The 115,343-nt window shown below is 66.2% G+C and carries 93 protein-coding genes and 1 tRNA gene (1 of these 94 running past the window's edge); 45 read left to right on the top strand and 49 right to left on the bottom strand.

Going from position 1 to position 115,343, the window contains the following annotated elements:
* The 6 genes from AC56KL_RS14785 to AC56KL_RS14760 all read right to left on the bottom strand — a co-directional run.
* On the bottom strand, positions 1-1,412 hold the 5' portion of the coding sequence (locus AC56KL_RS14785; RefSeq protein WP_497180916.1) for a glycoside hydrolase family 28 protein. Its footprint begins 430 nt before the window's first position; only the first 1,412 of its 1,842 coding nucleotides appear in the window; its start codon is at positions 1,410-1,412; its stop codon lies beyond the left edge, outside the window.
* 45 nt (positions 1,413-1,457) lie between these two features.
* Positions 1,458-2,603, bottom strand: a complete 1,146-nt coding sequence (locus tag AC56KL_RS14780) for a pectate lyase family protein (protein WP_497180915.1) — start codon at positions 2,601-2,603, stop codon at positions 1,458-1,460.
* Between the two features lie 293 nt (positions 2,604-2,896).
* Complete coding sequence (locus AC56KL_RS14775; protein WP_497180914.1) at positions 2,897-5,704, bottom strand: TonB-dependent receptor plug domain-containing protein; 2,808 nt, start codon at positions 5,702-5,704, stop codon at positions 2,897-2,899.
* 328 nt (positions 5,705-6,032) lie between these two features.
* On the bottom strand, positions 6,033-6,731 hold the full coding sequence (locus tag AC56KL_RS14770; protein ID WP_497180913.1) for a FadR/GntR family transcriptional regulator: 699 nt from the start codon (positions 6,729-6,731) through the stop codon (positions 6,033-6,035).
* A 357-nt stretch (positions 6,732-7,088) separates the two neighbouring features.
* Entirely contained in the window at positions 7,089-10,301 is a 3,213-nt protein-coding gene (locus AC56KL_RS14765; RefSeq protein WP_497180912.1) for a pectinesterase family protein, read from the bottom strand.
* Complete coding sequence (locus AC56KL_RS14760; protein ID WP_497180911.1) at positions 10,298-11,014, bottom strand: rhamnogalacturonan acetylesterase; 717 nt, start codon at positions 11,012-11,014, stop codon at positions 10,298-10,300. Before AC56KL_RS14760 ends, AC56KL_RS14765 begins: the two co-directional genes overlap by 4 nt.
* Positions 11,015-11,204: 190 nt before the next feature.
* On the opposite strand from AC56KL_RS14760, the gene AC56KL_RS14755 reads away from it, so the two are divergent.
* From AC56KL_RS14755 to AC56KL_RS14730, 6 genes are all read left to right on the top strand, one after another.
* Positions 11,205-11,933 carry a FadR/GntR family transcriptional regulator gene (locus AC56KL_RS14755; protein WP_497180910.1) on the top strand — a complete coding sequence of 243 codons (729 nt, stop codon included), beginning with the start codon at positions 11,205-11,207 and terminating at the stop codon, positions 11,931-11,933.
* A gap of 118 nt (positions 11,934-12,051) precedes the next feature.
* On the top strand, positions 12,052-12,969 hold the full coding sequence (gene kdgD, locus AC56KL_RS14750) for a 5-dehydro-4-deoxyglucarate dehydratase (protein WP_497180909.1): 918 nt from the start codon (positions 12,052-12,054) through the stop codon (positions 12,967-12,969).
* Positions 12,970-12,972: 3 nt separating this feature from the next.
* Positions 12,973-14,553, top strand: coding sequence for an aldehyde dehydrogenase (NADP(+)) (locus AC56KL_RS14745; RefSeq protein WP_497180908.1), 1,581 nt, complete (start codon positions 12,973-12,975; stop codon positions 14,551-14,553).
* An 88-nt stretch (positions 14,554-14,641) separates the two neighbouring features.
* Positions 14,642-16,066 carry an MFS transporter gene (locus tag AC56KL_RS14740; protein WP_497180907.1) on the top strand — a complete coding sequence of 475 codons (1,425 nt, stop codon included), beginning with the start codon at positions 14,642-14,644 and terminating at the stop codon, positions 16,064-16,066.
* A gap of 5 nt (positions 16,067-16,071) precedes the next feature.
* Positions 16,072-16,971: an SMP-30/gluconolactonase/LRE family protein gene (locus AC56KL_RS14735; RefSeq protein ID WP_497180906.1), complete on the top strand. Its 900-nt coding sequence runs from the start codon at positions 16,072-16,074 to the stop codon at positions 16,969-16,971.
* A gap of 87 nt (positions 16,972-17,058) precedes the next feature.
* Entirely contained in the window at positions 17,059-17,994 is a 936-nt protein-coding gene (locus AC56KL_RS14730) for a cupin-like domain-containing protein (RefSeq protein ID WP_497180905.1), read from the top strand.
* Positions 17,995-18,018: 24 nt separating this feature from the next.
* On the opposite strand, the gene AC56KL_RS14725 is transcribed toward AC56KL_RS14730, so the two are convergent.
* The 5 genes from AC56KL_RS14725 to AC56KL_RS14705 form a co-directional block, all read right to left on the bottom strand.
* Positions 18,019-20,178: a putative bifunctional diguanylate cyclase/phosphodiesterase gene (locus tag AC56KL_RS14725; protein WP_497180904.1), complete on the bottom strand. Its 2,160-nt coding sequence runs from the start codon at positions 20,176-20,178 to the stop codon at positions 18,019-18,021.
* A 174-nt stretch (positions 20,179-20,352) separates the two neighbouring features.
* Positions 20,353-21,546, bottom strand: coding sequence for an acyl-CoA dehydrogenase (locus AC56KL_RS14720; RefSeq protein ID WP_497180903.1), 1,194 nt, complete (start codon positions 21,544-21,546; stop codon positions 20,353-20,355).
* A 160-nt stretch (positions 21,547-21,706) separates the two neighbouring features.
* Positions 21,707-22,696 carry an AraC family transcriptional regulator gene (locus tag AC56KL_RS14715; protein ID WP_497180902.1) on the bottom strand — a complete coding sequence of 330 codons (990 nt, stop codon included), beginning with the start codon at positions 22,694-22,696 and terminating at the stop codon, positions 21,707-21,709.
* A gap of 43 nt (positions 22,697-22,739) precedes the next feature.
* Positions 22,740-23,576, bottom strand: a complete 837-nt coding sequence (locus tag AC56KL_RS14710) for an SDR family NAD(P)-dependent oxidoreductase (protein WP_497180901.1) — start codon at positions 23,574-23,576, stop codon at positions 22,740-22,742.
* A gap of 173 nt (positions 23,577-23,749) precedes the next feature.
* Positions 23,750-24,253, bottom strand: a complete 504-nt coding sequence (locus AC56KL_RS14705; RefSeq protein ID WP_497180900.1) for a flavin reductase family protein — start codon at positions 24,251-24,253, stop codon at positions 23,750-23,752.
* A 118-nt stretch (positions 24,254-24,371) separates the two neighbouring features.
* Here AC56KL_RS14705 and msrA point away from each other — a divergent pair, with 118 nt between their 5' ends.
* Positions 24,372-24,911: a peptide-methionine (S)-S-oxide reductase MsrA gene (gene msrA, locus AC56KL_RS14700; RefSeq protein ID WP_497180899.1), complete on the top strand. Its 540-nt coding sequence runs from the start codon at positions 24,372-24,374 to the stop codon at positions 24,909-24,911.
* A gap of 96 nt (positions 24,912-25,007) precedes the next feature.
* Here msrA and AC56KL_RS14695 read toward each other — a convergent pair whose 3' ends face one another.
* Positions 25,008-26,261, bottom strand: coding sequence for a class I SAM-dependent methyltransferase (locus AC56KL_RS14695; protein ID WP_497180898.1), 1,254 nt, complete (start codon positions 26,259-26,261; stop codon positions 25,008-25,010).
* A 62-nt stretch (positions 26,262-26,323) separates the two neighbouring features.
* The gene (pdxH, locus tag AC56KL_RS14690; protein WP_497180897.1) at positions 26,324-27,541 is read right to left on the bottom strand and encodes a pyridoxamine 5'-phosphate oxidase; all 1,218 of its coding nucleotides are present in this window, start codon (positions 27,539-27,541) and stop codon (positions 26,324-26,326) included.
* A gap of 88 nt (positions 27,542-27,629) precedes the next feature.
* On the opposite strand from pdxH, the gene tcdA reads away from it, so the two are divergent.
* The 3 genes from tcdA (at position 27,630) to cysK (ending at position 30,251) form a co-directional block, all read left to right on the top strand.
* Positions 27,630-28,577 (top strand): tRNA cyclic N6-threonylcarbamoyladenosine(37) synthase TcdA, encoded by a 948-nt coding sequence (gene tcdA, locus AC56KL_RS14685; RefSeq protein WP_497180896.1) that lies wholly within the window; start codon positions 27,630-27,632, stop codon positions 28,575-28,577.
* A gap of 53 nt (positions 28,578-28,630) precedes the next feature.
* Positions 28,631-29,176 carry an FKBP-type peptidyl-prolyl cis-trans isomerase gene (locus AC56KL_RS14680; protein ID WP_497180895.1) on the top strand — a complete coding sequence of 182 codons (546 nt, stop codon included), beginning with the start codon at positions 28,631-28,633 and terminating at the stop codon, positions 29,174-29,176.
* Positions 29,177-29,318: 142 nt separating this feature from the next.
* Positions 29,319-30,251: a cysteine synthase A gene (gene cysK, locus AC56KL_RS14675; protein ID WP_497180894.1), complete on the top strand. Its 933-nt coding sequence runs from the start codon at positions 29,319-29,321 to the stop codon at positions 30,249-30,251.
* Positions 30,252-30,322: 71 nt separating this feature from the next.
* On the opposite strand, the gene AC56KL_RS14670 is transcribed toward cysK, so the two are convergent.
* The 4 genes from AC56KL_RS14670 to AC56KL_RS14655 all read right to left on the bottom strand — a co-directional run bounded on the left by AC56KL_RS14670 (position 30,323) and on the right by AC56KL_RS14655 (position 33,538).
* Complete coding sequence (locus AC56KL_RS14670) at positions 30,323-31,348, bottom strand: cation diffusion facilitator family transporter (RefSeq protein ID WP_497180893.1); 1,026 nt, start codon at positions 31,346-31,348, stop codon at positions 30,323-30,325.
* Positions 31,345-31,671, bottom strand: a complete 327-nt coding sequence (locus tag AC56KL_RS14665) for an ArsR/SmtB family transcription factor (RefSeq protein WP_497180892.1) — start codon at positions 31,669-31,671, stop codon at positions 31,345-31,347. Before AC56KL_RS14665 ends, AC56KL_RS14670 begins: the two co-directional genes overlap by 4 nt.
* Positions 31,672-31,767: 96 nt before the next feature.
* A complete protein-coding gene (locus tag AC56KL_RS14660; RefSeq protein ID WP_497180891.1) occupies positions 31,768-32,802 on the bottom strand; it encodes a porin in 1,035 nt (344 codons plus the stop codon).
* On the bottom strand, positions 32,795-33,538 hold the full coding sequence (locus tag AC56KL_RS14655) for a MarC family protein (protein ID WP_497180890.1): 744 nt from the start codon (positions 33,536-33,538) through the stop codon (positions 32,795-32,797). The genes AC56KL_RS14660 and AC56KL_RS14655 overlap by 8 nt, the downstream gene beginning before the upstream one ends.
* Positions 33,539-34,018: 480 nt before the next feature.
* Here AC56KL_RS14655 and AC56KL_RS14650 point away from each other — a divergent pair, with 480 nt between their 5' ends.
* Entirely contained in the window at positions 34,019-36,004 is a 1,986-nt protein-coding gene (locus AC56KL_RS14650) for a BCCT family transporter (protein WP_497180889.1), read from the top strand.
* A gap of 49 nt (positions 36,005-36,053) precedes the next feature.
* On the opposite strand, the gene AC56KL_RS14645 is transcribed toward AC56KL_RS14650, so the two are convergent.
* The 3 genes from AC56KL_RS14645 to AC56KL_RS14635 form a co-directional block, all read right to left on the bottom strand.
* Positions 36,054-38,855 carry a M16 family metallopeptidase gene (locus AC56KL_RS14645; protein ID WP_497180888.1) on the bottom strand — a complete coding sequence of 934 codons (2,802 nt, stop codon included), beginning with the start codon at positions 38,853-38,855 and terminating at the stop codon, positions 36,054-36,056.
* Positions 38,856-39,000: 145 nt separating this feature from the next.
* Positions 39,001-39,927 (bottom strand): metallophosphoesterase family protein, encoded by a 927-nt coding sequence (locus AC56KL_RS14640; protein WP_497181008.1) that lies wholly within the window; start codon positions 39,925-39,927, stop codon positions 39,001-39,003.
* 23 nt (positions 39,928-39,950) lie between these two features.
* Positions 39,951-40,433, bottom strand: coding sequence for a CinA family protein (locus tag AC56KL_RS14635; protein ID WP_497180887.1), 483 nt, complete (start codon positions 40,431-40,433; stop codon positions 39,951-39,953).
* 461 nt (positions 40,434-40,894) lie between these two features.
* Here AC56KL_RS14635 and AC56KL_RS14630 point away from each other — a divergent pair, with 461 nt between their 5' ends.
* Entirely contained in the window at positions 40,895-42,952 is a 2,058-nt protein-coding gene (locus tag AC56KL_RS14630) for a sensor histidine kinase, YfiR-like protein-associated (protein ID WP_497180886.1), read from the top strand.
* Positions 42,949-45,579 (top strand): EAL domain-containing protein, encoded by a 2,631-nt coding sequence (locus tag AC56KL_RS14625; RefSeq protein ID WP_497180885.1) that lies wholly within the window; start codon positions 42,949-42,951, stop codon positions 45,577-45,579. The genes AC56KL_RS14630 and AC56KL_RS14625 overlap by 4 nt, the downstream gene beginning before the upstream one ends.
* A gap of 75 nt (positions 45,580-45,654) precedes the next feature.
* On the opposite strand, the gene thiL is transcribed toward AC56KL_RS14625, so the two are convergent.
* The gene (gene thiL, locus AC56KL_RS14620; protein ID WP_497180884.1) at positions 45,655-46,617 is read right to left on the bottom strand and encodes a thiamine-phosphate kinase; all 963 of its coding nucleotides are present in this window, start codon (positions 46,615-46,617) and stop codon (positions 45,655-45,657) included.
* A 210-nt stretch (positions 46,618-46,827) separates the two neighbouring features.
* Between thiL and AC56KL_RS14615 the strand changes: the two genes are divergently transcribed.
* The 5 genes from AC56KL_RS14615 to AC56KL_RS14595 all read left to right on the top strand — a co-directional run bounded on the left by AC56KL_RS14615 (position 46,828) and on the right by AC56KL_RS14595 (position 53,730).
* The gene (locus tag AC56KL_RS14615; protein ID WP_497180883.1) at positions 46,828-49,140 is read left to right on the top strand and encodes an NADP-dependent malic enzyme; all 2,313 of its coding nucleotides are present in this window, start codon (positions 46,828-46,830) and stop codon (positions 49,138-49,140) included.
* Between the two features lie 280 nt (positions 49,141-49,420).
* On the top strand, positions 49,421-50,464 hold the full coding sequence (gene gmd, locus AC56KL_RS14610) for a GDP-mannose 4,6-dehydratase (RefSeq protein ID WP_497180882.1): 1,044 nt from the start codon (positions 49,421-49,423) through the stop codon (positions 50,462-50,464).
* A 12-nt stretch (positions 50,465-50,476) separates the two neighbouring features.
* Positions 50,477-51,409, top strand: a complete 933-nt coding sequence (locus AC56KL_RS14605) for a GDP-mannose 4,6-dehydratase (protein WP_497180881.1) — start codon at positions 50,477-50,479, stop codon at positions 51,407-51,409.
* 35 nt (positions 51,410-51,444) lie between these two features.
* Positions 51,445-52,554 (top strand): glycosyltransferase family 4 protein, encoded by a 1,110-nt coding sequence (locus AC56KL_RS14600; protein WP_497180880.1) that lies wholly within the window; start codon positions 51,445-51,447, stop codon positions 52,552-52,554.
* A gap of 9 nt (positions 52,555-52,563) precedes the next feature.
* Positions 52,564-53,730, top strand: coding sequence for a glycosyltransferase family 4 protein (locus AC56KL_RS14595; protein ID WP_497180879.1), 1,167 nt, complete (start codon positions 52,564-52,566; stop codon positions 53,728-53,730).
* Positions 53,731-53,825: 95 nt separating this feature from the next.
* On the opposite strand, the gene AC56KL_RS14590 is transcribed toward AC56KL_RS14595, so the two are convergent.
* Both AC56KL_RS14590 and AC56KL_RS14585 read right to left on the bottom strand, forming a co-directional pair.
* Positions 53,826-54,818 carry a response regulator gene (locus tag AC56KL_RS14590; protein ID WP_497180878.1) on the bottom strand — a complete coding sequence of 331 codons (993 nt, stop codon included), beginning with the start codon at positions 54,816-54,818 and terminating at the stop codon, positions 53,826-53,828.
* Between the two features lie 24 nt (positions 54,819-54,842).
* Positions 54,843-58,169 (bottom strand): MHYT domain-containing protein, encoded by a 3,327-nt coding sequence (locus tag AC56KL_RS14585; protein ID WP_497180877.1) that lies wholly within the window; start codon positions 58,167-58,169, stop codon positions 54,843-54,845.
* 256 nt (positions 58,170-58,425) lie between these two features.
* On the opposite strand from AC56KL_RS14585, the gene AC56KL_RS14580 reads away from it, so the two are divergent.
* Complete coding sequence (locus AC56KL_RS14580) at positions 58,426-59,169, top strand: substrate-binding periplasmic protein (protein WP_497180876.1); 744 nt, start codon at positions 58,426-58,428, stop codon at positions 59,167-59,169.
* 1,171 nt (positions 59,170-60,340) lie between these two features.
* Positions 60,341-60,583 carry a helix-turn-helix domain-containing protein gene (locus AC56KL_RS14575; protein WP_497180875.1) on the top strand — a complete coding sequence of 81 codons (243 nt, stop codon included), beginning with the start codon at positions 60,341-60,343 and terminating at the stop codon, positions 60,581-60,583.
* A gap of 170 nt (positions 60,584-60,753) precedes the next feature.
* On the opposite strand, the gene AC56KL_RS14570 is transcribed toward AC56KL_RS14575, so the two are convergent.
* The 12 genes from AC56KL_RS14570 to hutC all read right to left on the bottom strand — a co-directional run bounded on the left by AC56KL_RS14570 (position 60,754) and on the right by hutC (position 70,765).
* Positions 60,754-61,647, bottom strand: a complete 894-nt coding sequence (locus AC56KL_RS14570) for a hypothetical protein (RefSeq protein WP_497180874.1) — start codon at positions 61,645-61,647, stop codon at positions 60,754-60,756.
* Positions 61,648-61,801: 154 nt separating this feature from the next.
* Entirely contained in the window at positions 61,802-61,990 is a 189-nt protein-coding gene (locus tag AC56KL_RS14565; RefSeq protein ID WP_497180873.1) for a helix-turn-helix transcriptional regulator, read from the bottom strand.
* Between the two features lie 141 nt (positions 61,991-62,131).
* Entirely contained in the window at positions 62,132-62,932 is an 801-nt protein-coding gene (locus AC56KL_RS14560; RefSeq protein WP_497181007.1) for a DUF6387 family protein, read from the bottom strand.
* Between the two features lie 17 nt (positions 62,933-62,949).
* Positions 62,950-64,191 carry a tyrosine-type recombinase/integrase gene (locus tag AC56KL_RS14555; RefSeq protein WP_497180872.1) on the bottom strand — a complete coding sequence of 414 codons (1,242 nt, stop codon included), beginning with the start codon at positions 64,189-64,191 and terminating at the stop codon, positions 62,950-62,952.
* Between the two features lie 165 nt (positions 64,192-64,356).
* Positions 64,357-64,441, bottom strand: a tRNA-Leu gene (locus AC56KL_RS14550).
* A 113-nt stretch (positions 64,442-64,554) separates the two neighbouring features.
* Positions 64,555-64,920 (bottom strand): hypothetical protein, encoded by a 366-nt coding sequence (locus AC56KL_RS14545; protein ID WP_497180871.1) that lies wholly within the window; start codon positions 64,918-64,920, stop codon positions 64,555-64,557.
* 327 nt (positions 64,921-65,247) lie between these two features.
* Positions 65,248-66,969, bottom strand: coding sequence for an ArnT family glycosyltransferase (locus AC56KL_RS14540; protein ID WP_497180870.1), 1,722 nt, complete (start codon positions 66,967-66,969; stop codon positions 65,248-65,250).
* Between the two features lie 130 nt (positions 66,970-67,099).
* Entirely contained in the window at positions 67,100-67,369 is a 270-nt protein-coding gene (locus AC56KL_RS14535; protein WP_497180869.1) for a type B 50S ribosomal protein L31, read from the bottom strand.
* Positions 67,370-67,586: 217 nt separating this feature from the next.
* Complete coding sequence (rho, locus tag AC56KL_RS14530) at positions 67,587-68,849, bottom strand: transcription termination factor Rho (protein WP_005665081.1); 1,263 nt, start codon at positions 68,847-68,849, stop codon at positions 67,587-67,589.
* A gap of 142 nt (positions 68,850-68,991) precedes the next feature.
* Positions 68,992-69,318: a thioredoxin TrxA gene (gene trxA, locus AC56KL_RS14525; RefSeq protein WP_436104159.1), complete on the bottom strand. Its 327-nt coding sequence runs from the start codon at positions 69,316-69,318 to the stop codon at positions 68,992-68,994.
* Between the two features lie 228 nt (positions 69,319-69,546).
* Entirely contained in the window at positions 69,547-69,966 is a 420-nt protein-coding gene (locus AC56KL_RS14520) for a response regulator (RefSeq protein WP_497180868.1), read from the bottom strand.
* A 79-nt stretch (positions 69,967-70,045) separates the two neighbouring features.
* Positions 70,046-70,765, bottom strand: coding sequence for a histidine utilization transcriptional repressor HutC (gene hutC / locus AC56KL_RS14515; protein WP_497180867.1), 720 nt, complete (start codon positions 70,763-70,765; stop codon positions 70,046-70,048).
* Between the two features lie 141 nt (positions 70,766-70,906).
* Here hutC and ada point away from each other — a divergent pair, with 141 nt between their 5' ends.
* Both ada and AC56KL_RS14505 read left to right on the top strand, forming a co-directional pair.
* Complete coding sequence (gene ada, locus AC56KL_RS14510; protein WP_497180866.1) at positions 70,907-71,971, top strand: bifunctional DNA-binding transcriptional regulator/O6-methylguanine-DNA methyltransferase Ada; 1,065 nt, start codon at positions 70,907-70,909, stop codon at positions 71,969-71,971.
* Positions 71,972-71,979: 8 nt separating this feature from the next.
* The gene (locus tag AC56KL_RS14505) at positions 71,980-72,669 is read left to right on the top strand and encodes a 2OG-Fe(II) oxygenase (protein WP_497181006.1); all 690 of its coding nucleotides are present in this window, start codon (positions 71,980-71,982) and stop codon (positions 72,667-72,669) included.
* A gap of 26 nt (positions 72,670-72,695) precedes the next feature.
* On the opposite strand, the gene AC56KL_RS14500 is transcribed toward AC56KL_RS14505, so the two are convergent.
* Positions 72,696-73,454: a LytR/AlgR family response regulator transcription factor gene (locus tag AC56KL_RS14500; RefSeq protein ID WP_497180865.1), complete on the bottom strand. Its 759-nt coding sequence runs from the start codon at positions 73,452-73,454 to the stop codon at positions 72,696-72,698.
* A 131-nt stretch (positions 73,455-73,585) separates the two neighbouring features.
* Between AC56KL_RS14500 and AC56KL_RS14495 the strand changes: the two genes are divergently transcribed.
* From AC56KL_RS14495 to hutI, 8 genes are all read left to right on the top strand, one after another.
* Entirely contained in the window at positions 73,586-74,779 is a 1,194-nt protein-coding gene (locus tag AC56KL_RS14495) for a sensor histidine kinase (RefSeq protein ID WP_497180864.1), read from the top strand.
* Positions 74,780-74,902: 123 nt separating this feature from the next.
* On the top strand, positions 74,903-76,573 hold the full coding sequence (locus AC56KL_RS14490; protein WP_497180863.1) for an amidohydrolase: 1,671 nt from the start codon (positions 74,903-74,905) through the stop codon (positions 76,571-76,573).
* Between the two features lie 227 nt (positions 76,574-76,800).
* Positions 76,801-78,504, top strand: a complete 1,704-nt coding sequence (gene hutU, locus AC56KL_RS14485) for a urocanate hydratase (protein WP_497180862.1) — start codon at positions 76,801-76,803, stop codon at positions 78,502-78,504.
* Between the two features lie 13 nt (positions 78,505-78,517).
* Complete coding sequence (hutH, locus tag AC56KL_RS14480; protein WP_497180861.1) at positions 78,518-80,074, top strand: histidine ammonia-lyase; 1,557 nt, start codon at positions 78,518-78,520, stop codon at positions 80,072-80,074.
* Between the two features lie 27 nt (positions 80,075-80,101).
* Positions 80,102-80,908: an N-formylglutamate deformylase gene (gene hutG, locus AC56KL_RS14475; protein WP_497180860.1), complete on the top strand. Its 807-nt coding sequence runs from the start codon at positions 80,102-80,104 to the stop codon at positions 80,906-80,908.
* Entirely contained in the window at positions 80,905-82,287 is a 1,383-nt protein-coding gene (locus AC56KL_RS14470; protein ID WP_497180859.1) for a formimidoylglutamate deiminase, read from the top strand. Before hutG ends, AC56KL_RS14470 begins: the two co-directional genes overlap by 4 nt.
* Before the next feature lie 4 nt (positions 82,288-82,291).
* A complete protein-coding gene (locus AC56KL_RS14465; RefSeq protein WP_497180858.1) occupies positions 82,292-82,897 on the top strand; it encodes a HutD/Ves family protein in 606 nt (201 codons plus the stop codon).
* Complete coding sequence (hutI, locus tag AC56KL_RS14460; protein ID WP_497180857.1) at positions 82,890-84,125, top strand: imidazolonepropionase; 1,236 nt, start codon at positions 82,890-82,892, stop codon at positions 84,123-84,125. Before AC56KL_RS14465 ends, hutI begins: the two co-directional genes overlap by 8 nt.
* A gap of 346 nt (positions 84,126-84,471) precedes the next feature.
* Here hutI and AC56KL_RS14455 read toward each other — a convergent pair whose 3' ends face one another.
* From AC56KL_RS14455 to AC56KL_RS14440, 4 genes are all read right to left on the bottom strand, one after another.
* Positions 84,472-84,960 (bottom strand): GNAT family N-acetyltransferase, encoded by a 489-nt coding sequence (locus AC56KL_RS14455; RefSeq protein WP_497180856.1) that lies wholly within the window; start codon positions 84,958-84,960, stop codon positions 84,472-84,474.
* Entirely contained in the window at positions 84,957-85,895 is a 939-nt protein-coding gene (locus AC56KL_RS14450; protein WP_497180855.1) for a DMT family transporter, read from the bottom strand. The genes AC56KL_RS14455 and AC56KL_RS14450 overlap by 4 nt, the downstream gene beginning before the upstream one ends.
* A 147-nt stretch (positions 85,896-86,042) precedes the next feature.
* On the bottom strand, positions 86,043-86,489 hold the full coding sequence (locus AC56KL_RS14445) for an Mpo1 family 2-hydroxy fatty acid dioxygenase (RefSeq protein ID WP_497180854.1): 447 nt from the start codon (positions 86,487-86,489) through the stop codon (positions 86,043-86,045).
* Between the two features lie 35 nt (positions 86,490-86,524).
* Complete coding sequence (locus tag AC56KL_RS14440) at positions 86,525-87,475, bottom strand: LysR family transcriptional regulator (RefSeq protein WP_497180853.1); 951 nt, start codon at positions 87,473-87,475, stop codon at positions 86,525-86,527.
* A gap of 140 nt (positions 87,476-87,615) precedes the next feature.
* On the opposite strand from AC56KL_RS14440, the gene AC56KL_RS14435 reads away from it, so the two are divergent.
* The 7 genes from AC56KL_RS14435 (at position 87,616) to AC56KL_RS14405 (ending at position 97,098) form a co-directional block, all read left to right on the top strand.
* A complete protein-coding gene (locus AC56KL_RS14435; protein WP_497180852.1) occupies positions 87,616-87,831 on the top strand; it encodes a hypothetical protein in 216 nt (71 codons plus the stop codon).
* Complete coding sequence (locus AC56KL_RS14430; protein WP_497180851.1) at positions 87,828-88,682, top strand: alpha/beta hydrolase; 855 nt, start codon at positions 87,828-87,830, stop codon at positions 88,680-88,682. The genes AC56KL_RS14435 and AC56KL_RS14430 overlap by 4 nt, the downstream gene beginning before the upstream one ends.
* A 371-nt stretch (positions 88,683-89,053) precedes the next feature.
* The gene (locus AC56KL_RS14425; protein WP_497180850.1) at positions 89,054-90,235 is read left to right on the top strand and encodes an efflux RND transporter periplasmic adaptor subunit; all 1,182 of its coding nucleotides are present in this window, start codon (positions 89,054-89,056) and stop codon (positions 90,233-90,235) included.
* Between the two features lie 4 nt (positions 90,236-90,239).
* Positions 90,240-93,428: an efflux RND transporter permease subunit gene (locus AC56KL_RS14420; protein ID WP_497180849.1), complete on the top strand. Its 3,189-nt coding sequence runs from the start codon at positions 90,240-90,242 to the stop codon at positions 93,426-93,428.
* Position 93,429: 1 nt separating this feature from the next.
* On the top strand, positions 93,430-94,929 hold the full coding sequence (locus AC56KL_RS14415) for an efflux transporter outer membrane subunit (RefSeq protein WP_497180848.1): 1,500 nt from the start codon (positions 93,430-93,432) through the stop codon (positions 94,927-94,929).
* 282 nt (positions 94,930-95,211) lie between these two features.
* A complete protein-coding gene (locus AC56KL_RS14410) occupies positions 95,212-96,486 on the top strand; it encodes a glucan 1,4-alpha-maltotetraohydrolase domain-containing protein (protein WP_497180847.1) in 1,275 nt (424 codons plus the stop codon).
* 75 nt (positions 96,487-96,561) lie between these two features.
* Positions 96,562-97,098 carry a DNA-deoxyinosine glycosylase gene (locus tag AC56KL_RS14405; RefSeq protein ID WP_497180846.1) on the top strand — a complete coding sequence of 179 codons (537 nt, stop codon included), beginning with the start codon at positions 96,562-96,564 and terminating at the stop codon, positions 97,096-97,098.
* 24 nt (positions 97,099-97,122) lie between these two features.
* On the opposite strand, the gene AC56KL_RS14400 is transcribed toward AC56KL_RS14405, so the two are convergent.
* Together AC56KL_RS14400 and AC56KL_RS14395 are read right to left on the bottom strand one after the other, a co-directional pair.
* Positions 97,123-98,292: a tetratricopeptide repeat protein gene (locus tag AC56KL_RS14400; RefSeq protein WP_497180845.1), complete on the bottom strand. Its 1,170-nt coding sequence runs from the start codon at positions 98,290-98,292 to the stop codon at positions 97,123-97,125.
* A 65-nt stretch (positions 98,293-98,357) separates the two neighbouring features.
* Complete coding sequence (locus AC56KL_RS14395) at positions 98,358-99,215, bottom strand: HDOD domain-containing protein (RefSeq protein ID WP_497180844.1); 858 nt, start codon at positions 99,213-99,215, stop codon at positions 98,358-98,360.
* Between the two features lie 150 nt (positions 99,216-99,365).
* On the opposite strand from AC56KL_RS14395, the gene AC56KL_RS14390 reads away from it, so the two are divergent.
* Positions 99,366-99,947, top strand: a complete 582-nt coding sequence (locus AC56KL_RS14390) for a DNA-3-methyladenine glycosylase (protein ID WP_497180843.1) — start codon at positions 99,366-99,368, stop codon at positions 99,945-99,947.
* A 270-nt stretch (positions 99,948-100,217) separates the two neighbouring features.
* Here AC56KL_RS14390 and AC56KL_RS14385 read toward each other — a convergent pair whose 3' ends face one another.
* Together AC56KL_RS14385 and AC56KL_RS14380 are read right to left on the bottom strand one after the other, a co-directional pair.
* Entirely contained in the window at positions 100,218-101,927 is a 1,710-nt protein-coding gene (locus AC56KL_RS14385) for a methyl-accepting chemotaxis protein (protein WP_497180842.1), read from the bottom strand.
* 29 nt (positions 101,928-101,956) lie between these two features.
* Positions 101,957-102,424: a cache domain-containing protein gene (locus AC56KL_RS14380; protein WP_497180841.1), complete on the bottom strand. Its 468-nt coding sequence runs from the start codon at positions 102,422-102,424 to the stop codon at positions 101,957-101,959.
* A 359-nt stretch (positions 102,425-102,783) separates the two neighbouring features.
* Here AC56KL_RS14380 and AC56KL_RS14375 point away from each other — a divergent pair, with 359 nt between their 5' ends.
* From AC56KL_RS14375 to AC56KL_RS14365, 3 genes are all read left to right on the top strand, one after another.
* Entirely contained in the window at positions 102,784-104,181 is a 1,398-nt protein-coding gene (locus tag AC56KL_RS14375; protein ID WP_497181005.1) for a KamA family radical SAM protein, read from the top strand.
* A gap of 28 nt (positions 104,182-104,209) precedes the next feature.
* A complete protein-coding gene (locus tag AC56KL_RS14370) occupies positions 104,210-105,496 on the top strand; it encodes an MFS transporter (protein WP_497180840.1) in 1,287 nt (428 codons plus the stop codon).
* A gap of 95 nt (positions 105,497-105,591) precedes the next feature.
* Positions 105,592-106,917 carry a PQQ-dependent sugar dehydrogenase gene (locus tag AC56KL_RS14365; RefSeq protein WP_497180839.1) on the top strand — a complete coding sequence of 442 codons (1,326 nt, stop codon included), beginning with the start codon at positions 105,592-105,594 and terminating at the stop codon, positions 106,915-106,917.
* A gap of 148 nt (positions 106,918-107,065) precedes the next feature.
* Here the strand turns inward: AC56KL_RS14365 and AC56KL_RS14360 are convergent, their stop codons facing one another.
* The 4 genes from AC56KL_RS14360 to AC56KL_RS14345 are packed head-to-tail and all read right to left on the bottom strand — an operon-like array spanning position 107,066 to position 111,233.
* Positions 107,066-107,395, bottom strand: coding sequence for a hypothetical protein (locus AC56KL_RS14360; RefSeq protein WP_497180838.1), 330 nt, complete (start codon positions 107,393-107,395; stop codon positions 107,066-107,068).
* 2 nt (positions 107,396-107,397) lie between these two features.
* Entirely contained in the window at positions 107,398-109,935 is a 2,538-nt protein-coding gene (gene ctaD / locus AC56KL_RS14355) for a cytochrome c oxidase subunit I (RefSeq protein WP_497180837.1), read from the bottom strand.
* Complete coding sequence (locus tag AC56KL_RS14350; protein WP_497180836.1) at positions 109,932-110,873, bottom strand: cytochrome c oxidase subunit II; 942 nt, start codon at positions 110,871-110,873, stop codon at positions 109,932-109,934. Before AC56KL_RS14350 ends, ctaD begins: the two co-directional genes overlap by 4 nt.
* Before the next feature lie 6 nt (positions 110,874-110,879).
* The gene (locus tag AC56KL_RS14345; protein WP_497180835.1) at positions 110,880-111,233 is read right to left on the bottom strand and encodes a c-type cytochrome; all 354 of its coding nucleotides are present in this window, start codon (positions 111,231-111,233) and stop codon (positions 110,880-110,882) included.
* Positions 111,234-111,373: 140 nt separating this feature from the next.
* Between AC56KL_RS14345 and AC56KL_RS14340 the strand changes: the two genes are divergently transcribed.
* The 3 genes from AC56KL_RS14340 to AC56KL_RS14330 all read left to right on the top strand — a co-directional run bounded on the left by AC56KL_RS14340 (position 111,374) and on the right by AC56KL_RS14330 (position 113,235).
* Positions 111,374-111,946, top strand: a complete 573-nt coding sequence (locus AC56KL_RS14340; RefSeq protein WP_497180834.1) for a c-type cytochrome — start codon at positions 111,374-111,376, stop codon at positions 111,944-111,946.
* The gene (locus AC56KL_RS14335) at positions 111,943-112,299 is read left to right on the top strand and encodes a c-type cytochrome (protein WP_497180833.1); all 357 of its coding nucleotides are present in this window, start codon (positions 111,943-111,945) and stop codon (positions 112,297-112,299) included. Before AC56KL_RS14340 ends, AC56KL_RS14335 begins: the two co-directional genes overlap by 4 nt.
* Before the next feature lie 87 nt (positions 112,300-112,386).
* Positions 112,387-113,235, top strand: a complete 849-nt coding sequence (locus tag AC56KL_RS14330; RefSeq protein ID WP_497180832.1) for a fumarylacetoacetate hydrolase family protein — start codon at positions 112,387-112,389, stop codon at positions 113,233-113,235.
* Between the two features lie 3 nt (positions 113,236-113,238).
* Here the strand turns inward: AC56KL_RS14330 and AC56KL_RS14325 are convergent, their stop codons facing one another.
* On the bottom strand, positions 113,239-113,790 hold the full coding sequence (locus AC56KL_RS14325) for a carboxymuconolactone decarboxylase family protein (protein ID WP_497180831.1): 552 nt from the start codon (positions 113,788-113,790) through the stop codon (positions 113,239-113,241).
* Positions 113,791-113,904: 114 nt separating this feature from the next.
* Between AC56KL_RS14325 and AC56KL_RS14320 the strand changes: the two genes are divergently transcribed.
* Positions 113,905-115,230, top strand: a complete 1,326-nt coding sequence (locus AC56KL_RS14320; RefSeq protein WP_497180830.1) for an aspartate aminotransferase family protein — start codon at positions 113,905-113,907, stop codon at positions 115,228-115,230.
* Positions 115,231-115,343 lie beyond the last annotated feature (113 nt).

Below are 115,343 nucleotides of genomic sequence, written 5' to 3'. Positions count from 1 at the left end.
CCGTTCGGCATGGTCACGTTGCGCACGTAGAAGTGGCGCAGGAAGCCGCCGCGGTTCATGTTGGTCTTGAGGCGGATCGCGGTGTTCAGCGGGTCGGTGGCCCAATGCGCGTTGCGGAATTCGATGTCCTGCGCGTACACGTGCTGGATCCCGCCCGACATCTCGCTGCCCAGGGTCACGCCGCCGTGGCCGCTGTTCATGATGCAGTTCTGGATCACCACGTTCTGGGTCGGGCCGAACTGGGTATCGCGGTTCTTGCCGGCCTTGATGGCGATGCAGTCGTCGCCGCTATTGAAGGTGCAGCCGTCCACCAGCACGGTGTTGCAGGCTTCCGGATCGAAGCCGTCGCTGTTCGGACCCATGCTGTCCATGTGCACGCCGCGGATCTCGACCTTGCTGCAGTTGACCGGGTGGTGCTGCCAGAACGGCGTCTGGTTCAGCTGGTAACCCTGCATCAGTACATTCGTGCAACCGATGAATTCGACCATGCACGGACGCAGGTAGTGGCCGCGGCCGAACACGCGGCGGGCGACCGGCACGCCGGCTTCCGACAGGGTCGGCAGGTAGGCTTCGTCGGTGCGCCACTTGTCGTTCTTGCCTTCCATGAGCGCCACCTGGGCGTCGCTCAGCTGCGGGGCGACGGCCCGGATCGACGCGGGGTTAAGCGGGTTCACGGCGATCTGCGTGCGCTGCGGGGTCGGGCTCCTTCCCGCCACGCCTTTGCGCTTGCCCTTCCAGTCCCACCAGGTCTCGCCGTCGGCGCGCGGCACGCCGCCCTGGCCGTCGAGGATGCTGGTCCAGTCTTCGCCGGTCAGGGCGATGTTGGTCTGGCCGTAGGCGTAGACCATCGGCGAATAGTTCAGGCAGTCGTTGCTCTGCCAGCGCGAGATCACCAGCTTGCCATTCGGGCCGCAGTCGAAGTCGCCGTATTTCGCGAAGTCTTCCGGATCGTTGCTGAAGTAGACGTGGGCGCCTTTGGCCAGGTGCACGTTGACGTTCGACTTCAGGACGATCGGACCCTTCACCAGCCAGCTGCCGGCCGGGATCAGGACACGCCCGCCGCCGGCCGCGCTGCAGGCGGCGATGGCGGCCGCGATCGCCGGGTAGCAGTCCTTCGCGTCCGGCGCCGGGGTGCTGAGCTTGCCCTCTTCGTGGTCGGCCACATAGCCCGTCACCATCACCGTCTCGCAGGGCGCGGCGCCGTAGGCGGTGATGGGGAAGTCGCGCCTGGGGAAGGCGAGCGGCTTCCTGAACCCGTCGATGATGCTCCGGGCACGCGCCCACGGATCGTCGTTCTCCACGTTCTTGCCTCCGGATGCGGCCAGCGCCGGTCCCACAGCCAGGCCGGCCACCGACGCCGATGCAGCGGACAGCAGCGAGCGGCGTTGCGAATTGATGGTTCTCGTTTTCATGATGGTTTCCTCGGCGTGAAGGGGGGGGCAGGGGTGCTGCCTTGCTCACTTGCCGGCGCCCGCATGTGCGCGCACATGGGCGGGCACGGCGTCGGCCGGCAAGGGCGTGAACGGGTAGGGGACGGCAAAGGCGGGCGCGGCTCCCGCGCCGCAGGGCGCCAGCGGGGCACCGTTCAGCAGCGAGCCGGTATCGGTAAAACTGCCTGCGTCGGCGCCGCTGGCGAAGGAACGCACGGCATCCTCGCACGAGCGGGCACCGATGATCTCGAACACATTCGCATGCGAGACGATGCGCGCCAGCTTCGCCACGCCGACGCTGTAGCCGTGGCGGTAGGCCGGGTGCTTGCGGTCGCCGACATGGTAGTTGTTAAACAGGTGGACCTGGCCGAAGCGCACACGCGGCGAGCGCCCGGCGATGTACTCGAACAGGTTGTTGCTGATGGTGACGCGCAGGCGTCCGGCATCGTCCACCGCCTTGTCGCTGGCGCCGATCAGCATGTTCTTGGCGTGCAGCGCGAAGTGATTGTACGAGACGGTGACGTAGTCGCTGGCCTCGCGGATGTCGAGGGCGCCGTCGTGGCACTGCTTGAGCTTGCCGTTTTCGACCGGCAGGGTGTCGTCCGTCAGCGGCGCATCGGTGAAGCTGTTGTGGTCGATCCACACGTGCTGCGCGCCGGCGATCGAGATGCTGTCGAACTCCGCGTTCCAGTTGCCGTCCTTGCCATCGCTTGGATCCCAGCGCGGTTCGACGTCGCAAGGGTTGCGCAGATTCAGGTTACGGATGATGACCTGCGACACGTTCGCCACCTTCAGGTGGGCGTTGACGAAGCCCGACCCGGCCCCCAGCCCGACCAGCGTGGTATGCGACGGCAGCCTGACCTGCCCGCGCCTGGCCTGGTCGGCGCTGCTGGCGTAGGGACTGCCTTCGCTCATGTCGATGATGCCGCTTACCTGGACGATCCGGCTGCCCAGGATGGTCTTGCCCAGCGCGCTGCGCAGCTGGGCCGCGCTGGTGACGGTGAGGACGTTGGCGGCCGGCGCGTCGGCGCCGCCGCGGGTGCCCCCGGCCTGCGCGGCCCAGCCATCGGGCGGCGCTTCCTGGCGCAGGGACAACGGTGCGGGCGACGGGGCCGTGCTGACGCAAGCGGCCAGCGCAAACGGCAGGATCAGGGCAATGGATAGCTGCTTCATGGCTTCGGCTGCGTGGCGGTACGCAGGCGCACCGCGTAGGGTGGGAAATCAGGAAACGCGGGGCGGCCGTGCGGCCGTCCTGCGTTCGTCACGAACTGAATGGTGTTTAGAACCTATCCCAGTAGGGAATGAGTCGTTGCTGACGCGCCTGACGAGCGGGTGCTGCGTTGCTCGTCGCGCAGTTGGCAAACCCGTGGCTAGCCATGCGGCCTCCTCGCGCCTTGCCCGCACTCGTCATGCATCGCATACGCGCATGTCGTCATCAACTTCATCCTCCCTACTGAAGTAGGTTCTTAGAACGTGTAGTCCGCGCGCACCGTGAAGGCGCGTCCGATCGGCTTGGCGATGTTCTGCGCAAACACGACGCGCGAGGACAGGCGCTGGTTCGACAGCGGCGGGTCGGTGTCGAACAGGTTGTTCACGCCGGCGCCGATCTTGAGGTTCTTCGAGAACTTGTAGCTGGCCGACAGGTTATACACGCGGTAGGGCGCGATCACGTTGTAGAACGGCTGGCCCGGCTGCTGGGTCGGCAGCGCGTTGGTGTCCTGGTAGCTCGACGAATACTGCTGCGTCAGCTGGGCGAAGAACGGACCGTAGCTCCAGTTCACGCGCGCCTGGTGCTTCCACTTGAAGATGTAGGTGTTGGCAGAGGTCGAGCCGGTGGACAGGGCGCCGATGCGGCCGACGCTGTCGACCCAGGGGCTGCCCGCGTCGTTCTGGCCTTCGTACTTGTCGGTATAGGTGCCATCCATCGAGAAGCCGAACCGGCCCCAGCCCGTGGTGGGCAGCGAGTAATTCAGGCTCAGGTCGATGCCCTGGGTCTTCAGGCCGCCCATGTTCAGACGGGTCTTCGTGATGTATTGAAGCGTGCCGTCCGGGTTACGCACGAACAGGTCCTGGTAGCGCGCCAGGTTGTCGAAGATGGAATCTTCGTTGATCTGGGCGATCGTGCCTTTCATGTCGATCTTCCAGAAGTCGACGGTGGCGACGAAGTTCTTGACCGGTTCGACCACGAAGCCGACGGTATAGGTCTTCGACTTTTCGGGCTGCAGGTCCGGATTGGCGCCGGTGAGCGTGGTCAGGCGCGTGTTGCAGACGCGCTCGGCGTCGAGGCCGAGGCCGGCGTAGCGCGGGTCGGTGGTCAGGGTGCCGGAGCCGGCCACGTTCGGAGTGGCGCTCGGGCACAGCAGCGGATCGTCCCAGCTCGAGGTCGACGGGGTCAGGGTGCGCGGGGTGCCGTACAGCTCGGGCAGGGTCGGCGCGCGGAAGCCGGTGCTGACGGTACCGCGCACCATCAGCTGTTTCATCGGCTGGTAGCGGAAGCTGGCCTTCGGATTCCAGGTGGAGCCGAAGTCGCTGAAATGGTCGCCGCGCACGGCGAAGTTCAGGTTCAGTTCCTTCGTGATGGGCGCGTCGAGTTCGGCGTACAGGCCGGCGACGCGGCGCGAGCCGCTCGGATTGTTGCCCGGCGAGCCCGACACGCGCCATACCACCTCGTCGGCGATCATGCGCGCATCTTCCTCGTAGGTCTCGCGGTGCCAGTCGCCGCCGACGGCCAGGCCCAGGTCGCCGCCCGGCAGGTTGAACAGGGTGCGGCTCAGGTTGAAATCGAGGCCGTAGTGGCGCACGTCCGCAATGCGGAAGTCCTCGCCATCGGCCGAGATGCTCTCGAGGTAGGCACGGCCGGCCGCATCCTGCGCGCCGAACGGATTCAGGGTGCCGTTGGCCACGCCGGCATAGACACCCGGAGTGCGCACGAAGTTTTCCTTGAAACCGGTATCGCGGTGGCTGTAGCCGTAGGATCCGCCGACGCGATAGTCCCAACCTTTGATCTGGCCTTCATCGGCCACGACCAGGCGGGCGTTCTTCTGCACGTCGTGCAGCTTGGCCGCGCCCAGCTCGTCCAGGCTCCAGGTCAGCGCCAGGTCTTCGCCGTTCAGGCCGGCCACGGCCGGCACGCCGCCGCTGCCGCCCGGGTACCACTTGCTGGCCTTGGTGATCATCAAGGGCTTGCGCGAGGCGGTCAGCACATCGTAGTTGGTATTCGCGCCGAAGGGCTGCGGCGGGCTGATGGCGTCGATGTAGGAGCGCGACAGGTTCAGCTCCACAGTCAGCACGCCGCCGTCGCCATGGGCCAGGCTGCCCTTGGTGAACAGCGTGACCTGCTGGTTTTCCGGCAGCAGCTGCGGATAGATGGTCGGATCAAGGATGCAGGTTTTGCCGCCGTTGGCATTGGTACGGGTCGAAGGCACCGTGGTCTGCGGCAGGCCAGGCGCCGCGCAGCCGGACGCGAAGTACGGGTTCCCGGTGATGTTGGCGGAGCGGCCGTTGCGGTAGATCGTGAAGTTCGCCGGCGACGCCGAGCCGCCGGAGGTGTTCGTGGTGAACGGATTGCCGCCGAGCGCAGCCAGCTTGACCGGATCCCAGATTTGCGGGCGGTCCTTCTGCATCAGCGACTCGCGGCGCTGGGCGCTGAATGCAGTGTAGACGTTCCAGCCATCGGTCGCCATATCGCCCTTGCCGGCGATGAGGGTCACGCGTTTCTGGTCGCCGCCGCCCGACTGCTGCGGTTGCACGGTGCTGGCGTGGACGGTCACCTCATTGACCGTCTTCTTGGTGATGAAGTTGACCACGCCGGCGATCGCATCGGTGCCATACAGGGCCGAGGCGCCGTCGCGCAGCACTTCGACGCGCTCGATGGCGGCCATCGGAATGACGTCGACGTTGACCGAGCTGGCGCCCAGGGCTTCGTTGGCCAGGCGGCGGCCGTTCAGCAGCACCAGGGTGCGGTTGGTGTTCAGGCCGCGCATGTTGATCATGGTGCCGCCGCCGCCGCCGCCGACCGGTTCATTGGTCGCGGCGACCGTCAGGGCGACGGCGACTTCCGTCATCGTGGTCAGGCCCTGGTTGGTCAGTTCCTCGGCCTTGTAGGTGGTCAGCGGCAATGCATTTTCGGTGGCAAGGCGCTTGATGGAGGAACCGGTGACTTCGACACGCTGCATCGGCGCTTCCTGCGCGATTGCGGCGTTGGTCATGGTGAGCACTGCGGCAGCGACTGCCGACAGAAGGAAGCGTGGTTCGGTGATGGTCTTGTGTTTCACTGCATGTCTCCTGCTTGAATCGTCGAGTGCGTCCGGTGGTTCCTGGATCGCGCGGTCCAATGGTCACTGCTATCGTCCGCGGCAGCCGGCTCATTCAGCGGCGCCATGAAGGATATTCATCGGGTGATTGGGCTGAAGGCGATTCTACTTTGGTCTGGCCGCTTTCGCAATCTGGACATGCCACTTAATTTCTGGCCTGTAAATACAATTGAAGTGGTTGGACCAATTGGCATCGAGCCAATGTTCAGGAAATGACAATGCACACTGCTGTTGCGGGGGAGGGGAAGGCAGCGAGGCCGGGACCGGAACGGTCCCGGACAGACGGGGGTCAGCCGCGCGAGAAGGTGCGCGTGACGCGGTCGAGGTGGGCGCGCATGGCGGTGCGGGCGCCGGCCACGTCGTGCGAGGCGATGGCGGCGAAGATGTTGCGGTGGTCGATCAGGGTCTGCTGGCGCAGCTCCTCGGTCTGGAAATGCTCTTTCAGCTTGTGCCACAGCGAGCCGCGCTGGCTCCACAGGTACTCGATCACGCCCACCATGGCGCTGTTGCCGGTGGCGCGCGCGATCGCCAGGTGGAAGTTGCGGTCGGCCGACTCATTGCCGCTGCGCTCTTCGTGGTGCTGCTCCATCTCTTCGACCGCGCGCAGGATGGCGTCGATGGCGGAATCGCTGGCATGCTTGGCGGCCAGCGCCGCCACTTCGACTTCGATCAGCCGGCGCGCCGCCAGTACTTCGAACGGACCCGGGCCGGCGGTCGGCACTTCGGCCTGCGGCTTGGCCTGTTCACTCACGTAGACCCCCGAGCCGCCGCGCACTTCGACCGTGCCGCCCAGTTCGAGGGCGATCAGGGCCTCGCGCAGCGAGGTGCGGCTGACGCCCAGCTTGGTGGCCAGTTCGCGTTCGGCCGGCAAGCGCTCGCCCGGGCGGATGTTCTCGGCGCGGATCAGCTCCTCGATCCTGGCCGACACCACCCGGTACAGCCGTGGCTCGTTGACGCTGTTGTCGTTCAGCGCAGCGGTTTTCTTCATCAAAGGGTCCGTCGTGGTAATGGGTTGGCCGGTGCCAAACAGCGAATCTTAGTTTGGTGTGCGTCATGTTGCAAGTGGACCAACCAATTATATGTCAACACTGTGGTAGTGCTGTCGCCGTTCTCAGCCCTGGACCGGTCAGGAGCAGGGTGATACCGTCATCGACAGGCTGAATGCCCGGTCGCTGTCACCGACCTTGACCGTAGCCGCTCCGCCGATACGGGCCAGCAGGCTAGGGGCGCTGACCGGCTCCTTGTTCTTGAAGAGCTTGCCGGTCAGCCAGACCTGCTCAGGCGAGTCTGCCTGGCGCACCGCTATCTCGAGGCGCTTTATGCGCACCGGGTCAAGGGCGCACCATTACTGCGGATTCCAGCCGCGGCCGGCGAACACCATGGCGCGGGTCGACAGGCGCTCGGCCTGCGCCCGGTCCATCTGCATGCCGCCAAAGCTGCGCGGCTGCCCGTCCTCGAGGCGGTTGCCGTATTCGCGCCAGCCGCCGACCAGCGGGTTCGGCGCCGGCTTGCGGTACCAGGCGTCAAGCGCGATGTGCGGGCCGACGCTGCTCTCGATGAAGGCCACGTTGTCCCAGGTATTGGCGGTACCCGGCGAGCGTGCGAAGTAGGTCGCGCCGTCGGGCGGCAGGTTGCCGGCCGGTCCGGGGCCGCGCGTCAGGCGCGAACGCAGGAAGACGAAGCCCGGGTCATCCTTGCCCACGGTGCGTGCCTGCACGATGTAGCCGCCGCTGTGCGGATTGGCGCTGTCGCCGACGGTGCGCAGTTCGCTCTCCTCGAACAGGGCGGCGCGGTTGTTCCCCCAGACGAAATCGACATTGCCTTCGATGAGCGACTTGTAGAACCAGGCGTAGCCATGCAGCTGCAGCGTGTCCTGCTCGCTGGAGAAGTGCGCGTTGCGCGCGACCAGGCGGCCGTTCTCGCTTCGGAAGAAGATCGTTTCGGCCTGGGCCGAGTGTCCGTCGCTGCGGCGGGTGCTGTTGTGCAGGGCGATGTCGCGGATCTCCAGCAGGTCGACGTCCTGCGCCAGGAACTGGGCGCGGCCGCCGTCGATGCCCGCGCTGCCCTCGGGCTGCCCGCTGCCCGAACCCGGATTGCGGGTCTCGCTGTTGGCGGCGCGGATGATGGTCGCCTGGCGGCTCTGGCCGCGCAGGGTGACATTGTCCTTGTCGACCAGGTAGAGCAGCTCCGGATAGACGCCGTCGCGCACGTTGACCGTGACCGCCTTGTCGCGCGGCAGCGACATGGCATGGTCGAGCGCGCCCTGCACGGTGCGGAAGTCGCTGCGCCCGGTCGTGTCCACGCTCACGCTGTCGCCTACCGGCCCATAGGGCGTGGTGCGGAAGGACCAGCGCGCTCCCTGGAAGCCCGGCACGCGCACCAGGCGTGCGTCGACAAGCGCTTCGTACTCGATACCGCGCTCCAGTGCCACCGGCATCCGCACGCGCAGTTCCTTGTCCTGCACGGTGACCGCATGGTGGCGCAGCAGGCGCTGGCGTCCCTGCGGGGCCAGCGCAATGATGGTTTCGCCTGGGCGGATGACCGCGACCAGGACCCGGTCGCGCTTGCGGTAGACGCGCACGCTGCCTTCCCCGGTAAGCACCGGCGCTTCGGCGAAGACCAGGCGCAGCGGCGTATCGGGCGGCACCCCGCGCTCGCCATTGGCCGGATGGGCGGTGGCGGAAGCGGGCAGGGTAGTGCGTCCCGGCGCGGAGAAGGGCGCGCCCACGTCCACCGTGAACACGGCTTGCGCCCACGGATCGTCCAGGCTGCGCACCGTCACCGTGGTGCTGCCTGCCGCGAGCGCGGCCAGGCGCAGGGCGCCGCCGGCCGCATCGGCCGCTTCGGCCGCTTCGGCCTTGACAATGCGCGGATCGGCGGAGACGGCGGCAATGCGCGCATTTCCGGCGCCGTCGACCCCGACCCGGACGGTTTCAGGCGCGTCGCCGGCCTGCAGCGCAATCCGGTCGGCGCCCACGTGCACGGTCACGCGCCCCGGCGGCGTGCCGGCCGGGCCGCCGCGCAGGTCGAGCAGCGTGTTTGCGCCGGCATCCCAGCTGACCGGCTGTACGGCAGGGAAGGGAGGCGCCACCAGCCAGGTGGCGCGGTCACCGTCCACCGAGACGTTCAGCAGGTTGCCCTGCGCCCCCGGTTCGGCCGCATGGCGCAGCACCACCGGCATGCCCGCCAGCCCCGCATTGCGGCGCACCTGCTTGATGCGCTTGACCTCGCCGCCGCGCGATTCCAGCAGTTCCACCACCCATACCTTGCGGTCTTCGCTGAGCTGCAGGCTGGCGCCTTGCCAGTCGCCATTCGCGTCCTGGCGCGCGCGCAGCAGGAAGGGACTGCCCGGGACCGGGACGAAGCGCGCCTCGGCATAGCCGTCCGCACCTGCCTGCAGGGGGCGCGGGCCGGCGTTCTCGCGCACGTGGCGCGCCACCTCGGCAGCCGGCAGGGCGGTGAAGCCGTAGGGCGCGCGCCAGCCGGCGTCGCCCCCGTGGGGGCAATCCGCCAGCGCCGCGCCGTTCAGGAGCGAGCCCGTGTCGCTGAAGATGCCCGGGCTCGAACCCGGATCGCGCACCACCTGCCTGCAGGCCGTGGCCCCGGCGATATCGAAGGCATTGGCATCCGAAATGATGCGCGAGGCGTGGGCGACGCCGACGCTGTAGCCGTGACCGTAAGTGGGATGCTTGCGGTCGCCGACGTAGTAGTTGTTCAGCAGGTGGACGTGGCCATAGCGCACCCGCGGGGCGCGCTCGGCGACGTGCTCGAACAGGTTGCCCTTGAGCGTGACGCGCAGGTGGCCCTGGTCCCCCAGGGCGCGATCGCTCGAGCCGATCAGGAGGTTCTTTTCGTGGAGCGCGAAATGGTTGTAGGTGACGCTGACGAAGTCCGATGCCTGGTTGATGTCGAGCGCACCGTCGTGGCACTGCTTCAGCTTGCCGTTCTCGACCAGCTGCTTGTCATCCGTGCCCGGGGCGTCGGTGAAGCTGTTGTGGTCGATCCAGACGTGGCGCGCGTTCGAGACCGTGATCGCGTCGAACAGCGAATTCCAGTTGCCCTTGCCATCCTGCGGATCCCAGCGCGGACTGACGTCGCAGGGATTGCGCAGCGCGAGGTTGCGGATGACCACCTGCGAAACATTGGCCACCGCCAGCGAGCCATTGATGAAACCGGCGCCGGGCGCTACCCCGATCAGCGTGGTGTTCGACGGAATGCGCAGCGTGCCGCGCCTGGCCTGGTCCTGGCTGTTGCTGTAGGCACGGCCTTCGCTCATGTCGATCGCCGCCGCCACGCGCACGATGCGCGCCGGCGCCGGCGCATCCAGGGCCGCCGCCAGCTGGGCGCGGTCGCGCACTGTGTAGACATGGGCCGGGCTGGCCAGGGCGCCGCCGCGGGTGCCGCCTTCCTGCGCGGCCCAGCCGTCGAAGGGCGCATGCTGGCGCTCGGCCGTGGGGATTGGGGTGGACGTCGTCGCCGGCCGGAACGGGGGCGGCGTCACCGGTGCGGCCACGGCGCCGGCCGCCGCCAGGGCCAGCAGGGCGAATGGCGCCTTCACCGGGCGCCCCGCATGGATACGGACAGCGCCGGCACCCTGCGCGCAAGTTCATTTGCCATGATGCCGGAAAAGCGCTCCGCGCCGAGCGGGCCGACATGGGTGTAGTCGAAGTTGTCGCCCGTGCGCGCCAGCTTGTCGGCTTCCCGCGGCCCCATGGCCTGGACCGCGGCCAGCGACAGCGCGTTCAGGTCGACCAGCGGCGTCTTCGACTTGCGGGCGAGGTCGCGCACCGCGCCGGCCCAGGGCGCCAGGTCGTTGTGCACGTAGCCGCCCTTGAAGCTGCGGCGCGTGAGCGGCGTCACCAGCACCGGCACGCCGCCCAGGGCGCGAGTTTCGTCCACGTAGCGCTGCATGTTGGCCGGGAATTCGGTCACGTAGTCGGTGGAGCGTCCCGGCTTGCCCGGCTGGTCGTTGTGGCCGAACTGGATCAGTACATAGGTCTTGCGAAAGCCTTCGCCCTTGCGCAGCAGGTCCATCACCTCGTCCCAGCGCTTTTCGGCGCGGAAGCTCCCCGAGCTGCGGCCGCCGCGCGCCAGGTTGTGGCAGGCTGTCTCCGGCGTAAAGCGCGCGCACAGGGCGTCGCCATAGCCGGTGGTGCTGGCCATGGTGGAGTCGCCCACCAGGATCACGCGGTCGGGCAGCGGGGCGGCATGGGCCTGGATGGCGAACAGCAGGGGAAGCGCGCTGGCGAGGGAAGGGACGAGACGTGGCATGGACAGGCTCCTAAGGGGGTTCGCCAGATTCTATTTTGGCCTGACCAATTTATCAAGCGGTCAGGCCGGAAATGCGCAACATACTGAATGGTGCGAAAAAAAGACAAGTAAGGAAGAGGTCTTGTCATAAGACATCATACAACTAGTCTTGATATATAATTCGCTTATCGCGTATCGGCCCCTTTATTCCATGATCCCCACGCAGCGCAAGCCCCGCAACCTCGCCCAGGGCGTCGTCGAACAGATCAGCAGCAGCATCCGCCAGGGATTGCTCAAGCCCGGCGAGAAGCTGCCGACCGAATCGTCGATGATGGCCCGGCACGGCGTGAGCCGCACCGTGGTGCGCGAAGCGATCTCGCACCTGCAGGCCTCGGGCCTGGTGCAGACGCGCCACGGCATCGGCACCTTCGTGCTGGAACGCCCGCAGTCCGGCCTGGGAATCGATGCCGAAAGCATCCTCACCCTGCGCGACGTGCTGTCGATCCTGGAGCTGCGCATCGGCGTCGAGACCGAAACGGCAGGCCTGGCGGCAGTGCGCCGCAGCGAAGAGCAGGTGCTGGAGCTGGGCGCGGCACTGGCCGAGATGCACGGGGCGATGGCGGTCGGCAGGTCGGCGGTGGAGGCCGACAAACGCTTCCACCTGCTCATCGCGCAGGCCACCGGTAACCGCTATTTCGAAGACATCCTGACCCAGCTCGGCAATGCCATCATCCCCCGTGCGCGCCTGAACACGGTGGAGCTGGAGCAGGACAAGCCGGCCAATTTCAACGAACGCGTCAGCCGCGAGCACGACGATATCTTCCGCGCCATCGAGCGCCGCGACCCGGAGGCCGCGCGCGCGGCCATGCGCACCCACCTGTCCAACAGCCGCGAACGGCTGGTGCAGGCGCAGCGCCGGATCGAGTCGATGGTGAATTAAAAAAATTCATAGTTTCCACTTGCGGGGTCATCAGTTCAGTTGTACGATGACATACAACTTAGCGCCGAATATGGCGCGTACGCGCACTCATACCATCACTTGTCCTGGAGACCCTGTAATGCAAGCACTCGAACTACAAAAAGTCCTGTCGCACGGCCTGCTGTCCTTCCCGATCACCGACTTCACCGCCGAACTCGAGTTCGACAAGGCCGGCTACCAGAAGCGTCTCGAATGGCTGGCGCCGTACGGCGCGACCGCGCTGTTCGCCGCCGGCGGCACCGGTGAGTACTTCTCGCTGCACGGCGAGGAATACGGCCAGATCGTCAAGACCGCGGTCGACACCTGCGCCGGCACCGGGGTCGCGATCCTGGCAGGCTGCGGCGGTCCGACCCGCGCCGCCATCGCCCACGCACAGGAAGCCGAGCGCCAGGGCGCCCAGGGCCTGCTGCTGCTGCCGCACTACCTGACCGAATCGAACCAGGACGGCCTGATCGCCCACGTCGAAGCGGTATGCCGCTCCGTGAAGATCGGCGTCGTGGTGTACAACCGTGCCGCCTGCCGCCTGACCCCGGACTCGCTGGCCAAGCTGGCCGACCGCAACCCGAACCTGATCGGCTTCAAGGACGGTATCGGCGACATCGAACTGATGGTCGCGATCTGGCGCAAGATGGGCGACCGTTTCAGCTACCTGGGCGGCCTGCCGACCGCGGAAGTCTATGCCGGCGCCTACAAGGCCCTCGGCACCCCGGTGTACTCCTCGGCCGTGTTCAACTTCGTGCCGCAGCTGGCGATGGACTTCTACCACGCCACGGCCGCCGGCGACACCGCCACCACCAACCGCCTGATCGACGAGTTCTTCCTGCCTTACCTGGAGATCCGCAACCGCAAGGGCGGCTACGCCGTCAGCATCGTCAAGGCCGGCGCCCGCCTGGTCGGCCATGGCGCCGGTCCGGTGCGTCCGCCGCTGACCGACCTGACCGCGGAAGAAGACCAGATGCTGCTGGCCCTGATCCAGAAGCAGAAGAACCCGGTGTAAGCCATGACGATCACTGGTGAAATGATCATCGGCAGCCAGCTGGTCCGCGGCAACGCGGGCGAGCAGCGCGCCTACAACCCGTCTACCCGCGCCGAGATCGAGCCGGCCTTCGGCCAGGCGTCGAGCACCGACGTCGAGCGTGCCTGCGAATTGGCGGACGCGGCCTTCGATCCCTACCGTGCCCTCCCGCTGGAGCAGCGCGCGCGCTTCCTGGAGGCGGTGGCCGAACAGATTCTGGCCATCGATTCGGCACTGATCGAACGCGCCCAGCAGGAAACCGGCCTGCCGCAAGCCCGCCTGGAAGGCGAGCGCATGCGCACCGTGAACCAGCTGCGCCTGTTCGCGAAAGTGGTGCGCGACGGCCGCTTTATCGGCGCGACGATCGACAGCGCGCTGCCGGAACGCACGCCGCCGCGTCCCGACCTGCGTCTGGCCAGGATCGGTCTCGGCCCGGTCGTGGTGTTCGGCGCCAGTAACTTCCCGCTGGCCTTCTCGGTCGCGGGCGGCGACACCGCCTCGGCGCTGGCCGCAGGCTGCCCGGTTATCGTGAAAGCCCATGGCGCCCACCTCGGCACCTCGGAACTGGTCGGCCGCGCCGTCCAGCGCGCCGCGATCGAATGCGGCATGCCGGAAGGCGTGTTCTCCATGGTCTTCGGCGACGGCCGTACCATCGGCCAGCAGCTGGTCGGCCACCCGGCCATCAAGGCGGTCGGCTTCACCGGTTCGCGTGGCGGCGGCACCGCGCTGATGCGCACCGCGGCCGCACGTCCCGAGCCGATCCCGGTCTACGCCGAGATGAGCAGCGTGAACCCGGTGTTCCTGCTGCCGGCCGCGCTGGAAGAGGGCGGCTCGCTACTTGCGAACGGCTTCGTCGATTCGCTGACGCTGGGCGTCGGCCAGTTCTGCACCAATCCCGGCCTGGTGTTTGCCGTGAATGGCCCGGCACTGGACACCTTCGTTGCAGCGGCTACCGCCGCGCTGGGAGCCAAGGGCGCGGGCACCATGCTCACCGCCGGCATCCACGAGGCCTACAACAGCGGCATCGCACGCTTCGGCGCCGCCAAGGGCCTGCGCCTGGTCGCCCAGGGCAGTACCGAGGGCACCGGCTGCGCCGCGCAAGCCGCACTGTACGAGGTCGACGCTGCGGACTTCATCGGCAACCCGGAACTGCAGGACGAGATCTTCGGGCCGGCGGCACTGGTGGTGCGTTTCGACAGCGCCGAGAAGATGCTGCAGGCCGCCGAGCAGTTGCACGGCCAGCTGACCGCGACCGTGCACGTCAAGCCGGCCGACCATCCACTGGCGGCAAAGCTGCTGCCGGTACTGGAACGCAAGGCGGGCCGTGTGCTGTTCAACGGGTTCCCGACCGGCGTCGAAGTGTCGCACGCGATGGTCCACGGCGGTCCGTTCCCGGCCACCAGCGACAGCCGCAGCACCTCGGTGGGCGCGAGCGCGATCGACCGGTTCCTGCGTCCGGTCTGCTACCAGAACGTGCCGGAGGGCTTGCTGCCGGAGGCGCTTCGCGACGACAATCCACTGCGCCTGGCGCGCGTGCTGGACGGCGACCTGAAACTCGCACAGTAAAGCCGGGGGCACGCAAGTGCCCCCATTTGCCGATCGATGTACCAGCCGGAGGAGACACCGGCTGTTTCGTTTGAAAAGAACTGATCCCATGAATCAGCAAGTCATGAGCGCCAATGCGAAGCAGGGCGCCGGGCAGGCCCCGCAACTCGCTTCGACGGTAGGCAAGTATCGCTGGACGATCTGCGCCCTGCTGTTCTTCGCCACCACCATCAACTACCTCGACCGCCAGGTCCTGAGCCTGCTCGCGCCGCTCCTTACCAAGGAATTCGGCTGGTCTAACACTGACTACGCCAACATCACGGCGGTCTTCCAGTTCGTGTACGCCATCTCGATGCTGTTCGCCGGCCGCGTGATCGACCGCCTGGGCACCAAGCGCGCCTTCGTCCTCGCCATTGTGGTCTGGTCGATCGGCGCCATCGCGCACGCCTATGCGATCGGCATCGGCACCGCCGTCAACAGCGTCTTCACCACCCTCGGCCTGGCCGCTGTGCCGGTCTCGATCGTGGGCTTCATGGTCGGGCGCGCGGTGCTGGCGATCGGCGAAGCAGGGAACTTCCCGGCGGCGATCAAGGCCACCGCCGAATACTTCCCCAAGCGCGAGCGCTCCTTCGCCACCGGCATCTTCAATTCCGGCGCCAACGTCGGCGCGATCCTGGCGCCCTTGACGGTGCCGCTGATGGCTGAATACTGGGGCTGGCAGGCCGCCTTCATCGTGGTCGGCGCCATCGGTTTCCTGTGGATGGGTATCTGGATCTGGCTGTACGACACGCCCGATCGCCAGAAGCGCCTCAGCGCAGGCGAGCTGGCCTACATCAACAGCGACAGCGCCCCCGCGGACGCCAACCCGGCCGCTGCCGCGGACAAGCCGAAAGCTTCCTGGTTCAAGCTGCTCGGCTACCGCCAGACCTGGGCCTTCGCCTTCGGCAAGTTCATGACCGACGGCGTCTGGTGGTTCTTCCTGTTCTGGCTGCCGAAGTACATGTCGGCGCAGTACGGCCTGACCGGTCCGGAGATGGTCGTGCCGCTGGCGGTCCTGTACAGCATGACGATGGTGGGCAGTATCGGCGGCGGCTGGCTGCCGACCTGGTTCATCGACCGCGGCCACAGCATCTACCAGGGCCGCATGCGCGCCATGTTCACCATCGCCCTGTTCCCGCTGGTCGTGCTCCTGGCCCAGCCGCTCGGCTACCTCGGCTTCTGGATTCCGGTGATCCTGATCGGCATCGGCGCCTCGGCGCACCAGGCCTGGTCGGCCAACCTGTTCACCACCGTGTCGGACATGTTCCCGAAACACAGCGTCGGTTCGGTGGTCGGCATCGGCGGCATGGCCGGCGGCATGGGCGGCGTGCTGCTCACCAAGCTCGGCGGCTGGCTGTTCGACCATTACGGCGCCCAGGGCCACCTCGAGACCGGCTACCTGATCATGTTCTCGATCTGCGCGCTGGCCTACATCGTCGCCTGGCTGGTGATGAAGGCCCTGGTGCCGTCCCACCGCGAGATCACCGACCTGTGACGGCCATGGAGATCACACCTATCGAGGGCGTGCACTGCGCCACCGGCGAAAGCCCGACCTGGAACGCCGCCGAGGAAGCCTGGTACTGGGTCGATATTCCGGCGCGCCGCGTCTGGCGCCTCGACCACGCGAGCGGCGCGGTGCGCCACTGGGAGGCACCGGAAATGGTGGCCTGCGTGGCCGGCGCCGCCGACGGCAGCCTGGTGGCCGGCATGGAAACCGGCATCTTCCGGCTGGTGCTGGGCGAGGACGGCAACGAGCCTGGCAAACTCGAGGCCACGCGCCTTGCGACCCCGCCCGGCGCCGAACTGGGCGAAGGCATGCGTTTCAACGACGGCCGCTGCGACCGCCAGGGCCGCTTCTGGAGCGGCACCATGTTCATGGACATGGGCGCGGCGCGCGCGGTCGGCGGCCTGTATCGCTACAGCCTGGACGGCGGCCTGCATGGCCCGGTGGTGCGCGACATGCTGACCCAGAACGGCCTGGCCTGGTCGCCCGACGGCCGCACCATGTACCTGTCGGATTCGCACCCGCAGCGCCGCATGGTATGGGCCTTCGACTACGACGTCGACACCGGCATCCCGCACGGCCAGCGCGTCTTCCTCGACCTGAACGGTCAGAAGGGCCGCCCGGACGGCGCCGCGGTCGACGCCGACGGCTGCTACTGGACCTGCGCCAACGATGGCGGCGTGGTGCAGCGCTTCACCCCGGACGGACGGCTGGACCGCGAGATCGCCCTGCCGATGGCCAAGCCCTCGATGTGCGCCTTCGGCGGTCCGCGGCTCGACACCCTGCTGGTGACCTCGATCGACCCGGGCACGGGCGGCGCGGCCGGCGCGGTGCTGCTGCTGCGCCCGGGCGTGCAGGGAATTGCCGAAACCCCGTTCGGCGCCTGCCGGGCGTAGGGTGGTCGGCGAAGCCGACCACCCTACGAGATCGACTTTTCGGCTGCAAGGTATTAAGCTGTTTGCGATTTCGTGAACGGTTCGAAGATGTCTGGTAACGGTAATGATCTGATCAAGCTGCGGCTGCCCCCGCTGCCGACCCTGGCGGCTACGCCTGAAGAGGAAGCCGCCCGCCGCCAGGTGCAGGAAGAACGCGACGCGGCCGTGCGCGGCGTCGCCTCGATTCCCGCCATGCGCGATGCCATCAGGCGCGCGGCGCGCGCACTCCCTGCGCTAGCCGAAGTCGCGCGTACCGGTCCCCTGAATGCCGCGGCCTTCCATGCACGCGCCGTGCAGGGACTGCCTTTCCTGATGACCGGGCTGGTCGCGCGCTGGCCGCTGTGCGGCCTCTCCCCCCAGGTGCTGAGCGACCGCTACAGCGCGCTGCGGGTGCGCGCCCGCACCGGCGACTACATCAACAATGCCTTCCGCGCCGACCGCCCGATGCAGGACATGTCGATGCGCGACTACCTGGACCTGGTGGCCTGCGGCAGCGGCAGCTTGCCGCCGCCCTACGTCGGCAATCTCGAACTGCGCGAGCTGAACAGCCTGTGCCACTGGCCAAGCTACTTCCGCAAGATGGGCCCGCCGCGTTTCTGGCTCGGGCCCACCGGCACGGTGACGCCGCTGCATTGCGACTTCGACGACAACATCTTCGCCCAGATCTGGGGTACCAAGCGCATCTTCCTGGCGCCGCCCCATCATGACGAATTCCTCTACGTGCGCGAGGCCAACCCGGTGCTGTTCGCCTCTCCGGTCGACCCGGAGGCGCCGGACTTCGGGCGCTTCCCGCTGGCGCGCGAGGCGAACCTGGTCGAGTGCATCGTCCGGCCGGGCGAGCTGCTGTACGTGCCGGCCGGCTGGTACCACCAGGTGCGGGCGCTGAGTTTCTCGCTGTCGTCGAACCGCTGGGCGCGCGGGATCCCGCTGGCGCTGCACGACAATCCGCCAGTACCAAGCGTGGATAACCTCCCCCCGAGGTAAACGCGCTGAATCTCGACTACTGGTCTAGTGCATCATCCGCGCGTACTGGGTGAAATGCTCGGCGCTCAGCGCGCGCTGGTACAGGAAGCCCTGGTAGATGAAGCAGCCGGCGTCCGACAGGAACTGGCGCTGGCCCGGCGTCTCCACGCCTTCGGCAATCACCTGCAGCCCCAGGCTGTCGCCCAGCGCGATGATCGAGCGCACGATGGAAGCATCGTTCTGGTCGGTGAGGACGTCGCGCATGAATGACCCGTCGATCTTGAGCTGGTCGAGCGGCAGCTTGCGCAGGTAGGCCAGCGACGAATAGCCGGTGCCGAAGTCGTCCAGCGAAAAACTGATGCCGCGCCGCTTGAGCATGCCCATCGTGTGGGCGGTCTGGGCAAAGTCGCGCACCACCAGGCTTTCGGTCAGTTCGAGCTTGAGGCTGGACGGCTGCACCCCCGTTTCCTCGAACAGGCCGTGCAGCATCGGCACGAAGTCCGGCTCGATGAACTGGCTGGCGCTGACGTTGACCGACATCGTCAGCGCGGCCGTGTCGGGAAAGCGCTGCCAGCGCGCCAGTTCGGCGCAGGCGGTGCGCAATACCCAGCGCCCGATATCGATGATCTGGCCGCTGTCCTCGGCAGCCTGGATGAATTCCGCCGGATACAGCAGGCGGCCGTCCGGAAGGCGCCAGCGCAGCAGCGCTTCGGCGCCGATCACGCGGCTGCTGCGATCCAGCTGCGGCTGGTAGTGCAGCACGAATTCGCCCTCGCGCAGGGCGCGCCGCAGCGCCCGTTCCAGCTCGGCCCGGGCCGACCATGCGGCCTGCACGTCGGGGTCGTGGAAACGGTAGGTGTTGCGTCCGCAGGCCTTGGCCTGGTACATCGCGGCGTCGGCCTGCCGCAGCGCAGATTCGACCGTATCCACGGTGCCGCACAGCGTGGCCACCCCGACGCTGACCGAGACCGCATACATCATCTCGGCCAGCTGGAACGGCGCCGCCATCGCGGCCACCACCTTGGCCGCCACCGTTTCGGCCTGGGCCGCCGCCCCTTCGCGCGTATCTTCCACCGGCTGAATCAGGATCACGAATTCGTCGCCGCCCAGGCGCGCCACCATGTCGGCTTCGCGCACGCAGTGTTCGAGGCGGCGCGCCACGGCCTGGAGCAGCATGTCGCCCGCCGCATGGCCCTGGGAATCGTTCAGGTACTTGAAGTTGTCGAGGTCGCAGAACATCAGGGCGCCGAACTTGCGCGTACGCGCGCTGCCCAGCAGGGCGCGGCGCAGGTGGTCGAGCAGGCTGGCGCGGTTCGGCAGGTCGGTGAGCGGATCGAAGAAGGCAAGGCGGTAGATCCTGGCCTCGTGGTGCTTGCGTTCGCTGATGTCGGTGCTGATGACCAGGATCTTCTGCGGTGCGCCGCTTTCCCGGTCGGGCGCCAGCAGCGTCCAGCGGGTGTCGATCTCGATGGAGACGCCGTCGCGCCGCAGGTGCGACAGCTCGCCGCTCCACTCGCCCTTGGCGAGCGTGGTTTGGTAGGCGGCCTCGTAGGCCGGCAGGCTCTCGCACAGCAGTTCGCAGAAGCGCTTTCCGCGTGCCTCGGCGGCGCTCCAGCCGTAGAGCCGTTCGGCGCCGTTGTTCCAGTAGGTGATGCGCGAATGCAGGTCCATCGCAATGATGGCGTCGCGCGCCTGCTGCAGGTAGGAGGCCTGCTCCTGCGCCAGCAGGTCGGCGTCGTGCAGCCGGGTGTAGTCGAACAGGAAGCCTTCCAGCACCCGGCCGCCGCCCGACGGCGGCGCAGCGCCCTGTTCGTAGATCCATTTCAGCGCGCCGTTCGCGCAGCGGATGCGGTAGGTCAGCTGGAAGCTCAGTCCCTGCTGCAGGGCCGTGGCGATACGGTTTTCGACCAGGGGCCGGTCTTCGGGAAGGATCAGGCTGGCGAAGCTGATGCCGGGCCGCGCCAGGAAGGCGGCGGGAGGATGGCCGGTGAGCTGTTCGACGCCGGCGCTGACGAATTCCATCGTCCACTTGCCGTCGTTGCGGCAACGGTAGGCCGCACCCGGCAGGTTCTGGAGCAGCAGCTCGAGCGACAGGACATGCGCGTCGGCACCATGCACGTTGGCGACATACGCGTTGGCGACATACGCGTTCGCGACGTGCGCGTCGGCGACAGCAGGTGATTGCGGTCCCTCAGGGGCGCTCATGCAGCCTCTCGCGATGGTCCAAACTGGATTGGTCGTGTTATGCGACTTGGATAACTATCCTAACGCAAATGTGCAATGTATTTACGAAGCACGATTGAAAATCGAAAAGAAAATTGCAGAAAAGACACAACCCTGCAGGAAAGCGCGCCGCCGGGCAGCGGCGCGCCCGGGGGATCAGAACGCGGCGATGCCGGTCTGTGCGCGGCCGAGGATCAGCGCATGGATGTCGTGGGTGCCTTCATAGGTGTTGACCACCTCGAGGTTGACCATGTGGCGCACAATGCCGAACTCGTCCGAAATGCCATTACCGCCGAGCATGTCGCGTGCGGTGCGGGCGACATCGAGCGCCTTGCCGCAGGAATTGCGTTTCATGATCGAGGTGATCTCGACCGCGGCCGTGCCTTCGTCCTTCATGCGGCCCAGGCGCAGGCAGCCCTGCAGGCCGAGGGTGATCTCGGTCTGCATATCGGCCAGCTTCTTCTGCACCAGCTGGTTGGCGGCGAGCGGCTTGCCGAACTGCTTGCGGTCCAGCACATACTGGCGCGCGGTATGCCAGCAGTCCTCGGCCGCGCCCAGCGCACCCCAGGCGATGCCGTAGCGTGCCGAATTCAGGCAGGTGAACGGACCCTTCAGTCCGCGTACGTCCGGGAAGGCGTTTTCTTCCGGGCAGAACACTTCGTCCATGACGATCTCGCCCGTGACTGAAGCGCGCAGGCCGAACTTGCCGTGGATCGCCGGTGCGCTCAGGCCCTTCCAGCCTTTTTCCAGCACGAAGCCGCGGATCGCGCCTTCGTCGTCCTTGGCCCAGACCACGAACACGTCGGCCACCGGCGAATTGGTGATCCACATCTTGGAACCGGTGAGCGAATAGCCGCCCTCGACCTTGCGGGCGCGGGTCACCATCGAACCGGGGTCGGAACCGTGGTTCGGCTCGGTCAGGCCGAAGCAGCCGATCCATTCGCCGGTGGCCAGCTTGGGCAGGTACTTCTGTTTGGTTTCCTCATTGCCGAATTCAAAGATCGGCACCATGACCAGCGAGGACTGCACGCTCATCATCGAGCGGTAGCCGGAGTCCACGCGCTCGACCTCGCGCGCGATCAGGCCGTAGGCGACGTAGTTCAGGCCCGGGCCGCCGTACTGTTCCGGAATGGTCGGGCCGAGCAGGCCGAGTTCGCCCATTTCGCGGAAGATCGACGTGTCCATGCGCTCGTGGCGGAAGGCCTCGAGGATGCGCGGCTGCAGCTTGTCCTGGCAGTAGCTCGCCGCGGCGTCGCGCACCATGCGCTCTTCGTCGGTCAGCTGGCTGTTCAGCAGCAGGGGGTCGTCCCAGTGGAAGGCGGCTTTGCGGGGCGAATCGGAATGGCTCATGGATCTTCCTGTCTCGATGGGTTGTTCTTACAATGACGCGGCGCGCACCCGTCCCTGGGCCACGCCATAGCCCGATCATTATAGGAACGACCCGGCGCCGCATCTTTTGAATCTGCGACAGCCATTTTCATTTTTGCTCGGCTGGCAATGCCGATCCGCTTTATTGCGTAAACGACACGGTATGCGCCAGGCCGGCGTTGCGCAGGCGCACCATGTCCCTGGTCGGGGCCGAGCCGAAATGGCGCGCATATTCGCGGCTGAACTGCGAGGGGCTGGCATAGCCGACACGCTGGCAGGCCAGGCCCGCATCCATGCCGGCCGACAGCATCAGGCGGCGTGCTTCCTGCAGGCGCAAGGTCTTCTGGAATTGCAGCGGGCTCATCGACGTGAGCGACTTGAAGTGTTCATGCAGGGACGAGGGGCTCATGTGCGCCAGCTCGGCCATGTCGCCGATGCGGATCGGCTGGTCGTAGTGACGGCGGATCCACGCCACCACCTTGCCGATGCGGTGCGACTCGGCGCGGCCGAGCTGGGCCAGGCGCGCGCCGAAGGGACCGCGCAGCAGGCGCAGCATGATCTCCTCGATGGCCAGCGGGGCCAGCAGGGCGGCATCCTCGGGCTGGCCGGCCAGCGCCATCAGCCGCGCCGCGGCGTCGATGATCGCCTCGCCCGCCTGCGCCACGTAGACCGCGCGCCGCGCCGTATCGCCGCCGTGCACTGCCGGCACACCGTCCGGATACACCTTCAGGATCAGTTCCGCCAGCCGCTCCAGGTCGAAGTCGAGCCGGAACGACAGATAGGGCGCCGCCACGCTGGCCTGGCGGATCATGGCGGCGATCGGCAAGTCCAGCGAAAAGATCATCATGCGCGATGGATCGTACTCGTAAGACTCGTCGCCCAGCATGACGGTCTTCGCGCCCTGCGCGACGATGCACAGGGCAGGGCGGTGCAGGCCGTGGACCAGCTCGGCGCTGGTGGTCGAGGCGCGGATCGCATGCACGCCCGGGATGCAGGTCTCGAACGAGCCGTCCTGCGGCGCGTTGGCCACGAGCAGCCGCGCCAGCCGCGCCAGCGCGGGCACGGCGGGGCTGTCGGGCGGCCGGGCCGCCTGGGCGCCGGCGAGGAGGGGGAGCTGGTCGGGCGAGTTCATGGCCTTGTCGATCGCAGGATACCACCAGTCCAGGTGCGGCTGCTCAGGCGGCGTGGTCCGTCGAACGCGACAGCTCGGCCATGGCGTTCATTTCGGTAAGCCGCGCGTCGATTTCCGCGTGCGCCATGGCCAGCGCATCGCTGCCGGCCAGGAAATGCTGCGGCGGATGCGCCATGCCGGCCAGCTCGACCACGGCAGCGCCGAGCTTGGCCGGATCGCCCAGCTGCTTGCCATGGTAGGCGCCGTAGGCATTCTCGACCGAGCCATGGACGGCGTAATCCTCGATCACTTTCTGGCCGTAGCGGACCGAGCTCTGGTCAAGGAAGTCGGTGCGGAAGAAGCCCGGCTCGACGGTGGTCAGCGCGATGCCGAACTTGGCCAGTTCCAGCGACAGCGAAGACGACAGGCCTTCGATGGCATACTTGGTGGCGCAATACACCGAGGCGCCGTCGAATCCGGCACGACCGGCGATCGAGGCGATGTTGATGACGTGGCCGGCACGCTGCGCCCGCAGGACCGGCAGGGCCGCACGCAGCACGTGCATGACGCCGAAGACGTTGACGTTGAACTGATGCTGGATTTCTTGCGGCGACAGTTCCTCGAAGTTGCCCAGCAGGCCGTAGGCGGCATTGTTGACGAGCACATCGATGCGGCTGAAGCGGGCCAGGGCTGCCTCGATCGCCGTGGGGGCCTGCGCTTCCCGGGCAACGTCGAGCTCGACCAGCGCGATGCGTGCCGGATCGGCCGCCGCGAAGGTGGATTGCAGTTGTGCAAGGCTGCGGGCGGCGGCCACGACGCGGTCGCCGGCGGCAAGGGCTGCGTGGGCGATTTCCGCACCGATGCCGCGGCCGGCGCCCGTGATGAACCAGACTTTGGACATGTTCTCTTCTCCATGAATTGCCAGGCGCCGCACGATGCGGCGTCAAGGTGAAGAGATGGTAGGGCGGGAGCTGCCTTCGGACTTGCCTGATACTCCGGAGAGCTGGCGCGATCCTCGCCAGCTGCAAACCTGAAGAGCTGGCGCGATCCTCGCCAGCTGCACCCTGACGGCGATCAGCCGGTCGCGCCGAATCGTCCGCTGTGGAACAGCAGGGCCGATTGCGGATGCACGGCGCACTCCTCGACTTCGCCGACGAAGATGACGTGGTCGCCTTCCGGATAGCGGCTGCGGTTGTGGCATTCGAACCAGGCCGAGACGCCCTTCAGGATCGGCAGGCCGGTGCGCGACAGTTCGTAGTCGACGCCCTCGAAGGGATTCTCGGTGCGGCGCGAGAAGCGCAGCGCCAGTTCCTGCTGGCCGGCGGCCAGCACGTTGATGACGTAATGCGAGTTGCCGCTGAAGATGGGCAGGCTGTTGGCGCCGGCGCCCAGGCTCCACAGGACGAGCGGAGGCTCGAGCGAGACCGAGTTGAAGGAACTGGCGGTGAGCCCGCGGAACGAGCCGTCGGCAAGACGCGTGGTGATGACGGTGACACCGGTAGCGAATTGCGACAGGGCATGGCGAAAATGCGCCGAATCGAAGCCGCGCGTCGTGGCGCGGGGAGCACGTGTATTCATTGAACGCCATTATGCCACTGTCGGGCCCCCGGCCGCTTCCGCGACCAAAGCGCACTGCACGCACCTCTGCTTTGCGTTACATTAAGAACTATCAAAACTGACGACATCAAGGTGTGCGATGAGCGAGCAAACAGCGAATGAAATAGCCATCCTGGGTGGAGGATGCTTCTGGTGCGTGGAGGCGGTCTACCTGGAAGCGCGTGGCGTGACGCGCGTGGAATCGGGCTACATGGGCGGCCACGTGGACAAACCAAGCTACGAGCAAGTGTGCGCTGGCACCACCGGCCATGCCGAAGTGGTGCGCGTGGAGTTTGACCCCTCGGTGATCAGCTACCGCGACATCCTCGAGATCTTCTTCACCATCCATGACCCGACCACGCCCGACCGCCAGGGCAACGATGTCGGCCCACAATATCGTTCGGTAATCTTCACGAACTCGCCGGAGCAGGAGTCGACCGCGCGCCAGGTGATGGCCGAGATGGCGGCGGTGTGGGACGCGCCCATCGTGACCCAGCTGCTGCCGCAGGAAACCTGGTACAAGGCCGAGGACTATCACCAGAATTACTTCGCGCAGCATCCGCTGCAGGGCTACTGCGCCTTCGTGGTGGCGCCGAAGGTGGCGAAGTTTCGCAAGACCTTTTCCGCGCGTTTGAAGTAGGGCGCTCGGCTTGCCGACCGCGCGGTGGTAGTTTGCCCTTGCAATGCCGTGCCCGCTGATCTTGCCGATTGCTGAACGCGCCGTCGGCAGGCGTGGTCAGCGGTACATGTAGCTGCGCGACCAGGGCAGTCGCGCCACATCGCCTTCCGCCTTCCCGCACACGATCTGGTACAGGCTGATGCGGCCATGGGCGAAGGCATACGCGCAGCCGGCCAGGTAGAGGTGCCAGATGCGGAAACGCTTTTCGTCCGTCAGCGTCCGGATGTGCTCCGCATTGTTCTCGACATTGTCGGTCCAGATCGCGCAGGTGCGGGCGTAATGGCGGCGCAGGTTTTCCACGTCGCGCACTTCCAGGCCGCCTTCCTGCATGGCCCGCACCACGGTGGACAGGTGCGCCAGTTCGCCATGCGGGAACACGTACTGGCCGATGAAGGCGCCGCCGCCGTAGGGCGTGGCGCTGTTGTCGACATTGCTGGTCGTGATCCCGTGGTTCATCGCGACGCCGTCGGGCGCGAGCAGCCGGTTCACGCGTAAGAAGTAGGCGGGCAGCTGCTGCACGCCAACGTGCTCGAACATCCCCACGCTGGTGATGCGGTCGAACTGCCCGTCGACGTCGCGGTAGTCTTGCAGGCGGATCTCGACCTGCCCGCACAAGCCGGCGCGCGCAACCCGCTCGCGCGCCAGGGCCGCCTGGTTTTCCGACAGGGTGACGCCGATGCAGCGCGCGCCGAATGCCTGCGCGGCGCGCAGCACCAGGGCGCCCCAGCCGCAGCCGATGTCGAGCAGCAGCTGGCCGGGGCGCAGGTCGATCTTGCGCAGGACGTGGTCGATCTTCTTTTGCTGGGCGGTGGCGAGGTCCTCGCCGCCGTTCTCGAAGTAGGCGCAGGAATACACCATGGCCGGGTCGAGCCAGGCCGCGTAGAAGTCGTTGGAGACGTCGTAGTGGTAGCGGATCGCTTCGGCGTCGGTCTCGCGCGTATGGGGCGCAAGACGGTCGCCGAGACGGAGCATCCGGCCCAGGCGGCTGCGTCCCTTGTCCAGGCAGGCGGCCAGGGCGTTGCCGACGTTGATGATATCGGCGGCCCGCCCCTTGATGTCGATCGCGCCCTCGACATAGGCGCGGCCGAGGCTGTAGAGCGAGGGCGAGCGCAGGTAGCGCAGGGCGGCGCGGTCGGGCACCCGGATGGTGACGCGCGGCGACGGGTCGCCCGGGGGTGCGCCCGCTATCGCGCCCGGCGTCGCGGAGGAAAACTCGAGTTGCCGGCCATCCCACAGTTCCACCCGCAGGGGCAGGGACAGCTTGTCACGCAGGCCTGCGTTCCAGGCGGACAACACCATTTGCTCGAACACGGCGCACCTCCGGCTGTGCAAGCCGGTGCGCCGCGCACGATGCGACCTGCGCGGCGTCCGGCCTAGGGTTGCAAACGCTGGCGCGTCCAGCTGCCGTCTTCCCGCCGCTCGTAGACGATGCGGTCGTGGAAGCGGGAGCGGCGCCCCTGCCAGAATTCCAGGCGCTCGGGCACGAGGCGGAAACCGCCCCAGTTGCCTGGACGCGCCGGATCTTCACCCGCCTGCCGTGCCACGGCCTCGTAGTTCTGTTCCAGCTCGGCACGGCTGCCGATGGGAGCGCTTTGCTGCGAGGCAATGGCCGACAGGCGGCTCTTGAGCGGCCGGCTGCGGAAATACCGGTCGCTTTCCTCGCCCGATGTACGCTCTACTCGTCCTTCGACGCGAACCTGACGTTCGAGTTCGCTCCAAAAGAACAACAGCGCTGCGTATTGATTGTCCTCTAACTCCTGGCCTTTGCGGCTGTCGTAGTTGGTGTACCAGGTAAAGCCGCGTTCGTCGAACTGCTTGACCAGCACGATGCGCGAACTCGGACGGCCGTTGGCAGCGACGGTGGCCACCGACATGGCGTTCGGCTCGTTCACCTCGGCCTTCAGGGCCTGCTCGAACCACTGGGTAAACTGGAGCATCGGGTCATCCATCACATCGGACTCGTTCAGGCTGGCCTGGCCGTAGTCCTTGCGCAGGTCGGCGACGGCCTGGCCGATCGACGGGGCAGACGCGGCTCCTTCCGCGGGTTCACCCGCAGCTTGGGCGATCCCGCGGCGCACCTGCATCGCCCGGCCCAGTTGCGCCATCTGCCCAGGGCTGAACAGGCGCAGCGCCATCGGCGCCATCGTGCCTTCCTCGCGCTCCATGTGCGCAAGGTAGCGCTGGCAGAAGCGCTGCACGGCGCTGGCCGACAGCGTCGCCGCATGCCCCTCGGCGATGGCGGTCAATTGCTCGTGCAAGTCCTGCCACAGTGCGTCCATGTCCTTGTGGTCCTGCAGGATCACCGGCGCCAGCGCCTGCAGCGTGGCCGCGTCCTCGCCATGGGCCACGGCGCGCAGCATCGGGATCAGGTCCTGCTCCTCGTCGTCGTGGTGCAGGTGGGCCGCCTTCTCGAAGTAGTTCAGCACCGCTTGCGCGGCCTGGCGCGCCTGTTCGTCGGCGCCGAATTCCGGCAGGTGGGCGAGCAGCTTGTCGAGGGTCGCCAGCTGCTTGCGGATGCGGTTGTGGCAATGCTTGAGGACGGCGATCGGCTGGTCGAAGTCGGGGGCGGTGTCGTGGAGGTTCAGGGTCATGGGTGTTTTGTTGACACACGAGAAGAATTTGATTGACTAGGAGCTATTTTAGTGCAGATGCGCAAGCGAGGTCCGTTAAAATGGCGGGATGAACCTGACTGCCACCCCTACGCTCGCCGCTACCTTTGACGACGAAGTCGATTTTGCACGCCGCTTCGGCGGGATTGCGCGCCTCTACGGCGAGCGTGCGCTCGAACGCTTCCGTGGGGCGCACGTTTGCGTGATCGGCGTCGGCGGCGTCGGGTCCTGGATCGTCGAGGCGCTGGCGCGCAGCGCGGTCGGCCACCTGACCCTGATCGACCTCGACAACGTGGCCGAATCGAACATCAACCGCCAGTTGCAGGCGCTCACCTCGACCATCGGCATGCCGAAGATCGAGGCCCTGAAGGAGCGCATCGCGCAGATCAACCCGTTCTGCAAGGTCACCCTGGTCGAGGACTTCATCGATCCGGACAACATCGAGAGCATGATCGCCAACAAGGGTTTTGATTACGTGGTCGACGCCATCGACGGCGTCAAATCGAAGGCAGCCTTGATCGCGTATTGCAGCGCCAACAAGCTGCCCCTGATCGTCATCGGCGGCGCGGGCGGCCAGACCGACCCCACGAAAATCGAAGTGCGCGACCTGGCCCGCACCGAGCAGGAGCCGCTGCTGAAAAAGGTGCGCAAGATCCTGCGCGCGCGGTACGGTTTCGCCAAGGGCGAAAAGAACAAGTACCACATCGACGCCGTGTTCTCGATGGAACCGCTGCGCTACCCGGAAACGGGCGACGCCTGCACGCTCGACCCGAACAGCGTCACCGGCCTGAACTGCGCCGGCTTCGGATCGAGCATGGTCGTCACCGCGACCTTCGGCATGGTGGCGGCCGGCCACCTGCTGCGCAAGCTGGCGGACGCCGCAGACGCGGACGTCGCGAACGCGAACGTCGCGGACGCGGACGTCGCGAACGCGGAGCCGGTGGATGCCGCCGCCGAGACTGTTACGACTGTTACTCAAGAGCAAACTGTGCAAGCGGAAGAGGCCTTGCTATCATAGGATCAGTTACGGGCATCCGTGCCCTTATTGATCACTTTGATGGAAGAGCCCACATGATCCGTCGTACCGCATTCGCAGCACTGCTGCTGGCCGCTGCCGCCGGCGCCGCCGCCCAGGACACCGCCGCCCAGCAACAGGACGCGTCCAAGCCCACCACCCAGCCCGCGCCCGAGCAGCAGACCGTGCCGCAGGCGACCCAGCCCGAGGCCGCCCAACCGGCGCCGCAGGTCCAGGCGCCTCCGGCTCCGCCGGCGCCGCAGGTCGAGATCATCGACCGGGTGGTCGGCAAGGGCCGTGAAGCCACCCCGGGCGCCACGGTGTTGGTGCACTACACCGGCTGGCTGCACAAGCCGCTGGCGCCCAAGCAGCGCGGCAAGAAGTTCGACTCCTCGCTCGACCGCGGCGATCCGCTCGAGTTCCAGCTGGGCGCCGGCCGCGTCATCAAGGGCTGGGAGCAGGGCGTGGCTGGCATGAAGATCGGCGGCAAGCGCACCCTGGTCATCCCGAGCGCGCTGGCCTACGGTCCGCGCGGCGCCGGCGGCATGATCCCGCCCGATGCCGACCTGATTTTCGATGTCGAACTGGTGAACATCAAATAAAGTCTAATAGCGCCTGACAAAACCACCAGGGCAAGGCGCATCGCCGCTGCGGCGGACCGCGAGCCAGTACGCCAGTACGGCGAGACGATGCAACGCCGCCATGGTGGGAATTGTCAGGGGCGTCACTTAATCGGAGACCGGCATGCGCATCGCGAATGATGTTACTGAACTCATCGGCAACACCCCACTCGTACGGATCCGCAGGCTGGCCCCGACCGCGGCTGCCGAGATCGTCGGCAAGCTCGAGTACCACAATCCCGCACACAGCGTGAAAGACCGCATCGGCCTGGCCATGATCGAAGCGGCCGAGCGGGCCGGGCTGATCAAGCCCGACACGATCATCGTCGAACCCACCAGCGGCAACACCGGCATCGCGCTCGCGATGGTGTGCGCCGCGCGCGGCTACCGCTGCCGGCTGGTGATGCCGGAAACCATGAGCAACGAGCGGCGCATGCTGCTGCGCGCCTATGGGGCCGAGCTGGTGCTCACGCCCGGCAGCGAAGGCATGCTGGGTGCGATCCGCCGCGCCGAGGAACTGGTGGCCTCCGACCCGAATTGCTTCATGCCGCAGCAATTCAACAACCCGGCCAACCCCGAGATCCACCGCAACACCACGGCCGAGGAAATCTGGCGCGACACCGACGGCCGGGTCGACATCCTGGTGGCCGGCGTCGGCACCGGCGGCACCATCACGGGCGTGAGCGAAGTCCTGAAGGCGCGCAAGCCGGGCTTCCAGACCATTGCCGTGGAACCGGAAGCCTCGCCGATGCTGTCGAAAGGGAGCAAGGGACCGCACCCGATCCAGGGCATCGGCGCCGGCTTCGTGCCGGCCGTGCTCAATACCGGCGTCTACGACGAAGTGATCACCGTGAAGAACGAGGATGCCTTCGAGACCGCGCGCGCGGCGGCCCGCGAAGAAGGGCTGCTGGTCGGCATTTCGTCAGGGGCTGCGCTGTGGGCGGCGATGCAGGTGGCGCAGCGGCCGGAGAATGCGGGGAAGCTGATCGTGACGATCATTCCCTCGTTCGGGGAACGGTATTTGAGTACGGCGCTGTACGCGAACCTGGCTGGCTAAGCGAGCGTTGTCACTGCGCCCGGGCCTTGGCGGGAATCCAGCTTCGTATCGTCTTTCAGCTTGAATCGCACTCAGTGCGCATGCGCTTGATGATGGTCATGATCGTGCCCATGATCATGACCCTCCAGCGCACAGTCATGATGCGTCGTTCCTTCCTCCACCTGCAGCGTGCAATGGTGGATCCCGAAGTCGCTCCGCAGCTTGGCCACCATCCCGTCCAGCACCCGGTCTCCCGGATACCCGCCCGGCATCACCACGTGGGCCGTCAGCGCGTTCTCGGTGGTGCTCATGGCCCAGATGTGCAGGTCGTGCACTTCCTTCACGCCCGGCTGGCCGCACAGGAAACCGCGCACGGCGCCCGCATCCACGCCGGGCGGCACCGCCGCCATCGACAGCAGCACCGATTCGCGCAGCAACGACCAGGTGCCGAGCACGATCACCACCACGATCGCCAGGCTCACCGCCGGGTCGATCCAGGTCCAGCCGGTGCCCATGATGGCCAGCCCCGAGATCACCACGCCCAGCGACAGCGCGGCATCGGCGGCCATGTGCAGGTAGGCGCCGCGCAGGTTCAGGTCGCCCTTGCTGCCGGCCATGAACAGCCAGGCCGAGAAGCCGTTGATCACGACGCCGATCGCCGCGACGATCGCCACCGTCATGCCCTGCACGGGCGCCGGTTCGGTGAAGCGCTGCACGGCTTCCCACGCGATGGCGCCGCAGGCCACCATCAGCAGCAGGCCGTTGGCCAGCGCCGCCAGGATCGACGAACCGCGCAGGCCATAGGTGTAGCGTCCCGTCGGCGCGCTCTTCGCCAGCACCGCCGCGCCCCAGGCCAGCATGAGGCCGAGCACGTCGGACAGGTTGTGGCCGGCGTCCGCCATCAGGGCGGTGGAGTGGGCGATGAAGCCGTAGACGAATTCGATCGCCACGAACAGCGCGTTGACGCCGATCGCCAGGGCAAACGCGCGCCCGTTGCCGGCCGGGTCGGGCATGTGGTGATGGTGGTGGCCGAAACCGTGATGGTGACCGTGGTCGTGGCCGTGGTCATGGTCGTGGTGATCGTGACCATGGTGGTCGTGTGCGTGCGTGGTGCTCATGCGTCCATTCCGTTGGCTGGTTCGGCGATGTGTTCGAACATGTTGGCAAGCAGGCCGCTGATGTGGGCGTCGGCAGCCGAGTAGAAGACCTGCTTGCCGTGGCGCTCGGCCTTGACGATGCGTGCGGCGCGCAGCAGGCGCAGGTGGTGGCTGACCAGCGAACTGGACAGGTCGAGCGAGGCGGCGATGTCGCCCACCGCGGTCGGCTGGGCCAGGCAGGCCAGCACGATGCGCAGGCGGGTGGCGTCGCCGAGCAGGTGGAACAGGTCGGCCAGTTCCTCGACAGCGCCGGCGGCGTGTTCGAATTCGGATGGAGTTGTCATATTCAATATGTGAAGATTTGTTCACATGTTATGCCAGATGGCGAGCCGAGGCAAGCGGCGTCGATCGGATGGCCCGGCCAGGCTTCGCGCTACGCTTCAGAAATCGTAGCGAAAGCCGACCGCAAGAACATGCCCGCCACCGATCCAGGCATTCACGTCCGCCAATCCGCCCCGCGGCCCCGTCAGGGCGGCCGTGTCAGCTTCACGATACATTTCAGCAAAGAGCGTGTGCTGGTCGGACAGCTTGTAGTCGACGCCGGCATGGACGATATTGCCGCCGTAGTTTTCCAGTTTCGCAAGCATCAGCTTGAGGGTGCTCTTCCCCAGGACGTAACTGCCAAACAGATTGACGGCGCGATTGCCGTCGCTTGAAAAGCTGCCTGGCTGGCGATTGCCGGTGTCGAATATCTCGTACTTCATTGCGAGATACAGCTTGCCAAGCTGATGACTGGCGGACAGGCCGACCAGCCGGTTATGCCCATGGCCCGCATTGCCGCGGTCGTCGATACCCACGGCGATGCGGGTATCGCCATGGGTATAGGCGGCGCTCGCCTGCCAGCGCCGTGCAGCGATGCGCGAGGTCGAACGGAGGTTGGCAGCGCTGCCCGCGTACGCAGCGGCGAAGGACAGTCCCCTGAGCTCCGGCGATCGATACGCAAGCGTCCGGGAAACCCGGAACACGGTATAGGTCGCGAAACCGCTGTAGTAGGTGCTGAACATGTCGGTCGGTGCGGCAATCGCATTGTAGTAGGGCATCCACTGCTGGCCGTAGCTGATCGTGCCGAACCGCCCGCGCAACCCGATGTGGGCAAGCCGCAGCGGGTCTTCGCGGTCGTAGGGGTCGCGCAGCCGGACGTTGGCGGAATCGACGGGGACCTCGAGCTGTCCCACCAGCGCCAGCCCGGCATCGAGCGGATACTCGACCTTCACTCCCAGCCGCGAGTAGGCGTCCCGCACCGACGTGTACGCACCGAGGCGGTCGCGTCGGTCCGGGCTCACCCTTTCCGCTTGCATGCGCAGCGAACCGTACGCATCGACGACAAAGGGCGTTTGCGCTGCCGCCCCCTTGCAGCCCATGCAGACCGGGACGGCGAGCGCGACGGCTGCCCAGGGCGGACGACATTCAGCCATGCATCGCCCCGGCAAGCGTTAAGCGCCGCGCCGTGTGGATCGTCGGAGGCTGCGTGGAGAAAGCCGTTATTTCCATCATCAATTCGCGGACGCCATCCCAGACGATCTGCACGCCGAGACAGAGCAGGATGAAGGCCGTCAGCCGCAGGAAGACCGCCGTGCCGGCTTCGCCGATCAGGCGCAGGAAATGTTCCCCATAGCGGAAAGCGAGATACAGGAGGACGCCGATGACGGCCAGCGCCACCAGGGCGGCGCCCATGCGCGCCAGGGAAACGACGAGCTCCACATCGTGCAGGGTAACGCCGACGGTGATGGCGACGGAGATCGAGGCCGGACCGCAGCTGATGGGAAAGGTGAGTGGATAAAACGCCTGCCGGTGAGCATGGTCCGGCGTGAAGGCTTCCGCCAGGGCTGCCCGGCTGTCCTGGGTCTGCGGCGTGGCGCCCAGCAGGCGCCACGCGACCGAGGCCAGCAGCAGACCGCCCCCGATCCGCACGATGGGAAGCGAAATGCCGAAAAAATCGAGGACATACGAACCGATGAGCATCGACCCGCTCATCAGCCAGAACATATTGCGCGCGATACGGCGCGCCAACAGGGTGCGGGTCGCGGGCGAAGCGCCGTCGGTCATGCTCAGGAAGATGGGCGCCGTCGCGGCCGGATTGAGAATGGGCAGCATGGTCACCAGCACGAACAGGAAACTCCTGGCGGCTGCCAGCAACAGGTCGACTGTCATGGCACGCCGCATCGACCGTGTCCGGCCCCGGGCAGGGGCGGGACAGAAAGCCCGGGAAAGCGTAGGAAGTGCATCGTCATCTTTCGTGGATACGAGGGTCGTCGTACTAGGGAAAGACCGTGTCCGTGCGAGACCGGATCATGCGCGCCACCCACTCTACATGAAGACGCGGCATGGCGGACGCACGGCAGCCCTGGTGCGCAGGCGCGGCGGGAAGCCGTCCGCCATGGCGCATACGCCGCCGACGGGCGGGACACGCGTTCAATCGGGCTGTTGACAGGACCCGTGAATGATAAGCTTCCCCATGCTAGGACTGAAGGGTACGACCGGCGCCTCGTTCTTGCAACACGCCTGCGGCAGGCATGCCGGCGAATCGTCCCGGCTTCCCGCACCGCGCCGGCCTGCACGGCCCGTGGGGCGAACATCCGATGGGAGCGCGCCAGGCGATTCGCGCAGCGTTACAGTGAAGGAAATGCATCGATGTCCGATACCGATCCGAAGCAGACTGCCCATGCGGCCCCGCGCATGCGGATGCAGATCAATCCGCCCGTGTTCTTTATCTCGGCCTTCCTGATCCTTGCCTTCGTCCTGCTCGGCGCCCTGTTCCCGGACGGGGCGGGAAGCGTGTTCGCCACGCTCCAGGCCCATATCGTGCGTGACTTCGGCTGGTTCTATATCCTGGCCGTGGCCTTGTTCCTGATCTTCGTGATCTTCCTGATGCTGAGCCGGTACGGCGACGTCAAGCTCGGTCCCGACGACAGCGAGCCCGAATACAGCTACCTGTCCTGGTTCGCCATGCTGTTCAGCGCCGGCATGGGCATCGGCCTGCTGTTCTTCGGCGTCGCCGAGCCGATCCAGCATTATTCGCGGCCGCCGGTGGGCGAGGGCGGCACGGTCGAGTCGGCCCGCCAGGCGATGGTCCTGACTTTCTTTCACTGGGGCGTGCATGCCTGGGCAATCTATATCGTCATCGGGCTGGCGCTGGCCTACTTCGCGTTCCGGCGCGGCCTGCCGCTCACCCTGCGCTCGGCCCTGTTCCCACTGATCGGCAAGCGGATCCACGGTCCGATCGGCCACGTCATCGATATCTTCGCCGTGCTGGGCACCATGTTCGGTGTCGCGACCTCGCTGGGATTCGGCGTGCTGCAGGTCAATGCCGGCTTCGCCCACCTGTTCGGCCTCACCGTCAGCACGACGGTGCAGGTCATCCTGATCGTCGTCATCACCGGCCTCGCGACCCTGTCGGCCGGGATGGGACTCGACAAGGGCGTCAAGCGCCTGTCCGAACTCAACATCGTGCTGGCAGTCGCACTGCTCGTGTTCGTGCTGATTGCCGGGTCGACCGTTTTCCTGCTCCAGGCCTATGTCCAGAACATCGGCGCCTACCTGGGCGCGGTCGTGCAAAGGACTTTCCGCATGTACGCCTACGAGCCCAACACCTGGCTCGGCGACTGGACGCTGTTCTACTGGGGCTGGTGGATTTCGTGGTCGCCCTTCGTCGGCATGTTCATTGCCCGCATCTCGCGCGGACGCACCATCCGCGAGTTCGTGACCGGCGTCCTGTTCGTGCCGGTGCTGTTCACCTTCCTGTGGATGACCGTCTTCGGCAACACCGCCATCGCACTCGACCTGGGTGGCGTGGCGCCCATCGCGCGGACCGTCGCCGACAACCTGCCCGTGGCGCTGTTCGAGGTACTGGAGCAGTTGCCGCTCTCGACGATCGCTTCCGGCATCGCCACCCTGCTGGTGATTACCTTCTTCGTGACTTCCGCCGATTCGGGCGCCCTCGTGATCGACATGATCACCTCTGGCGCGGCGGAGAATCCGCCGGTCTGGCAGCGTGTCTTCTGGGCCATCTGCGCAGGCGTGGTGGCGGCCGTGCTGCTGGTCGCGGGAGGATTGCAGGCGCTCCAGACGGCGGCGCTCGCAAGCGCGCTGCCCTTCGCCATCATCATGCTGTTCATTTGCTACGGCCTGCTGCGGGCCTTGCAGACGGAAGTGAAGGGGGCCATCGACCTCTCGGCCGCCGTCGATACGCTGCCGGAATCCGCCAGCTTGAGCTGGCAGCAGCGCCTGAGCAACATCACCAGTTTCCACGACAAGGCCGAGATCAGCGTTTTCCTGGAGGAGACGGCGCGATCGGCGCTGGAAGCGGTGGAGGCCCAGATGCGGGAAAACGGCCTGGCGCCGGAATCGCACTATCGCGACGGCCAGCTCGACCTGCAGGTGCCGCACGGCGATCGCGGCGTGTTCCGGTACACGGTCCGCGCGCGCAGCTTCCGCTCTCCCAGCTTTGCCTGGGCCGGGACGAGCGGGGCGACGCAGGAACGCCGGCATTACCGGGCGATGGCCCAGGGCTCCGAGGGCGACCAGCAGCACGACGTGACCGGCTACACCCGCGACCAGCTGATCAACGACCTGCTGAACCGTTACGCCCGCTTCCGCCATGTGCGACGGCTGCCGTGACGGCGGCAGGCATGCGGTGCATTGCGGGTTCGAGGTAGCCAGCCCGTCCTCAGCGAGGCCTGCCCTGGCGCGCGGGCGCCGGCTGCCCATCGCTGTCTCGTATTTCCATCAGTCCCAGGTGGAGCTGTTGCAGCTGCGGCAGGATGCGCTTGCCGTCGCCGACGGCCACGACGCTCAGGCGCTCCGGTACCAGGTACTCGCGCGCCGCCGCCTGCACCTGCTCCGCCGTGACACCGGCGAGCTGGCCGGGCAGGCGGGCGTAGTAGTCGAGCGGCAGCCCGTAGATGAAGCTCTCGCTCAGGCTGGCGCCGATGTCGGCATTGGTTTCGAACTGCCCCGGCAGCGACAGCACCTGGGCGTCGCGCGCCGCGGCCAGCTCCGAAGCCGGCAGCGGTGCGTCGCGCATCCCGTTCACTTCCTTGAGGATCTCGCGCACCGAGTCGCCGGTGGCCTCGCGTTGCACGCTGCCGGCGATGACGAAGGGACCCGGCGTGCGGTCGTAGCGGAAGTACGAGGAAATGCCGTAGGTATAGCCCTTGGTCTCGCGCAGGTTGTCGTTGAGGCGGCTGGAGAACATGCCGCCGAGCGCACCGTTCATGACTTGCAGAGCTGCGAAGTCCTCGGTATCGCGGGCCACGCCGATGCCGGTCACCCGCAGTGCGGTCTGCACCGCGCCCGGCTGGTCCACGAGGACCAGGCGCGCCCGCGTTCCGGCGGGGTCGCCCGGGCCGCCGCCGGGCGCCTTGGCCTGCGGCCAGGCGCCAAAACGCGCCTCCGCCAGCGCCTTCAGTTCGGCGCGCGAGATATCGCCCGACACCACGAGCGCGGCATTGCCAGGCACGTAGTGGCGGCGCCAGAAGTCCACCAGGTCGTCGCGCGTCACGCTGCGGATCGCCGGCTCAGTGCCGAGCTGGCCGTAGCCTTTCGGATGCTTGCTGCCGTACAGCGCGCCGGCCGCGGCCACCGCCGCCACGGCTTCGGGGTCGTCGCGCTGCTGGATCAGGTCGCCAACCCGGCTGGCGCGCTGCCGCTCGACTTCCGCGATGGGGAAGGCGGGACGCTGCACGATGTCGGCCAACACGTCGAGCGCAGGGGCGAAGCTCGCGCGCAGCGACAGCAGCGACACGATGGACGCGTCCACGCTGCTGCCGGTATCGAGGAAGGCGCCGAGCTGCGCGATCTCGTCGGCGATCTGCGGGGCGCTGCGCGTGGCCGTGCCTTCTTCCAGCATCTGCACCGTGAAGCCGGCCAGGCCCGGCATGCCTTGCGGGTTGTCGGCGCTGCCGCTGCGCACCACCAGCTGGCTCGATACCAGGGGCAGGGCCGGGTTGTAATGGTGGATCACGGTGAGGCCGTTGGCGAGCCGGAATGACTCGCCCTGCGGCAGCGTGAAACGCGGCGCCGGGCCGGCCTTCGGCTTCTGCGCGCGCCATGGCTCGGGCGTGTTCATGGGCGGCAGGGTCGACGCACTCGCAGCGGGCTTGCCAGCCCTGGCCGCCCTTGGCGCACGCGGCAAGCGCGGATCGTCGATGACCGGCTTGCCCGGTAGGCCGGTGACGACCGCACGCGCCTCCCGGCGCAGGTAGCTGCGCACGACGCGCTGCACGTCGGCTGGCGTGATGCGGCGCAGGCGTTCCACGTCCTTGGCCAGGTAGCCGGGGTCGCCCGTGTACAGGTTGTAGTGGTTGAGCTGGTCTGCCAGCCCGTCGCCGCCGAGCTTTTCGACGGCGCTCAGGAGGGCCGTTTCGAGGCTGTTGCGGGCGCGCTCGACCTCGCGCTGCGAGGGGCCGTGCTCGCGCAGCTGGGCCAGCTCGGCGTCGATCGCTGCTTCCAGCTCGCGGGCGTCGTGTCCCGGGCGGGCGGTGACGTCGATGACGAAGGTCGAGGCGAGCCCCTGGGAATTCTGGCTGGCGTCCACGTCCTGGGCGATCTGGCGCTCGTAGACCAGTGTCTTGTACAGCCGGCTCGATTTGCCGCCGCCGAGGATCTCGGCCGCCACCGCCAGCTCGGCGTCGCCGGGCTGGTAGGCGGAAGGGGTGAGCCAGCCCATGAACACGCGCGGCAATTCCACGCGGTCGTGCACGACCACCCGGCGCTCGCTCGTGATCGGCGGCGTCAGCACGCTGGGACGCGCGACCGGCGGGCTGCGCTTCAGGCTGCCGAAGTAGCGCTCGACCAGCGCGCGCGCCTTGGCCTTGTCGATGTCGCCGGCGATGACGATGCTGGCGTTGTTCGGGCCGTAGTAGCGCGCGAAAAACTCGCGCACGTCGTCCAGCTTCGCGCCCTGGATGTCGGCGTGCGAGCCGATGATCGAAGCGTAGTAGGGGTGGCCTTTCGGGAACAGCGCATGCGCCAGCGCTTCTTCCACCAGGCCGTAGGGTTCGTCCTCGACGGTCTGGCGGCGCTCGTTGCGCACCACGTCCTGCTGGATGCTGAGCGCTTTCTGGTCGAGCACGTCGAGCAGGTAGCCCATGCGGTCGGCGTGCACCCACAGCGCCAGTTCCAGCTGGTTGGACGGCACGGTGTCGTAGTAGCTGGTCTGGTCGTAGCCTGTGCCGCCGTTGCTGTCGGTGGCGCCGGCGCCCTCCAGCAGGCGGTCGGCCACGCCGCGCGGGATGTGGCGCGTCTGCGCGAACATCATGTGCTCGAACAGGTGGGCGAAGCCGGTCAGCCCGGGCGCCTCGTTGGCGGGACCGACGTGGTACCAGATGTTGACCGCGACGATCGGCAGGCGCCGGTCTTCGACCAGGATCAGCTGCAGGCCGTTGGACAGCGTGGTTTTTTCGAAAGCGACAGTGGGCAGGGGCGTCGGCGCGGTCTGGGCGCCGGAAGGTGGAGCGAATGTGGTCATTATCGATATCAGGACGAGCAGCCGGAAGTATCTCATGTAGTGCTCCTTCAGTGGCGCTCAATGGCAGGCCTGTGGCAACTCAGTGGCGATTCAGTGGCAATTCAGTGGCAATTCAGTGGCAATTCAGTAACAGCGTGCCAAGGATTCAATGGCAACGGCCACGCCCGTGGTCCGGCGTGGCGCCCGCCGGCACCCGTCCCGGGTCGGCCGGCAGGAAGCGCCATGCATAGGCGCCGTCGAGCAGGCGCAGCTCCAGCACGCCGTCGTAGCTGGCTTCGCGCACTTCGCTGTGGGGCGTGAACTGCAGGAAGGGCGTGGCATAGGCGCCCCCGGTACCGACCACGAACTGGCGCACGCCCCTGGCCCGGTCGAGCCGGCCGTCGGCATCCTGCGGTGCGAAGCGTTCGTAGTCGTGGTCGTGGCCGGACAGGACGATCTCGGCGCCGGCCGCGTGCAGCAGCGCGAAGGCATCGCGCATGCGCCCCTGGTAGCCGATGTGGCCGCCCGAGGTGTACAGCGGATGGTGCCAGAAGGCGAGAGTGCAGGCGGCTTTTTCGCTCGCCAGCGTGTCGCGCAGCCAGGCGATCTGCCCGGCGTGCGCCGCACCCGTCAGGTTGCTGTCGAGCGACAGCACCAGCCAGCTGCCGAGCCGCAGGCGGTACCAGCTCCGTCCTTCGGGCCTGGCCCGCGCGCCGAAATAGGCGAAGTAGGGAGCGGCGCCGGGTGTCGCATATTCGTGGTTGCCGGGCGTCGGCCAGGTGCGTTCGCGAAAGCGCCCCCACGTCGGACCATAGCAGCGTTCGAACTCGCTCGCTGCGCCGACCGGGTAGGTGTGGTCGCCCAGCGTCAGCACGGCTGAGCGCGGATTGGCGCGCAACAGGGGCTCCACCAGCCTGGCGGTGGCCGCGGCGCCGGACCAGCGCGGGTCGGGGTGCTTGCAGCGCGCGATGTCGCCCGCCGCATAGACCGTGTACACGGTGGAGGCGTCAGGGGGCGCGGCTTGCGCACTCCCCGGACCGGCGGCTGCGAGCAGCGCCAGCCCGCCCAGCAGGCGCGGCGCCATCGGGATCATCGCGGGCACGCTCGCATGTGGACTTACTCGATGAAGCGCAGCAGGCCGCGCAGCGCATGCGCCACGGTCTGCTCGCGCACCGCCTTGCGGTCGCCCTGGAATACCAGCCGCTCGGTATAGGTCGTGTCGCCGCGCGACCAGCCGAAGCACACGGTGCCCACCGGCTTGCCGGGTACGGCGCCGGTCGGGCCGGCGATGCCGGTGGTCGACACCGCGACGTCGGCCGTGCTATTCGCGAGCGCGCCCTCGGCCATCTTGCCCGCGACTTCCTCGCTCACCGAGCCGAACTGCGCGATGAGCGCGGCCGGCACGTCCAGCAGCTCGGTTTTCGAACGGTTGGAATAGGTGACGAAGCCGCAGTCGAACCATCCGGTGGAACCCGGGATTTCGGTGATCGCCTGGGACACGCCGCCTCCAGTGCAGGATTCGGCGGTGGCCAGCACCAGGCGCTTGGCCTCGAGCGCCCGGCCAACTTGGGTAGCAAGATCTAGGATGTCGTTCGTCACGTGAGGCTCCTTTGAGTACGGCGGTTTCCTGGACAATTCGCGGCGGGCCGGCGCTGTGGCGCGCACCGGCGGCGCGTGGGTTCATTCTAGCGCTCTCCGCGTGCCGCCGGCACGGAAAGATTGCACGAAACACGCAGGCGCCTATCCGCTGCATGAGCCGGGCCAGCAAGACTGGGGGAATCTCGGAAAGTTCCGTGCGACATGTGGCGAGGCGCTCGGCTATCCTGTGGGCGCCGGCGCGCTCACCCGGCAGGTCTCGTATTAATACCATTTCCGTCTTCCGTAGGACCCTGGATGCCGCTCGAACGACATGCGCGTGACCGGAAGGGGGCGGCGCAGGCCTGCGGCACTGCCGCAATGGCGCTCCTTGCGCTCCCTGCGCCTCTTCTGTCCCGGCCGGTGGACCGGCATTTCCGCGCCGGAGGCCGCGGCGCGCCCCGCCGGCCGGCGCCGGAGGCCGCATGAGCCCGCGCCGCTCGATCCGCAGCAAACTGGTGAGGGCGGTGATGACGACCACGCTGGTCGCCCTGCTGGTGTCGGTGGCGGTGATCATCTTCTATGACCTGCGCAGCTACCACCGCAGCCTCATGAACGACCTGGCCACCCAGGCCGAGCTGGTCGGCCACATGACCTCGGCCGCGCTGAGCTTCGACGACCCGCGCCTGGCCAACGAAAACCTGGCGCTGCTGCGCACCCGCCCGATGGTGCGCGCCGCCGCCATCTACGACGCGGACGGCGCGCTGTTTGCCTCGTACCAGGCGCCGGGCGAGGCGCAGGGGCTGCCCGCGACCCTGCCGGCGGCCGCCGCCGGAGACGAGCGCCACCTGGTCATCCACCAGCGCATCGTCGAGAACGGCGACGTGCTCGGCACCGTGTACCTGCGCGCCGAAAACCAGCTGCTGGCGCGCACCCGCGACTACCTGGGCATCGCGCTGGGGGTGACGCTGCTGGCGATGGGCGTGGCCTACCTCCTGATGCGCAGGATGGGGCACGTGGTGACGGCGCCGATCGTGGCCATCACCGAGATCGCGCGCGACGTCGTCGCCACCCGCGACTATTCGCGCCGCGCGCCGCGCATCAGCAACGACGAGGCGGGGGAGCTGGTCGATTCCTTCAACGCCATGCTGATCGAGATCGAGGGACGCACGCGCGAACTGGAGACCTCCAGCAGCGAGATCGCGCGCGAGGCGGCGGAGCGTTCGCGCGCGCAACAGGAAGTCATGCGCCTGAACGAGCAGCTCGAGCAGCGCGTGGACGAGCGCACCCTGCAGCTGGCGCTGGCCAACGCCGAGCTGGCCAACGCGATTGAAGAGGCGCGCAGCGCCAACCAGGCCAAGTCGGCCTTCCTGTCCTCGATGAGCCACGAGCTGCGCACGCCGCTCAACGCGATCCTCGGCTTCGCCCAGATCCTCACTTCCGACACGCTGCCCTCGACGCTCGAGCAGAAGAAGGAATTCGCCAGCCATATATTGAAAAGCGGCCGCCACCTGCTCACCCTCATCAACGAGATCCTCGACCTGGCCAAGGTAGAGTCGGGCACGGTGACGCTGTCGATGGAACCGGTGGCGCTCAGCGACACGCTGGCGGAGACGCGCACGATGGTCGAGCCGATTGCTGCCGGCCGCGGCGTGCGCGTGCTGTTCCCGGAGACGCCGGGCGCCGTGGTGCTGGCCGACCGAACGCGCCTGAAGCAGGTGCTGCTCAACCTGCTGTCGAACGCGGTGAAATACAACCGCGAGTCCGGCGCCGTGGTCGTGACCTGCGAGCAGGTGTCGCCGACCCGGCTGCGCCTGTCGGTGCAGGACACAGGCGCCGGCCTCGATGCCGAGCAGGTGGCGAGCCTGTTCCAGCCTTTCAACCGGCTCGGCCAGGAAGGCGGCAGCCAGGAGGGCACCGGCATCGGCCTGGTGGTCACCAAGCGCCTGGTCGAACTGATGGGCGGCGATATCGGCGTCACCAGCAGCCCCGGCGTGGGCAGCGTGTTCTGGATCGAGCTGGCCAGCACGGCGCCGCTGGCGGCCCGGGCGGCGGAAGGGCCGCCCGGCGAAACGGCCGAGGCCCAGGCCCGGCCCGACGAAGACGGCGCACGGCCGGACCCGCACCTGCTGTTGTATGTCGAGGACAATCCGGCCAACCTGCGCCTGGTGGAAGAGATCGTGCGCTTCCGCCACGACCTGCGCCTGCTGTCGGCGCACGACGGCCACATCGGCCTGTCGCTGGCGCGCGCCCACCGGCCCGAGATCATCCTGATGGACCTGAACCTGCCGGGCATGAGCGGCATCGAGGTGCTCAGGCAGCTGCGCGCCGATTCGGTTACCGCCGGCATTCCCGTCATCGCCCTCACCGCCAACGCCATGCAGCGCGACATCGAGCGCGGCCTGGCGGCGGGCTTCACCCGTTACCTGACCAAACCGATCGACATCGACAAGTTCACCGAAGCGATCAACAGTACGCTGGCGCAGCCTCGAACCGCCGAAGGCGGAACAATGGCCGCGCCGGCCGCAAGGAAGGCCGAATGATTTCACTGAACGACATCCGCCGCGCGCGCATCCTCGTCGTGGACGACGAACCCGTCAACGTCCAGCTGCTCGAGTACCTCCTCAAGACGACCGGCTACGAGAACGTCTCCAGCACGAACGACCCGCGCCAGGTTGTGTCGCTGCACCTGAAGCACCGCTACGACCTGATCATCCTCGACCTGCACATGCCTGGCATGGACGGCTTCGACGTGATGGAAGCGCTCAAGCCGCTCGAGAGCGATTCCTGGCTGCCGGTGCTGGTGGTGACGGCCGAGCCGGACAAGAAGCTTGCCGCGCTGGAGGCGGGCGCGCGCGACTTCATCGGCAAGCCCTTCGATACGGTCGAGGTCATGACGCGCATCCGCAACCTGCTCGAAGTGCGCCTGCTGCACCGCGAGTCGCAGGACTACGGCGTGCAGCTCGAGCGCGAGGTGCGCGAGCGCACCGCCGAGCTGGCGCGCTTTCGCGGCGCGATGGACGCGACGCCGGATGCGATCTTCCTGATCGACACCGCCAGCATGGCGATGGTCGATGTATCGGACGGCGCCTGCCGCATGCTGGGCTTCTCGCGCGAAGCGCTGCTGCGCATCGACCCGGTGGCGCTGGGGCTGGCCACGCGCGGACTGCTGGAGCGCCACCTGGCGGCCGACGCGGTCGCCACCGGTGGGCCGTCGGCGGCGCCGGGCGAGGCGACCCAGGCGCGCAGCTTCGGCGCGCTGCCGGGCGATATCGTCGAGACCGAGCTGCTGCGCGCCGGCGGGCAGGGGGCGGTGCCGGTCGAGATCAGCTGGAAGCTGCAGGACCTGGGGAAAAGCCGCATGCTGATCGCGGTGGCGCGCGACATCAGCGAGCGCCAGCATGCGCAGGAGCGCATCCGCCACATGGCCAGCTACGACGCGCTCACCGGCCTGCCGAACCGCACCCTGTTCTTCCAGAACCTGCGCGATGCGATCGAGCTGGCGCGCGACAAGAACTGGCGCGTGGCGGTGCTGTGCATCACGCTCGACCGCTTCAAGATCATCAACGATTCGCTCGGCACCGCGCTCGGCGACGAGCTGCTGCGCCAGTTCAGCACACGCCTGGTGCGCTGCGTGCGCCTGCGCGACACGGTCGGCCGCCTGGGCGGCGACGAATTCGCGCTGATCCTCACCATGACGCGCGACCAGCAGGAAGCGGTGAACGTGGCCAACGAGGTCCGCGAAACCCTGCGCGCGCCCTTCGACCTGCACGGCCAGCAGGCCGCGCTCACTGCCAGCATCGGCATCGCCATGTATCCGGAAGATGCGACCGAGCCGGGCACGCTGGTCAAGTACGCCGACACCGCGATGGTGCGCGCCAAGGGAGCGGGGCGCGACGGCTACCGCTTCTTCACCGCCGGGATGAACGTGCAGGTGCTGGCGCGCCTCGACCTCGAGCTGGCGCTGCGCGGCGCCCTCGAGGGCGGCCAGTTCGTGCTGTATTACCAGCCCAAGCTGGAACTGAACACCGGACGCATCTCGGGCGTGGAAGCGCTGCTGCGCTGGAATCGTCCCGGCTTCGGGCTGGTGTACCCCGCCGAATTCGTGCCGGTGATGGAAGAGACGGGGCTGGTGGTGCGGGTCGGCGAATGGGTTGTCGACGAGGCCTGCCGCCAGATCGCGGCCTGGAACGCGCAAGGAGTGCGCGACGTGCGGGTGGCGGTGAACGTGTCGAGCCGCCAGTTCGTGGAGGGCGACCTGGAAGGCGTGATCCGCACCGCATTGCAGCGCCACGAGGTCGAGCCCGGCCTGCTCGAGCTGGAGCTGACCGAGAGCGCGCTGATGTCGAATGCCGAGCACACCATCGCGGTGCTGGGGCGCCTGAAGGAACTCGGCATCAGGATCGCGATCGACGACTTCGGCACCGGTTATTCGAGCCTGGCCTACCTGAAGCGCTTCCCGATCGACAAGCTGAAGATCGACATCGCCTTCGTGCGCGACATCGTGACCACCCCTGACGATGCGGCGATCGCGCTGGCGATCATCAGCATGGCGCACAGCCTGCACATGCAGGTGATCGCGGAGGGCGTGGAAACGCGCGCGCAGATGGCGTATTTGCGGCGCCACCGCTGCGACGAGATCCAGGGCTTTCACTTCTCACGCGCGCTGCCGAGCGAGGAACTGGCCCGGCTGGTGCAGGAAAACCGCGCCCAGCCCGACCAGCCGCCAGCCCAGGACGACAAGGTGCAGACCCTGCTCATCGTGGACGACGACGTCAATGTCCTCACCGCGCTGCACCGCCTGTTCAGGCGCGACAACTACCGGGTGCTGACGGCTTCCACGCCGACCGAGGGCTTCGAGCTGCTGGCGCTATACCGGGTGCAGGTGATCCTGTGCGACCAGCGCATGCCGGTCATGAGCGGCACCGAATTCCTCAGCAAGGTCAAGGAGATGTATCCCGAGACCATCCGCGTCATCCTGTCGGGCGATACCGGGGTGGAAACGGTGCTCGATTCGATCAACCGCGGGGCGATCTACCGCTTCTACACGAAGCCCTGGCATGACCTGCAGCTGCGCGAGAACATCCGGCTGGCGTTCCGGCATTACTGGCTGACGTATGGGCCCTACGACGACCGCAAGACGCCGCGCGAGGAATCGAACGCCGGCTGAACGCGCGTTCGGCCAAGCCGAACACCCTACGGTATCGTGGTTTTCGTAGGGTGGTCGGCTATGCCGACCGCGCGTTCAACTGAAATGGTCCCAGCCGCTCAGCTCGAGGTCGAGCGGCGCTCCCTGCGCGTCCACGAAGCGCAGCCCCGGCTCCGCCTCGATCCGGCCCACGCGCGTTACCGGCGTCCCACTCGCGCGCCCCGCTTCCAGGACCGCCTCCCGATGCGCCGCCGGCGCCGTGAAGCACAACTCGTAATCATCCCCGCCCGCGGCCGTGAACCTGCGCCGCAGCGCCGGCGCCTGCCGCGCCAGCACCGGCCCCGCCGGCAGCGCATCGACATCCAGCGTCGCGCCTGCGTTCGAGGCCGCCAGGATATGCCCGAGGTCGCCCACCAGCCCGTCCGAGATGTCGAGCGCGGCATGGGCGATCGGCAGCTGCGCCAGCGCGAGGCCGAGGGCCACGCGCGGCGTCGGCATGTGCATCCGCTGCGCCGCCTGCGCGTGGGCGTCGGCGGACAAGTCCACTTCCTTCCAGTAGGCGGCCAGGGCCAGGCGCGCATCGCCCAGCGTCCCGGAAATCCAGAGGTCGTCGCCTGCCCGCGCCGCATCGCGCCGCAGCGCGTGACCCGGCGCCAGTTCGCCGAACACCGTGATGCAGATGTTGAGCGGCCCCCTGGTGGTGTCGCCCCCGACCAGTTCGCACCCGTGTGCATCGGCCAGCGCGAACAGGCCGCGCGAGAAGCCGTCCAGCCATGCCGGGTCGGCCGCGGGCAGGCTGAGGGCCAGCGTGAAGCCGACGGGACGCGCGCCCATCGCCGCCAGGTCAGACAGGTTCACGGCCAGGCTTTTATGGCCCAGCATGAAGGGATCGGCGCCGGCGAAGAAATGCCGGTCCTCGACCAGCATGTCACTGGATATCGCCAGCTGGCGGCCGGGGGCGGGAGTGAGCAGGGCGCAGTCGTCGCCGATGCCGAGATCGGCCCGGCCGGGACGGTCGCGCTTGAAAAACTGCTTGATGAGGTCGAATTCGGAAAGCATGGGTCGATTGTATCGCCCGGCGGGCCTGCCGACGAATTGTCAGTGCGACAAGGACAGGTAGCAAAACTATAGGCCCGGCATCTAAATAGGTGGCAAATATCAGCTCGGCTTCTAGATAGAAGCGCTGCTTGTTGAAAATACGTAGCCTTTGACAAGTGCTCGTCTGATAAAATTGGAGGTTCCCCTCTAGTTTCAGGAAGGCTGCCCGGCATGGACTCGTCATCGGACAAGAAAGAAGAATTGCGTCAACAACTGCGTGCAGCGGCACTCGAATACCACCAGATTCCCCGCCCCGGCAAGATCAGCGTCACCCCGACCAAGGGCCTGCTGAACCAGCGCGACCTGGCCCTGGCCTATTCGCCCGGCGTGGCCGCACCTTGCGAGGAGATCGTCAAGGACCCGGCCAACTCGTACAAGTACACGGCGCGCGGCAACCTGGTCGCCGTGATCTCGAACGGCACCGCCGTCCTCGGCCTGGGCAACATCGGCCCGCTGGCCTCCAAGCCGGTCATGGAAGGCAAGGGCGTGCTGTTCAAGAAGTTCGCCGCGATCGACGTGTTCGACATCGAGATCGCCGAGAACGACCCGGACAAGCTGGTCGACATCATCGCCGCGCTCGAGCCGACCTTCGGCGGCATCAACCTCGAGGACATCAAGGCGCCCGAGTGCTTCTACATCGAGCGCAAGCTGCGTGAGCGGATGAAGATCCCGGTCTTCCACGACGACCAGCACGGCACCGCCATCATCGTCGGCGCCGCCATCCTCAATGGCCTGAAGGTGGTCGGCAAGGATATCAAGCACTGCAAGCTGGTGGTGTCCGGCGCCGGCGCGGCCGCGCTGGCCTGCCTCGACCTGATCGTCGACCTTGGCTTCCCGATCGAGAACATCTTCGTGACCGACCTGGCCGGCGTGGTCTACAAGGGCCGTCCTGAACTGATGGACCCGGACAAGGAGCGCTTTGCGCAGGAGACTCCGCACCGCTCGCTGCTTGAGGTGATCCCGGGCGCCGACATCTTCCTCGGCCTGTCGGCCGGCGGCGTGCTGAAGCAGGACATGGTCGCCAGGATGGGCCCGAACCCGCTGATCCTGGCCCTGGCCAACCCGAATCCGGAAATCCTGCCGGAAGACGTCAAGGCCGTGCGCAGCGACGCCATCATCGCCACCGGCCGTTCGGACTACCCGAACCAGGTCAACAACGTCCTGTGTTTCCCCTACATGTTCCGCGGCGCGCTGGACTGCGGCGCGACCACCATCACCCGCGAGATGGAAATCGCGGTGGTGCATGCGATCGCCGACCTGGCCCACGCCGAGCAGTCGGACATCGTGGCCTCGGCCTACGGCATCAATAACCTGTCGTTCGGGCCGGAATACCTGATCCCGATGCCCTTCGATCCGCGCCTGCTGACCCACATCGCCCCGGCGGTGGCCAAGGCGGCCCAGGACGGCGGCGTCGCCACCCGCCCGATCGAAGACCTGGCCGCCTACGCCGACAGCCTGCAGCAGTTCGTGTACCGCAGCGGCACCTTCATGAAGCCGCTGTTCTCGGTGGCCAAGAAGGCGCCGATGGAAGCCAAGCGCATCGTCTACGCCGAAGGCGAGGACGAGCGCGTGCTGCGCGCGGTGCAGGTGGTGGTCGACGAGAAGCTGGCGCGCCCGATCCTGGTCGGCCGTCCGGCGGTGCTGGAAAAGCGCATCGAGAAGTTCGGCCTGCGCCTCAAGCTCGGCCAGCACGTCGACGTGATCAACCCCGACTTCGACGAGCGCTACCGCGACTACTGGCAGGCCTATTACGAGCTGGGCATGCGCAAGGGCGTGACCATCGACATGGCCAAGCTCGAGATGCGCCGCCGCCATACCCTGATTGGCGCCATGATGGTCAAGAAGGGCGATGCCGACGGCCTGATCTGCGGCACCTACGGCACCACCCAGATGCACCTGCACTACATCGACCAGGTACTGGGCAAGCGCGCGGGCAGCAACGTGTACGCGGCGATGAACTTCCTGATCACCCAGGACCGCCAGCTGGCCATCGTCGACACCCACGTCAACGAGAACCCGAATGCGCAGGAACTGGCCGAGATCACGGTGATGGCCGCCGAGGAGATGGAACGCTTCGGCATCCAGCCGCGCGCGGCCCTGCTGTCGCATTCGAACTTCGGCACCTCCAACAGCGAGTCGGCGCGCAAGATGCGCTCGGTGCTGCCGCTGGTACAGGCCATGAAGCCGGGCCTGGAAATCGACGGCGAGATGCACGGCGACACCGCGATCGAAGCCAAGGTGCGCGTCAAGATCATGCCGAATTCGGCGCTCACCGGCGACGCCAACCTCCTGGTGATGCCGAATATCGACGCCGCCAACATCTCCTACAACCTGGTCAAGAGCGCCGCCGGCAACGGCATTGCGGTCGGCCCGGTGCTGCTGGGCTGCGCCCGGCCGGTGCATATCCTGACGCCGTCGGCCACCGTGCGCCGCATCGTCAACATGACCGCGTTGTGCGTCGTCGACGCGGTATCGCAGCGCTGAATCAGCACTAAACGCGCCTTAAAACACTCCTGAAGCGGCGTCTTTGCGCCGTCTCAGGAGTGTTTGTCTTTAAGTTTGAATGTTTGTCTTCGCACAAATACAACGGTAACAATCCGTAAGCGGGCGACGGGTCACATCCGTTTCAGTGCATAATGTCGAGATAAATTGTTGCATTTATTACACGTATTTCTAACGTGTAAGGGTGTCAACATGCCCTCTCTGATACAATCCCGGCTTTCCTGACTCTGGCTGCCTGCGAGATCATTCTAGAACCAAGAACATGCAAACAACGAAAAGAGCCCTGATCACTGGCATTACCGGCCAGGATGGCGCCTACCTGGCGCAGATTCTCCTGGAAAAAGGTTACCACGTGACCGGCACCTTCCGCCGCTCCAGCTCGGTCAACTTCTGGCGCATCGAAGAGCTCGGCATCGACAAGCATCCGAACCTGGCGCTGGTCGAGTACGACCTGACCGACCTGTCCTCGAGCATCCGCCTGGTCGACAGCAGCCGGCCGGACGAGGTATACAACCTGGCAGCGCAGAGCTTCGTTGGCGTCTCGTTCGAGCAGCCGGTCACCACCGCCTCGATCACCGGCCTGGGCGCCGTCAACCTGCTGGAAGCGATCCGCATCGTCAACCCGAAGATCCGCTTCTACCAGGCCTCCACCTCCGAGATGTTCGGCAAGGTGCAGGCCATTCCGCAGGTCGAGGAAACGCCTTTCTATCCACGCAGCCCGTATGGCGTGGCCAAGCTGTATGCGCACTGGATGACCGTTAACTACCGCGAGTCCTACGACATCTTCGGTTCCTCGGGCATCCTGTTCAACCACGAATCGCCGCTGCGCGGCCGCGAGTTTGTCACCCGCAAGATCACCGACTCGGTCGCCAAGATCGTCCTGAACAAGCTCGACGTGCTCGAGCTGGGCAACCTCGACGCCAAGCGCGACTGGGGCTTCGCCAAGGAATACGTCGAAGGCATGTGGCGCATCCTGCAGGCCGACGAGCCGGACACCTTCGTGCTGGCCACCAACCGCACCGAGACCGTGCGCGACTTCGTCACCATGGCCTTCAAGGGCGCCAACATCGCCATCGAATTCAGTGGCGAAGGCGAGAACGAAGTGGGCCATTGCGCCCGTACCGGGAAGCCGCTGGTGCGTGTGTCGCCGAAGTTCTACCGCCCGGCCGAAGTCGACCTGCTCATCGGCGACCCGGCCAAGGCCAAGCGCGTGCTCGGCTGGGAGCCGACAACCACGCTCGAAGAGTTGTGCCAGATGATGGTCGACGCCGACCTGCGTCGCAACGAAATCGGATTTTCGTTCTAGATCATGGAACGCATGGCCACGGATGACATCCCGGCGTTCATCGGCGGGAGAGAAGGCGAGGGACGCCGCGCGCTCGTCACGGGCCTGCGTGGTTTCACCGGCTACTACATGGCGCAGGAGCTCAGCGCCGCCGGCTACCGTGTCTATGGCACGGTCATGCCCGGCGAGGAGCTCGGCCCCGACATTCATCCGGTCGACCTGTGCGACCGTGAAGCCGTGGCGCGCGTGGTCGACATGGTGGCGCCCGACGTGGTCGTGCACCTGGCCGGCATCGCCTTCGTGGCCCACACGAATACCGAGCTGATCTACCGTGTCAACGTGGTCGGCACGCGCAACCTGCTGGAGGCGCTGGCCGATGGCAAGCACCGCCCCACCAGTGTGCTGCTGGCCTCCTCGGCCAATATCTACGGCAATGCCAGCGTCCCCGTCATCGACGAGAACGTGCCCCCTTGCCCGGCCAACGACTATGCCGTCAGCAAGCTTTCCATGGAATACATGGCGCGCCTGTGGATGGACAAGCTGCCGATCACCATCGCGCGCCCGTTCAACTATACCGGCCTGGGGCAGACCGAGAACTTCCTGCTGCCCAAGATCGTCTCGCATTTCCGCCGCAACGAAAAGCGCATCGAGCTGGGCAACCTGGCGATCGCGCGCGACTTTTCCGACGTGCGCATGGTGGCCCGGGCCTACCGCCGCCTGCTGGCCGTGGCGCCTGCCGGCGAAGCCTTCAACGTCTGCTCGGGAAGCTCGCATTCGCTGGCCAACCTGATCGACATGATGAGCGAGATCGCCGGCTACCACATCGATGTGCACGTCAACCCGGCGTTCGTGCGCGCCAACGACGTGCTCACGCTGTCGGGCAGCAACAGCAAGCTCACCGCCGTCATCGGCCAACTCGACCCGACGCCGCTGTCCGAGACGCTGCGCTGGATGTACCAGGCGTGAGTGCTGGCGGTCTCACCGTCGGACTCGGAACGACCATGATCGAACCGGGCCTGACCGGCGGCCGCCTCGATGGCATCGGGGTCTACACCCGCGCGCTGCTGCGCCACCTGCCGCGCACCGGCTGCACTGTCCTGCCGTATTCCTGGCCGCGCATGAACGCATCCAGCAAGGGTGGCGCGGGGATCAGCATCGGCCGGCCGATGCCGCAATCCTTCGAGAAGGCCTCGCTGATCGACCTGGCCACGCCAGGCGCCCACCGCGTCCACATGCCGGCCGACCTGTGCCACGTCACCGACTACCGCATCGTGCGCATGGACTGCCCGGTTGTGGCGACCCTGCATGACGCGCTGCCGATCAAGTATCCCGAGTGGTGCAATCCACGCCTGCGCAGCGCCAAGAACTGGCTGCAGCGCAAGGCCACCGCCAAGGCCGACCACGTGATCGCCCTGTCGCATTTCGCCATCGACGAACTGGTCGAATGCTTTGGCGTGAACCCGAACCGCGTCTCGGTGGTCTACTGCGGCGTGGATGACGAATGGCTGGAGGAACCCGACGAGGGGCTTGTCGCGGCCACGCTCGCAGAATACGATCTTCGTCCCGGCTACTTCCTTACCGTCGGCACGCTGCAGCCGCGCAAGAACGTCGGCCGCCTGCTCGAGGCCTGGCTGACGCTGCCGAAGCCGCTGCGCGACGCACGCGCGCTCGTGGTCGTGGGTGCGCGCGGCTGGCGCTGCGAAGAGCTGGTGGCGCAGCTGGGCGCGGCGCGCGCAAACGGCGAGAATGTGGTCTGGCTCGACAAGCTCACCGATTCACGTCAACTGCGCCACCTGTACCGGGGCGCCGGCGTATTCGCCTTCCCGTCGCTGTACGAAGGTTTCGGCATTCCCGTGGTCGAGGCCTTTGCGTCGCGCGTGCCCGTAGTGGCCTCCAACGCCAGCTCGCTGCCCGAGGTGACGCAGGGAGCCGCCCTCGAGGTCGATCCGCTCGACGTCGGCGCCCTTGCCGCGGCGCTGCATACGCTTGCCGGCGACGACCGCGAGCGTGCGCGCTGCATCGCCGCCGGACGTGCGCGCGCCGAACAACTGACCTGGCACAGCACCGCACGGCAGACCGCCGATGTGTACCGTGCCGTTCTTTCGCAGTAAGCTTCCAACATGCGTGTCCTTCATTTCTCCAAGACGTATTTCCCGGACGTGGTCGGCGGCATCGAACAGGTGATCCGCCAGCTGTGCGTCGGCACGACCCGCCTGGGCGTCACCAATACCGTGCTGGCGCTGTCGCGCGACAAGCTGGCGCCGTACAGCTTCGACGGCCACATGGTGCACCGCGTGCCCCAGAACTTCGAGATCGCGTCGAATGCCTGCTCGTTCCGGGCCATCGGCACGCTGGCGCGCATGGCGCGCGAGGCCGATATCGTGCATTACCATTTCCCCTGGCCGTTCATGGACCTGGCCCACTTCATCGCGCGCGTGGACAAGCCGACCGTGGTCAGCTACCACTCCGACATCGTGCGCCAGAAGCACTGGCTGCACCTGTACCGGCCGCTCAAGTACCGTTTCCTCGACAGCGTCGACAGCATCGTCGCGGCCTCGCCCAACTACCTGGCTTCGTCCAGCGTGCTGCAGCGCTACCGCGACAAGACCCGCGTCATCGCCTATGGCCTGGACAAGACGACCTATCCGAACGTCGAGCCTTGCCGCCTGGCCCATTGGCGGGCAAAGCTCGGCCCGCGGTTCTTCCTGTTCGTGGGCGTGCTGCGCTACTACAAGGGCCTGCAGATCCTGCTCGAGGCGGCCAGGGGACTCGATTGTCCGATCGTGATCGTCGGTACCGGGCCGGAAGAAGCGGCCCTGAAGGAGCAGGCCGCCAGCCTGGGGCTGAAGAACGTGATCTTCACGGGTGCGCTCGACGAGCTCGACAAGGCGGCGCTGCTGACGCTGTGCCATGCGCTGGTCTTTCCCTCGCACCTGCGCTCGGAAGCCTTCGGCATTTCGCTGCTCGAGGGCGCGATGTACGGCAAGGCGATGATCTCCTGCGAGATCGGCACCGGCACCACCTACATCAACCTCCACGGCGAGACCGGACTGGCGGTGCCGCCCTCCGATCCGGCTGCGCTGCGCGCCGCGATGCGGCAGCTGTGGGACAACCCCGACCTGACGCGCCGCATGGGTGTGCAGGCGGAGCAGCGCTACCACGCGTTGTTCACGTCGGAACAGATGGTGGGGGGCTACATGGATCTGTACAAGGAGCTGCTGGGAGGCCGCGCGACGGCGAACGCCGGCGAGCGCGTCGGCCTGGCGGGAGCGCCGCCGACGAGGTAGGGGTGATCCAGTCCGGTGGACTGGATCACGCTCCGCCGACCGCGCGTTCAAATCACATTCGAAACCACGCGCCGCGTTGTGCGCGTCGATTCACCCTACGCCTCCGCCCAGCGCTGCTGCACCGCGCGCACCGCCGGCATCTGTTCGATGAACAGGTCCACCAGCGCCGGATCGAAATGGCGCCCTTTCTGCTCGAGCAGGAAGTCCAGCGCCTCCGCCTCGGTCCACGCCCGCTTGTAGGGCCGCTTCGAGGTCAGCGCGTCGAACACGTCGGCGATCGCCACGATGCGGCCCGCCAGCGGAATGGCGTCGCCGCGCAGTCCTTGCGGATACCCGCTGCCGTCGTACTTCTCGTGGTGGGTAAGCGCAATCTGCGAGGCCAGCGCCAGCATGCCGCCTTCGTGCTCGCCGATGATCTCGGCGCCGATCGTCACGTGGCTCTGCATGATTTTCCATTCGTCCGGCTCCAGCGGTCCGGGTTTTTGCAGGATGCGGTCCGGAATGCCGATCTTGCCCACGTCGTGCATCGGCGCGGCGTGCAGCAGGTCGTCGGCTTCGACCTCGGTCATGCCGGCCGCGAGACCCAGGATGCGCGAGAAGTGGCTCATGCGGATCACGTGCAGGCCGGTTTCGTTGTCCTTGTATTCGGCCGCCAGGCCGAGGCGCTGGACGATCTCCAGGCGGGTTGCGCGCAGTTCTTCCGTGCGCACCAGCGACAGATGGGTGCGCACGCGCGCGCGCACGATCGGCGGGCTCACCGGCTTGGTGATGTAGTCCACGGCGCCGGCCTCGAAGCCTTCCAGCTCGTCGGCGGTGTCGGTCAGCGCGGTGACGAAGATCACCGGGATCCCCGCGGTGCCCGGCTCGGCCTTGAGCGCCGCGCACACTTCGTAGCCGGACATCCCCGGCATCATCACGTCCAGCAGCACCAGGTCCGGCGCTTCGCGGCGCGCCAGTTCGAGCGCGCGGGCGCCGTCCTTGGCGAACAGCAGGCGGTAGTGGTCTTGCAGTATCTGGCGCAGCAACTGCAGGTTGCTGGCCTCGTCGTCGACCGCGAGGATCAGGGGGCGGTTGTTCGGTTGGGTCATGCGTGTGAATCCTGTCGTGCTTGTTTATTCGCCCAGCGTGGCCATCACGGCTTCCAGCTGTTCCAGGGCGGAGTCGAACTCGAAGTCGCCGATCGCGCCCTGGATCTGGGCCACGCGCGGCGCCACGGGGTGTCCGGCCAGTGCCGCGGCCAGCCCGGCCAGCGCCGCGTCGTCGAGGGCGCCGCGGCGCAAGGCCTGCAGCAGCACGCCGCCGGCGCGGCGCGCACGCGCCAGGTCGTAGGCGGCGAGCGCCTCGGGCGCCGCGGTCGGCTGCGGGCTGCCGGCGCGGATCGCTGACAGCGCATCGCCGAGGGCGGCGGTGGCGGCCTCCAGCGCGCCGGCGGCTGCGCGCTCGTCGGTCGGCATGGCGTTGGTGGCCTGTTCGAGGCGGGACAGCGCGTCCGACAGCTGTTCCAGGCCGACGTTGGCAGCCACTCCGCGCACCCGGTGCGCCAGCATGCGCAGTTCCTGGTGGCTGCCGCCGGCCGCGTGCAGGCGCAGCGTGGCGGCGAGGTCGCCGTACTGGCGGCCGAAATGCTCGAGGGCCTCGGCATACACGTCGGTCTTGTCGGCCCAGCGGTGCAGGCCGGCGCGCCGGTTCAGCACCTCGCGCGCCGGGCCGGGAATGCCGGCCAGGTCCGGGTTCGCCTGGCCGGCCTGCTGGGCAATGCCCAGCACGCGCGCGATCTCGTGCGACAGCGTAAACCAGTCGACCGGCTTGGTGGCGAAGCCGTCCATCCCCACTTCGACGCTGGCGCGGCGGTGCTCGGGCAGCACGCTGGCGGTCATCGCGATCACCGGGGTGCGGCGCCGGCCGGTGGCGGCTTCATGGGCGCGGAGCGCGCGCGTGGCGCTCAAGCCGTCGAGCGTCGGCATCTGGAAGTCCATCAGTACCAGGTCGAACTCGCCGTTGGTGGCCTGTTCCAGCACCGCGGCGCCGTCGGACACCGCGGTGAGGCTGTGGCCGCGGCGCGACATCAGGAGCTGCAGCAGTTCCAGGTTCTGCGGTACGTCGTCGGCTGCCAGCACGCGCAGCGGCGGCAGCACGGCGGCGCTGCGCACGCGCGGCGCCTGGCTGCCGAAGCGCGCCAGCACCAGCGGCAGGCGCACGTGGAAGGTGGTGCCCTTGCCGAGTTCGCTCTCGGCCCAGATTTTCCCTCCCATCAGCTCGACCAGCTGCTTGCTGATCGTCGTGCCCAGGCCGGTGCCGCCGAAGCGGCGCGTCATCGAGGCGTCGGCCTGGGTGAAGGGGTCGAAGATCGCCTCCAGGCGTTCCGGCGCGATGCCGATCCCGGTGTCGCTGACGGCGATGCTCAGCTGGTCGCTCTCCGCCCCGACACGCAGCGTCACCGTGCCCTGCGGGGTGAACTTGATGGCGTTGTCGAGCAGGTTGGTCAGCACCTGGCGCACGCGCAGCTCGTCGCCGCGCAAGCCGGTCGGCAGCGCCGGGTCGTAGTGGATGTCCAGGTACAGGCCCTTGGCGCGGGCATTCGCTGCGAGGGTCGAGGACAGTTCGTCGATCAGGGACAGCAGGTTGTAATCGTTCTGCTCCAGCTCCACCGCGCCTTTTTCGAGCTTGGCGGTGTCGAGGATTTCGTTGAGCAGGCGCAGCAGGGAACGGCCGGCGTTGCGGATGGTGTCGAGGTGGCGCCGCTGCTCCTTGTTCAGCTCACCATCGAGCAGGACGTCGGTGAAGCCGAGGATCGAGTTCATCGGCGTGCGGATCTCGTGGCTCATGTTGGCCACAAAGGTCGCGCGTGCGGCAGCGGCCTGCTCGGCCTTGTCCTTGGCTTCGCGCAGCGCTTCTTCCATCAGGCGGCGCTCGGTGATGTCCAGGACGACGCCGTCGAGCCAGACCAGTTCGCCGGCGTCATTGCGGACGCCGCTGCCGTTCTCCCACAGCCAGCGGATGCCGCCGTCCGCGTGCAGCAGGCGGTATTCGATCAGGTAGGGGCGGTCTTCGCGCAGCGCTGCGTCGATCTTTTCATTGATCTCGACGCGGTCGGTGGCATGGATCAGGGTGCCGAACACGCGGCGCGGCGGATCGCCCACGAAATCGGCGGCCGGATAGCCGGTAACGCGTTCGACCGCGTCGCTGATGAACACCATCGGCCAGTCGCCCTCGAGCGTGCTGCGGAAGGAGATGCCGGGAATGTTGCCGATCAGGGAGCGGAACTGCGCCTCGCTCGCGTGCAGCGCCTGCATGATGGCGCGGCGTTCGCTGATGTCGGTGATGAAGCAGACGAACAGGTCCTGCTTGCCGAGGCGCGCATGGCCGATCGCGCGCCGGATCGGCACCAGGCTGCCGTCCTTGCGCTTGCCCATGACTTCGCTGCTGCCGGCCAGCGCGTCGGTGTAGCCGTTCTCGATGATGCCCAGCAGGCCGTCGTGCGAGGCTTGGTCGTCGTCGGCGAGCAGGAAGCTGGCGCTGCGGCCGACGATCTCGTCGCGCCGCCAGCCGAAGATGCGCTCGGCCGACGCGTTGAATTCGGTGATGGTGCCGTCGCGCGCGATCGTGATCACGCCGTCCACGGTGGTGGTGAGCAGGGCGCGCATCCAGGCTTCGGAGCGGCGCAGGTCGAAGAACATCTGGCGGTAGCGCAGCAGGCCGTTGGCGGCGGCCACGAGGCCGGTGAAGACCACGGTGGTGAGCGAGATCGCGAGCGCCAGGAAGGAACTGTTCGACGACCCGATGCCGCCCGCCTCCACCTGGCCGACGAAGCGTGCGGCGGCCATGCCGGTGTAATGCATGCCGGCGATGGCGCAGCCCATGACGATGGCCGACAGCAGCAGGCGGCGCGATTCGCTCAGCGACTCGAAGCGCGACAGGCCGGAGCGCACGCCCAGCGCCAGCGTCGCCAGCACCACGGCGACGACGATCGACAGCGCGAACATGGCGGGGTCGTAGCGCAACTGCAGGCTCATCTGCATGCCGGCCATGCCTGAATAATGCATGGCGCCGATGCCGGCGCCGACCACGACGCCGCCGGCCAGCAGCCCTGCCAGGCCCAGGCGCTGGCGCGACATCAGGGACAGGGCCACCGCCGAGGCGCCGATGCTGGGCAGCGCCGACAGCAGGGTCACCAGGGGATCGTAGGTGATCGGTGTACACAGGTTAAAGGCCAGCATGCCGATGAAGTGCATGGCCCATACGCCGGCGCCGAGGGCCAGGCTGCCGCTGCCGAGGACGAGTGCGCGGTGGCTGCGGCTGGCGGCCGCCTGGCCCGCGACCTGCAGGCCCATCCAGGACGAAAAGATGGCGATCAGTACCGACAGCAGCACGAAGCGCGGTTCATACACGCCGAACGTGAGCAGCGACGGGTCGTCCGGGACGGTGAATAATTGCAACATGGGGCGGCTTTGGTAGTGGGCAGTGGAAAAAGCGCCCGAGAATGGTCCCGGCAGTATCTCATTTCCGTCCAGGAAAGTCTTGTTGAGCCAGGGAATCTCCTGCGTTTGACCCGGCAATGTGTAGCGCACGCGCCACCCTGCTCGCATACCGCGTAAACATGCGTTGCGGAAAAAATCATGCACCTGCTATGCTGCATTGAAAACAGACGCACAACGCGCGCGAGGCGAGGGAATGTTGTTAAATCGATATCTGGCGATGGCATTCGCCGCAGTCAGTGGGCTGGCCGGCGCTGCCGTCGATGCCGCGGCGGCGGCCAAGCCACGGCTGTACATCACGACCGAAACATCGGCGCCGTCGAGCATGCTGGAGGGGAAACGCGTGATCGGCATCGCCACCGACAAGGTGCGCGAAGCCATGGAGCGCGCCGGTATCGATTACACCATCGAGCTGCTTCCCTGGAAGCGCGCCTACCTTGCCGCGCAGCAGCGTCCGGATACCTGCGTGTATTCGACCTCGCGCACGCCCGAGCGTGAAACCCTGTTCAAGTGGGCCGGCCCGACCGACGTGGGCCAATGGGTATTGCTGGGGCGCGCCGACGGCAAGATCAAGTTGCGCAGCCTCGAAGACGCCCGCGGCCTGCGCATCGGCACCTACAACGGCGACGCCCGCGACGCTTACCTGCGCTCGCGCGGATTCCGTGTCGATGCCGCCAACGAAGACCTTGCCAATGCCGGCAAGCTCCTGCTCGACCGCATCGACCTGTGGGCGGCCAGTCTGCGCAGCGGCAGCACCATCCTGTCCCGCTACGGCTACGACAAGAAGATCGTGCAACTGCTGGTGTTCAACCATATCGAGCTCTACCTGGCATGCAATACCGGCGTGCCGGATGATGTCATGGCCCGTTTGAACGCGGCGTTTGCTGCGATCGCACGCGATGGAACAGGGCGCCGGATCGAGCGCAGCTACGAGAAGTGGGGGCAGCCGATCAGGCAGCCGTGAAACGAGCGGACAGCATCGTCATGACGCGGTCACGATACCAAGGTATGTAAGATTTTCCGACGAAGGAAAGGAAGCGAGACCGGTCAGGTCCAGCGTCCAAGAACGAGGGTGGCGAATGCCATGCAGGTGGGTGGTGCTCCGGCCGGAACCGCAAGTTCTATCAAAACCCGCATGAATAGTGGGTTTCCGTAGAACAGACTCTAGGTATGGATGCAAGCATGGATGCAAAAATTCCATCTGCTCGAGAATGTAGGACACGCGATACTTGGTTGGCAAATATCATCTGACGTATTGATTGTATTTTTATATCGAAATCTTGTTTTCAATAGAAGATGGCCTGTAGACACAACAAGCGCCAAAATTTCGATGTGTAAGAAAAATCGGCTGGAACGTTCGTTTCGGGAAACACAAGAAAGGAATGTGTCCTGATCGGGTGTCTAAGTCTACAGGCCAGTGTGCAATGCTAGCAGTCCCAGTTCTCTCCAGCGCCCGTCGCAATAAGCCCCAAAGCGTCACTTAGGCTGACCGTACGCGTATCTTTGTGAGCATAGAAGCTGTTCATCTGACGTACGTAATACTCAGGTGAGAATTTGATTCTGCAACCGTTTGAGCGAATTCTATCTAATACTCTCGTTATCTCCGCCAGCTTTACCCTAGAAGACTTCTTAATCCAATCGTTTCCGTTTGCTGCGAGTGCCGGAGCACATAGGAATAATGCCAGTAAAAGAGTTGCAAGTTTTTTCAAGATAATCCCTTGTTGTTATCAATATTGTTGGTCAAATCACGTATGCTTTATTAGCCTGCGTTTTGGTCTTCTTCAGACGTCGAAACGACCCCTACAACTACAGTCCTACTAGGCGCACTAGGGGCAATCGCTTGAGCGCAAAGGAACAAGAAGAGCCCGCCTGCTGAGTTAAGAATGTAAAACCACGTGCGGGCTGCGTCACTAACCCAGCCTGGGTTTTCGTGATTAGCCATCGCAAGTACCCACAACCAGAGAAATCCACCGGCAAGTCGAAGAAGCCATGCTACCGCAATCATTGTACATCCCCCGTTATCAAGTTTTTGAGCTTCATGGAAGGCAAGCGCTGCTACAAAATCACGTAAGCGCAAGCGGTTATAGGGTACATGTACCCTAGATTGAAATCATACCTGACGCCAATCATATGGAGTGCCAAACCTATCAAAAAATCGTCAGGACCCTACCCTTGTGGCGCTCGGTGGCGCGATTCGGCGCATACGGCTGTCTCGCAAGCTATCTCAAGAAGACCTCTCCCTACTGGCGGGCGTAGACGTGAGCTACGTCGGTCGTGTTGAACGTGGGGACAACAATGTGGCGATCCTCACGTTACAGAAGCTGGCTCACACCCTTAACTTGTCGATGGCTGAATTAATGGCAGAAGCAAATCTCTAATGCTGTAGTGCCTGCACCATTGTGCCCCAAAAAGTTGACTAGGTCAGCTTCAAAATGCGCAACGAGAGGAAATGCTCAGTGCTAGTTTTTCGCAGGATAGCGATGGTTTCCACTGTCGATTTTTTTTGAAATCAATTGCAAGAATTCGCAGTTCTAAGGGTTGTTCGAGTTTAATAGCGTTCCAACTCAATACCGAGAGTCTCCCAGACCACAATCGGTACTTGCCTCCAAATAGACTCTGGACACCACCAAGATGGCGGGTCTGCTTTGCGCAGCGAGTCGGAATAGCGTTTTCGTTCATGCCGGTCAACAATTCTAGACAGCGCTACTTGAGCACCGTTGAGATTGCAGGAATCAATGAAGTAACTCCACACGTGATCGTTTTTAACCGCAACTGCGCTGTGATAGCTCACTACACTGTATTTTATAAAAGGGTTTTCAAGATTTCGCAGCGCGTTCCATGTTCCTCCAATTTTAAGCCTTAATTCAAATCGAGTAATAGGCGGAAGTATTCGGGGTGTTGAGCGCACCGTGTCCACATCGAATTCTTTCAGTTCTTTCGCCGCAATTTGCCTTGATTCCGTCTCTAATCTCTTATCATAGACAAGTAGGTAGTGCGGGCTATCTATCTTTCCGATATAGCGAGAATTTACCCTTCCCTGAGGGCTAAATTGCTCATGGTGCTGGACGTATTGCCCGGCTACACTTTTCCGCAAAATTGTGTTCACGAAGAAGGAGTTAAGGCGAATGCGATATAGGTCGAATGCGAAATCAATGCGGGTAATTTTTGCTGTCGAAAGTAGTTGAACGCCATTTCCAAACGTTATCTCGTCGAGTAGAGAGATGATTCGCGCCATCGAGTCCTTGCATGCCCTTTCGGCTTTGCTGGGATTCCACTCTAGTCGCATGAACCGATGCTCAGGGTGGATCGGGTCTATTTGAATTGCGCAAAACTCTACGTCATCAAACTTGAGTATGTAGGCGAACTTATAGCGGTCACGTAGTTTGTTGTAACGTTCAACCGGGAGAAGTCTGTCTTCAAGCGCCCACGCATCGAGAGTCATTCGCACCGTTGTATGGCTTGATCGAGAGAACGGTAGTGTCAAGCTGATCTTGTCTAGAAGCAGACGTACATCCATTAATCACTCTCTTGAGTTCTACATTTGTACCTCTAATAGAGGCGGCATCACTAGCAAGTGCCACCCCTAGCGTGATTTGTTAGACGTCGGTTTTCAGGCGGCTCATGATCCATGCATCGATTTCGCTTGCACGCCACCCTACTGCGCGCGGACCAAGCGCGATACTGGCCGGAAAAGTACCGCGCTTCATCGCGCTGTATATGCTTGATCGACTTAATCCGGTCAGCGATTTGACTTGGGGGAGTCGGAGTATTGAGTTGAGTACCATGTTGCATCCTCTTGCACGTTGTTGAACATGGGTGAATATTGAGGTGTGTTGCAACTGATGACGAGGCAGCAAGCAGAATAATTTTTTCCGGAAGTGTTGCGGAATTTACCTTCCGGATTCCATCAACAGCTATAGGTCCGTTTATGTGCTTAGACCAAGTGCCGGTATGAACTGGCCGTAAAGTACAGTGTCGGCAAGCTTAGAGGTTGTTTTTCGTACAGTCTCTTCTCCCTCACGATCACCGCTAAAGATCGCGTCGGCATATACCCGATTGGGTATGGAAACATTGGATTCCATCTGCCAAAGAAACAGATCAAGATAGGGTAGGAGGCCAAGTCGTACCCATTCGGAGGAGGCTGAAGCACGTAGATTGGGCAAGCTATCTTGCTGAGCTTTGCGCACTAAGTTGCGGAAGCTTTCAACTAGTTGGGCTTCTGGGAGAGATAAGTCGACATGTATAAGCGTATTAACAACGCGTGGTCTCGCGCTTTCAATGTCGATTGCGTTACAGCCATCAGATGTTAGGCTAGGCGAATGAGAAAGATAGCTAAGGATCGATTGTCTCTCTTTGCCGCGATAAGTTGATAAAAAATCCTTAATATCTCTAAGAGACACATAAGAGAGTCCATTCGGCTGGTGTATCAAATTTCTTGAGTATTTCGCAATAAATTCTCCCGCATTTGTATCGATGATCGGTGTTAGACGAGTTTGTGTAAGCAATTCTGAATAAAGGTTTTGTGGGGCAGTGCCTAGAGCGTTGTCCTGAAAATCAGAGTTTGTTTTGTAGCTTGAACGAGGAAGATCATAGTGGTTAAGCGCCATATACAAGCTTGCTCGAATATTTAATTGCCAAAACCAGTCGAGTCGATTGAGGTTGACGGCGTTCTGATACTTTTCGAGACTGAACCACGAGGGTAGTTCGGACCGGCTTCTTATTAGCATCGCATTGTCCACACTTGTTAAGCGGCTTTACCGAACGTGCCGGGAATAATATTGCCACCTTGCCGGATTGCGTCCAGATAGTCAGCCCAACGTTGCATCATTTCACGTCGAGCAGGTATATGTGCGGTACGGTTGTAGGCCCGCCCGTTTACGTCTTTGACTGCATGGGCTAACTGATGCTCAATCAGGTCCACACGCTCATTCAGAACTTCGTCTAGGATTGTCCTAGCCATTGCACGAAAGCCGTGAGCGGTCATAACTTCTTTGCTATAACCCATGCTACGTAAAGCCGCGTTGAGCGTGTTTTCGCTCATACAGCGTTCATTGGTGCGGATGCTCGGGAATACGTACTTGCCTTGTCCGCTAACGCTGTAGAGATTGCGGAGAATTTCTACTGCTTGTTCAGAAAGCGGAACAACGTGGTCTATATTCATTTTCATCTTAGCGCCGGGTATGCGCCATTCTGCACCGTTAAGGTCGATTTCAGTCCATTCAGCCATACGAAGCTCGCCAGGGCGAACAAACACCAAAGGCGCAAGCTTCAACGCAGCTTTAGCATACGGATGGCCTGCGTACGATTGAATTGAACGCATCAGATCGCCCGCCAATTTCGGATCGGTAATTGCGGCGTGGTGCGAGTGTTGTACTGCTGCCAAAGCGCCTTTGAGGTCTGCGGTTACATCGCGATCCGCTAAACCTGCTGCTACGGCGTAGCGGAGAATCTGGCCACATACCTGCTTTACTCGATGTGCTGAATCTACCGCTCCGCGAGCCTCCATTCTTTGGACGGTACTTAGCACGTCGGTGGGTTTGAGTGTCGAGACTGGTATTTTCCCGATGTAGGGCAATACATCCTTGTTCAACCAATTCATGATTTTCTTTTGGGTTGTTTTAGCGCGAGAAGATGCTGTCTTCTCAAGCCATGCATTCGTCACACTCTTAAAGTCATTTGCTGCCGCTATGGCTTTAGCCTGCTTCAAATGGCGCTTGGCTTGCGCCGGGTCGATTTCGTCAGCAAGTTGCTTCCTTGCCGCCATCCGTTTCACTCGGGCTTCCAATAGTGAGATTTCCGGATATGGACCGAATGTAAGGCGATTGTTTTTGCCGTTGGATTGACGATAAGCCATTCGCCAAATTTTGGACCCTGAGGGCAGTACCTCAAGATACATCCCGCCGCCGTCGGCTAAAGTGTAGGCCTTGTCCCTAGGTTTAGCTGTCCGAATTTGGACATCTGTTAGCGGCGTGGCGAGTTTAGGCATCTTGCATCCAAGCGGTTGAGGTGTTTGCATCCATGGCAGCAAGTATGGATACAAAGATGCTGGATTTCAATAGACGCTAAAAGCGCTTAGCAAACAAAAAGCCCGCGATCTCATGGGGAGATTGGCGGGCTTCTGAGCGTTGCTGTACATCTTAGAACAGTTGGGTGGTGCCTCCGGCCGGAATCGAACCGGCACGCCTTACGGCGCTTGATTTTGAGTCAAGTGCGTCTACCAATTCCGCCACAGAGGCCCAAGAGCAGGCGCGCATCTTAGCACATCGATTGCAGGACTGACCAGTGTTCTGCAATATGCCTTGATAGGTACCGCGGGCACGCTGGAAAACGCGCCGCGTCCGCCCGCCGCTCAGCAGGCGATACGCTGCTGCAGCAGGCGCAGGCTGCCCACCGGGCCGACCACCTGCAGCCGGTGCGGCTGCACCGCCACTTCGATCGACCCCTCGCGGCCGCGCAGCCAGGGCAGCGGCCGGAAGTAGCTGATGCGGTCGGGGTCGGACGCGGTGCGCCGGTAGCCGAGCGACACCAGGGCTTCGTCGAGGGCGCCGATCATGTGCTGGGCATCGAAGCGGGTGCGCATCTCGAAGCGTCCCGGGCCCATCATGGCCACCGGCAGCAGGCCGCCGACCAGGGCAGGCAGCACGATGAAGGGCAGCGGGGTTCCCGGGTCGATGGTGTGCAGCACCAGCATCAGGAGCGGCAGGCCGACTCCCACGGTGAGGACCCAGGGAAACAGCTGCCGCCATGTGCCCCTTCTGCGCAGGAAAAAGGGCCGTTCGCGAATCCGTACAATTTCAGAAAAGGTAACGCTTTTCATGGTATCTCCTCGCAGCGCGGCTCGATCGGGTTAGCCCGTGTGGCTACAAAAAACGACCTGTTTTATTGTGATGATCAGCCGACGGGAGATAGTGACTCCGCTCAAACGCACTGCCTTGCAGGCGTAGATTCTCACATCAGGCTGGGATGCCGCGCACCGCAGGAAAATATGCAGGAATCGTGCCAGAGAAGGCAGAGGCCGCCCGCAACCTGCGGCCTGGAGGGGTCAGCGGCTGCGCTGGAACAGCCGGAAGCGTTCGTCGCGGTCGGAGGCGCGCCGGCCTTCCCACAGCACCGGCTTGCCGCGCACGCCGTAACGGCGCGCGAGGATGTTGTCGTCGCGGTTCCTGATGCTGTCCTGCAGCAGGACGTACCGGCAAGCGCCGTCCGACAGCGTGGCGAAAGGCAGGCGGCCGAAATAGGCGAAGGAGGCGCGCTGGGCGGGGCCGACGTTGGTCTCGATGCAGTCGGCGTCATGCGGCAGCCTGGCCGCGATCTGCTGGGCCACGCCGGCATAGCTCCTGCCGTAGTTCAGGTCGGGCAGGAACAGGGTCATCAGGAGTACCCATACCAGGATCAGGCCGCCCGAGGACAGCACCACCGCGCGCCACAGCACCGACGGCTGGCGTGACAGGCGCCAGTGGACCAGCATGATCCAGCCGATGCTGGCGGCCGCCGCGACCAGGAAGGCGATGATGCCGACTTCCGGCTTGAAGCCCGGCACCAGCTTGAGCGCGTTCTTGGCCAGCTGGGCCGGCCAGCCGGTGAGCTTGGCGATCCAGAACAGCCAGATCAGGGCGCCCAGGATGGTCAGCACCATCACCGAGAACCAGTCGATCGCATTGATCGCACCGCGCTTCATGGTCGGCAGCCCGAAGGCGGCCATCAGCGCCAGCGGCGCCAGCATCTTGAGGAAGTCGCCGTTCTCCGGGTCCGGATCGAACAGCAGCAGCAGCGTGAGGGCGACGAAGAACATCACCGGCAGCACGATGTGCAGCAGGTCCTGCTGGCGCCGCCAGGCCCAGATCGCCCACAGGGCGAAGGGCCAGGCCGGCCAGAAGAACCACACGCCGATGCGGAAGAAGCCCTTCAGCGAGGCCAGGCCCGGCAGGCCGACCTGGCTCGCGTTCCAGTCCAGCCACTCGCCCACCGGCGACAGGCCGTAGGGCTGCACCAGCGCCGCCGGCGCGATCCAGGCCAGGGTGATAAGAAATCCGACACCGGCGGCGATCGCCAGGTGGCGCAGGGTTTCGCGGGTGGCCAGCTTCAGGTAGCGGGTGCAGGCGTATAGCGCGATCACCAGCGCCACTGGCGCCAGCAGGCCGCGGGTGAGGGCGAGCGCGCCCAGCGACAGGCCGACCAGCACGGCATTGCGGGTGGAGGCGGTCTCGACGTAGCGCACGGCGCGGTACAGGAAATAGGCGAGCAGGGCGCCCTGCAGGGTCGCGGCCAGGGTCAGGTGGCTCTGCACCAGCAGGCCCAGGCAGCCCAGGTAGATCAGTACCGCGGTATCGCCCAGCGTGCGGCCGTAGTCATCCGGCTCGGGCTGGCCGCCGAAGGCCAGGCGCAGCGGCTGCGCCTCGGCGCGGCGGCCCAGGTGGAAGGCGGTGTACCAGAGCGACATCGCGCCCATGACGAAAATGCCGATGGTGGAGACGCGCGCAGCCAGCACGTCGCCCAGGATCCAGCCGAACAGCTTGATGCACAGCGCACCCAGCCAGAAGGCCAGCGGGCCTTCGCCGGCGGCAGCCAGGCCGGCGATGTTCGGATACAGCCAGTCGTCGAGGCCGCCGTGCGCCATCGTCCACATGATGCCGAAGGGGCCGGCATCTTCCTTCCATGGGTGGCGCCCGATCAGGCCCGGCAGGATGTACAGCATGCCGAGCGCAAGCAGGGCCCATCGAGGCAGTGCCAGCGTGGCGGCGGCGGGAAGGCGGACGGGTTTCATCAGGTCAGCGTTGAAGCGGGAAAGAACAGTCGCGTAGTATAGCTGCGAAAAAAAAGAAGCCGGGGAAACCGGCTTCTTTTCTGGCAACTTCGGGCCCTGCGGACCCGATGCTTGCTCCGCGCTTGGGCAATTAGCCGTTGGCGACCGAGGTCTTCGAACCGACGGCGCCGAACTTCTGGCGGAACTTCTCGACGCGGCCAGCGGTGTCGACGATCTTGTGCTTGCCGGTGTAGAACGGGTGCGATTCAGCCGAGACTTCGATCTTGATCAGCGGGTAATCCTTGCCTTCGAAGTTGATCGTGTCGCGGGTGGCGATGGTCGAGCGGGTGATGAACTTGAAATCGCACGACAGGTCGTGGAACACAACTTCGCGGTAATTCGGATGGATGTCGGTCTTCATGGTTTTGCTTTCAATAAGTTGGTAGCCAAACAGCACTTCGTCGGTCGCCTTGCTTCTTGACCCGATTGCCGATCACTTGCCAGGGTTGGACTGAACCGGCGATTATAAAGTGCTTTGGCGTGGCAGGCAACCAGGGGTGGGAACATGGCAACACCCACGCGGAAAGCAAAGAAAAAGGCGGCCCGCAGGCCGCCCTTCGCGCGAACGCTGCCCCGGCTTAACCGCCGCGGCGCATCATGTCGAAGAATTCGACATTGTTCTTGGTCGCGCGCATCTTGTCGAGGATGAACTCCATCGCCTCGATCTCGTCCATCGAGTACAGCAGCTTGCGCAGGATCCAGATCTTCTGCAGCTGGTCCGGCTTGATCAAGAGTTCTTCGCGGCGGGTGCCGGACTTGTTCAGGTTGATGGCCGGGTAGACGCGCTTCTCGGCCAGGCGGCGCTCGAGGTGCACTTCCATGTTGCCGGTGCCCTTGAACTCTTCGTAGATCACGTCGTCCATGCGCGAGCCGGTCTCGATCAGGGCCGTCGCGACGATGGTCAGCGAGCCGCCTTCCTCGACGTTACGGGCGGCGCCGAAGAAGCGCTTCGGACGCTGCAGCGCATTGGCATCGACACCGCCGGTCAGGACCTTGCCCGAGGCCGGGATCACGGTGTTGTAGGCGCGCGCCAGGCGGGTGATCGAGTCGAGCAGGATCACGACGTCCTTCTTCATCTCGACCAGGCGCTTGGCCTTTTCCAGCACCATCTCGGCAACCTGCACGTGGCGGGTGGCCGGTTCGTCGAAGGTCGAGGCGACCACTTCGCCGCGCACCGAGCGCTGCATCTCGGTGACTTCTTCCGGACGCTCGTCGATCAGGAGGACGATCAGGGTCACGTCCGGGTGGTTCGCGGTGATCGCGTGAGCGATGTGCTGCAGCATGACCGACTTGCCCGACTTCGGCGAAGCCACCAGCAGGCCGCGCTGGCCCTTGCCGATCGGCGAGATCAGGTCGACGATGCGGCCGGTGATGTTCTCGGCGCCGTTCATGTCGCGCTCGAGGCGCAGCGGCTCGTTCGGGTGCAGCGGGGTCAGGTTTTCGAACAGGATGCGGTGCTTCGAGGCTTCCGGCGATTCGCCGTTGACCTTGTCCACCTTCACCAGCGCGAAGTAGCGCTCGCCGTCCTTCGGCGTACGCACTTCGCCTTCGATCGAGTCACCCGTATGCAAGTTGAACCGGCGGATCTGCGACGGGGAGATGTAGATGTCGTCGGTCGAGGCCATGTAGCTGGCGTCCGGCGAGCGCAGGAAGCCGAAGCCGTCCGGCAGGACTTCGAGGGCGCCGTCGCCGAAGATCTGTTCGCCCTGCTTGGCGCGTTTCTTCAGGATGGCGAACATCAGTTCCTGTTTGCGCAGGCGGGCTGCGTTGTCGATGTCGAGGCCGATGGCCATCTCCAGCAGTGCGGAGACGTGCATTGCCTTCAGTTCAGATAAATGCATGTTTGTATGGGTGTCCCGTGACGGGAAAGTAAAGGTAGGGGAGGGAACTACGAGGGTTTATGTAACTAGAAGCACCGGAGCCGGCCTGCTTCCCGACGATGACGACAGCGCGGGCGCGCTGTCGCCGCTCATGCTAACCGTTTCAGATGTTGCTGTCGATAAACTGAACCAGCTGACCCTTGGCCATGGCGCCGACCTTCTGGGCAGCAGCCTCACCGTTCTTGAACAGGATCAGGGTCGGAATGCCGCGGATGCCGAACTGGGCCGGTACGGCCTGGTTCGCATCGACGTCGACCTTGGCCACCACCAGCTTGCCAGCGTACTGCTGGGCAACTTCTTCCAGGATCGGTGCAATCATCTTGCACGGGCCGCACCACTCGGCCCAGAAATCGACCAGGACCGGAAGCTCGGACTTGAGCACTTCGGCATCGAAGCTTGCATCGGTGATGTGTTTAATGTTTTCGCTCATTATGTTCCTCAAAAGAGGTAAGGATCAATTAACGCCTGTGGCCAGTGCCGACCCTGCGTGGTCCTGGCCGGCTTCCGCGCTCTGCTAATTCAAAAAATTAGCTGCTACACAATGGTGGAGGCACTGTGTGCAATTTCAATATGGAAGGACGGCAAGGGGGTGTCAGGCGGGGATGTGCCGAATAATACCCCATTTTTTCAAAAAGTGTAGGTCGGTTTGTACAAAATCTCAACATTGCACCGCGAGGCGCAATTGCTCGATGGCGAATGGTTTGCGAAAGGCTCCCGCCACCTGCAAACCGAGGGCGCGCGCCAGTTCGGTGGCGGCGATGCGTACCCCGTCTTCCAGCGCCGACACCAGGATCACCCGGTCGCCAAAACCCTGGCCGGCGGCAGCCTGCAGGAATTCGATGCCATCCATCTCCGGCATCGCCAGGTCGCAGATCAGGAGCTCGGGCGCATGGCGCGGCAGCAGGTCCAGCGCGCGCCGCGCATCGTTCTCGGCGTGCACATCGAAGCGGCCGTTGCTGCCATCTTCGCCGAGATTGTCGAGCATGTCGCGCAGCACGTCGAGCATGAAACGGTCATCGTCGAGCAGCAGCACGCGCCGTGGCGCGCTGCGCAGTGCGGGCGAAGAAGGTGGCTTCATGCGGAAAGTGGCGGCGTCGGGAAGGAAGCCATTATGGCGAAGTTTTTCCTTCGCGTGAGGATATTGAACGGGATTGCGCTCAAACGCTGCCGGTAAAGCGCGCCAAGTGGCCTGGATGCCACATCGTGGCCACCGAGGCCACCCGTCCGCCCGAGGTGGTGCGGCGGTGCAGCACCAGGCAGGGCTGGCCTTCGCCGATGCCCAGCATGGCCGCCACCTCGCCGGGCGCCGGCTGGGCCTCGATGGCGTAGGTAGCGCCCTGCAAGGGCGCGGCCGCCATCAGGTGCTCGTTCGGGGTGATGGCGCCGAAGTCCTGTTCGAGGTAGCTCGGCGCGCAGGCCGGGTTCACCCAGCGGTCCTCGACCTGGATCGGCACGTCGTTCTCGAAGTGGACGATCACCGAGTGATAGAGCAGGGCGCCCGGCGCCAGTTCGAATTCCAGGGCCAGCGCCTCGCTCGGTGCGGCTTCCTCGCGCAGCAGGCGCAGCTGGCTGCGGTGGGCGCGGCCGCGCGCGCGGATCTCGTCGGCGATGTTGCGGATCTCGACCAGCGTGGCCTGGTACTTCTGCGGCGCCACGTAGGTGCCGGAGCCCTGGCGCCGCACCAGCACCTGTTCGGCGGTGAGCTCGCGCACCGCGCGGTTGACGGTCATGCGCGAGACGCCGAACTGGCGCACCAGCGCCTGTTCGGACGGCACCAGGTCGCCTTCCTTCCAGCGGCCGGAGACGATCTCGCCGACCAGGTAGTCCTTGATTCGCTGGAAAATGGGGGTGCTGTCTTGCGCGATCGGTTCTTCCAAACTACTCTCCGGGAAGGCATGGAGCGGCTGTGTGCCGCGACACCGGATTCTAGCACCGCAATTCGAAAGCAAGACCCGGAGTGCGCGGGGCCCTGCAGGCGATTAGGCTGTGCCACTCCTTACTCCAGCCGGGACTTCAACATGACCGCCATGACCAGCTTGTTCGATACCGACGAGGCGCGCTGGACCGCCGTGCAGCGCCGCGACCGCGATGCCGACGGCCAGTTCTACTATTCCGTGCGCAGCACGGGGGTGTACTGCCGGCCCTCCTGCCCGTCGCGCGGCGCGCTGCGCGCCAACGTCGCTTTCCACGCCAGCCCGGATGAAGCCGAGGCGGCAGGCTTTCGCGCCTGCCTGCGCTGCAGGCCCGCGCAGCCGCCGCTGGCCGAGCGCCAGGCCGCCGCGGTGGCCCGGGCCTGCCGCCTGATCGATGCCGCGCAAGAAGCACCCGGCCTCGACAGCCTGGCCCAGGCCGTGGGCATGAGCCGCTTTCACTTCCACCGCATCTTCAAGGCCCACACAGGCATCACGCCCAAGGCTTATGCGGCGGCGCGCCGCGCGGAGCGCCTGCAGCAGGGCCTGGGGGCGGCGCCGAGCGTCACCGAGGCGCTGTACGACGCCGGCTTCGGCTCGAGCGGACGCTTCTATGCAGCCAGCAGCGGGCTGCTCGGCATGACGCCCGGCCGCTACCGCGCAGGCGGGCAGGGCGAGACCATCCGCTTCGCCGTGGCCGGCTGCTCGCTGGGCGCCATCCTGGTGGCGAGCACGCAGCAGGGCATCTGCGCGATCCTGATCGGCGACCAACCCGAGCCCCTGGTGCGCGACCTCGAGGCGCGCTTCCCACAGGCCGAGCTGGTGGGGGCGCAGGCCGAGTACGAGCGCACGGTGGCGCAGGTGATCGGCCTGGTGGAAGCGCCGCGCCTCGGACTCGAGCTGCCGCTGGACGTGCGCGGCACCGCCTTCCAGCGCCGTGTGTGGGAGGCGCTGCGCGGCGTTCCCGCGGGCGCCACCGTCAGCTACAGCGAGCTGGCCGAACGCCTGGGCATGCCGGGCGCCGCGCGCGCCGTGGCGGGGGCCTGCGCGGCCAATCCGGTGGCGGTGGCGATTCCCTGCCACCGCGTGGTGCGCACCGACGGCGCCCTGTCCGGCTACCGCTGGGGCATCGAGCGCAAGCGTACGCTGCTCGAGCGCGAGGCTGCGCAGTGATCTCCACCTTGAACGGGATCGACTGGGAGCGCGTCGGCGAAGAACTCGACGCGTTCGGCTGCGCCGTGATTCCCGGCCTGCTGGCGCCGCCGGATTGCGAAGCGGCTGCCGCCTTGTATGAGCGAGCGGCGCTGTTTCGCAGCCGGGTCGTGATGCAGCAGCATGGATTCGGGCGCGGCGAGTACCAGTATTTCACCTATCCGCTGCCGGCGCCGCTCGAGGCCTTGCGCAGCGCGCTGTATCCGCCGCTGGCCGCCATCGCCAACCGCTGGCATGCGCTGCTGGGCATCGAGACGCGTTTTCCTGCCGCGCATGCGGACTACCTGGCGCGCTGCCACGCGGCCGGCCAGGCCAGGCCGACACCGCTGCTGCTGCGCTACCGCGAAGGCGACTACAACTGCCTGCACCAGGACCTGTACGGCGAGCTGGTGTTCCCGCTGCAGGTCGCGGTGCTGCTGTCCAGGCCGGGCAGTGACTTCGACGGCGGCGAATTCGTCCTGACGGAGCAGCGTCCGCGCATGCAGTCGCGCGCCGAGGTGGTGCCGCTGGACCAGGGCGATGCGGTGGTGTTCGCGGTGAACGGGCGGCCGGTGCAGGGCGCGCGCGGCGTATACCGGGTGGCGATGCGCCATGGCGTCAGCCGGCTGCGGCGCGGCATGCGCCACACGCTGGGGCTCATCTTCCACGACGCGGCCTGAAGGAGCGGCCCGGGTGGCCGTCCTCCCTACATCGCGCGGAACTTGTGCACGTAGGTGCGGCTGACCGGCAGCTCGCCGTCGTAGCCGCGGATGCGCAGGTACAGGCGGCTGGCCTCGTCGCGGCGCATGCTTTCCAGGTGGTCCATGTTGACCAGGGTGGAGCGGTGCACCTGCCAGAACTGTTCGGGGTCGAGCTGGGCGGCGAGATCCGCGATCGCGGTGCGGATCAGGCGCTCGCCAGCGGCAGTCTGCACCACGGTGTACTTGTGGTCGGCGTGGAAGAACAGGACGTCGTTGACCGGCACCTGCAAGGTCAGCTCGCCATGGGCGGCGCGTACATAGCGCAGCCGCGCCGGCGCGGGCACCGGCGGAGGCGCCATCCGCGCCAGGGCGGTGGCCAGGCGCGCGTCGGGCTCGTTCGGCTCGCGGGCGGAGCGGACGCGCTCGAGCGTACGGGCAAGCCGCGCATTGCTCACCGGCTTGAGAACGTAGTCCAGGGCGGCATGCTCGAATGCCTGCACGGCGAACTGGTCGTAGGCGGTCACGAACACGACGCGGGTCGGACCCTCGATGCCTTCGGCGACCTGGAGCCCGGTCATGCCGGGCATCTGGATGTCGAGGAAAGCCAGGTCCGGCTCCAGCTCGGCGATGCCCCGGGCCGCTTCCAGGCCGTCGTGCGCGACGCACACGATGTCGAGTTCCGGCCACAGCGCGGCAAGCTGCTCGCACAGGAAGTCGGCAAGGTGGGGCTCGTCGTCGGCGATCAGGGCGCGCAGCGTGGTCATTCCTGCATTGTAGCGCTACACCCGGTCAATACACCAGTGGGCAGGCAGGCAGCCGCTTGCCGTTCGTCGCAGCCATTGTCGATCCGTCGCATTTGGTTGATCCGGCCGCCGGGATGTGCCATTCTGGCTCCATGAATGCTCGACAAACCCTGCTGCACTCCCTGCGCTCCGCGCTCGTGCTGAAGAAGCGGCGCGAGGAGCCCGCGTGGGCGCAAATCCTGGCAAGCGTCCTGCTGGTGCTGGCCGTCGTGCTGATGCTGTTCCTGGTATCGGTGTTCCTGATGGCCCAACCGGAAGCCAAATGGTGGGTCGGGTCGGTCATCGTCAACTTCCAGATCGGGGCCGGCGCCGGCTGCACCATGCTGGCGATGCTGCGCCTGGTGGAGAAGCTGCTGCCGCTGAAGACCCTCGACGCCCTCGCAGCCATGAAGGACTGGCGCCCGGTGGCGCTGACCAGCGTGCTGCTGCTGGCCGGCATGGCCTTGGGAACGCGGCTTTCCTACGTCCTGGTGAACTACGTGCATGACTACGACATGTGGAAAAAGCTGTTCGATGCGCCCCTCGTCCAGCTCAAGTTCCTCATCTTCGCCGGGCTGGTGGCCGTGGCGAACTGGCTGTGGTGGCTGCTGCAGGCGAAGGACCGGGCGCTTGCGCACCAGGCGACCGAATCCCAGCTGCGCATGCTGCAGGCCCAGATCGAACCGCACTTCCTGTTCAACACGCTGGCCAACGTCCAGAGCCTGATCCGCAGCGATCCGCAATGCGCCCAGCTGATGCTCGAGTCCTTCACCGACTACTTGCGCGCCAGCATGGTGCAGATGCGCGACAGCGACATCAGCCTGGACGTGGAGCTCGAGACGGTGCGCAGCTATCTCCAGCTGATGCAGATCCGCATGGGGCGCCGCCTGCAATTCGTCATCGACGCCGAGGCGGCGGCATGCCGCGCGATGCTGCCGCCCCTCCTGGTGCAGCCGCTGGTGGAAAACGCGGTGCATCACGGCCTGGAAGGAAAGCTGGGCGGGGGCAGCGTGCGCCTGTCCGCCCGTGTGCACGATGGACTGCTCGAGATTCGCGTTGACGACGACGGACTGGGGCTTGCAGGTGAGCGAGGTGGTGCGCCGGGCGGCGCGCGCGCCGGCGCCGGCATGGCGCTGAAAAATATCCGTGCGCGCCTGCAGACGCGCTACGGCAGCGCGGCCAGCCTGCACATCGAGCCCTGCGAAGTAGGTGTGTGTGCGACCTTGACCGTGCCTTACCGGCCTGGCGCGGCACAGCAGGCGGCCCAGGCAGTGCAGGACCTTGCGCGCCCTGTGACGACGGCCTGACCGCGCCACCGCTCTCGGCAGCGTGGTCTGCCGTTTTGCCGCGGCCCCCGATTTTCTATACACTCTCCGTGCCGCGCCCACAAGGTGCGGACAGCCCAACAAAAAAACGGAGAATAGAACAGCATGCGCGCGCGCCAGATCCCCCTGTCTTCCCTGATCGTCCTTGCCGGCCTCGGCGTCCTTTCGTCGGCCCATGCCGACACCGTCATCACCAACGCCAACGGCTATACGCTGAACGCCAAGGGCGAGCTGGTGCAGTTCAGCGCGCTGGCCTTCGACGACCGCGGACGCATCCTCGCAGTGGGCTCGAATGCCGAGGTGACGGCCAAGGCCAGGAACGCACGCCAGGTGGACATGCAGGGCCGCACCGTGCTGCCGGGCCTGATCGACGCCCACGGCCACGTGTTCGGCCTGGGCCTGCAGCTGACCCAGCTCGACCTGTCCGGCACCACCTCGCTGGCCGGCGCCACCCAGGCGATTGCCGCGTATGCGAAGGCGAACGCGAACCAGGCCTGGATCCGCGGCCGCGGCTGGAACCAGGAGAACTGGAAGCTGGGCCGCTTCCCGACCGCCGCCGAACTCGACGCCGTCGTCAGCGACCGCCCGGTCTGGCTGGAGCGCGTCGACGGCCATGCGGGCTGGGCCAACAGCCGCACGCTGGCGCTGGCCGGCATCACGAAGACGACGCCGGACCCGGCCGGCGGCAAGATCATGCGCGACGCGAACGGCGACGCCACCGGCGTGCTGGTCGATGCGGCCCAGGAGCTGGTGACCAAGGTCATGCCGGCCCAAACCGAGCTTGAGGCCCGCATGGTGCTGGACCGCTCGCTGCAGGAGATTACGCGCATGGGCCTGACCGCCGTGCACGATGCCGGCATCGGCGTGGCGGAAGACCGCCTGTACCGCGACTACGCCGACAAGAAGAAACTCACCACCCGCGTCTACGCAATGATCGGCGGCACCGGCGAGGATTTTGACCAATTGGCAAAAAATGGCCCGCTGCACAACTACGCCGACGGCATGTACGCGCTGCGTTCCGTCAAGCTGTACTCGGACGGCGCGCTGGGCAGCCGCGGCGCGGCCCTGCTCAAGCCCTACAGCGACGAAGCGCATTCCCACGGCCTGCTGTTCTTCAAGACCGCGCAGATGGACGCCATGATGAGCAAGGCCATGCGCAAGGGCTACCAGCTCAACGTGCACGCGATCGGCGACGCCGGCAACAAGCAGCTGCTCGACATCTACCAGAAACGCGTCGCCGACACCAAAAGTGCGGGCCAGCGCCACCGCATCGAACACGCCCAGGTGGTGGCGCCGGCCGACATCCCGCGCTTCAAGTCGATCGGCATCATCCCGTCGATGCAGCCGACCCACGCGACCTCGGACAAGAACATGGCCGAGACCCGCATCGGCCCGGAACGCATCAAGGGCGCCTACGCCTGGCGCAGCTTCCTGCACCAGGGTTCGCGCGTCGCCTGCGGCTCCGACTTCCCGGTCGAGTCGCCCAACCCCTTCTTCGGCATCCACGCCGCCGTGACCCGCATGGACCACGCCGGCCAGCCGGTGGCGGGCTGGTACCCGAACCAGGCGATGTCGCTCAAGGAAGCCTTCCGCTGCTTCACGCTGGACGCGGCTTACGCCGGCCACCAGGAAAACACGCTGGGCACGCTGGAGCCTGGCAAGCACGCCGACTTCATCGTGATCGACCGCGACCTGTTCCGCATGCCGACTTACGACATCTTCAAGACCGGCGTGCTGGAGACCTGGGTGGGCGGGAAGCAGGTGTTCAAGAAGTAGGCGGATGAACCGTAGGGTGGTCGGCTTCGCCGACCGCGCGTTCAATCAGTCGATGAGTAGATGCGCTATATCTATTCACGGGAAATTTGAACGCGCGGTCGGCAGAGCGTGGTCCAGTCCACTGGACTGGACCACCCCTACCAAGGCAACAAAACCGCTACTTAAACCGGTTGACTTGGTTGTATAGACAACTTAGACTCATTGCTGATTCCAACCCAGGAGCCGCCATGAACCCACCGATGCCCCACGACCCCCGTTTCGATCCCGCGCGCGTCATCCGCGCCCCGCGCGGCAGCGAGCTTTCCTGCAAGAGCTGGCTGACCGAAGCGGCCTACCGCATGATCCAGAATAACCTCGACAGCGAGGTGGCCGAGAATCCGCAGGCACTGGTGGTCTACGGCGGCATCGGGCGCGCCGCCCGCAACTGGGAATGCTACGACCAGATCATCGCCTCGCTGCGCGCGCTGGAAGACGACCAGACCCTGCTCATCCAGTCGGGCAAGCCGGTCGGCGTGTTCCGCACCCACGCGGATGCGCCGCGCGTGCTGCTGGCGAACTCCAACCTGGTGCCGAAATGGGCCAACTGGGAACACTTCAATGAACTGGACCGCAAGGGCCTGTTCATGTACGGCCAGATGACCGCCGGCAGCTGGATCTACATCGGCACCCAGGGCATCGTGCAGGGCACCTACGAAACCTTCGCCGAAGCAGGGCGCCAGCACTTCGGCGGCGACATGGCGGGACGCTGGATTCTCACCGCCGGCCTGGGTGGCATGGGCGGCGCCCAGCCGCTGGCCGCGACCTTCGCCGGCGCGGTCTCGCTCAACATCGAATGCCAGCAGAGCAGCATCGACTTCCGCCTGCGCACCCGCTACCTCGACAAGCAGGCGAAAGACATCGACGAAGCGCTGGCGATGATCGAGGAATACACGGGCAAGCGCGAAGCCGTCTCCATCGGCCTGCTCGGCAATGCCGCCGACGTGCTGCCGGAACTGGTGCGGCGTGCACGCGCGGGCGGCCTGGTGCCGGACCTGGTCACCGACCAGACTTCGGCCCATGACCTGATCAACGGCTACCTGCCTTCCGGCTGGACCGTGGAAGAATGGAAGGCGGCCCAGCAGGATCCGGCCCAGCATGGGCGCCTGAAGGCCGCCGCGGCGGCGTCCTGCGCCGTGCATGTGCGCGCCATCCTCGACTTCAAGGCCCTGGGATCCTATGCCGTCGATTACGGCAATAATATCCGCCAGGTGGCCAAGGACGAAGGCGTCGAGAATGCCTTCGACTTCCCGGGCTTCGTGCCGGCCTACATCCGCCCCCAGTTCTGCGAGGGCCGCGGCCCGTTCCGCTGGGTGGCGCTGTCGGGCGATCCGGAAGACATTTATAAAACGGATGCGAAGATCAAGGAGCTGTTCCCGCAGCATGCGCGCGTGCACCGCTGGCTCGACATGGCGCGCGAACGCATCGCCTTCCAGGGCCTGCCGGCGCGCATCTGCTGGCTGGGCCTGGGCGAGCGCCACCTGGCCGGCCTGGCCTTCAACGAGATGGTGCGCACCGGCGAACTGAAGGCGCCGATCGTGATCGGCCGCGACCACCTCGACACCGGCTCGGTGGCGAGCCCGAACCGCGAGACCGAAGCCATGCGCGACGGCACCGACGCGGTGTCGGACTGGCCGCTGCTCAATGCCTTGCTGAACACGGCCGGCGGCGCCACCTGGGTGTCGCTGCACCACGGCGGCGGCGTGGGCATGGGCTATTCGCAACACTCGGGCGTGGTCATCGTGGCCGACGGCACCGGGGCGGCGGCGCGGCGCCTGGCGCGCGTGCTGGTGAACGACAGCGGCTCGGGCGTGATGCGCCATGCCGACGCCGGCTATGAAAGCGCGATCGACACGGCCAAGCGCAATGGCCTGAACCTCCCGATGATCAAGTAAGGCTGTCAACGACATGAACGACTTTCACCACCATTCGCAACCCCTGATCCTGCAACCCGGCGCGCTGGCGCTGTCCGACCTGCGCGCCGCCTGGGCCGCCCACGGGCCCCTGCGCCTCGCGCCCGAGGCCTGGAAGGCCGTCGACGCCTCCTGCGCCCTGGTGCAGCAGATCACCGCCAAGGGCGACCCGGCCTATGGCATCAACACCGGCTTCGGCATCCTGGCCAAGGCCCACATCCCGAATGAGCAGCTGGAAGCGCTGCAGCGCAACCTGATCCTGTCGCACGCGGTCGGCACGGGCGAGCTCATCGCCGACAACATCGTGCGCCTGATCCTGCTGACCAAGATCGGCAGCCTGGCGCGCGGCTATTCCGGCGTGCGCCCCCTCATCATCGAGACCCTGATCGCCCTGTACAACGCGGGCATCATGCCGGCCATCCCATGCCAGGGGTCGGTCGGCGCCTCGGGCGACCTGGCGCCGCTGGCCCACATGACCCTGGCCATGCTGGGCGTGGGGCCGGTACGCTATCGCGGCGAACTGATGGACGCTTCCAGGGCGCTGGCCGACGCCGGCATTGCGCCGGTCACCCTGGCCGCCAAGGAAGGCCTGGCCCTGATCAACGGCACCCAGGTGTCCACCGCGCTGGCGCTGCACGGCCTGTTCATGGCCGAACGCCTGTTGGCGGCCGGCATGGTGGCGGGCGCCCTGTCGGTCGACGCGGCGCGCGGCAGCGATGCGCCTTTCGATGCGCGCATCCATGCGGTGCGCGGCCAGCCGGGCCAGATCGCGGCAGCAGGCATCTACCGCGAGCTGATGCAGGGCAGCGCGATCCGCGCCTCGCACCTGGTGGGCGACGAGCGCGTGCAGGACCCGTACAGCCTGCGCTGCCAGCCGCAGGTGATGGGCGCGGCGATGGACCTGATCGCCAACGCCGGCCGCACCCTGCTGATCGAGGCCAATGCCGTCACCGACAACCCATTGCTGTTCCCTGACGATGGTGCGATCGTCTCGGGCGGTAACTTCCACGCCGAGCCGGTCGCCTTCGCCGCCGACACGCTGGCGCTGGCCATCGCCGAGATCGGCGCCCTGTCGGAACGCCGCATCGCGCTGCTGATCGACGCCAACCTGTCGGGCCTGCCGGCCTTCCTGGTGAAGGAACCGGGCCTGAATTCCGGCTTCATGATCGCCCACGTCACCGCCGCCGCGCTGGCTTCGGAAAACAAGTCGCTGGCCCACCCGGCCAGCGTCGACAGCCTGCCGACCTCGGCCAACCAGGAAGACCACGTCAGCATGGCGACCTTCGCGGCGCGCCGTCTGGATCAGATGGCGCACAATACGTCCGTGATCGTGGGCATCGAACTGCTGGCCGCGGCGCAGGGCATCGAGTTCCACCGCCCGCTGCAGAGTTCGGAGCACCTCGAGCACGTGCACGCGCAGCTGCGCGCGCGGGTGGCGCCCTACGACGCGGACCGTTTCTTCGCCCCGGACATCGAGGCCGCGCGCCTGATGGTCGTGCGCGGCGAGCTGTCCGCCTCGTGCAAGGAACTGTTCACCGTACTGCACCCCTAATTGAGACAAAGCGCATCAGGAGAGGCAATGGATTTCCGGTTCAAGGCAGGCAGGCTTCCCATCCTCGTGTCGATGCCCCATGCGGGCACCGACATCCCGGACGAGGTCGCGTCGACCATGGCGCCCTGCGCCACGGCGCGCGCCGACACCGACTGGCACCTGCCCGAACTGTACGGCTTCCTCGCCGAGATGGGCGTCTCGACCATTTCGGCACGCTGGTCGCGCTACCTCATCGACCTGAACCGTCCGCCCGAGAACACCAACCTGTATCCCGGCATGGACACCACCGGCCTGTGCCCGGTCGATACCTTCGGCCGCGAGAGACTGTACCTGCCCGGCAAGATGCCGGATGAGGTCGAAGTGCGCCGCAGGCTGGAGCGCTACTGGAGGCCCTACCACCAGCAGCTGGGCGCCGAGATCGAGCGCCTGAAGCGGGAGTTCGGCCGCGTAGTGCTGTGGGATGCGCATTCGATTGCATCGATCGTGCCGCGTTTCTTCGAAGGCCGCCTGCCGGACCTGAATTTCGGCACCGCCGACGGCAAGTCCTGTGAACCCGGCCTGGAACAGGCGGTGCTGGGCGTGGCGCGCGCCCAGCACCGTTTCAGCATCGCCGTCAACGGCCGCTTCAAGGGAGGCCACATCACGCGCCACTACGGCCAGCCGGAAAAGGGCGTGCATGCGATCCAGCTCGAGATGTGCCAGTGCCTGTACATGAACGAGGCGGCCCCGTTCGAATACCGTCCGGACGTGGCGGCCGCCGTGCAGCCGCTGCTGGAGGACATGATCGGCGCCGCCGCAGGGTGGGCGCAAGCGGCGCAAGGGGAGCGCGCGTGAGAGCCCTGTTCGCCCGCCACGCCTTGCTGCCCGAGGGCTGGCGTCGCGACGTGCTGCTCGAATGGGAAGCCGGGGGCGACCTGACCCGCGTCGAGGCGCAGGCCACGGCGCCCCTCGGTGCGCCGCGCGCCGACTATGTGTTGCCGGGCATGGTCAACCTGCATTCGCATGCCTTCCAGCGCGCGCTGGGCGGGTTGACCGAGCGCGCGGGCGAGGGGCCGGACAGCTTCTGGACCTGGCGCGACCTGATGTACCGTTTCGCCGCGCGCATCACGCCCGAACAGATCGAGGCCATCGCCGCCCAGTTGTTCGTGGAATGCCTGCGCCACGGCTATACCTCGCTGTGCGAATTCCACTACCTGCAACGCGATCCCGATGGCGGGGCGTATGGGCGCCCGGCCGAAACCGCCGAGCGCGTGGCTGCCGCCGGCCAGTCCACCGGCATGGGCCTGACCCTGTTGCCGGTGCTGTACAGCCATGCCGGTTTCGGCGCACAGCCGCTGCGCCCGGAGCAGCGGCGTTTCCGTACCAGCGTGGATGAGATCCTCGCGATCGTGGAGGCCCTCCAGCCCCTGCGCGGCGGCCAGCTCGAAGTCGGCGCCGCGCCCCATTCGCTGCGGGCGGCAAGCATCGCACAGGTGCGCGAGCTGGCGGCCGGCCTGCCGGCAGGGCGCCCGCTGCACATCCATATTGCGGAGCAGATGCCGGAAGTCGAGCAGAGCATCGCTTTCTCGGGCCGCCGTCCGGTCGAATACCTGATGGAGCAGGTCGCGGTCGATGAACGCTGGTGCCTGGTGCATGCGACCCACCTGATTGAAGAGGAAGTGGCCGCGGTAGCGCGCAGCGGCGCGGTCGCCGGCCTGTGCCCGACCACCGAAGCCAACCTGGGGGACGGGCTGTTCCCGCTGCCGGCCTTCATCGCGCTCGGCGGCCGCTTCGGCATCGGCAGCGACAGCCACGTATCGCAAAGCCCGGTCGAAGAGCTGCGCTGGCTGGAGTACGGCCAGCGCCTTGTCCACCAGCGCCGCAACATCGCCGTATCGAGCCAACCCGGACCTCAACAGCGCGACGTCGGCCAGTACTTGTGGCAGACTGCCTTGCGTGGCGGCGCGCAGGCGGCCGGCCGCCGGGTGGGCGCGCTCGCGGAAGGCCTGCGCGCCGACCTGCTGGTGCTGGACGGGAGCCATCCGAACCTGGATGGCGTGGCGGGCGAGGACGTGCTCGGCCGCTTCCTGTTCTGCGGTAACGACAACCTGGTGCGCGATGTGCTGTGCGGCGGCCGATGGGTGGTGCAGGCGGGACGCCATGTGGCGCAGGACGCGGTCACGCAGCGCTACCGCCAGGCCATGCACGAATTGCGCGAATCAAGTAGGAGCTGAGCCGATGACCGTACTGATTCCCTTCGCAGGACTGGCGCCGGTGCCGTGGAAAAACGGCGGCGGCAGCACCATCGAAATCGCCATCGGTCCGCAGGAAGCCGGTTTCGAGGATTTCGACTGGCGCGTGAGCCTGGCCACCATCGAGAAAGATGGTGCGTTCTCGCTGTTTCCCGGTGTCGACCGTACGCTGGTGCTGGTCGGGGGCCATGGCATGACCCTGGAAATCGACGGCGAACCGCAGCTGGTGACCGAGCTCGAGCCGGTGGTGGCCTTCGATGGCGCGTCGAACGTGACCGCCAAGCTCAGCCGCGGCCCGAGCACCGACTTCAACGTCATGACGCGCAGCGAGCGCTGCTACCACACCTTCGGGCGCCGCCGCCTGTCGGGCGACTCGACCTTTGTCGCGCGCGCGGAGGTGACCGTGCTGTTCCTGGCCGAGGGCGACGCCCTCGAACTGCGCAGCGAACAGGAACGCATCGGCATGGTGCGCTACGACGCGGTGCTGCTGGAGCCCGGCTCGACATGGAAGCTCGACGCGGGGCAGGGCATGATCTACATCGTGGACGTCTGGTACCACGAGGACGAGGAAGACGAAGAACACTATGAGTGACGCCGCGGACCTCCTGTTCACCAACGTGCACCTGGCGACGATGGCGGACGGCGACGGCGAAGGGTATGGAGAACTGCGCGACGCGGCCCTGGCCGTGAAGGATGGCCGCATCGCCTGGCTCGGCGCGCGCCGCGCTGCGCCGCCGGCGCGTGCGGAGCACGACTGCGGCGGGGCGTGGATGACGCCTGGCCTGGTCGACTGCCACACCCACGTCGTCCATGCGGGCAACCGCAGCAACGAGTGGGAAGCGCGCCTGAACGGCGCCACCTACGAGGACATCGCGCGCCAGGGTGGCGGCATCATGTCGACGGTGCGCGCCACGCGCGAGGCGAGCGTGGAGACGCTGCTGGACCAAAGCCTGCCGCGCGTGGCCAGGCTGCTCTCCGAAGGCGTCACCACGCTCGAGATCAAGTCCGGCTACGGGCTGGCGCTGGACGCCGAGGCGAACATGCTGCGCGCTGCGCGCCAGGTGGGGCAGCGCCTGCCGGTGCGGGTCGCCACCACCTTCCTCGGCGCCCATGCGCTGCCGCCCGAATTCGCGGGACGGCCCGACGACTATGTGACCGAGCTGTGCGAACGCATGCTGCCGCAGCTGGCCGCCGAGGGGCTGGTCGACGCGGTGGACGCCTTCTGCGAACGGATCGGCTTCACCAGCGCGCAGACCGAACGCGTGTTCCTGGCCGCGCGCGGGCTCGGCCTGCCGGTCAAGCTGCATGCCGAGCAGCTGTCGGATCAGGGCGGGGCCGAACTGGTGGCGCGCCACCAGGGCCTGTCGGCCGACCACCTCGAATACCTGAGCGAGGCCGGCATCGCGGCGATGGCGCAAGCCGGCACGGTAGCCGTGCTGCTGCCGGGCGCCTACTACTTCCTGCGCGAGACGGTACAGCCGCCGGTGGCGGCCTTGCGCGCGGCCGGGGTGCCGATGGCGGTGGCCACCGACTGCAATCCCGGCACGTCGCCCATGACATCGCTGCTGCTGGCCATGAGCATGGCCTGTACCCTGTGGCGCCTGACGCCGCAGGAAGCGCTGCGCGGCGCAACCCGCCACGCCGCGCGTGCACTCGGCCTGCAGGATGACATTGGCACGCTGGAAACGGGAAAGCGGGCCGACCTGGCCCTATGGGACATTGCCCGGCCGGCCGACCTGGCCTATGCGATGGGCTCGAATCCCTGCCGCGTCGTGGTGAATGGCGGCGTGCTCCGGCCCGCACACATCGCCGTCCAGTAAGATCGTCATCGTCGCACCGGATAGGCCGGCGCCCAAGTTCGTGCAGACGGCAGTAGCCCCGACTTCTTACGCGTGCACAAGCACGCTGCGTCTGAATCTCGTCCCCTTGACTCACGTCAAACCATCAAATACCAACTGGGGAATGATCACTTCAAGGGCAACATCAACAATCCCGTAACAAGGGTAAGCAGATGTAAAGCTTAATTGATCATTAAGAATCCGCACCTATAGTAAGAGCGTTGATTCACCATCTCCCCTCCCCATTTGACGAAAATGGGTTCGCCCACGGCGCCTCAAGGCCCCGTGGGTTTTTTCTTGCCGCCGTCCTATTGGCCGCTGCCTGCGCTCAGGCGCGGCGTTCGGCCAGCGCGGTGAGGGTATCGCCGGTAAGGCGGCAGATGCGCCAGTCGGGCAGGATGTCCGCGCCCATCTGCTGGTAGAAGCCGATGGCCGGCGCGTTCCAGTCGAGTACCGACCATTCGAAGCGGCCGCATTCCCGTTCCACGGCGATCTGCGCGAGGCGGGTCAGCATCCGGGTGCCATAGCCCTTGCCGCGGTGCGACTGGCGCACGTACAGGTCTTCGAGATACAGGCCCTTCTTGGTCAGGAAGGTCGAGAAGTTATGGAAGAACAGCGCGAAGCAGACCACTTCGCCGTCTTCCTCGCCGATGATGGCTTCGCAGGATGGACGTGCGCCGAACAGGCCTTCGTGCAGCAGGGCTTCGGTGGCCACCACCAGGTGTTCGAGTTTCTCGAACACGGCCAGCTCCAGGATCATGGCGTGGATGTGGGCGACGTCGGAAGTATGGGCGGGACGGATGGAGAAGGTGGTCATGGGGTTTCGAGTGGGTTGTTCAGGGTTGCGCTTGCTGCCTTCTTGTCCGCGGGCGCACGCAGGGCCCAGGCCACGCTGGCCAGGCACAGGATCATGCCGGCGAATTCGACCGGGCCGGGACGGTAGCCTTCGAGCTTGATCGACAGCAGCACCGACAGCACCGGCGTGATGACGCCGATGTACACGGTCTTCTGCGCGCCGATGCGTCCGATGAGGGTGAAGTAGCCGAAGAAGGCGATCACCGAGCCGAAGATCGACAGGTAGACCAGGCCGGCCCAGTAGGTCGGGCTGTCTGGCAGCACGAAGCTGTCGCCATGCGCCAGCGACCACACGGTGACGAGGCAGGCGCCCCACAGCATCGACCAGGCCATGGTGAGCGGCAGGTTGGCGCATTGATCCTTAACCTTGCTGACCACGATGCTGCCGGCCGAACTGGCGATGGTCGCGGCCAGCGCCAGGATCACGCCGGCGATGAAGGCCGGGCTGCCGCCCGCCTGGTAATCGCGCCAGGCGGTGCCGATCGAATGCCAGAACAGCAGGGCGACGCCGGCGATGGCGACCACGCCGCAAGCGATGGTGCGGCGGTTGATGGCGGTCCCGAAAAACAGGCTGCTCAGCAGCGGCGTCCAGAACACCATCAGCGCGAACACTACCGCTACCAGGCCCGAGACCACGTACTGCTCGGATTGATAGGTGCAGAGGTAGGAGATGCAGAAGGTGAGCACGCCCTGCAGCGCCATCCAGCCGTGCGTACGCAGCGGCAGGCGCAGGCTGTCGCGCCGCGCCAGGCAGATGAGGAACAGGGTGGCCGCGGCCAGGAAGAAGCGGTAGGCGACCGACACGGCGGGCGGCGCTTCGCCCAGTTGCAGGGTGATGGCGTAGAAGGTCGAGCCCCAGATCAGGGAGGCGACGGTGAAGAGGACGGAGGAGGGCATCGTGCGAGTATACGTGCTCCGCCGTTTTATTGCAGTGGTAGCGTGGGCGGATTTTCCGCCCACGCGGTGATCGTTATCCGATGAAGTGCCGAACTGGCTGCTCTTGCATGGTTTGAACGCGCGGTCGGCAAAGCCGACCACCCTACGTTAATACGCGAGGTTCATGCGGCGGTACAGGAAGGACAGCACGAACAGCGGCCCGATCAGCAGGAAGCGCAGGTCCTCGAAGAACGAGGGCTTCTTGCCTTCGATCTTGTGGCCGACGAACTGGCCGATCCAGGCCACCACGAAGATGGCGATCGACACCGGCAGCACCGTTCCCTCCGGCAGCAGCGACAGCAGGCCCAGCATCACGGCGCTCATCAGGCCCATGCCGATGGCGAAGCTGCGCGACAGCCGCAGGTAGTAGTAGAGCGAGGCCAGCGTCGTGGCGATTGCCACCACCGGGTGGATCGCCCACAGGATGCCCAGCAGGCTCAGGACGATCAGGGGAATGCACACGAAGTGGATGATCTCGTTCGTGTGGTTGCGGTGGCTGTCGGCGTAGCGCGCCAGCAGGATGTCGATGTTGCGTGGGTGCGAGCTGTGGTTCATGCCTGTCTCCGTGTGCGCTCTTGTTGCGCCCGATTCTACACCGTCTCCAGCTCCTGCCGGACGCTTGGGCGCGGCGCCTGGAGGCGCAGGTTCGGATGCGCCGCGAACAGTTCGGAAATCCATTCGACGAACACGCGTACCTTGGCCGACAGGTGGCGGTTCTGCGGATAGACCACGTGCACCGGCAGCGGGTCGCTGCGCCATTCGGGCAGCACCGCCAGCATGCGCCCGGATGCGATGTGCTGCGCCAGCAGGTAGTCCGTCATCATGATGACCCCCAGTCCCGCCAGTCCCGCCTGCACGTAGGCGTTCGAGTCGTTCAGCGCGATCGCCCCCGGCAGCGCCACCTCGATGCGCTCGCCCTCGCGCGAGAAGTCCCACTTCGAGATCTTGCCGGTCTTGGCCGAGAAGTAGTTGACGCAGCGGTGGCGGTCCAGGTCGCGCGGATGCTGCGGCATCCCGAAGCGCTCGATATAGGCGGGTGAGGCGGCGGTGACGAAGTTGATCACGCCGATGCGGCGCGCGATCAGGTTCGGGTCTCCGAGATCGCCGCCGCGCACGGCGCAGTCCACGCCTTCTTCAACCAGGTCGACCGGGCGGTCGGTGCTGCCCAGCTCCATGGTGATGTCGGGGTAGCGTTCGAAGAAGGCGGGCAGGGCGGGGATCAGGATTTCCGAGGCCAGGCCGGTGGGCGTATCCACCCGCAGGCGCCCGCTCGGACTCAGGCGGTGGCGCGACAGCGATTCCTCGGCGTCGCGCACGTCCGACAGGATCTGCACGCAGCGCTCGTAATAGGCCGCGCCGTCCGAAGTGATCATCACCTGGCGCGTCGTGCGGTGCAGCAGCTTGACCGACAGCGTCGATTCCAGCGTCTGGACCAGGGTGGAGACGGTTGCCTTGGGCAGGTTCAGCATCTCGGCTGCCTTGGTGAAGCTGCCGCAATCGACCACCTGGATAAAGACTTCCATGGCCTGGAGCTTGTTCATCGACGCGTCCTCCTATTCGTGTTTTGGTTCATTGTTCGGCATTTTGAACAATCAATTCGTTGTTGACATCTTTATCCAATTCTAGTTGAAGACTATAGTGTGTGCATCGCAACAAATTGTAAACACATCGGGAGCGGGCCATGAGCATGCGGGACGGAATCTTCACCACGGTAGCAGTGGCCCTGAGCGGGGTGGCGCTGGCAGGCCTGCTGGGGACCGACGCCTATTCGAAGGCGGCCGGCGCGGAAGCGCGCGGCCTGAAGGCGCTCTCGATGCAGGTCGAAATGGGTTGCGAGGAATGCCCCGCATCGCAGGCCGACCGCCTGGCTGCCGCATCGCAGGGGGCAGGCCAATGAGCGCGGTGCTCGAGCGGATGGGCGTCGCGGCCGAGGAAGCCGCGGGTGAGGTGGACGTGCGCGCGCTCGACGTCGGCGGCGCCCAGGGGCCGCTGGGGGCGCGCCTGTACACGGCGGGCGTCAGCACGAAGCGCGATACCCTGATCGTGTTCTTTCACGGCGGCGGTTTCGTCTCGGGCGACCTCGAGGAAGCCGACCAGATCCTGCGCCGCCTGGCCCAGTGCAGCGAGGAGCGCGCCGTGCTGGCATCGAACTACACGCTGGCCACGACCAGTCCCTTCCCGGCCGCGGTGGAGGATGCGCACGCGGTGCTGCTGTGGACGACGAAGAACAAGGCGAAGCTCGGCTGGTCCGGCAAGAAGCTGGTGGTGATGGGGATCGAAGCGGGCGCCAACCTGGCCGCGGTGTGCGCCCTGATGGCGCGCGACCGCGCCGCACCGAAGCTGGCCGGCCAGATCCTGATCATGCCGATGCTCGACCCGGGCCTGTCGACCTGCTCGATGCGCCAGATGAACGCGTGCCCGGACCGCGAAAAGCTCACCAGCACCTGCGCGGAAGGCTACCGGGGCTACCTCCCGCATGCCGCCGACCGCGCGCATCCGTACGCCTCGCCGCTGCGTTCGACGAGACTGAAGAATTTGCCGCCGGCCCTGATCCTGTCGGCCGAAGACGACCCATTGTGCGACGAGGCCGAACAATACGGCGCCAAACTGATCAATGCCGGCGTGCGCACCACGGTGCGGCGCATGCCGCCCGCTCCCCTGGTGGAGCCAGGAGGACGCAACGAGTGCGCATGTGAAGCGCATGCGCTGGGCGCGATCACGACCTTTCTTGCGGGATTGGATCGCTAAGGGATCAAGCTCAGCCAGCACCAGCCTTAACATCACTGCCTTCCAGGGGCCACGTGCCGTGCGCACGAGGGAGGCCCCGTTTTTCCCAAAAAATCGTCGCCCTGGCGACGTGAGGGACCGACTTACGAAAGAGGTGAGCCATGCAAGCAGCACCTGCCGACACCGGCGTCCGCCAGCGCTGTTGACGCCCGCGCCCCGGCCGTCCTGAGGCGGCCCGCACCCCGTAACGAATAAGCCATCCACGCCTGCGGACGTGGACAGGCCCCCTTTTTGCCCGCTTCCGGACACCGTGCCGGGAGCGATAGGGATCTTTTTGTCTCCGCATTTATCAGCATGAATAAGAAAGGTTGATCATGAACCAACAACGACGAATGGGCACAGTCAAAACACTCGTGGGGCTGCTTGCAGCCGCGGGCCTGGCCGGGGCGGTCCTGAACGGATGCGCCGACGCCAACAGCAAGGATGAAGCAGTGGCGGCGGCGCCTGCCGCACCGCCGGTCTCGGCCGCGATCGTCATCGAAAAGCCGGTGCTGGAAACCCAGGAATTCTCGGGCCGCCTGGAAGCGGTGGAAACCGTCGAGATACGGCCGCGCGTCAGCGGCTACATCACGGCCGTGAACTTCAGGCCGGGCGCCGAAGTGAAGAAGGGCGACGTGCTGTTCGTGATCGACCCGCGTCCTTACCAGGCCGAGGCCGACCGCGCCGGCGCCGCCGCCAGTGCGGCCCGCGCCAGGGCCGACCTGGCGCGCCTGGAACTGCAGCGCGCCGAGCGCCTGCTGGCGGACAAGGCGATCGCCCAGCGCGAATTCGACGAAAAGGCGGCGGCGCAGAAGGAACTCGACGCCAGCGCCCGCGCAGCCCAGGCCCAGCATGAGTCCGCGCGCCTGAACCTGGCCTACACCCGCATCACGTCGCCGATCAACGGCCGCGTCTCGAAAGCCGAGATCACTCTCGGCAACCTGGTGGACGCCAGCGCCGTGCTGACCTCGGTGGTGTCGCTGGACCGCATCTACGCCAGCTTCGACGGCGACGAACAGACCTACCTGCGCGTCGGCACCCGCGCCCAGCGTGGCGCGCCTGGCGTGGTCAAGGTCGGCCTCACCAATGAAGAGGGCTTCCCGCACGAAGGCAAGCTCGAATTCGTCGACAACCAGCTCGACGCCAACACCGGCAGCGTGCGCATGCGCGCCACCCTGGCCAACCCGGACCGCCTGCTGGCGCCCGGCCTGTTCGCCCGCGTGCAGGTGAGCAGCGGCGTGGCCGAGAACACGGTCGTGATCAATGAGCGCGCCGTGGGCACCGACCAGAGCCGCAAGTTCGTGGTGGTGGTGGGCAGCGACAGCAAGGCCGAATACCGTCCGGTCACCCTGGGTCCCGTGGTCGACGGCATGCGCGTGGTGCGTTCCGGCCTGAAGCCCGGCGAGAAGATCGTCGTCAACGGCCTGCAGCGCGTGCGCCCCGGCGCGCCAGTGGCGCCGCAGATCGTGCCGATGGACGCCGCGATCGCGGCCAAGGATGGCGCGAAACTGGCGCTGAACACTGCCAAGGAATAAGACCATGAACTTCTCCCGCTTCTTCGTCGACAAGCCGATCTTCGCGGTCGTGCTGTCGGTGATCGTCTTCGTCGGCGGCCTGATCTCGATCTTCCAGCTGCCGGTGTCCGAGTATCCCGAAGTGGTGCCGCCGTCGGTGGTGGTTCGCGCCCAGTATCCGGGCGCGAACCCGAAGGTGATCGCCGAAACCGTGGCCGCGCCGCTGGAAGAGCAGATCAACGGCATCGAGGACATGCTCTACATGAGCTCGCAGAACACCTCGGATGGCGCCCTGGCCCTGACCCTGACCTTCGCGATCGGCACCGATATCGACCGTGCCGAGAGCCAGGTGCAGAACCGGGTGCAGCGCGCGCTGCCGCGCCTGCCCGAGGAGGTGCGCCAGATCGGCGTCACCACGGTGAAAAGCTCACCGAACCTGACCATGGTGGTCCACCTGAATTCGCCGGACGGCCGCTATGACGACCTGTACCTGCGCAACTACGCGGTGCTGAACATCAAGGACCAGCTGGCGCGCCTGGAAGGCATGGGCGAGGTCCAGCTGTTCGGCTCCGGCGATTACGCCATGCGCGTCTGGCTCGATCCGCAGAAGGTGGCGGCGCGCGGCCTCACTGCCGGCGACGTGGTGGCCAGCATCCGCGAACAGAACGTGCAGGTCGCGGCCGGCGTGGTCGGCCAGGGCCCGACCAGGGACGCGCAGTTCCAGTTGACCGTCAATACCCAGGGCCGCTTATCAAACGTCGAGGAATTCGGCGAGATCGTCGTCAAGGCCAATGAGGACGGCGCCGTCACGCGCCTGAAGGACGTGGCGCGCCTCGAGATGGGTTCCAGCTCGTATGCGCTGCGCTCGCTGCTGAACAACAAGTCGGCCGTCGCGATCCCGATCTTCGAAGCACCCAATGCGAACGCCCTGCAGTTATCAAGCGACGTGCGCGCCAAGATGGAAGAGCTGTCGAAAGACTTCCCGGAAGGCGTCGAGTACAGCGTCGTGTATGACCCGACGCAGTTCGTGCGCGAGTCGATCGATTCGGTGATCAAGACGCTGCTGGAAGCCGTGGTGCTGGTCGCCCTGGTCGTGATCGTGTTCCTGCAGACCTGGCGCGCGTCGATCATCCCGCTGCTGGCCGTGCCGGTGTCGGTGGTCGGTACGTTTGCCGTCATGCTGATGTTCGGCTTCTCGATCAACACCCTGTCCCTGTTCGGGCTGGTGCTGGCGATCGGTATCGTGGTCGACGACGCCATCGTGGTGGTGGAAAACGTCGAGCGCAACATCGGCAACGGTTTGTCGCCCCATGACGCGACCATCCAGGCCATGAAGGAAGTGTCGGGCCCGATCATCGCCATCGCCCTGGTGCTGTGCGCCGTGTTCGTGCCGATCGCCTTCGTGGCGGGCCTCACCGGCCAGTTCTACCGCCAGTTCGCGCTCACCATCGCGATCTCGACCGTGATCTCGGCCTTCGTCTCGCTGACCCTGGCGCCAGCCATGTCGGCCGCGCTGCTGAAAGCCCACGACGCCCCGAAGGACCGCCTGACCCGCGCCATGGACAAGGTGTTCGGCCGCTTCTTCGCCGCCTTCAACCGCTTCTTCGGCCGTGCCTCGCACAGCTACGAAGGCGGCGTGAAGACCGTCCTGCGCCGCAAGGTCGCAACAATGGGCGTGTACCTGGCCCTGGCCGTTGCCGCGGTCTTCATGTTCAAGGTGGTGCCGCCGGGCTTCGTGCCGGCCCAGGACAAGGGTTACCTGATCGGCTTCGCCCAGCTGCCGGACGCCGCCTCGCTCGATCGCACCGATGAAGTGATCCGCAAGATGTCGACCATCGCCAAGGAAATCCCGGGCGTGGAATCCTCGATCGCCTTCCCGGGCCTGTCGATCAACGGCTTCACCAATGCGCCGAACGCGGGCATCGTGTTCGTCGGCCTCAAGCCCACTAGCGAGCGCAAGGGCAAGGAGATGTCGGCCGACGCCATCGCCGCCGAGATCAACAAGCGCATGGGCGCGGTGGAAGACGCCTTCGTGATGGTGCTGTCGCCGCCGCCGGTGAATGGCCTGGGCACCACCGGCGGCTTCAAGCTGATGCTGGAAGACCGCGGCAACCTCGGCTACGACGAGCTGTATAAAGCCACGCAGGCGCTGCAGGCCAAGGCCTGGGGTACGCCACAGCTGGCGGGTGTGTTCTCGAGTTTCCAGATCAACGTGCCGCAGCTGTTCGCGGACGTCGACCGCGTCAAGGCCAAGCAATTGGGCGTGCCGCTGTCGACCATCTACCAGACTCTGCAGGTGAACCTGGGCTCGCTGTACGTGAACGACTTCAACCAGTTCGGCCGCACCTACCAGGTGCGGGTACAGGCCGACGCCCAGTTCCGCTCGCAGCCGGAGCAGATCGCCCAGCTGAAGGTGCGCAACGACAAGGGCGAGATGATCCCGCTGTCCTCGCTCATGCAGATCAAGGACAGCTACGGCCCGGACCGCGTCCAGCGCTACAACAACTACGTGGCGGCCGACATCAACGGCGGCCCGGCTCCCGGCGTGTCCTCGGGCCAGGCCCAGGCCATCATGGAGCAGCTGGCCAAGGAAACCCTGCCGAAGGGGATCGCCTATGAATGGACCGAGCTGACCTACCAGGAGATTTTGGCCGGTAACACCATGATCTACGTGTTCCCGCTGTGCGTGCTGCTGGTATTCCTGGTGCTGGCCGCGCAATACGAAAGCTGGACCCTGCCGCTGGCCGTGATCCTGATCGTGCCGATGTCGATCCTGTGCGCGCTGCTGGGCGTGAAGCTCGCCGGCGGCGACAACAACATCTTTACCCAGATCGCCCTGTTCGTGCTGGTGGGCCTGGCCTCGAAGAATGCGATCCTGATCGTGGAATTCGCTAGAGAACTGGAAGACCACGGCCGCAGCGTGTTCGAAGCCGCGCTGGAAGCCTCGCGCCTGCGTTTGCGTCCGATCCTGATGACCTCGATCGCCTTCATCATGGGTGTGGTGCCGCTGGTGTTCTCGAGCGGCGCGGGCGCCGAGATGCGCCATGCGATGGGCGTCGCCGTGTTCGCCGGCATGCTGGGCGTGACCTTCTTCGGCCTGTTCCTGACGCCGTTGTTCTATGTGTTGCTGCGTACGCTGGGCAAGCGTTTCGAGAAAAAGGCGCCGGCAGCGCCAGCCAAATCCCCGGTCCTGGACCTGGAAGGAGTGCATTGAGATGAACAGCATGATTGCCAGGGGCGTGGCCCCCGCATTGTCCACATTGATGGCGGCACTGCTGCTGACCGCCTGCGCCACCCCGGAGTTCACACAGCCGGCCGTGGAAACGCCGATGGCGTTCCGTAGCACGCAGGCGCCGGCCGCCGAAGTGGCCGGCATCGAAGGCAGCCGCTGGAAACCGGCGCAGCCGGCCGAACAGCAGCCGCGCGGCCAGTGGTGGCTGGCCTTCCAGGATCCGGCGCTGACTGCCTTGATCGAAGAGGCCGGCGCCAATAACGCCAACCTGGCGGTGGCCGCCAGCCGCGTCAAGCAGGCCAGGGCGATCGCAGGGATCGCGGCGGCAGACCGGGCGCCGCAGGTCGGCGCCGGCATCGGCGCCCAGCGCGCCCGGCCGTCGGCATTGGAGGCCGGCCTGCCGCAGGGTACGCCGACCCAGCCGGTGACGAGCTACACGGCAAACCTCACCGCCAGCTACGAGGTCGACCTGTTCGGCCGGGTGGCGGCCGGCGTGTCGGCGGCGCAGGGCGATGCCGCGGCTTCCGAGGCGAACTTCCGCTCGGTGCTGCTGGCCCTGCAGGCCGACGTGGCCCAGACCTACTTCCGCCTGCGCGCGCTCGACGCAGAGCTGGACACGGTGGCGCAGACCGTGCGCCTGCGCGAGGAATCGGTAAAAGTGACGCAGCGCCGCTTCGACCTGGGCGACATCGGCGAGTTCGACCTGTCGCGGGCGCGTACCGAGCTGGCGACGGCGCGCGCCGAGGCGATCGGCCTGCAGCGCCAGCGCGCGACCACCGAGCATGCGCTGGCGGTCCTGCTGGGCAAGCCGGCCTCGAACTATGTGGCCGGCAAAAGCCCGCTGCTGGACGCGACCGCGCTCCCGGGCATTCCGGCTGGCCTGCCTTCCAGGCTGCTGGAGCGCCGGCCCGACATTGTCGCCGCCCAGCGCGCGATGGAAGCCTCGAACGCCCGCATCGGCGTGGCGCGCAGCGCGATGTTCCCGGCGCTCACCATCAGCGCGGCCGGCGGGGGCGTCGGCGGCGCCATGTCGGAGGTGTTCAAGTGGAGCAGCCGTTCCTGGGTGCTGGGCTTGCTGACCTCGATGCCGCTGATCGACGGCGGCCGCAACCGCGCCAACGTCGAACGCAGCGAAGCGGTGCTGGAAGAATCGGTGGGCGCCTACCGCCAGAGCGTGCTCGTCGCCTTCGCCGAGGTCGAGGACAACCTGGCCGGCTTGCGCATCCTGAGCGGCCAGGCCGAGCAGATCGACGCGGCGCTGGTAGCGGCGCGCCGTTCGGCCAACCTGGCCCAGAAGCTGTACGACGCCGGGCGCTCCAGCTATATCGAGCTGCTGGACGCGCAGCGCAACCTGGCCGCCGTCGAACGCACGGCGGTGCAGCTGCGCGGCAACCGTGCGGTGACGACGGTGGCCCTGATCCGCGCGCTGGGCGGCGGCTGGGATAGTGCCCGTGTCGATGGCAATACCGTTGCAATGAAGTAGTCGAACCTGTAGTTCCTGTCTCTCCAGGTGTTTTGCCCTTTGCGGCGGGTGCGTACGTGCCCGCCGTTTTTTTATTTTGGTAGCAAAACTACATAAAACCTTCAAGATTCATTTGACATGGAAATTCTTAAGGCAGAGAATTCCTCCGTCAATTCCATGTATGTATGGACTAATAGGAAATTTGGTAGCTAAACTACTAGTATTGCATGGCTGTTGACTGTTGCTACCGCTTTCTGAAAATGGTTTTCATTACCCATTCCGCAACAACAACCCGGAGGAGACATGAAGAAGAAAGTCAGCGTTACAGCCTTGCTCGCAACGAGTGCCCTCATGCTGTCAGCCCATGCGAACGCCGCTACGCCACCGGCCCAAGCCGGCAACAGTACCGCCGTCATGCTGCAAGGCTTCCACTGGAATTCGGCGGGCTACGGCAACCCGAACTGGTACAACACCCTGGCCGGCAATGTCGCCGACCTGAAGGCCATGGGATTCAGTCATGTATGGTTCCCCCCTCCGTCCGACTCGGCGGCGCGCGAAGGCTACCTGCCGCGCCAGCTCAACAATCTGAATTCCAGCTACGGCAGTTCGGCCGAACTGACCAACGTCGTGCGCGCCTTCACCAACAACGGCATCCGGGCGATCGCCGACGTCGTCGTCAACCACCGCGTCGGCTCGACCGGTTGGTCGGATTTCACCAATCCCAATTGGACCCGCTACACGATCGCCAACAATGACGAGTGCAACTGCGGCCTCGGTACCGGCGATACGGGCTCGGGTTTCAACGCCGGCCGCGACATCGACCATACCAATGTGGGCGAAACCCAGAACGGCATCATCAACTGGCTGAACTACACCATCAAGCCAATCGGCTTCAGCGGCCTGCGTTTCGATTACGTGAAAGGCTTTGGCGCCAAGTATGCCGGGCAGTATGCGAATGCCTTCGGCGCCCAGTTCTGCGTGGGCGAACTGTGGACCGACCTCGACCTGAACAATATCGACGCCCATCGCCAGCAGATCATGAACTGGATTAACGGGACCGGCAGCAGCTGCGGGGCCTTCGATTTCACGACCAAAGGCCTGCTCAACGACGCCCTAGCCAACGGCAACTACTGGCGCCTGCGCGACTCCTCCGGCAAGCCGCAGGGCGCCGTCGGCTGGTGGCCGGCAATGGCGGTGACCTTCGTCGACAATCACGACACCGGCCCCTCGGAGAGCTGCGGCGTGGGGCAGAACCACTGGCCGGTGCCGTGCGGCGCGGTGATGCAGGGCTACGCTTACATCCTGAGCCATCCGGGTGTCCCGACGGTGTACTACCCGCATATCTACAACTGGAACCTGAAGACGCCGATCAGCGCGCTGATGCGGGCGCGCAGGACGGCTGGCGTGCATTCCACCTCGCCGGTCGCGATCCAGGCAGCCACGCAGGGCCTGTACGCGGCGATCGTCACCGGCAGCACGCGCCAGCTGGCGATGAAGATCGGCCCGAACAGCTGGAGCCCCGGCGCCGGCTGGACGCTGCAGACCTCGGGCACCAACTACGCGGTCTGGATGAAATAAGCGCTTCTCTGGCCTGCGCCGCCAGGACGGCGCAGGCCAGCGCGTCGGCATGCACCGTAGCGCTAGAATACGGGCATGAAGACTGCCTCTTTCCCGGTGCTCACAGGCCTCGCCCCGGTCATTGACGCCGGCGTGCGCATCCTCGTGCTGGGCAGCTTTCCGGGCGCGGCATCGCTTGCCGCCGCACAGTATTACGCCCATCCGCGCAACCAGTTCTGGCCCCTGATCTCGGCGGTGGTGTCGGAAGACCTGGCCAGCCTGCCGTATGAAGAACGCTTGCCGCGCCTGCTGGCGCACCGCGTGGGCCTGTGGGACGTGCTGGCCGGCTGCGAGCGCGAAGGCAGCCTGGATTCCGCCATCCGCAACCCGGCCGCCAACGATTTCGAGCGCCTGCGCCTCCTGTGTCCGGCGCTGGAGACGGTCGGCTTCAATGGCCAAGCGTCGGGCAAGTTCGCGCCGCAGTTTGCGCAAGCCGGCTACCGTACCGTCGTGCTGCCTTCGAGTTCGCCGGCACACATGGCGATGACGTTCGAGCAGAAACTCACGGTATGGCGCCGGCTGGCGGAACCGGCCAAACCGGAACACATCCCGGCGCAATCTCCCTTGTTTTGAGCTAGCCTCGTTTGAACCGGCCCTTCAGTTGACCTGCGTCCCGCCCGCGCTCACCCGCCGCAGATAAGCCAGCTTGGCCGAATACAGCTGCCGCATGTCCTGCCGCGTGCTATTGTCGACCGCCTTGGCGATCTGTTCACGGGCATGCTTGACGTCGCCCAGGCGCAGGTGGGCCACGCCGTGCCAGAACAGGAACTCGTCGTTGTAGGGGGCGCGCCTGAGCTCGCGCTCGAACAGGCCCCTGGCCTTGTCGAAGTCGCCCTCGCGCAGCGCGATCATGCCCTGGTCGAAATGGTGGTAGGGCGGGAAGGGTTCGATGCTGGCGATGCGCCGCGTCAGGGCCTCGGCTTCGTCGTGCTTGCCCAGCGTGGCCAGCACCGGCTGCAGGTTGCGCATGACCATCACGTTCTCGGGCTCGCGCAGCAGGGCGGCGCGGTAGGTCTGTTCCGCCAGGGGCAGCAGGCCCTGCCGGTTGTAGACCACCGCCAGCGTATTCAGCGCCGCGATCAGGTTGGGACGCTTCTCCACCGCGGCGCGCGCCCACCAGTAGGCGTCGTCGAGGCGGTCCTGCACCAGCATCTCGGCTGCGCGGTTGTTCAGGTAGAGGGCGACGATGTCCTCTTCGTCCAGCTCGCGGGCGCGCAGGCGCGCGGCCTCGTCCTGCGGGAGGAAGTCGACGATCAGGAAGTCACCCATGCCGTGGCCGCGAAAGCCGCTGTCGATCGGCTCGCCGACGGCGATGTTGACGTGGGCGCTGCCCAGGTACAGGCCGGCCTTGCGGCTCCAGGCGTTGCCGACGTCCACGCTGCGAAAGCGCACCGGCATCCGCAGCTCCCTGGCGAAGGCCGCGGTCATGATCACCAGCGAGAGGCAGTTGCCGGAGCGGTCGGCGAAGGTCTCGGCGGCGGTGCGGGTCTTCGAGGATTCGTATTCGAGCTTCAGGTCGGTCTTGCTGTACAGCGCCTCGACCAGGCCGTGGCGCAAGCCGCTCTGGCGCAAGTGCTTGTTGAAGGCCGGGCTGTTCAGGTAGGCCTGCATCGCCGGACTCAGGGTAAACAGCCCGTCGGCGCCGACCCGTTCGGAGGGCGGCGCGAAGCGCGTGTCGGCGAATGGCGGGAGCGGAGCGGAGGGCGCCTGCACGCTGGCGCAGCCGGCCAGCAGGGACAGGGACAGCAGGATGGCGATGCACTTCATGACACACTCCCGGGGGGTCTTACTAGCAGTATCTGCCTGTACCGAGGTGATGTAAAGCTATGTACCTACTCGTCGTGGAAGGCTTCCACCAGCTCGTCCAGCAATTCGGCCGTCTCTTCGTCGGACAGCCCCAGGTAAGCGCAGGCGGCGGCGCCGCCCTTGTTCCACTCGAGGGATTCGGCGTGGCCCTGGTAGCGGCAGATCGCATGCTCGGCCAGCAGCGACAGCGCCACCAGCGAACGCACGGTGCCCGCGGTTGCGGCGTCGTCCAGCACGGCCACGTCGTGGTGGTGCAGGATGGCCCAGCCGACCTCGCTGGAAAGGCCCCAGTTGCGGGCCAGCAGGCAGCCGACCGCGGCGTGGCTCGTATCGTGGCGTTCTTCCTCGAGGGCGGTGAACGGACGGTCCGGCATCAGGGAGGCGGCGGCATAGGTCGCGGCGTAGTCGGCGAAGCGCTCGATCAGCAGCGGCACGCCGGTGTCGCAGAACAAGCCGAAGGTGTGGGCCACGTCCGGCTCGCCGATGCGCAGGCGGCGCGACAGGAACACCATGGCCTGGGCGCGGCGGGTGGAGATGTCCCAGAAGCTGGCCAGCGCGGCGCTGTTGGCGGGGATCGCCTGGCGCGCCAGCAGGCCGGTCATCAGGGCCGCGACCTGGTTGATGCCGAGGAACAGGATGGCCTGCTCGATCGACTTGGCCTTGTGACGGCCGCCATACACGGCGGAGTTGGCCAGTTTCAGCAGGGCGCCGGACATGCCGACGTCGCTCGCCACGATCTTGCCGATCGCCTCCGGGGATGGGTCTTCCGATGCCAGTTCGCGCTGCATGTCGGCGAGCAGGCTCGGCCGCGGCGGGATGCGGATCGATTTGATCAGGGCATCGACCTGGTCGAGGTGCGGAACGGGATCGGCGACGGTATTCATGGGCGAGCAGGACGGAGGCGACAACCGTACCACTATACCCCAGCCATTTTTTTATTGCAGCAAGGCAATGCCAAAGTGATTACCTTCCCCTCATTTCTGTGTCACCCCACCAACGCGACAACATAAATTGGCCCGCGCTAGAATCCAGGTATGGCCATTTCGACAATAGCAGGAATCGATTTCACCCAGCCGGCGGACGTCGTCGCACGCCAGCTGATCGGCGTCACGGTACTGGTGGACGGCGTCGGCGGCCGGATCGTCGAGACCGAAGCCTACGACCGCGAAGACCCGGCATCGCACGCCTTTTCCGGTCCCACCGAGCGCAATGCGGCGATGTTCGGGCCGCCTGCGCACGCCTACGTGTACCGCTCCTACGGCATCCACTGGTGCCTGAACTTCGTGTGCCGCGAGGCGGGGCACGGCGCCGGTGTCCTGATCCGGGCGCTGGAGCCGGTGGCGGGGCTCGACGAGATGCGCCGGCGCAGGGACACCGGCGCCGCCGGCGACAAGGACTGGCTGCTGTGCTCCGGCCCCGGCAAGCTGTGCCAGGCCTTGGGCGTGACCCGCGACTTCAACGGCATGCCGCTGTCGCTGCCGCCTTTTGAACTGCTGCCCGGCGCGCCGGGAATCGAGGTGGTGGCCGGGCCGCGCATCGGCATCTCCAAGGCGATGGAGGTACCCTGGCGTTTCGGGCTGGCCGGCTCCCGCTTCGTCAGCCGGCCCTTCCGTTAAACAGCCGCCTGCGCCGTCTTGCCCTTGATTGAAGAGCGATTGGGGTGCCGTAGGGTGGTCGGCTCTGCCGACCGCGCGTTCAACTACACGATGCATCACTACTGCGCTTGTCCATCTCGCACCGTTTGAACGCGCGGTCGGCGAAGCCGACCACCCTGCAAAAAGCGTTCAACTGGCAGAGGCGTCGCGTCATTGCATCCGTGCGTTGAACGCGTGGGCGGAGGACCGCCCACCCTACAAAATAGCGGCATCGCCGCCTGCGCCCTGACGTCAAGCCTGGCGGCGCCGCGCCTGCTGGCCGGCCGAAGGCAGGGCCGCCAGCGCGCGTGGGCGCATCGGGCTGCCCGGCGTGCGCCGCTCCTGCACGCCATGGAAGCCCGCTTCCTCGCCGGCCTCTTGTTCCGACTCGCCGCCGATCGCCGGACCATCCTCGCCGTCGAACTTGAAGATCGAGACCGCCTTGGCCAGGTTGACGGTCTGCTCGTGCAGGCTTTCGGCAGCGGCGGCGGCCTGTTCCACCAGGGCCGCATTCTGCTGGGTCATGCCGTCCATCTGGCCGACCGCCTTGTTCACTTCGGCGATGCCGTCGGCCTGCTCGGTGCTGGCGATGCTGATGCGGCCGATGATGTCGTTCACCTGGCGCACCGAGGCCACGATGTCGCCCATGCTGGCGCCGGCTTCGCTCACCGAGGCGCTGCCATCCTCGATGATCTTGACCGAGTCGGCGATCAGGGCCTTGATCTCGCGCGCGGCCGCGGCCGAGCGCTGCGCCAGGGTGCGCACTTCGGCCGCCACCACCGCGAAACCGCGTCCCTGCTCGCCGGCGCGCGCCGCTTCAACCGCGGCGTTCAGGGCCAGCAGGTTGGTCTGGAACGAGATGCCGTCGATGACGCCGGTGATCTCGACGATCTTGCGCGAGCTGGCCTCGATCGATTCCATCGTCGCCACCGCCCGGTTCACGGCCTGGCCGCCGTTCGAGGCCAGCTGCGCCGCCTCGCCTGCGAGCTTGGACGCCAGGCGCGCATTGTCGGCGTTCTGCTTCACGGCCGTGGTCAGTTCTTCCATCGTGCTGGCGGTCTGCTCGAGCGAGCCGGCCTGCAGCTCGGTGCGGGTCGACAGGTCGAGGTTGCCGCTTGCGATTTCCTTCGAGGCGGTATCGATCGAGCGCACCGCGCCCAGGATGCTGCGCAGGGCGCCGTCCAGGCGGGAGAGGGAGTGGTCGAGCGCGCGCGAGGTGTCGGCGATCTCGTCGCGCCCGGCGCCCGGGGTGCCGGACGGGCGCAGGTGGCCGTCGGCCAGGTCGTGCACCACGGTCGCGATCGAGCGGATGTCGGCGAGCATGGCGCGCCGCACCAGCATGGTTACCAGCAGCGACAGCGCGATCGACAGCAGCACCAGGCCGGCCATGGTGATGCCGAGCGAGCGGAATTCGGCCTTGGCGGCGGCATGTGCTTCCACGCTCAGCTTCTTTTCCAGCGCTGCCAGGTTCTGCAGGCCGGTGTCGAGAGCGACGAACTGCTTCTCGGCCTTCTGCATCGAATTCGTGGCGATCGACTGGTCGACCTGGGCCAGCTCGATCGTCTCGCCCACCAGCTTGCGGTAGCTCGCCAGCGCCGCCAGCGCGTTCTCGATCGGTGCGCGCTCGTCCGGCGCCGCCAGCCCGGACAGCTCGTCCAGCCTGGTCTTGATCCCGGCGTGCTTCCTCTGGATATCTGCGGTGAGGGCGGCCAGGCGGTCCTGGGCGAAGCTGCCGTTCACCCAGGCCAGCAGCTGGTAGATGTTGGCGTGCGCGAAGCGCGCTTCGCCCGCCACGTCGGCCACGGCCTGCAGGCGCGCCGCGCGCACCTGCACCATGTGCTCGAGCGAGGCGTTCTGGCGCACCATGCCGTAGTAGGCGGCCGCCGACAGCAACATCAGGAGCACCAGCACCAGGCCCGGGGCCAGCAGGAGCTTCGGGCCGATCCGCAATTTGTTCAGCATGCTTGACTCCGGGCGTGGATGAAAAAAGTTTATTTCTTGTAGATGCCGGATTCGAGCACCAGGTCGTCGACCTTCTGCACATAGGTCGTTTTCGGCTCGATCTTGCCGCTGGTGGGGTTCTTGTACATGTAGTCGACCCAGCCCTTGCCCTTGGCCCCCGCCACGTCGATGAACTCGCGGCGGTATTTCTTGCCGTTGGCATCGGGCACGTCGGTCAGGTCCTTGCCGATGATCGAGGGGTTGTAGGGATGGGCCACGGCGATGCCGGTCCTGGCGTCGCGCATGCTGAGATACAGCTCGCCCTGGACGAACTCCGGATCCTTGGCGTTGACGCGCTTGATCAACTCGTCCTTGCCCTTGGCCTTCATCAGGGCGGCGCCGCGTTCGACCATCGCAATGGCGTCTTTCTCGGTCAGGGCGCTGGCGTAGGCAGGGAGGGCGGCAATGGCAAGGCAGAGGGCAGCCGCGATGCTGGACACGTTGGCGGACAGTTTCATGTGTACTCCTCGAGTGAATGTTCTGGGATCAATATTGCTAAAGTGCATTGACAAATGTACCGGGGTGTCGGGGACGAGGATTGCGTTGGCGCAATCGCCTTGCGCAGCAAGTGAGGAACGTTGCGCATTCGTGTCAGTCAATGTCGAACAACACTGCAGCCGTGCATGCACGACGCTTGCGCGTCCGGCCTTTGTCTCGTTTTGGCCCGCCCTTGTTCTAGCTCCCGCTATAGGACCAATCTGATTGACGGGCGGCAATTCTCCGCAATTTCCGCAACGTAAGATGAATTCTTCCCGGCAACGTGGTAACGCTCCGGCCGGTCCTAACATCTTTCGTTTCCTGGAGAATTTCCGTGATCATGACCGAATCGACGCCCTCCAAGTTCAAGCCCTATACCCGGCAGACGATCCACCTGGCGCGCCAGTGGCAATGGCTGACGCCGGAACTGCAGGAAGCGGTGCAGGTGGTCTCGCACGTGCTGCCGTTCCGCGTGAACGCCTACGTGCTGGAGGAGCTCATCGACTGGGACAAGGTGCCGGACGACCCGATCTACCGGCTTACCTTCCCGCACCGCGACATGCTGCCGGCGCAGGAGTACGAGCAGCTGCGCGAGCTGGTGCTGTACAAGAAGGACGACGCGGCCACGGCGAAGCTGGTGCATTCGATCCGGATGCGCATGAACCCGCACCCGGCGGGGCAGATGACGCACAACGTCCCGCGCGTGAACGATGCGCCGCTCAGGGGCCTGCAGCACAAGTACAAGGAGACCGTGCTGTTCTTCCCGAGCTCGGGCCAGACCTGCCACGCCTACTGCACCTTCTGCTTCCGGTGGCCGCAGTTCGTCGGCATGGACGACATGAAGTTCGACGCGCGCGAGTGCGGCGAACTGGTGTCCTACCTCGAGACCCATCCCGACGTCACCGACGTCCTGATCACCGGCGGCGATCCGCTGATCATGAACACCCGTTCGCTGGCCGAATTCCTCGAGCCCCTGCTCGAGCCCAACCTGGCCCACATCCAGAACATCCGCATCGGCACCAAGTCGGTGGCCTACTGGCCGCAGCGCTTCGTGTCGGACAAGGACAGCGACGACCTGATGCGCCTGTTCGAGAAGGTGGTCAGGTCCGGCAAGAACCTCGCCATCATGGGCCACTACAACCACGCGGTCGAGCTGCGCGCGTCCGTAGCCCAGCAGGCGGTCAAGCGCATCGTCGGCACCGGCGCCACGCTGCGCATGCAGGGCCCCCTGATCCGCCATATCAACGAAGACCCGAAGAGCTGGGCCGAGTTGTGGACTACCGGCGTGCGCCTGGGCGCGATCCCCTACTACATGTTCGTGGAGCGCGACACCGGGCCGCGCGACTACTTCGCGCTGCCGCTGGCGCGCGCGCACCAGATCTTCCAGGAAGCGTATTCGATGGTGTCGGGGCTGTCGCGCACCGTGCGCGGTCCGTCGATGAGCGCCTTCCCCGGCAAGGTCGTGATCGACGGCGTGGTCACCATCAACGGCGAAAAGCTGTTCGCGCTGCAGTTCCTGCAGGCGCGCAACCCCGAGTGGGTGCGCCGGCCCTTCTTCGCCAAGTACGACCCCGACGCCACCTGGCTCGACCACCTCAAGCCGGCCTTCGGGCGCGACAAGTTCTTCTTCGAGCAGGAGAGCGGCGGCCCCTCCCATGGACCAGGTGGACCCGGCGGGCGCGTCATCCCCCTGGTGCCTGCAGGACAGCGGCACGGCAGGGCGCAGGACGCGGCCTGACGCCTCCCTGTGCGCCCGGGACCGGCCCATGCAGGACTCCGCCACCACGCCACGCCTGTCCGGCGTGGCGGTGTTCTTCTACGTGTTCCTGCCGTTCGCGCTGGGGCACTACCTGTCTTCGCTGCTGCGCAACGTGAATGCGGTGCTGGCCTCGCACCTGGTGGGCGCGCTCGCGCTCACGCCGGGCGAGCTGGGGCTGCTCACCAGCGCCTTCTTCTTCGCCTTCGCGCTGGTCCAGCTGCCGGTCGGCATTGCGCTCGACCGCTGGGGGCCGCGCAGGGTGCAGCTGGCGATGATGCTGGTCGGCGCCTGCGGTGCGCTGCTGTTCTCGCGCGGGGGCGATTTCGTGCAGCTGGTGGTGGCGCGCGCCATCATGGGCTTCGGCCTCGGCGGCTGCTTCATGGCCGCGGTCAAGGCGGTCTCCACCTGGATCGCGCCAGCCAGGCTGCCGTCGGTGCACGGCTACCTGATCGCCGTGGGCGGCCTGGGGGCGGCCACCGCGACCATGCCGGTGCGCCTCGCGCTCGACTATACCGACTGGCGCGGCCTGTTCACCATCCTGGCCGGGCTGACGGCCTGCTGCGGCCTCCTGATCGCCCTGCTGTACCCGCGCGACGCCGCGGCCGTTCCCAGGCGCGGTCCGCTCGGCCAGGCCCTGCGCGAGGTGTTCCAGGCGCCGGTGTTCCGCACCACGGCGTCGCTGGTCCTGGTTCCGCATGCGGTGTTCTTCGGCATCCAGGGCCTGTGGATTGGGCGCTGGCTGTCGGACGTGGCGCGCTTTCCCGACGCCGCGGTGGCCTATCTGCTCTACATGGGCATGGCGGCGGTGATCTTCGGGGCCATCGCGGTGGGCATGATCACCGAATGGGCCGGCCGGCGCGGCATCGCGCCGCTCGACGTGGCCGCGGCCGGCATCGCCGTCTTCCTGCTGGTGCAGGCCGCGATCGTCGTCAACTACCGGCCCAGTTTCCAGCTGCTGTCGGTGCTGTTCACGCTGGTCGGGACGATCACCGGCATCGAGTACGCGATCATCGCGCAATCGATGCCGCGCGAGCTGACCGGGCGCGCCGCCACCTGCCTGAACCTCCTGATCTTCATCGGCGCCTTCGTGGTGCAGGCGGGCTTCGGCCTGCTGGTCGGCCTGTGGACGCCGGATGCGGCCGGCCATGCGCCGGCGGACGCCTACCGCGCCGCGTTCGCCGTGCTGGTCGCGGTGCAGCTGCCGGGGCTGGCCGGCTTCGTCCTGCGGCGCCGGCGCGAGCGGCGCTCCGGGGCCGCGGCGGCAAGGGGCGAGGCGCTGGCCCCGTCCTCATAGTCGAGTTTTCTCTGCGGTAACGGGCGACGCGATATTGCCAGTTTGGCTAGCATGCGGCAAATCGGACGCCGTCCGTACCAGCAGAGGGAATCGCCATGCCTGCCCACGCCTTGCCGCGCCTGTCGGCGGCCGCCTCCTTGCTCCCCTTGCTCTTGCTCGCCGCCTGCGGGGACAGGTCCACGCTGCCGACCGGCGCCGACGTCGGCCCGCGGCCGACCCTGGTCAAGCCGGTCACGTCTCTGTTGCCGACCGTGGACATCGCGCCCGCCAAGGGCTGGCCGCAGGGCGGCAAGCCGGCCGCGGCGGCGGGACTGGCGGTGAGCGCATTTGCATCCGGCCTCGACCACCCACGCTGGCTGCACGTGCTGCCCAACGGCGACGTGCTGGTCGCCGAGAGCAATGCGCCGGAACGCCCGGCCAAGAAGGGCATCAAGGCCTATATCCAGAAGAAGGTGCAGGAGCGGGCCGGCGCCGGGGTGCCGAGCGCGAACCGCATCTCGCTGCTGCGCGACGCCGACGGCGACGGTGTGGCGGAAGTGAAAACGGTCTTCCTGAAGGGACTGAATTCGCCCTTCGGCATGGCCCTGGTCGGCGACATGCTGTACGTGGCGAATACCGACGGCATCGTGCGCTTCCCCTACCGCGAAGGCGCTACCCGGATCACCGCCGGCGCGCAGGCGGTGGCGCCGCTGCCGGGCGGCCCGCTCAACCATCACTGGACCAAGAACATCATTGCCAGCCAGGACGGACGCAAGCTGTACGCCACCACGGGCTCGAACAGCAACGTCGCCGAGAACGGCATGGACCAGGAAGTCGACCGCGCCGCCATCCTCGAGGTCGATATCGCCACCGGCAAGACGCGGCCCTACGCGACCGGCCTGCGCAACCCGAACGGCATGGCCTGGAATCCGGAGACCGGAGTGCTGTGGACGGTGGTGAACGAACGCGACGAGATCGGCAGCGACCTGGTGCCGGACTACCTGACTTCGGTGAAGGAAGGCGGCTTCTACGGCTGGCCGTACAGCTACTTCGGCGCGAACGTGGATGAGCGGGTCAAGCCGCCGCGCCCGGACCTGGTGGCCAGGGCCATCGTGCCGGACTATGCGCTCGGCGCCCACGTGGCGGCGCTCGGACTGGCCTTCTACACGGGACCGCTGCTGCCGCAGTTCACGAACGGCGCCGTCATCGGCCAGCACGGCTCCTGGAACCGCAAGCCGCAGTCGGGCTACAACGTGGTGGTCGTGCCCTTCAGCGAGGGCAAGCCGGCCGGCAAGCCGGTCGAGATCCTGGGCGGTTTCGTGGACCGCAACGGCGATGCGCTCGGCCGGCCGGTCGGTGTGGCGGTGGACAAGGCAGGAGCGATCCTTGTGGCGGACGATGTCGGCAATGTGATCTGGCGGGTGACGCCGGCGGGGCGCTGACTACGGATCTTTTAAAGGTAACTCCGGCATACTTTTAACCGTAGGGTGGTCGGCTCTGCCGACCGCGCGTTCAACGGACGTGTTCAAACCACGTCGCATCCATTCCCCGTAATTTGAACGCGCGGTCGGCGAAGCCGACCACCCTACATCAGGCGCAGCCGCTTACCAGCAAGATCGGCAACCCGGTCCAGACAATCCCCACGAAGGCCAGCACGGCCCCCAGCGCCGCGGCCCAGTCCAGCAGCCCGGCCCCCTGCGGATCGCGCAGGATGCCCCGTTCACGCCACGCCAGCCAGGCACACACCGCCAGCGCCACCGCCGTCGCGCCCCCGAGCAGCACCCGGTCCGGTCCGCCCGCGCGCATCGCGGCCGGCGTGCACTGCGCCGCCGCCAGCAGGTAGCAGAAGGCGAAGTGCGCCGCCCACACCATCAGGGGAAGGGCGCCGCGCAGGAGCTGCCGGAAGAAATGATCTTGCATATTTACTCCATCAGCCATGGCATCAGGGCCGGCAGGCCATGCACCAGCGCCATGCCGGCGATGCCCTGCAGCGTCGTGTAGTGCCACAGCAGGGCCACGTTGTCGAGCGTGGCGCGGCTGCGCTGCGCGATCATGCCGCGCCAAGCGCGCAGGCACAGGTAGGGACCGGCGATCGCCAGCACCACGATGTGCAGTCCCTGGTAGCTGAGCAGGGCGCCGATCGCGGCGGCCCAGGCGCTGGCGGCCGGGTCGAGGCCGGCGACCTGGTGGCCGCGCAGGTCGAGCAGGAAGGAGGCCACGCTGCAGCCCAGCGCCAGCAGCACCAGCCAGGGCAGGCGCCGCTTGCCGAGGGCGCGCACGGCCAGCAGCATCAGTACCGAGCTCGCCACCAGCAGGCCGCCGGAGGCCAGCTGCCAGGGCAGGGCCGGCAGGGCGGCGCCGGGTGGTGGGCACACCATCAGGCGCATCGACGCGTGGATGTAGGCGAAGCCGAAGGACGCGAAGATGCAGGCGTCCACGACCAGCATCACGATCGTGCCCCACCACGACTGCGAGGCGGTGCGTGTCGCGTTCACCGGCAGCTCCAGGTCGTCGGCCACCCGGGCATGCGTGATCGGCGGCTTGCGGTCCGATTCCCACAGCCAGGCCAGCGTGCCGGCCACCGCCATGAAGCCGAAGATCCAGGCCGCCACCATCGCCTTCACGGTCAGCAGCAGGAAGAAGCCGGCCGTGCCGAGGGCCGCGATCACGGGCAGCCAGCTGTCGCCGGGCAGCACCATCAGGTAGCGCGGCTCGGCCCGCACGGGGCTGGTGGCGATGGTCTCGCGCAGGCCGGTGGCGGTTTGCGGCAGGTAGTGCTGGCCGCGCTCGACTTCGTCGCTGAGGGTAGGCTGGTCCCAAAGCGGGTTGGTCGAGCTGATGCGCGGGATGCTGCGGTTGCCGTAGGATTCCGATGGGAGCCACTCGAGTGTGGCCGCGTTCCATGGGTTGCCCACTTTCTGCTCCGGGCGGCGCAGCGTGCGCACCGCGTCGACGATGAACAGCAGCACGCCGAAGGCGAACACGAAGGCGCCGATCGTGGACAGCATGTTCAGGAAGTTCCAGCCGAGCTGCGCGTCGTAGGTGTAGACCCGGCGCGGCATGCCGTACAGGCCCGTGATGTGCATCGGGAAGAAAGTCAGGTTGAAGCCGCCGAACATCAGCCAGAACACCCAGCGCGCCATGCGCTCGGAGAGGCGCTGTCCCTTGACCAGCGGCAGCCAGTAGTACATCGCCGCGAACACGGGGAACACCATGCCGCCGATCAGGACGTAGTGCAGGTGGGCCACGATGAAATAGGTGTCGTGCGCCTGCCAGTCGAAGGGAATCACGGCCACCATCACCCCGGTCAGGCCGCCAAGCACGAAGATGAACATGAAGCCCATCAGGAACAGGGCCGGGGAACTCATGCGCACGCGCCCGTTCCACAGCGTGGCGATCCAGGCGAACACCTGGATGCCGGTCGGGATCGCCACTGCCATGCTGGCAGCCGAGACGAAGCTCATCTCCAGCACGCCCAGGCCGGCCGTGAACATGTGGTGCGCCCATAGCCCGAAACTGAAGACGCCGACGCCCACCAGGGCCACGATGATCGCGCGCCGTCCCACCAGCGGGGTGCCGGCGATGGTCGGGATCATGGTCGAGACCATGCCGGCGGCGGGCAGGAAGATGATGTAGACCTCGGGGTGGCCGAAGAACCAGAACAGGTGCTGCCACAGGATCGGGTCGCCGCCGCGCTCGGGAATGAAGAAGGGCCAGTCGAAGGCGCGCTCGAGTTCCAGCAGGGCGGTGCCGGCGATCACCGCCGGGAACGCGAACACGATCATCAGCGCCACCACCAGCATGGCCCAGGCGTACACCGGCATGCGGCGCAGCGTCATGCCCGGCGCGCGCGTGAACAGGATACCGACGATCAGCTCGACCGCGCCGGCGATGGCCGAGATCTCGATGAAGCCGATGCCGAGCAGCCAGAAGTCGGCGTTCAGGCCCGGCGAGTACGTCTCGCCGGTGAGCGGCGGGTACATGAACCAGCCGCCGTCCGGTGCCAGCCCCACGAAGATGGTGCAGAAGAAGGCCAGGCCGCCGAAGGCATAGGCCCAGTAGGCGTAGGCCGAGAGGCGCGGGAAGGGCAGGTCGCGCGCGCCCAGCATGTTGGGCAGCAGGTACACGGCGATCGCCTCGACGATGGGGATCGCGAACAGGAACATCATCACCGTGCCGTGCATGGTGAAGACCTGGTTGTAGGTGCCGGGACTGAGCAGGGTGTTGTCCGGGACGGCCAGCTGCACCCGCATCAGCAGCGCCAGGATGCCGGCCAGCAGGAAGAACAGCAGCGCGGTGCCGATGTAGAGCAGGCCGATGCTGGTGTTGTTCACCGACTTGAGGAAGCGCCAGCCGGTCGGCGTGCGCCAGACTTCCTGCAGGCGCTCGAATTCGCCCGCGGGGCGGGGCAGGGAGTTGGGCAGCGGCGCGGGCATGGGCGTGGAAGACGGCTGGCTCATTTCAGGTGCTCGAGGTAGGCGGCCAGCGCGGCCAGGGTGTCGCGGTCGAGGTCGCGCGAGCCGGGCATGAACACGCCGGGCTTGGCGGCCTGCGGGTCGGCAATCCAGCCTTGCAGGCTGGTGCGGTGGGTGCGCAGGGTGCCTGCGCCGATGTGCATGCGGCTGCCGACGTGGGTCAGGTCCGGGCCCAGGCGCGCGCCTTCGGCCACGCCGCGGATCGTATGGCAGGCCTGGCAGCGCTGCTGCAGGAAAGCGGCGCGGCCGCGCTCGAGCGTAGGGCTGCCCAGCGGGCTGCTTGCGGGCGCGGCCGGCAGCGCCTGGCGCGCCAGCCAGGCGGCGAATTCCTGCGGCGGCAGGGCCACCACATGCAGCGCCATCTTCGCGTGCTGGGCGCCGCAGTATTCGGCGCACTGGCCGCGGTAGACGCCGGGCTTGTCGGCGCGCAGGGTCAGGCCGGTGACGCGTCCCGGCACCATGTCGCGCTTGCCGCTCAGGGACGGCACCCACAGGCTGTGGATCACGTCGGCCGAGTTCAGGCCGAGGTAGACGGCGCGGCCGGTGGGAATGTGGATCTCGTTGGCGCCGACGATCTCGCGGCCGCTTGCCGGGTCGCGGTAGCGCACTTCCCACCACCACATCTTGGCCGTCACCGAGATGCTCAGGGCCTTGTGCGAGGATTGCGGCGCCAGCTGGGTGCTGCGCCAGGTGCTCCAGGCCAGCAGCGCGGTAAGGACCAGCACCGGGAAGGCGATGCCGCCGCCGCCGATCCACAGCAGCGCGCGCGCCGGGCGACCCTGGCGCCGCACGCTGAGCAGCAGCAGGGCCATCACGGCGACGAAGATCAGGGCGCCGGCGCCGAACAGCACCCAGGCGAGCTGGCTGATGATGGCGGCGTCCCAGCCGGCCGGGTGCAGCACCGATTGCAGTTCGCCGTTCATCGCGCCTTACCTCAAGGTGTACAGGAAGGCGGCCATGTGGCGCGCTTCCTGTTCCGTGAGACCCATCGGCGGCATGTCAGTGCCGGGCTTGACCGCATGCGGCTGGCGCAGCCACCGCACCATGTTGGCGGGTCGATTGGGGATGCCGCCGGCGATGTAGCTCAGGCGGCCGATGTGGTCGAGCGCAGGGCCGGCATCGCTCGACGCGCCCTTGGCGCCCTGTACGCCCGGGATCACATGGCAGGCGCCGCACTGGTACTGGGTGACCAGGCGCAGGCCCTGCTGGACGTCACCGCCTGGAACGACCGATCGCGGCGCTTCCACGCATCCTGCCATCGATACCGACCAGGCCAGGATCATGCCGGCACGCCGTGTGCTTTTGCGGACGGAATCGTGGGATGGACGGGGGCGCACGTTTGGAAATCACAGTTGTGGAGGGGCTTTTATAATACACAAAGAACGATGCAATTTTTCTAACTATTCCAATCGGACGCACCGCCATGCTCTCCAACCGCCGACGGCTGATCGTCAAGACCGCTGTAGTGACGCTGCTGGCGGCGGGCGCCACCGCCGGCGCCGCCGGCTTGGCCCTGCTGTACGGCGGCTGGTACGACATCGGCGCCACGGCCCAGCACTTCCCCGCCGTGTACACGGTGCTGGAAGAGGGCATGTTGCGGTCGGTACGACACCACGCGCGCGACATCCGGGCCCCGCGCCTGGGCGGCGAACAGCAGCTGCGCCTGGGCGCCCGGGTGTACGGCGAGAACTGCGTGCAGTGCCACGGCGGCCCCGGCGTGGCGCAGTCGACCATCGGCATGAGCATGCAGCCGATTCCCGGCCCGCTGGTGGACGCACCCCAGCGCTGGGAGGCGCGCGAGCTGTACTGGGTCACGAAGAACGGCATCAAGATGAGCGGCATGCCGGCCTGGGAATACCACTTGAGCGAGGACGAGATCTGGGCCGTGGTGGCCTTCGTGACGGCGATGCCCACGATGAGCAGCCGCGACTTCCGCGCGCGGATGGCGCAGGACGCCCAGCCGGCGCCGGCGCAGGCGCAGGGAGCCGCGCAATGATGGCGCGCGCCGCTGCGCTACTGGCGCTGGCCTGCCTTGCCGCCTGCGCGCCGAAGCGGCCGCCGGCCGGCGTGCAGGGCGACCCGGAACGCGGCAAGATCGCCGTGACGCAGTACGCCTGCCAGTCCTGTCACGTGATCCCCGGCGTGCCGGGGCCCGACACCTACGTCGGCCGTCCGCTCGAGGACATGGCGAGGCGCAAGGTGCTGGCCGGCGGGGTGCCCAACGACCAGGCCGGCCTGGTGCGCTGGATCCGCGACCCGCAGGCGGTGGACCCGGAGACCGCGATGCCGAACATGGGCGTGAGCGAGCGCGATGCGCTCGACATCAGCGCCTACCTCCTCAGCCAATAGTGCCCGGCCAGGCAGGCGCTCGCGCCGATCCTTGGTATCATCACCCGCTTGCCCGTCCTGGGCGTATTCACAACAGGGAAGACGAGAATGAGATTGGTGCGCTATGGCCGCCCGGGCAAGGAAAAGCCGGGCCTGTTCGACGAAGAGGGCCGCCTGCGCGACCTGTCCGGGATCATCGGGGACATCGACGCGTCGGTGCTGGGGGACAAGGCGTTGCGCAAGCTGGCCAAGAGCGATTGGAAGACCCTGCCGCTGGTACGCGGCAATCCGCGCCTGGGCGTGCCGGTCAAGGGCGTCGGCAAGTTCATCGGCATCGGCATGAACTATGCCGACCACGCCGCCGAGACGGGCGCCGCGGTGCCGAAGGAACCGATCTTCTTCACCAAGGCGGTCAGCTGCCTGTCCGGCCCGGACGATCCGGTGCGGCTGCCGAAGGGGTCGAAGAAGACCGATTGGGAAGTCGAACTCGGCGTGGTGATCGGCACGCGCGCCCAGTACGTGGAGGAAGCCGAGGCGCTGAAGTACGTGGCGGGCTACTGCGTGGTCAACGACGTGTCCGAACGCGCCTTCCAGTTCGAGATGGGCTCGCAGTGGGACAAGGGCAAGGGCTGCGACACCTTCGGCCCGGTCGGCCCCTTCCTGGTGACGCGCGACGAAGTCTATGACGTGCAGGACCTCGACCTCTACCTGGAACTGAACGGCAAGCGCATGCAGACCGGGAATACCTCGAAGATGATCTTCACAGTGGCCAGAATCGTCAGCTACGTGTCGCAATTCATGACGCTGGAGCCGGGCGACATCATCACCACCGGCACGCCGCCGGGCGTGGGCATGGGGCGCTCGCCGCAGCGCTTCCTCAGGAAGGGCGACAAGCTGAGGCTCGGGATTGCGGGGCTGGGGGAGCAACAGCAGGAAGTGGTGGCCTTCCCGAAGTAGCAACTAGTCCGGCAGGCGCTCCGTCAACCCTGCCGGCACCGCCGTCCTGGCCGTGTTCATCACCATGGCCAGCAAGGTGTAATACCCGTTGATCCCCATGAGATCGACCACCCCGTGCTCGCCGAACAGCGCGAGCGCATCCGCATACAGCCGGTCCGACACCGATTTCCCCTCGTGCAGTTCGATGCAGAAGTCGTGCACCACGGCTTCGTCCACCAGCATGCCTTCCGGGCGGCGCCGTTCGGCGATCGCATGGATCACCGACATCGGGATGCCCACCTGGGCCGCGATCGGGGCATGGATCGCCCATTCCACCCCCTGGTTCCATTGGCGCGCCGTGACCAGGATGGCCAGCTCCGACAGCCTCACCCCGATCGCGCTGCGGTAGCGCAGGTATTCGCCCATGCGCTGGGCGTATTCCATCAGCTCCGGGCTGCGCAGCAGCGGTACGAAGGGGCCGTACAGCGCGCCGCGCGGTCCGTCGATGATGGCCTGGGCGGCGGCGCGCTGGTCCGGAGTCATGTCCTCGCGCGCGATCGGTCCGAGTCGGTCCATGGGATGGCCTGGATGTTGTAATGGGAAAATAATTGCACAGCGTTCTCTAAAAATCAAAAGAACCGGCGCGCGGCACGCTTATCGTCAAAGTCTTGTTCTGACGAAGGAGTCGCAATGAGCCATATCCTCCACCGCAACCTGCGCCAGGTGCCGGCGACCGCGGTTTCCAGCGACGGCATCCGCATCCGCGACAAGGCCGGCCGGGTCTATATCGATGCCAGCGGCGGCGCTGCCGTGTCCTCGCTGGGCCATGGCCATCCGGACATCATCGCCGCCATGCACCGCCAGATCGACCGCTGCGCCTATGCCCACACCGCCTTCTTCACCACCGACGTGGCCGAGGAGCTGGCCGATCGCCTGGTGGCCGGCGCCCCGCCCGACATCGGCGGCGTCTACCTGGTGTCGGGCGGCTCGGAAGCGATGGAGACCGCCCTCAAGCTGGCGCGCCAGTACTGGGTGGAGGCGGGCGAACCGCAGCGCCGCCTGTTCATGGCGCGGCGCCAGAGCTACCACGGCAATACCCTGGGCGCGCTGGCCGTGGGCGGCAACGAGTGGCGCCGCAAGGCCTTCGCGCCGCTGCTGATGGATACGGTGCGGGTCAGCGCATGCTACGAATACCGCGGCCGCGCCGCCCACCAGAGCGTGGACGACTACACCGCTGGCCTGCTGGACGAGCTGGAAACCGGGATCCTCAGGGCCGGGCCCGAGAACATCATCGCTTTCGTCGCCGAGCCGGTGGTCGGCGCTACCGGCGGCGCGATCCCTCCCACGCCGGGCTACTTCCAGGGCGTGCGCGACATCTGCGACCGCTACCGCATCCTGTTCATCGCCGACGAGGTGATGTGCGGGATGGGCCGCACCGGCAGCATGTACGCGATCGAGCAGGACGGCGTGGCGCCGGACATCATCGCGATCGCCAAGGGCCTGGGCGCGGGCTACCAGCCGATCGGCGCGGTGCTGGCGCACCAGACCATCATCGACTGCCTGCGCGACGGCAGCGGGGCCTTCCAGCACGGGCATACCTACATCGGGCACCCGGTTGCAGCGGCGGCGGCGCTGGAAGTGCAGAAGGTGATCGAGCGCGACGACCTGCTCGCACGCGTGCGCAGCCGCGGCGCCACGCTGCGGCGCATGCTGGGCGACGTGTTCGGGGTGCACGAACACGTAGGCGACATCCGCGGGCGCGGCCTGTTCCTGGCGCTGGAATTCGTGCAGGACCGCGACAGCAAGGCGCCGTTCGCGCCGGAGCGCAAGCTGCACGCGGCGATCAAGGCCAAGGCGATGGAGAACGGGCTGATGGTCTACCCGATGGGCGGGACGATCGACGGGCAAGTCGGCGACCACGTGCTGCTGGCGCCGCCCTTCATTGCGACGGCGGCGGATTTGTCGGAGATCGTGTCGCGTCTCGCCGATGCGGTGGAGGCGGCGCTCAACATGTAGATACCGTCTTGCCCGTCAAGCCCTACATCGCGTATTTTGGATCATAGGGCTTGCCGGAGTGGACGACACCAAAGCACAGATGTGCCAGTTTGCGCATGGCAGCACCAATAGCC

The organism is Telluria sp. ZB4P34 (assembly GCF_059686055.1).
The sequence above is the reverse complement of the archived record's forward strand: the minus strand, read 5'-3'. Positions and strand labels throughout refer to the sequence as shown.

Excerpts from the sequence above, each read along its gene's own strand:
- AC56KL_RS14780 (WP_497180915.1), bottom strand. The coding sequence starts at position 2,603 with ATGAAGCAGCTATCCATTGCCCTGATCCTGCCGTTTGCGCTGGCCGCT.
- AC56KL_RS14770 (WP_497180913.1), bottom strand. The coding sequence starts at position 6,731 with ATGAAGAAAACCGCTGCGCTGAACGACAACAGCGTCAACGAGCCACGG.
- AC56KL_RS14760 (WP_497180911.1), bottom strand. The coding sequence starts at position 11,014 with ATGCCACGTCTCGTCCCTTCCCTCGCCAGCGCGCTTCCCCTGCTGTTC.
- AC56KL_RS14755 (WP_497180910.1), top strand. The coding sequence starts at position 11,205 with ATGATCCCCACGCAGCGCAAGCCCCGCAACCTCGCCCAGGGCGTCGTC.
- kdgD (WP_497180909.1), top strand. The coding sequence starts at position 12,052 with ATGCAAGCACTCGAACTACAAAAAGTCCTGTCGCACGGCCTGCTGTCC.
- AC56KL_RS14745 (WP_497180908.1), top strand. The coding sequence starts at position 12,973 with ATGACGATCACTGGTGAAATGATCATCGGCAGCCAGCTGGTCCGCGGC.
- AC56KL_RS14740 (WP_497180907.1), top strand. The coding sequence starts at position 14,642 with ATGAATCAGCAAGTCATGAGCGCCAATGCGAAGCAGGGCGCCGGGCAG.
- AC56KL_RS14735 (WP_497180906.1), top strand. The coding sequence starts at position 16,072 with ATGGAGATCACACCTATCGAGGGCGTGCACTGCGCCACCGGCGAAAGC.
- AC56KL_RS14730 (WP_497180905.1), top strand. The coding sequence starts at position 17,059 with ATGTCTGGTAACGGTAATGATCTGATCAAGCTGCGGCTGCCCCCGCTG.
- AC56KL_RS14725 (WP_497180904.1), bottom strand. The coding sequence starts at position 20,178 with ATGAGCGCCCCTGAGGGACCGCAATCACCTGCTGTCGCCGACGCGCAC.
- AC56KL_RS14720 (WP_497180903.1), bottom strand. The coding sequence starts at position 21,546 with ATGAGCCATTCCGATTCGCCCCGCAAAGCCGCCTTCCACTGGGACGAC.
- AC56KL_RS14715 (WP_497180902.1), bottom strand. The coding sequence starts at position 22,696 with ATGAACTCGCCCGACCAGCTCCCCCTCCTCGCCGGCGCCCAGGCGGCC.
- AC56KL_RS14710 (WP_497180901.1), bottom strand. The coding sequence starts at position 23,576 with ATGTCCAAAGTCTGGTTCATCACGGGCGCCGGCCGCGGCATCGGTGCG.
- AC56KL_RS14705 (WP_497180900.1), bottom strand. The coding sequence starts at position 24,253 with ATGAATACACGTGCTCCCCGCGCCACGACGCGCGGCTTCGATTCGGCG.
- msrA (WP_497180899.1), top strand. The coding sequence starts at position 24,372 with ATGAGCGAGCAAACAGCGAATGAAATAGCCATCCTGGGTGGAGGATGC.
- pdxH (WP_497180897.1), bottom strand. The coding sequence starts at position 27,541 with ATGACCCTGAACCTCCACGACACCGCCCCCGACTTCGACCAGCCGATC.
- tcdA (WP_497180896.1), top strand. The coding sequence starts at position 27,630 with ATGAACCTGACTGCCACCCCTACGCTCGCCGCTACCTTTGACGACGAA.
- AC56KL_RS14680 (WP_497180895.1), top strand. The coding sequence starts at position 28,631 with ATGATCCGTCGTACCGCATTCGCAGCACTGCTGCTGGCCGCTGCCGCC.
- cysK (WP_497180894.1), top strand. The coding sequence starts at position 29,319 with ATGCGCATCGCGAATGATGTTACTGAACTCATCGGCAACACCCCACTC.
- AC56KL_RS14670 (WP_497180893.1), bottom strand. The coding sequence starts at position 31,348 with ATGAGCACCACGCACGCACACGACCACCATGGTCACGATCACCACGAC.
- AC56KL_RS14665 (WP_497180892.1), bottom strand. The coding sequence starts at position 31,671 with ATGACAACTCCATCCGAATTCGAACACGCCGCCGGCGCTGTCGAGGAA.
- AC56KL_RS14660 (WP_497180891.1), bottom strand. The coding sequence starts at position 32,802 with ATGGCTGAATGTCGTCCGCCCTGGGCAGCCGTCGCGCTCGCCGTCCCG.
- AC56KL_RS14655 (WP_497180890.1), bottom strand. The coding sequence starts at position 33,538 with ATGACAGTCGACCTGTTGCTGGCAGCCGCCAGGAGTTTCCTGTTCGTG.
- AC56KL_RS14650 (WP_497180889.1), top strand. The coding sequence starts at position 34,019 with ATGTCCGATACCGATCCGAAGCAGACTGCCCATGCGGCCCCGCGCATG.
- AC56KL_RS14645 (WP_497180888.1), bottom strand. The coding sequence starts at position 38,855 with ATGACCACATTCGCTCCACCTTCCGGCGCCCAGACCGCGCCGACGCCC.
- AC56KL_RS14640 (WP_497181008.1), bottom strand. The coding sequence starts at position 39,927 with ATGATCCCGATGGCGCCGCGCCTGCTGGGCGGGCTGGCGCTGCTCGCA.
- AC56KL_RS14630 (WP_497180886.1), top strand. The coding sequence starts at position 40,895 with ATGAGCCCGCGCCGCTCGATCCGCAGCAAACTGGTGAGGGCGGTGATG.
- AC56KL_RS14625 (WP_497180885.1), top strand. The coding sequence starts at position 42,949 with ATGATTTCACTGAACGACATCCGCCGCGCGCGCATCCTCGTCGTGGAC.
- thiL (WP_497180884.1), bottom strand. The coding sequence starts at position 46,617 with ATGCTTTCCGAATTCGACCTCATCAAGCAGTTTTTCAAGCGCGACCGT.
- AC56KL_RS14615 (WP_497180883.1), top strand. The coding sequence starts at position 46,828 with ATGGACTCGTCATCGGACAAGAAAGAAGAATTGCGTCAACAACTGCGT.
- gmd (WP_497180882.1), top strand. The coding sequence starts at position 49,421 with ATGCAAACAACGAAAAGAGCCCTGATCACTGGCATTACCGGCCAGGAT.
- AC56KL_RS14605 (WP_497180881.1), top strand. The coding sequence starts at position 50,477 with ATGGCCACGGATGACATCCCGGCGTTCATCGGCGGGAGAGAAGGCGAG.
- AC56KL_RS14600 (WP_497180880.1), top strand. The coding sequence starts at position 51,445 with ATGATCGAACCGGGCCTGACCGGCGGCCGCCTCGATGGCATCGGGGTC.
- AC56KL_RS14595 (WP_497180879.1), top strand. The coding sequence starts at position 52,564 with ATGCGTGTCCTTCATTTCTCCAAGACGTATTTCCCGGACGTGGTCGGC.
- AC56KL_RS14590 (WP_497180878.1), bottom strand. The coding sequence starts at position 54,818 with ATGACCCAACCGAACAACCGCCCCCTGATCCTCGCGGTCGACGACGAG.
- AC56KL_RS14585 (WP_497180877.1), bottom strand. The coding sequence starts at position 58,169 with ATGTTGCAATTATTCACCGTCCCGGACGACCCGTCGCTGCTCACGTTC.
- AC56KL_RS14580 (WP_497180876.1), top strand. The coding sequence starts at position 58,426 with ATGGCATTCGCCGCAGTCAGTGGGCTGGCCGGCGCTGCCGTCGATGCC.
- AC56KL_RS14570 (WP_497180874.1), bottom strand. The coding sequence starts at position 61,647 with ATGACTCTCGATGCGTGGGCGCTTGAAGACAGACTTCTCCCGGTTGAA.
- AC56KL_RS14565 (WP_497180873.1), bottom strand. The coding sequence starts at position 61,990 with ATGGTACTCAACTCAATACTCCGACTCCCCCAAGTCAAATCGCTGACC.
- AC56KL_RS14560 (WP_497181007.1), bottom strand. The coding sequence starts at position 62,932 with ATGCTAATAAGAAGCCGGTCCGAACTACCCTCGTGGTTCAGTCTCGAA.
- AC56KL_RS14555 (WP_497180872.1), bottom strand. The coding sequence starts at position 64,191 with ATGCCTAAACTCGCCACGCCGCTAACAGATGTCCAAATTCGGACAGCT.
- AC56KL_RS14540 (WP_497180870.1), bottom strand. The coding sequence starts at position 66,969 with ATGAAACCCGTCCGCCTTCCCGCCGCCGCCACGCTGGCACTGCCTCGA.
- AC56KL_RS14535 (WP_497180869.1), bottom strand. The coding sequence starts at position 67,369 with ATGAAGACCGACATCCATCCGAATTACCGCGAAGTTGTGTTCCACGAC.
- rho (WP_005665081.1), bottom strand. The coding sequence starts at position 68,849 with ATGCATTTATCTGAACTGAAGGCAATGCACGTCTCCGCACTGCTGGAG.
- trxA (WP_436104159.1), bottom strand. The coding sequence starts at position 69,318 with ATGAGCGAAAACATTAAACACATCACCGATGCAAGCTTCGATGCCGAA.
- AC56KL_RS14520 (WP_497180868.1), bottom strand. The coding sequence starts at position 69,966 with ATGAAGCCACCTTCTTCGCCCGCACTGCGCAGCGCGCCACGGCGCGTG.
- ada (WP_497180866.1), top strand. The coding sequence starts at position 70,907 with ATGACCGCCATGACCAGCTTGTTCGATACCGACGAGGCGCGCTGGACC.
- AC56KL_RS14500 (WP_497180865.1), bottom strand. The coding sequence starts at position 73,454 with ATGACCACGCTGCGCGCCCTGATCGCCGACGACGAGCCCCACCTTGCC.
- AC56KL_RS14495 (WP_497180864.1), top strand. The coding sequence starts at position 73,586 with ATGAATGCTCGACAAACCCTGCTGCACTCCCTGCGCTCCGCGCTCGTG.
- AC56KL_RS14490 (WP_497180863.1), top strand. The coding sequence starts at position 74,903 with ATGCGCGCGCGCCAGATCCCCCTGTCTTCCCTGATCGTCCTTGCCGGC.
- hutU (WP_497180862.1), top strand. The coding sequence starts at position 76,801 with ATGAACCCACCGATGCCCCACGACCCCCGTTTCGATCCCGCGCGCGTC.
- hutH (WP_497180861.1), top strand. The coding sequence starts at position 78,518 with ATGAACGACTTTCACCACCATTCGCAACCCCTGATCCTGCAACCCGGC.
- hutG (WP_497180860.1), top strand. The coding sequence starts at position 80,102 with ATGGATTTCCGGTTCAAGGCAGGCAGGCTTCCCATCCTCGTGTCGATG.
- AC56KL_RS14465 (WP_497180858.1), top strand. The coding sequence starts at position 82,292 with ATGACCGTACTGATTCCCTTCGCAGGACTGGCGCCGGTGCCGTGGAAA.
- hutI (WP_497180857.1), top strand. The coding sequence starts at position 82,890 with ATGAGTGACGCCGCGGACCTCCTGTTCACCAACGTGCACCTGGCGACG.
- AC56KL_RS14455 (WP_497180856.1), bottom strand. The coding sequence starts at position 84,960 with ATGACCACCTTCTCCATCCGTCCCGCCCATACTTCCGACGTCGCCCAC.
- AC56KL_RS14450 (WP_497180855.1), bottom strand. The coding sequence starts at position 85,895 with ATGCCCTCCTCCGTCCTCTTCACCGTCGCCTCCCTGATCTGGGGCTCG.
- AC56KL_RS14445 (WP_497180854.1), bottom strand. The coding sequence starts at position 86,489 with ATGAACCACAGCTCGCACCCACGCAACATCGACATCCTGCTGGCGCGC.
- AC56KL_RS14440 (WP_497180853.1), bottom strand. The coding sequence starts at position 87,475 with ATGAACAAGCTCCAGGCCATGGAAGTCTTTATCCAGGTGGTCGATTGC.
- AC56KL_RS14435 (WP_497180852.1), top strand. The coding sequence starts at position 87,616 with ATGAGCATGCGGGACGGAATCTTCACCACGGTAGCAGTGGCCCTGAGC.
- AC56KL_RS14430 (WP_497180851.1), top strand. The coding sequence starts at position 87,828 with ATGAGCGCGGTGCTCGAGCGGATGGGCGTCGCGGCCGAGGAAGCCGCG.
- AC56KL_RS14425 (WP_497180850.1), top strand. The coding sequence starts at position 89,054 with ATGGGCACAGTCAAAACACTCGTGGGGCTGCTTGCAGCCGCGGGCCTG.
- AC56KL_RS14420 (WP_497180849.1), top strand. The coding sequence starts at position 90,240 with ATGAACTTCTCCCGCTTCTTCGTCGACAAGCCGATCTTCGCGGTCGTG.
- AC56KL_RS14415 (WP_497180848.1), top strand. The coding sequence starts at position 93,430 with ATGAACAGCATGATTGCCAGGGGCGTGGCCCCCGCATTGTCCACATTG.
- AC56KL_RS14410 (WP_497180847.1), top strand. The coding sequence starts at position 95,212 with ATGAAGAAGAAAGTCAGCGTTACAGCCTTGCTCGCAACGAGTGCCCTC.
- AC56KL_RS14405 (WP_497180846.1), top strand. The coding sequence starts at position 96,562 with ATGAAGACTGCCTCTTTCCCGGTGCTCACAGGCCTCGCCCCGGTCATT.
- AC56KL_RS14400 (WP_497180845.1), bottom strand. The coding sequence starts at position 98,292 with ATGAAGTGCATCGCCATCCTGCTGTCCCTGTCCCTGCTGGCCGGCTGC.
- AC56KL_RS14395 (WP_497180844.1), bottom strand. The coding sequence starts at position 99,215 with ATGAATACCGTCGCCGATCCCGTTCCGCACCTCGACCAGGTCGATGCC.
- AC56KL_RS14390 (WP_497180843.1), top strand. The coding sequence starts at position 99,366 with ATGGCCATTTCGACAATAGCAGGAATCGATTTCACCCAGCCGGCGGAC.
- AC56KL_RS14385 (WP_497180842.1), bottom strand. The coding sequence starts at position 101,927 with ATGCTGAACAAATTGCGGATCGGCCCGAAGCTCCTGCTGGCCCCGGGC.
- AC56KL_RS14380 (WP_497180841.1), bottom strand. The coding sequence starts at position 102,424 with ATGAAACTGTCCGCCAACGTGTCCAGCATCGCGGCTGCCCTCTGCCTT.
- AC56KL_RS14375 (WP_497181005.1), top strand. The coding sequence starts at position 102,784 with ATGACCGAATCGACGCCCTCCAAGTTCAAGCCCTATACCCGGCAGACG.
- AC56KL_RS14370 (WP_497180840.1), top strand. The coding sequence starts at position 104,210 with ATGCAGGACTCCGCCACCACGCCACGCCTGTCCGGCGTGGCGGTGTTC.
- AC56KL_RS14365 (WP_497180839.1), top strand. The coding sequence starts at position 105,592 with ATGCCTGCCCACGCCTTGCCGCGCCTGTCGGCGGCCGCCTCCTTGCTC.
- AC56KL_RS14360 (WP_497180838.1), bottom strand. The coding sequence starts at position 107,395 with ATGCAAGATCATTTCTTCCGGCAGCTCCTGCGCGGCGCCCTTCCCCTG.
- ctaD (WP_497180837.1), bottom strand. The coding sequence starts at position 109,935 with ATGAGCCAGCCGTCTTCCACGCCCATGCCCGCGCCGCTGCCCAACTCC.
- AC56KL_RS14350 (WP_497180836.1), bottom strand. The coding sequence starts at position 110,873 with ATGAACGGCGAACTGCAATCGGTGCTGCACCCGGCCGGCTGGGACGCC.
- AC56KL_RS14345 (WP_497180835.1), bottom strand. The coding sequence starts at position 111,233 with ATGATCCTGGCCTGGTCGGTATCGATGGCAGGATGCGTGGAAGCGCCG.
- AC56KL_RS14340 (WP_497180834.1), top strand. The coding sequence starts at position 111,374 with ATGCTCTCCAACCGCCGACGGCTGATCGTCAAGACCGCTGTAGTGACG.
- AC56KL_RS14335 (WP_497180833.1), top strand. The coding sequence starts at position 111,943 with ATGATGGCGCGCGCCGCTGCGCTACTGGCGCTGGCCTGCCTTGCCGCC.
- AC56KL_RS14330 (WP_497180832.1), top strand. The coding sequence starts at position 112,387 with ATGAGATTGGTGCGCTATGGCCGCCCGGGCAAGGAAAAGCCGGGCCTG.
- AC56KL_RS14325 (WP_497180831.1), bottom strand. The coding sequence starts at position 113,790 with ATGGACCGACTCGGACCGATCGCGCGCGAGGACATGACTCCGGACCAG.
- AC56KL_RS14320 (WP_497180830.1), top strand. The coding sequence starts at position 113,905 with ATGAGCCATATCCTCCACCGCAACCTGCGCCAGGTGCCGGCGACCGCG.